A 115,343-nucleotide genomic window follows, 5' to 3' on the forward strand; every position below is an offset into this window, starting at 1 on the left:
TAATGGTAAGGACAGCTCCTCTTCCCAACTGCTATGACACAGCTTTTCAAGCGCACCAACATAGCTGTTGAACATGTTATCAATCATACCGGCTGGGAAAAGTGCATCCACCGCATCCCAAGATAGAATAAGCGAACCATCAAATTCGTATAATTGATGGTCGAGCCAAACTTGCGGTGTTTGTGATAAACCTCCAGGTACAATCTTGGGGAAATCGCCGTTTGAGTTTTCAAACAAGCCGCCACCAAGACCCAAGGTGCTGGTAAATACCACAGGCAGCGCTGCTGATGAGAGTGTGCTATGGCGAGCTTGCTCGCGCTGGATCCAAATTGATGAAATTGCTTTGTGTTCAATAGCCTGTGCAATTTGCAGCTGCGCTTCCTGCGCTTGTACCAATAATGAGTTACCAATATTTTTACGAAATGCGATGGGGGCTAATGTGGTGAAGTCACCAAACACTTTATTGATATCCTCGTGCACATCTTGGCGGTCAAACAGGGTTAAATTGAGCGTGTGATCACCTTCGCTCCAGCGTCTCAGCACATTGCTGTAGGCCGTTAATAGTAGTACTGAAGGGGTAATGCCATAGGATCTCGCTTTATTTTTAAGTGCTTGCCAAGTAGTCGCATCTAGTTGTGCTTCGCGGCGCACAAATTCAGGCTGAGTAATATTTTGTGGGTCTTGTGCCAGTGGTAATTGTGGCGCAGGTGGTAAGGTATTAATCTGTTCTCGCCAGTATGCTTGTGCAGCTATACGCTCTGCATCATTGTGTTGCACTTGGATCACGTAGTCTCTAAACGAAACATTAATCTCAGGCAAGTGATAAGCGGGATCGTTATAAAGGCTTGCAAGCTGATCTAGCAGCAATTTAATGCTAAACCCATCGAGCGTTAAGTAATCAAAAATGATCCCTAAACGGGTCTTATTAGTACCATAATTTACGGCGCAAATACGGTGATTAGGTAACGTCACTGACTCATTTTGGTCGTGGCTTTGTAGCGCCTGTTCACAAACTCTACGCCAAAACTGGTGGAGATGATCCCGAGCAGCATTGGCGTGATTATTGGTTTCTGATTTCAAGCTCACTTGTGCAATAGACACCGCAGGTAAATGAGACAGCAGTTGTTGCTGACCGTCTGGTGTGATCACTGCTCGCAGCATCTCATGGTGCTCAACCAGTTGGTCCCAAGCTTTTGCCATACGTTGAATATCGACATTTTCTCCCTCCAACTCTAGCAAATACAAAGTGCTGCAGTTAAGCGGCAATCCCGGTGTTTGGCCCATCCAATAAGCACGTTGTACCTCGGTGAGAGGGAATGGTGCATAACGATTATCTAGATCTGCCACTATTTCGAGTTTTGTTATCGGCGCGATGCTTTCTAAACGCGCTGCGTAGGCGCTTAATTGAGGAGATGAGAATAAGTCGGGCAGTGGTTTTGGAGATGCCAAACCTTGTTGTTTGAGCTTTGCAATAAGCTGAGTCGCAATTAAGCTATCTCCACCTAACTCGAAGAAATGGCTTTGCTGACCGATTTGCTCAACCCCCAGTAAAGACCGCCATATATTGGCAAGGCATTTTTCGTTGTCTGTTTGCGGCGCGGTTAAACTCAACGCACACTGCTGCTGCGTGGCAGCCAGCTGGTTGACAAGTGCTTTTCGGTCTATTTTACCATTGCCACTGAGTGGCAGCTGCGGTGCAAATTCGATATGGCTTGGCACCATATAATCTGGCAGTAGCTTGTGTAATTGGCGTTGTATGGCGGCGCTGTCTAACGTGCTTTGAGCAGCTAAAACCACAACACTCGCTAGGCTCTTAGGCTCGCCAATGGTCACGGTAACAGCGCGCTGAACACCATTAATATTGGCAAGGGCTGTATCAATTTCACCCAACTCAATACGATGCCCGCGTATTTTAACTTGATGATCGATGCGTCCTAAAAACTCGAGGTTGCCATCAGGCCAGTAACGACCTTGGTCGCCAGTGCGATACCAACGCTCGCCATGTTGTTCAACGAAGCGTGCCGCCGTTTGCGTGCTATCACCACGATAACAAGTTGCTAGACCAATACCGCCGATCCATAGCTCACCAGGAACCCAATCTGGGCAATCTTGACCGTGCTTATCAACAACGCGATACTTTTGGTTTGGCAGAGGTTTACCGTATGGGATTGAGTGCCAATGCAGTGGCAGTGGTGAGCGAACTTCACACCGGTTTGACCAAATAGCTGCTTCTGTTGCGCCACCCATTGCAATAATAGGTGGATTGGTGGCGCTGATATGTTGTAGCCGAGGAGGAAGGTCTAAGCCTATCCAATCACCAGACAACATCACCTGCTCAAAGTGCAGTTGGCGGCTATCTTGTTCCGCCGTGGTCAAAAGCATATCTAGCAATATCGGAACAGAGTTCCAAATAGTTACCTTGTGTTGATGTACCAGCTCAAGCCATGCTTGTGCATCACGGCGCTGCTGCTCATCAATAACGACTAGCTGTCCGCCAACACTTAACAAACCAAAAATATCATATACAGAAAGGTCAAAATCAAGCGCTGAAACCCCGAGCGCACAGCTATCTTGGCCAATTTGATAGTCTTTATTGAGCTGATAAATGGTATTGGCAGTGGCCTGATGACTCATTTCAACCCCTTTGGGTTCACCTGTAGAGCCCGATGTGAATATGATATAGGCGGGATTTGCAGGGTCTTTGATAACAGCTGATTCTAGTGGCTCAGCTAAAAGCGCTTGTTGAATATCAATACATTTTACTGCTGGGTCATGTTCTGGATCGTCACCAATAGCAATTGCTAGCTTGACCTCTGCGGTGCGATGGATCTTTTCTCGCCGTGATTGAGGCTGGTGAGGTCCTATAGGCACATAACAGCCACCGGCTGCCAGTATTCCAAGTATCGCTATGATCTGCTCAGCGCTTCTGGGTAATGTTACGGCTACAGGTTCTGCACTATTCAGCCCTTGTTGCTTCAAATAAGCGGCTATGCGTAGCGCTTTTTCAGCGACGGTGCGATAGCTTAACCGTTCGCTGTTGAATATTAATGCAGTCTTATCTGGGTGTACCTGAGCACCTCTAAAAAATGCTTCATGCAATGTATGTGGGGTATAAGGTGCGACGGTGTTATTGGCTGCTTTGCGTTGGATTTGCTGATACTCTGGCAGGTCAATAAGATGTAATGCGTGCCATGCACTGCTATTTGCCGCTAGGTTTTCAAGTAATGCAACATAGCTTGCAAACATAGTATCAATTAGCGACTCTGGGAAAATCTCATCCACAGCATCCCATGCCAGCATCAAACCTTCATCGACTTCATAGACTTGATGGTCTAACCACACTTGCGGCGTTTGCGAGATCATATAGTTAAATTGACCTAATACCGTGTCTTGTTGCGACAGAAGTGGGGTGCCTAAGTTACAGGCAAATACGATAGGTGCGCTCACACCCTGTGCATAACCGTGTTTTACTAAATCGCGTTGGATTTGAACTGCGGAATAATCACTGTGTGCAACGTTTTGGTGAAACTGGCTTTGTATTGCTTTCGTATGATCAATAAAACCTTTTGCTTCACTAAAATCACAATCTAAAAGCAATAGATTGGTGAAGTCGGCAACCATGTTTTCAATGCCTGGGTGCTGAGTTTTGCGATCAAAAAGAGGTAAGTTCAGCGTGAATTTCTGCTCGGCACTAAATTTGGCAAGTACGTACGCATAACTAGTGACGAGCAACATAGCGGGCGTCACTTGATGCTGTTGTGCGGTATTTTTAAGCGTCTTCCACTGGTACTGGCTCAAGGTGTGCAAACGGCGAGAAAATGTTGGTCGAGTGATCGTTCGAGGGTCGCAACGAAGGGGAAGCTGTGGGCCCGAAGGTAGGGTTGCTAAACGCGTTTGCCAATAAGCTTTGTCTGCTTCAAACTTATCTTTATTTTGTGCATTTTCAAACGCTAGATACTTTGCGAAGCTCCAGTGTGGATCCGTGTTGAGTGTACCGCCATGATAAAGCACCGCAAGATCTTTTAATAAGATATTTAAGCTCTGCACGTCAGCGACCAGTAGGTCTACATCAAAGTGGATCCGACATTTTCCTTCGGGAAGTAAACTCAATTCCAGCCCTAGGGTTTGACCATACTCAATACCTAATTTTCGGTGTGATAGACGGCTGCGGATTTGTTCTGCCGCTTTAGTTGCCTCATCAAGAGTTAGTGACCTAAAGTCGTTAATTGCAAGCCCCGGAGTGGGTAGCGATGAATGCACTTGCTGGGTACCAGACTCAGTAAACTGCGCACGTAGCATGGGATGATAGTGATAAAGTGCATGCCAAGCTTGTTCGAGCCTAATTGGATCGATGTCTTGATTGTCTATTTCCAGATAGGCGTGACAACCGACGCCACCAAGCTCTTGCTCATCTTGGCGACCAATCCAATAGGCATATTGCACGTCAGTGAGCTCAAACTCTGCGTAGGGATCTATATCGGGTAGTTTAGGGGCTTCAGTAACTTCGACATCAGTATCAATTTGCGTGCATAAAAGTGTTATCCAGTCGCTAAGAACTGGTTGTTCAATCAGTTTTGAAAAGGTCACTTTTGCGCCTTGTTTTCGCCACTGATTGACCAAACGCATCATATGCATTGAGTCTAAGCCAAGTTCAATAAGGTTGGCATCTAGCTTGTCTTCAAGCGGTGTTTGCACAAACGCTTGTACATGTTTTAACAGCTGTTTCTTATTTAGGGGGGTCTTTACCTGTGCCATGTGTTAGCCCTGCGCCTCTTCTAACGTTTTTTCATCAATTAGGTAGTTGGCGATGCAACTGAGTTTTTCGATGGTTTCTGTCAATTCACGCTCAGGCTTAGATTGATCAATGACACCAGCGCCAGCTTGTAGCCATGTACTGTTATTGGCGCGATAAATTGAACGCAGCACTAAAGCTGAGTCCATAAACCCGTCATTATCTACAATCATTACACAGCCGCTGTACCAACCTCTGCTATTTGGTTCAAGGCGCAATATGGCTTCTATGGCCTCACGTTTTGGGATCCCTGACGCCGTAACCGCAGGGAAGAGCGCTTGAAATGCATGCCATGGGTTTTTACCATTACTTAGTTGACCGCAGACGCGAGAGGCTAGGTGTTGTACACTGCCGCGACGGCGCACAGCCATAAATTCACTTACCGAAATTGAACTGGGTTCACATATTTGCTCCAATTCTTCTTGGGCTAATTTTACTGATACAGCGTGCTCGGCTATTTCTTTGGTGTCGTTAAGAAGTTCTTCTCGCAGCTGCTGCTCTTCTTGTGGCGAGTTACCAAGTGAGCGAGTACCAGCTAGAGGCTGTGTGCTGATATATCCCTTGTTGCTGGCTTCGAGTAGGGTTTCTGGGCTGAAACCTGCAATTGAAAAGTCGTTTAGCTGGTAGAGGAATGAGCGTGCAGGGGAATTATGTAAACGGCCGTAGCGGAAGCTCTTATTCAAGCAAATGCTGTCCGGTACATGAATACGGCGAGACAAGATCACTTTTTGATATTGCCTGTTGCAAATTTCTTCAATGGCTTTAGCAACCGATGTTTTATATTCATCTTTATATTGCGTGTTGATCTGTGGTGTTTTTAGAGGCTTAAAGGCAGCCGTACTCTCCGTTTGTACGCATGATGTATCTGCTTTTAACACTAATGTTTCAAGCGCTTTGAGGTCAGCCTCAGTCAACGCGCGCAATGTCGCTTTATTTGCTTCAAGGCGTACCTCTAGTTTTGGCACAAATAATTGTAAAGACTTTTCATGCTCAGTGCGTGTTTGAATACCGTGAAATACGCTGGCTAGTTCAAACTTAGCTACGCCATATAACCGCCAGTTTTCGAATTGAATACTTTGCAGGGCCTGCGCCATCAGCTCGGGAAAAGGCTTGCCATTAAAGTGTTTTGTCTTTTCACCTTGTTGTAAGATTATTTCGTTGCCGTTAGAGTGCAGTTCAGCTACTTTGCCAAGGCCAACAGACCAAGCAGATTTACACTCGTATACGGCTTTAAATGGATGATTACTGAGCTCAGAAATACTCGGGGCTAACTGCGCTAAAGTTGACTGGACAGAGATGGTTTTTTCAACATAGGGTATTGGTTTTAACTGATTCATGGTGGTCTCTACATACTCATCTTCAGCACGTTTTATTAGTGCTTTTTTATTGATCTTTCCTATAGCAGTGAGTGGCCAAAAGCTGAGCGAAATGATTTGATCTGGATATTTAAAGCGTGCTACCTGCTGTTCTTGCAGTAGTTGATAAACCTCACTGAGGGAAACAGGTTGACTAGAAATAATGCAAGCACAGCTACGTTCGCCAAGATATGCGTCTGGTACGGGCACTAGTATGGCTTCATCAATATAGGGGTGGGAGAGCAGGCGTTGTTCTATTTCTGCGACAGCGATTTTTTCTCCTGCTCGGTTAATCTGTTCTTTGATCCGCCCTTCAACAATTAGGTTACCAGCTTGGTTCATACGTACTAAATCACCCGTACGGTAAAAGCCATCGGCGGTAAAGGTTGTTTGGTTATGTGCTTGTGCTTTGTAGTAACCCGCGATGGTATAAGGACCTTTGGTTTGCAGCTCACCAACGCTACCTCGAGCGACGGGGTTGCCTTGTTCGTCAACAATGCGTATTTGATCGAGGTCGCAAAGTGGGCGGCCTTGGGTATGCATCACTTCATTTAACGGATCATCCAGGCGGGTGAAGCACAGTAATCCCTCGGCCATACCAAACACTTGTTGCAGTTGACAACCAAGTACATCAGGCACTTGTGTCGCTTGCTCGGCAGTGAATTTAGCACCACCCACTTGCAGCAGTTGCAGGCTACTTATATCGGTGTCATCCCATTGTTTAGCCTCAAGCCATAGTTTCGTTAAAGCGGGTACCAAAGCGGTGTGAGTAACTTTGTGTTGTTCTATAAGTGGAAACGCTTCGTCTGGCCCAGGTGTTGGACACAGCACCACTGTTCCACCCTGACAAAGCGTGCCAATGATCCCGGGACATGCCAAAGGGAAATTATGGGCGATTGGTAAAACCGCTAAATAAGTGGTTTGCTCATCAAATTGACATAGCTTGGCAGAAGCTTTGGCATTGAAGTAATAGTCATTGTGACTGCGTGGAATAAGTTTAGGGGTACCTGTAGTACCACCAGAAAGCAACATGAGTGCCGTGGATGTTGGATCAATATTAGAAACCTGCATGGGCTCGGTGCTGTCTAACTGAGAAAGGGATGTATACGGGGTATCGCTTGGTGTATCACTCGTGACCAAGACATGCTCAATACTTGAACATTTGGACACAATACGTTGGGCCATGGCAATATAATCGTGACCCAAATAACTGCTTGGCACTACGTATGCTACAGGGTTACTGAGTTCACACAACGCTACAATATCGGACTCACGCTGCGCGGGCATGGCCAAAATTGGGATGACACCTAATTGGAACATTGCGAAGCAACTAATTACAAAATCGAGAGAATTAGGCAATTGCATCATCACGTGGTCGCCGGCTTTTAAGCCGATATTGCAAAATCCAGCACGGCGCGCTATCACGCGTTGCTCAAATTGAGCGTAAGTGAGCTCAGTTTCACCTTCAATCAGGGCGACGTTATCTGAAAATTGAGACCGCCAATCGGCGACAAGGGAACCAAGACTTTGTTGCTGCCAAATATTTTTTTCAATATAGAGGTCTTGCTCAGCTTTCAGTCGGACTGGCGTATCAGTTGTTGTTTTCACTATTGTTCTCCGGTTATGAAGCACGGTCGCGGTTTATTTTTTGAGTCGAGGCAACTGCGAGTGTTATTTGTCATGAAGTTTTTTTTCTTGCCCAAAAAATATGTTTTTGGACAATTTGTTCCCACCCCAAAAAGTTGTTGTATGCCCCTATCGGTAATTTTTTCGGGAAAATTTGCGTGGATATCAGAGAACTTATACTTATTTCCGATCTGGGGGATATTGAACGGATAAGGGGAGCGTTGTCAGGGTTGCTGCAATAGGCTTAGCGCTATTTTTTATTGTGCTTAGATAAATCACGGTGTGGTAAAAGTGGCAGCATAAACCAGAGATACAAACTAGGTATTTGTTCTAGTCTTTAATGATTGACTCTGTTGTTCAAGTTGCACGTTTGGTTGATATAAACCTGATATCTCTAAAAGCTATGGGATCGGCAAGAGCATATTTGCGTTGTTGCACGATTTTAATACCGCTTAGGGTTAGTTTATACGACAGATTTTTAACCGCATTTAAAGGAGTAGGTATATGCGTGTTGAATCGCATGAAACCGAGGGACATTGCAGTCCCTGGTCAATTATTTTTGCTATCTGTGCACCTTATAAAGGCAAAATGTTGATAGCTTTTAGCCTAATGGTGCTTGTCACTTTGCTTGAAATCGTGCCTGTGTATTTGTTATTTCTTTCTATTCAAGCCTTACTTAATCCTTTATCGGCTTCGATTGAACAATTGTTATGGATTGCTGCAGGGATTTGTGGCGCGATTTTATTGAAATCTGGGTGTGCTATGGGCGCCTATTATTTCAGCCACCAAGTCTCTTTTAAGGCGCTCACTAAAGTTAGAATGACACTCGCAACCCAATTGGCAAATATGTCGTTGCTATGGTTCAGTCTTCAAAACCCCGCCGTTCTAAAACAAAATATATTGCAAGATGTTGAGCATATTGAAAACTTTATAGCCCATCAAAGTGTTGAGTTGTTTAACGCAATCCTTACACCTTGTGTCGTCTTTACGGTGATCGCATTTATAGATTGGCGGCTTGCACTCAGTGCGGTTGTTGTTGTGCCGCTAGCATTTTTTGTTAGTGGTTTATTTATGCATAAAACAGCAGGTCAGTACGAGCGGTTTAGCCTTGTGTCAGAGGATTTGACCACGACACTAAGTGACTACGTTAAAAATATGCCGTTGATGAAGCTATATAATTTAGACAGTAAACGATTTGCCGTTTTAAATCGAAAGTTGGATCAATACCAAAAGTTGGTACTCGAACTCACCGGCCAAACGGTACCTGGCTGGACGTTATACACCGCATTGCTGAGTGGATCTTTTGTTTGCTTGCTACCCGCAGCGATTAGTTTACATAGTGCGCAAAGTGTCACTACTGAGCAGGTTATTTTAAGTATATTACTGGCTGTTGGCATGCTTAACCCAATCATCAAAGTGAGTCGTTTTTTTATGGAAGCAAACGAGTTACTAGCTGGCGTTAAACGGATCACGCCTATCTACATGGCGCGCTTTTCTAATTCAGCTAGCACACCTGTTAAAGTTGATAAAAGGTTGCCGCTGATGCAGTTTCATCACGTGGATTTTGCTTACCAATCTCATCAGGTTTTGGCGGGCGTGCACTTTAAGCTAGTACCCAATTCATTGAATGTTATAGTCGGTGCATCTGGTAATGGTAAATCCACGCTTGCGATGTTGGCATGTGGTTTATTGTCTCCTTCATCAGGTAAAGTGCAACTATTCGGGCAGGATGTGTGTTTAATGAGTGACAGTGTCCGATCACACTTTATGAGTGTGGTGACGCAAGAGTGTTATTTATTTGAGGGTACCCTACGAGACAATATTTTGTTTGGCCGTAACCATATTAGCTCCGATGCGATAGAGCGCGCTATTATGGTCGCTCAACTAAAGCTTTGGATAAGTCAATTGCCTGATGGCCTCGAAACTCAGGTACAAGTACGCGGACAAAATTTGTCTGGGGGAGAAAAACAACGTATTGCTATTGCACGTGCTTTGGTGGCCGAGCCCCCTTTGGTGATTTTAGATGAAGCTGCGGCCGCAATGGATAATGTGACACAATCTAAATTCTATCAGGCTATTCAAACGTACTATCCAAACACCACTTTCTTGGTGATCACCCACAAGTATTTAGGTCTTGAAAATATCGGTCAGATCCTTGTCTTGAAAGAGGGGAAAATTGTCTCACAGGGAACTCATGGCGAATTGTTGTCGAATTGTGATTATTATCGTCACAGCTGGTTGCTACAACAAAGCGAAGGAGAGCAACAAAGTCCGATGAAAGACTCGTCAAATTTCCAACCTATACATTATGAGATTTAAATGGACAGACAAGCATTATTGAGTATTGGTCGTGTGATAGAGCATGCAAGCTCTGGCAAGTGGCGCTTTTATACTGGCGTTGTTTTTCGAGTGTTGGAACGTAGTGTGGCAATTGCACCGCTGCTGTTATGTTTCCACTGGCTACAACAGCAGTTTTTAACCACGCCAAAAATGATGCCTTGGCTTTCAACACCTGTGGATTATTTGATGGCGCTAGGTTGTTGCTTTGTGATGCAACTGATATGTGCATATATAGGCCAGTATCAGAGCTTTGTCGGCAGTTATCAGGTTGTTCATGCGTATCGTATTAAATTGATTAATCATGTACGACATCTGCCTCTTGGTCGTGTGCGACGCACCCATAGCAGTGAGTTTTTAGAAATGCTCACTGAGGATATAAAGAAAATTGAAGGTATTTTTTCCCATATCGCTCCCGATCTGATTTCTGCTTTGGTGACACCTGTGATTGGTCTAGTGGTGATGTTATTTATCAATCCTATTTATGCCCTTAGTGCATTGATACTATTGCCTTTAGCATTTTGGGTAATGGAGGTGTCGAAACGAAAGTTTGTGCAAGTCGCTAGCGCTAAGCAGCAATCATATCGGCAAAGTGCCAGCACTATTACCGATTATATTGAAGCGTTAAAAACCCTCAAGTTATATGACCAAGCACAAACATGGTTGTCCCATCTTGCCAAGCAGCTAGAGAAAACAAAGCAGCATAGCCTACAAGTGGAAATGTGGGGAGCCGGCCCCGTATTAACCTATCGCATAGTGCTAAATATGGTGCTCAGTATGTTTGTGATAATGCTAGCCATAGCCTTACCCGAGCAGCGTTTTTCAGGCGTAGATTTTACCACTATTCTATTTGCCCTGCTGCTAATCAAACTACTTGAACCCCTTCAAGAAGTTGGCGAATATCTAACGGTTTTACGTCTGGCTATGCAGTCTGAGCGCAAGCTTGAGGTTATTCTAAATGAGCCTGTGTTGGTAGAGCCAGATAGCCCCCAATTACCAAGCAATTTTGATATAGAGTTTGAGCGAGTATCGTTTCAACACGGGGCTAAAAAGGTCATAGATGATGTGAGTTTTTGTGTGCCACAAGGCACGACAATGGCCATTGTAGGTGCATCTGGTAGTGGCAAGTCTACATTATTAAATTTGTGTGCCCGCTTTTTTGACCCTAATTCAGGTTGTGTGAAAATCGGTGGCCTAGATCTTAAAGATATTGGCTCCAAGGGCGTGCATCAGTTAGTTAGTATGGTGTTTCAAGATATTCAGTTAATCGATGCCAGTATTGTTGAAAACATTCGTATTGGTCGGCTAGATGCCAGTGATGAAGAAGTAAAAGACGCGTGCAAAACGGCTAACTGCTTAGAGTTTGTTGATACGTTACCAAATGGCATAAATACCCGAGTAGGCGATAGTGGTTTATTGCTATCTGGCGGTCAAAGACAGCGTATTGCAATTGCCCGAGCACTATTAAAAGATGCACCTATTGTACTGCTTGATGAAGCCACAGCCTCACTTGATCCTATTACTCAATCAGAGGTAATCATCGCCATGAATAACCTGTTGCACAATCGTACCGTGGTGACCATTGCACATCGGCTTTCTAGTATAGAGGGTGCTGATCACATTATTGTACTTGAGCAAGGTAAAGTAGTGGAGTCGGGTTGTCACCATCGCTTGTTAGCGCAGAGGGGGCACTATACATATCTTTGGAATACGCAGGCTATGCAATTTGTGTAAAAGGAGTTTGTATTGCCATCATCAAAAGGAAGCAAAATGACTAATTTAGCCAGCAATGAGGGGATGCCAGAGGCGGGTGATGCATTTAGCCTGAAGCCGCTGATGTTTGAGACATTTGTTTGCACTATGGCTGTGATGGGGTTTACTGCGTTAGCAGGTCCTATTGCCCATGTGATTGGGCTCAAAGCATGGCAAATTGGCGCGGCGATGACAGTTGCTGGAGTTGCTTGGGTTATTATGGCACGGTTCTGGGGAAGCCTTAGTGACCGAAAAGGTCGGCGCCCGGTGATACTCTTTGGGCTTACAGGTTTTGTCATTAGCTATGCATTTTTAGCAGTCTTTATCGACTTTGCGATGCAGACCGCATTAGTGCCCGTGCTTGCATTTTCAGGCATAGTGGTTGGACGTGGATTCGCTGGGATGTTTTATGCTGCGGTACCTGCGACTTGCGCCGCTTTAGTCGCGGATCATGTTGTGCCTAAACAACGCGCGGCAGCGATGGCGGGGATTGGTGCGTCAAGTGCGGCTGGTATGGTGATTGGTCCTGGGTTTGTTGGACTACTTGGGCCTTTTAGCTTAAGTATGCCTTTGTATATTTCCGCAATGTTGCCCCTTATTGCCCTGATTGTTCTTTGGCGGGTACTGCCAAGGTACGAACGACATGCAAAACCCAGCAACAATCGCGTTCGTTTAACGGATGTAAGGCTACGTCGACCTGTTACCGTGGCTTTTATAGCAGCTTTTAGTGTGGCTGTTGCGCAGATCACAGTTGGCTTTTTTATCCTTGATAGGCTTCAGCTTGACCCTGCTGACACTGCACGTGCTGCAGGGATTGCACTTGCGACTGTTGGTGTGGCACTGATTATCGCGCAAGTAGCACTCCAGAAGCTTGAATGGCAGCCTGCGCGGCTAATTCAATTCGGCGGAGTCATCGCTGCCGCTGGATTTGTGTCTGCGATTTTTGCATCAGCGCCTATCTTGCTCTGGGTTTGCTATGGTGTCGCTGGCTTTGGTATGGGATGGATATATCCGTCTGTCTCTGCTTTGGCTGCCAATTCGGTGGAGGCTGATGAGCAAGGCGCGGCTGCCGGAACGATATCAGCGGCGCAAGGACTGGGTATTGTAGTTGGCCCGGTTATTGGAACTGTTATTTATGAAATTGAGATTGGGTTGCCGTATGGGCTAATAGCAGGAATGCTATTATTAGTCGCTCTGATCCCAGCTCGCACTCGCGCTTAATCACTCAAAACTTGGGATAGTAACTTGCTCTTTAGCCGTTGATATCCCTTAGGGTAGCGTCCTTCAACTTCTATATGCCTTGAATACACGCACATAGGTCAGCAGGTGTGCGTATGATAAGAGTTTTAAGATGAAGTGCGGGGCAAAGTCAGAGTGAATTTAGCACCGCCGAGTTCGGAGAACCCAACATGGCAAGTGCCGCGATGCCAAGTGGCGATTTTACGCACGATAGCCAACCCGAGGCCATAACCACCGTTGTCTTTACTGCGACTTTCATCTAAGCGAGAGAAGGGAATAAAAACCGATTCCCACTGAGATTTAGGGATCCCATCGCCATCATCCTCAATATGAAGATAAGCGTTGCTTTTGTCACATTCAAGACTAATTTCGATGTTTGAGCGACCGTACTTATCGGCGTTTTGCACAATATTTTGAATGGCTCGAGAGAGGTAGTGAGCGTTACCTGAGACGATAACCTGCATGCTCTTTTTATTAAGAGTTATTTGTTTATCGGTGAGCTTACGGAGTTTGTTTATCTGGTCGTCGACAAGCGCGCAAAGATCCAGTGGTGTTACCTCAAGTTTATCTACTTCAAATTCAAGCCGTGCGTAGGCTAGCATTTCATCAATCATGGCTTCCATTTCGACCACATCATCCGCCATATCGTTTGCTTGCTCACGGCTTTGCTCTGGTAACATGGCTAAAGCAAATTTGAGTCTGGCAAGTGGGGTTCGCAGGTCGTGAGAAACCGCATTAACGAGTAGTTTTTGATTTTCAATTAGCCTTGCGACTTGAGATGCCAAATCGCGGATCTGCTCGGTTAAATTTGAAATAGCAGAAAACCGGGAATGTCGGGTCGCTTTGGGCAGTTGACCTTGAGTGAGATTTTCGGTGATATACCTCAGTTGCAATAAATCAAGCCACAAGGGCCGTATCCACAGCATAAGTAAAAATGCGAGCACGGCATAAGAAAGCAATTTGATGACCCATTGTTTATTGGCAGCTGAAGCGGCTGGTGCTAATGGCCCTAGCTGCATCAGTAATGTTGAATCAGGTACTTTGAAAGTCAGCCATGCGCTACCTTCATCGTCAAAGCTCGTTAAAATACCACCTTGAACTAAAGTGCGGGCTTGCTCTGGAAGCCAAGCGACATCGTCCATGTTGAGTATTTTCACGGTTTCCGACTCTTGGGGTAAGTTGTGTGAGGAAATACTCGCTTTGAGCGTATTAGCAACTGCTTTTGCGTGTCGTAACTCATCGGGCGCGGAGTGCACCCAATGAGACCAAATAGCTTCGCTCACTTGGTTAATAACGACAATGCTGGTAAACACAGCCAAATAGAGGCTGAGCAATAGTTTTAGCACAAATACACTAGCCCCAAGCAGACTTAGAGCAGAGGTAGCCCTTGCCCCACACGGTAATAAGCCTTGCAGGTTGCTCTAGATTGTCGCCAAGTTTTTTACGTAAACGGCTAATACGTACATCAACGCTTCTATCTAATCCGTCATATTCGCGGCCAACAACATGTTTATAGATATAGTCTCGACTCAGCGTTTCGCCCGCATGGCCTGCCAATGTCTTTAGTAAATCAAATTCATAACTGGTTAGTTCAACTTCGTCACCTGCCAAGTAGACCTTACGGTCCGATTTATCTATTTGTAATTCCCCTAAGGTAATGGAGTCAGACTGAACTTCATCATTTTGTGTGCGTCTTAATAGCGCATTCAAGCGGGCAAGTAGCACATATGGCTCAACGGGCTTGATAATGTAATCATCAGCACCAATTTCAAGTCCTTTTACATGGTCGAAGTCGCTATCTTTGGCGGTAAGAAATAAAACCGGCCCTTTAAAATCACCGCGTGCAGCTTTGCAAATAGAAAAACCATCAAGGCCTGGAAGCATAATATCTAAAATTAAAATATCTGGTTTTTCGGCTTCTATCGCTTTAATGGCGTTAATACCATTGTGTAATTGAACGACTTCAAAGCCATTATGGATTAAGAACTTTGCGGTTAACTCCGCTAGTTTTACATCATCTTCGACAAGTAATACCTTGGCCATTAAAACACACTCCAATCGCTTCTGAGTTTGCGTCTATATTGTTGGTTGACGCTTGTGTGTACTTCAATATTTTGTTTTGCAACAACATTATTTTTAGCATCTTTTAGGGTAAAGAGCATGGACTTTGAGAGGTGGATAATTTGTGTTGATTTTGCCTCCTTGGCCTGCTCCCAGCATTGTAATTTTTGTTTTTCCTGAAATAAACAGAGGTCCATTTTAGCGGGCGATTGCCAAGCAATTTTTGCCGTCATTTCGCAGCGTTGCCCTGCTTGTTTCACCATACATGTAATAGGTTTTATTTCTAATTTAATGCCATTGTTGGGTTTGGTTAAAGCTTTACTTGGTGCGCTGAAAATTATAATTGTGATTAAGTACAGCCTAAAATTCATATTTTCCCCCGACAAAAACCGTCGCGGTATAGCTATCCTCGACTATCGGGCTATCTGTCATTGTGCTATCAAGTTGCTGATATTTAGCGTTAAATTTGAAGGTCCAAGACTCACTTACGGGATAAGAGTAGGCAAAGCTAACATAAGGCTGGAAGCTTGAACTGCCTTTATACCATAGCTCACTATTCGGTGTATCCGCTTTGTCTATGCCGTAGTAATAGTCCACCAGTTGTCGACTTTTCCATTTTAGCCCCGCTTTAATAAACACATAAGTGTTAGGTGAATTATTGAACCTAAAACGATAGCTAACCCCAACATCGGCATTGTAACCTTGATAAGTGTTGGTGATATCGGTGAGCCATGATGCGCTGATTTTTACGCTATCACTTATTATCCAGTGGGCTAAAACGCCGCCATCTATGGCCCATTTTCTCGATTCGATATCGTCTAAGGAGATAGCGGTTTGCTCTGCGGCAAATTCACCGCCAGGTAGCTCATTGCTGGCATCAAACCCCATTTTTTGCACGAATATATTACTCGGGTGAAATTTTTCGAAATAGGCCTGCTCGGTATTAAACGTGCCGATCAAGCTAAGATCAAATTTATCAGTGTAGTGAAAGGTATAGCCCAAAGTCCCATTATCAAGAAAGAGGTGTTCACCGTAATAACTAATATAGGGCACAACAACCAAGGGAATATTTTCACCGTCATGGAGTGGGTTGGAGATCACGCCGCCGCCAAGCGCAATGCCAAATCGCCATTCATCGACTGGCGTACACTCGCTGTCATTGGCGTCACATGGCACCGCTGTGGCATTTACCTGAGTGGTAATCAGCAAGGCTAAGGCCATTAAAAACTTATTCAACTGGAACTCCGATATTGGGGTTGGGCTTCGCACTGTGCTCAACAGCTACTCTCTCTCACCGAAAGTCTGTCAATCACAGCGCAAAATAGCTACTAGTGTAATTTACCAGTCGGCGTACAAATTACCAGAAAGGGTAACATTAAATAACAAAACAAGTTGCGAAGATAACAGAAATTTTAGTGTGAAAGTTTAGGCTTACGTTGGCACTTAACTTACAAGGAAACATATCATGAAATGCAAAATATGGCTCAGTCTTCCGCTTGCCGCTGGTCTTTGTGCATGCGGTGGTAGTAGTGACAACAATGAAGACAAATTACCAGAACTTAACGCCCTTAATAATAGCTCGGCTCCGTTAAAGGCGGCCTCTTCGGCTCAGTTTAGTCAGTTTATCAAAAACGGTATTTTCGTTGCCAGTGGTGGATTGAGTCATGGTGACGATTTGGAAAACCCCTCAACAACGGATAGTGCGCCTTATTCAGGTACTAATCAACTGGTTAATGGGGTGTCAGAGAGTGACCGAGTTAAGTTTGATGGTCGATATTTGTTTATTGCAGGCTCAACGGGTGTCGCATATCAAGACGCAGACAGCAAGACCTTTGTACGGATCTTGGACACCAATGCCAGCGATGTACCAACCCAAGTTAATCAATTAGCGGTGTCAGATTCTGAATTTGCCAGCCAAAATCTTTACCTTCAGGACAATCAGCTCATTAGCGTATTAATGGATCATGAGTATGATTTTGCTGATGATATGTCTGAACTAGATGTGCTCCCCGAGGTGAACTATCAAGGTGTGATTGAACTTGCTTTTAGTGATGTTGCCCTACCAGCGCAAGCTGAGGTGGAAAAGCGTTTTCAAATAGATGGTTCATTGGTGGGGAGTCGGTTGATTGGTGATAAACTTTACGTTATTGCAGATCATACGCTGAGCTATAGTGATTTTAATCCTAATGACAAAGTAGCAAGCTACAATCGCTTAATGGATACTAACATTAACGATTTATTACCCCAATTTAGAAATTTAAAGCAAGGAAGTGTAGCGCCACTGGTTGCCGCAGATGGCTGTTATTTGCCAGCAGATGCTACCGCGCAAGATGGATATAATGGCTTAACAACAGTGACTGAGATTGACATTCGCAATCCTGATGAGGTGAAAACAACTTGCGTCAGCACGCGCACCTTTGGTTTTTATATGTCTGCAACAGCAGTGTATCTTTACAATTACTCGTTTAATGGCAGTGATGGTGATGTCAACACATCAATCTGGGATCCATCAGGCATAGTATTACATAAGTTATTGTTAACGGACGAAGGGGTGACGTACCAAGCAACAGGTGAGGTGGAAGGTCAACTTGCTCGTGTCAGCGAGACGATGGCTGCGACTCGATTTGATGAAAAAGATGGCGTTCTGCGCGTAGTAACGAGTCAGTATGATACAGATATCGGTAATAGCCATAAGTTGTATATGCTCAAACCAGAAGGGAATGAACTCAACACTGTGGCGACGCTACCAAATAGCCAAAATCCAACCCCTATTGGCAAGGTTAATCCGGATACGGGGCTTGTGGATGAAGATATTTATGCGGTTAGATATTTTAACGATACAGCTTATATCGTGACCTTTAGACAAATAGATCCTCTCTACGTTCTGGACTTATCTGACGCATCACAGCCTAAAATCGCGGGAAGTTTAGAGATCCCCGGTTTCTCTTCTTATTTGCACCCTGTTGGTGACGGTTTGCTTCTTGGGGTAGGTCAGCACCTTGGAGACCCTGATGGAAACGTGAAGCCCGGCACCAAAGTGAGTTTGTTTGATGTTGCAAATCCTGCTGAACCCAAGCTATTAAAAGATCATACATTTGCAGGGGGGTTTACACCGCTGGAATATGATTATCGCGCTTTGGCCATGCTAAAAGACAATGCCTCAGTAACTCGGTTCACTTTGCCGATTGTTTACTGGAATACAGAGCAAGTGAATGAAAGTAGTTATAACTGGTATAGCCAAAACTATCTCGCCGCATTTGAAATTATCCACGGTGTGGACTCAACACTCAGTTATCGCGGGTGTAGCCGTGCCGAGGTAGCAACGCCCATAGAGAGTGACAAAGCACTCGGGTATACCGAAGCAGATAGAGGGCTTATTCAGGCTGATAAACTGCTTTATATCCATGGCAACTACGTGTGGCAGAGTAATTGGCAAACGCCTGCTGACAACAGTGGACCACATTAACCTAACTCCCTTTGAATATTAGGTTGTTGTACACTGTTTTGTTGCCAAGCGGTGAACTGTAGCACTGCTTACCACAGCTTCAGAGTTAACGTTACTTTTGCTGAGTCTGTATCAGCGAAACAGTGATTTTGGCCCCGCCCAGCGCGGGGCTTTTTTGAATTACAATGGTACCGCCAAAACGAGTGACTATACGTTGCACAAAGGCTAAGCCAATACCATACCCTGATTGTAATTGAGAACTGTCGCGATAAAATGGTAGTAACACTTTGTCTCGAACCTCGTTACTTATACCTATCCCGTCGTCTTCAATAATAAGCTTAACCTTGTCATTATCGACTCGGGTTTCTAGTGATATTTTAGCGTTGGCATATTTTATCGCGTTAGATAGTAAGTTATTGATTAACATGCGTAAGTACTGACCTTCACCGATTATCCAGCAAGGTTTTGACGAAAGTTTTAGTGTTAAGTCATGATGGTGGGCGTTATTGGCTAACAGGTGAGCCATCGCATTCAAGTCAACAGGCTGAAGTTCCACGTCGTCAAGGCGGTGCTGCAATCTTGCGTAATCTAAAATAGCATCAATCACTTGCTCCATTTCATCAAGGTTTTGGTTAATCCTATTTTCGTACTGTGCCCGCAGCTCATCATCATGAGTTTCAACCAGTGTGTCTAGCCCCATTCTTACCCTTGCAAGTGGCGTACGTAATTCATGAGAAAGTCCGCTGCTTAATAGCTTCATGTCAGTCATTAACCCGGCTATTTGTCGTGCCATTTGATTAAACGCTTGCTCAATATCCTTTAAGTACCATACCGTACCGACTTGCACGCGGGCGTTGAGTTCGCCCTTACCCAGCTGATGTGCGGCATTTTTGAGCTTTAACAGCCTAGCAATAAATGGGGTTAAAAAGGCGACGACAACAATCAGAACGATAGTGTAAAACAACAAGGTCATGAGCAGGCCATATTTAGTCTGGAATTGCTTCGGCATTGTCAAGATATATATATTATCTTGGCTTGTAAGTATGCAAGCGCTTACTGATGATTCGCTTTCGAGGTAAATAAGTCGCTGTTGTGAGAGTGTGCTGCTTAAGCTCGCAGGGAGTGGATAGTCGGCCCTTGGTATAAGTTGAGCGGTTATTGTTTGGTGCAGTGGAAGCGCAGTAATTTGTGACTCAGGTATGTTGTCTTTAGCCATTGCGGCAATAATTGGTGCGGTTGTGCTAAGTGGATCGTAATGCGCTTCATTACTCTCGGAGGATGCGGCGATAAGCTTATCAAACACCTGACCTGTGATAACGCTTGTAAGCGTTAAGATGGTCAGTAAAGCAAACACAAAGCGCCACATTACCACACGTCCTTCGCCAACTGATATCCTTTACCCCATACCGTTTTTATTTTAAATGGGTCTTGGCCATCGTCACCTAGCTTCTTTCTCAAGCGCGAAATACGCAAATCTATAGAGCGGTCAAACCCATCATAATCAAATCCTCTGAGTGCTTTAGTAAGCTCATCTCGGGTAACAATTTGTCCGGCTTTACTGGCAAGTACCCAAAGCGCATCAAACTCATTGCTGGATAAGTTAACTGGCTGCTTTGCAAGGGTAACGTTCCTATCTTCTTTATTAATGTAGAGTGTGCCAAACTCAAGTGTTGCTTTGGGCGCTTGGTGTTGAGGTTGATGACGCCTTAATAGCGCTTTGATACGAGTTTCTAATAACCGGCCTCTTACAGGTTTTTTGAGGTAGTCGTCAGCCCCCATTTCTAAGCCGATAATTTCGTCAATTTCCTCATCCCGTGCGGTGAGCATCAAAATTGGGGTGCTGAGCGACAGACGCAGTTGCTTGCAGACTTCAAAGCCATCTAAACTTGGCAGCATACCATCTAAAATCACCAAGTCGGGGGGAGAGGCTAAAACGTGCTCCAGCCCGTCTTGACCATCATGATATAGCCGCACTGAAAATCCTTTGGTAGATAGGTAATCACTCAGCCACTGGGCCAACTCTTTATCGTCTTCTATTAGGACTAACTCGGCTACCACAACTACTCCTAGAAAAGTCGCCAACGCACGGCGTTACTTTTTTGTTGTTTAAACACCCAAGCATATTGCAGAGCATAGCTTGCGAGAATATCCTTGTTATCTTCTAAGGTAATGAGCAAATCTTTCTCAACTAAAATCTCGCCTTGCCAACTCGCGGTTTTTTGCTGCTGCCAACAAACCAGCTCTTTTTCATCGGCATGGAGACAAAAGTTACCGGTCACAGAGGTTTGCCAGGTCACTGAGAGGTCGATAAAACATTGCTGACCTTGTTCGAGCGCAACACATTGCCCTGGTTTTACGGTCCATACGGGGACTTTAATTTCTTCTTTCGCTTGAGTTTGCATAGCGAGTAGGGCTAAGCCAAATAGTCGTTTTTTCATATTTAGCTCCTTAAAATACGTAGCTAAGTGACAGGCCAATGCTTTCACCGTGCTCAATTCTATCGTTAAAACTGACAATTGCTTTAGTGATAGGGCTATCCATAATACCTGATGCATATTTGGTGTAGCTGACGTGGCCATCGACTATCCAATTTTCTGTTAAAGCGCGTGAAAATCCGAGCTTTACCCCAAGATTAGCCCCACCTTTGGCATCGTAATCTTTAAATGGTGCGCCACCGTAGTAATAATCTAACATGGCTGAGTTTCGGTATTGTGCACCGACTGCGCTATAAAAGTGCCAGTTTTTGTATTGCCAAGGCTTAGAGATCCATAATGAAGCGTAGCGACCATCTGAATAATCTGAGTTAATCACTTTTGGTGCAACAATAGCTCTAATTTGTAAGCCAAATACATTCCCTGTAGCTCTTACCCCAAGATAAGACGAAGTGTTTAGCTCATAGCGAGTCCCGCCAAAACGGTAATTTATTCGCCCATGAGCGGTTGAGAGTAGGGCATCAAATTCCCAATTTTCTGTTTCATAAAACTGATAACCGAGTGCAAGTGCTGGGTCATACTTCTCAGCGCGGCCTGGAAACTCGACAAATAGACCATTACTAAAATAGTAGGCGCCATGTACAGTGGGCGAAAGCGAGGTCTCGGCATTATTGTAAATATCGCTGTTGTAATTGATCCCGTAACCAATGGCCAAATAGCCGTGACCTTCTTTTTTTGCGTCAGTGCTTTTGGCCTGCGCTGCACTTGCGGCCATAAGTGAGGCTGCAATCAATAAATGTGTTTTCATAGCAATTTCTATTAGTTATTAATTTGCTAGTTACTGTAGTGAGTGTAAGCGAGTATAGCTGTATCGACTTTCTGCAAGTTGTATCGAATTGTATCAAGCTTGTTCTGGCCTTCCATAATGGTCTGACATTATGCATGAAAATAAAGGAAGTCGTTACTGTTTGATACATTTTGAAAAAGTCAGAGACAGCATGGCGTACATACCTTAGTTATTGTTTTATCACTTAAACGAAACGAGGTATTTCTCATGAGAACACTAAAACTGGTCACATTATTGTGTGGTGGACTGTCGTTATTTGGCTGTAATGATAGTCAGTCGACGTCTAACCCTAAACCGAGCCCTGTCTCTCCTCCCGTAGCCGAAGTTGATTTTCAAGCGATGCTCGAACAAAGTGTTGAAGCGGGTATCCCTGGTATTGTGCTCTATATTGACTCGCCTACGCTTCAATTTTATGGTGCTGCAGGGTTAGCAGATAAAGAAAATACGATACCCATGACCACGGACGCTAGGATCCCAAATGGCAGTGCGGGTAAAAAAGTAACTGCGCTCTTAATGGCGATGTTGCATGAACAACAGTTATTAGATCTAGATGCACCGATAAGTGACTATTTGTCTCACGAACTTTTACAACAGATAGAAAACAGTGACGAAATGTATGTTCGGCAGTTACTCAATCATACGGCTGGATTATATGATTATCTCAATGATGCTAACGGTGAATTTTTTGCTGCAGTATTACAACAGCCAGACTTAATAAAAACGGACAGCTTTGCACTGCAGTTTGCTCTCAATCAAGACGCCAATTTCAAACCCGGAGCTGCGTGGAAATATTCTAATACTGGGTATTTATTGGCGGGCCTAATTATGGATAAAGTTTTGGGGGAGCATCACTCAAAGGCGATGCGTGAGTATATCTTTGAACCATTTGGCTTAAGTAGTATGAGTTATGGAGGGATCGAAAAGGCGTTTGGTGAAATTGCATCAGGGTACTTTGTTGATGATGAGGGCAATGAAATTAATACGCAACCTTACTATGCCAATATTGGTGTGGCTGATGCACCGATTGTATCGACGGCTAAGGATCTTGGTGACTTATTTAAAATCATGATAACGAGCCCAGATATTCCCGCTAATGTGCGTGAGCAATTGCTAGGAGAATCCGTATGGGTGGATACTGATGTCACCGGACAGCAATACAGCATGGGTATCTTTAGTGAGCACGTCGGAAATGAACCTGTTTATCATCATAACGGTGCTGAGATTGGGTATGCGACGTTAAATTGGTATCTGCCGTCAAAAAACATGGTTATGAGTGCAATTATTAATTGCCAAGGCTACAACCAATGCAATGCAGAGATTGACAAAATCTCAGATAAGTTACGCGATACACTTTTTGGTTTGTAAAGATAAGGGGCTACTCAGTGGTAGCCCCTCGGATCAATGCAGAAGTCTAAAACTGGTATTTTGCTCCAATAAACGCAAAACGGCCAACACCTGAGCCATAGGCGCTATCAAAATTACCTGTACCGCCGACGATGAACGGACCTTTTTCGTCGAACAGGTTATTCACACCACCATAAACAGAGAGAGTGCGGTTATCGCCTAGCTCCATGCTGTAGTTTACCGTTAAGCTATGAGTCGTTACTGATGGCAGTGCACCTTGCCATAGGGGCTCTGGATTGGCTATACAGGTTGTTTCGCCTGTTGCACAGCGTTCATTATTCTTCTCGATAGCAGCTTGCCAGTCTTCATATCTCGAACGGCTGGCTTCCACTGCACCTTTATATTTTGTGCTAAAGCGTACACGCCAGTCATTCTTATACCAAGTTAGTGAAATAGCGCCTTTGTCTTCAAAGATATCGGTGCTGAGGTAGCCTTCATAAAGGTCTTCGTATTGTCCATCAGGACCCGTACTGGTGATTGAGTATTCGATAACATGTGTCCAGTCTGCTTTCACCTTAAAGCTACCGTAGTCGCTAGCGTCATACACATATTCGAGTGCGATGTCGTAACCTTTAGTGCGGATCTCATCGGTATTAATGACACGTTGATTAACTTCATAAATCTGGCCTTCTTCATCGCGTTTAACATCACGACAAAACTCGTTACCGTCACCGAATTCCATTGATGATGCATAACAGAACTTAATGATGTCTTCGTTAGCAAGTGAGCTTACCGCATCATCAATTTGAATGTCGTAGTAATCTAGCGCAATTCTAAAATCCGGTGCAAAGGAAGGCGCTAAAGATAAGCCAATGGTGATAGTATCTGCGGTTTCCTCAAACAGCTCGCTATTTCCTGAATTAGGTGAGTAGCCGTTATTTTCGTCTTCAAAAGTACCTTCAGCGGCGATAGCGGCTTGTATTCCCGCATCTTTGCGGCAGTTGTCGTGGCCTGCATCTGTTGACGTCGCGGTAACACCATCACAGATATCATCAAAGCTATCATAGTCTCCACGAGGTGGTGACATTAGCTCTGTTATTGTTGGAGCTCTCATTGCTCGAGCCCAATTAGCACGAATAGAGTAGCCTTCGATTGGTTCGTAAATGAAACCTGCTTTGTAGCTTTGGATTAATCCCGTATTTGCCCAGCTGTAATCTGCAATACGTGCAGAGACCTCGGCGCTAAGTGACTTGGCCATCGGTGCGTCTTTTAATAGTGGCAGTGACAACTCACCGAAGATTTCACGAACACTCACATCGCCTTCAAATGTGGGCACATAGTTAAATGTTACGCCACCATTTGGCACGTTAGTTGATACGCTCTGCGTGTCTTTTCGATATTCAAAGCCAAATGCCGAGCCAACAGAGCCCGCTGGAAGTTCAAATAAATCACCAGTAATAAAGCCAGAAATAGTCACTTGGTCTATATCAGTCGTAATAGCGGGATTAGCGCGAATATAATCCGCCGCTTCAGGTGTGATCGAGCCTTCGCCGAAAAGGTTGATTGGTACACAGCCTTGGCTACGTGCTTGCTCATCTTTACACTGAACCGTACCATCATCAAGGCGTTCAGCATTTAGCGCTTGTTTGACTCGTGCAACGTAAATTTCGTTACTGCGGGTTTGCTCTTGCTTAAATTTGCCGTAGCCAACAGAAACGTCCCACTCCCAGTCATTCCAAATATAACCACGTAACCCACCCCAAGATCTGATAGTTGTTCTCTCATTACTAGTGATTATATTTCCCACTTCGGTGAATAGCCGATCCCACTTCACGCCTTTGGAGCTAGCCTCTGCACGAATTGCTTCTGGCATATAGGGGTTATCATACGGAATCCGACCCATACAGTCTGAGCCAAATTGACTGCTATTTGGATCATAGGTAACAATCGCATCACATTCATCCTCGCTTTCAGGCGACTTTACGTTGCGCGAGGTATTTCGGCTGTATTGCATTTGAAAGTAAGCTTCAGTACCCGAGTCAAACTCATACTCTGTTTTTACTGCCGCAGAGAGGTCTTTGTCCGGTACTCTCAACATAGTGAACTGGTTGATGTGGATACCATGGAGCTCTTCTTGCCAATCGTCGCGTAAGGTTGTGCCATCATACCAAAAACCTGAGTTTGGCTTAGTGCTACTTGACTCATCAAATACACCACCAGGGATAGAGTCGCTCAAACTAGTCCATTGTGATTTATCAATATCTTTCATGCAACGGTAAGCGCTTTTGGTATCTGGATCGTAGTTTGCTGTGAGCATTACATTGCACATACGATCATCATCATAATCCCAGCTATCTTGTTGCTGAGCACGTTTCCTGTCCCAGTAGCTCAATCCTTTTTCTTCGTCGTATGAGGTACTAATGAAAAGGTAGCCTCTGCCATCATGGTAAGTTGTGCCGTAGTCCGCACTTATTGTGTATTCCTGAGCGCCACCTTCGGTACTTTCACCGCCTCGGGCACTAAATGTTGCCCCTTCCTGGTCTTGTTGAGTAATAATATTAACGACACCTGCAATGGCATCGGAGCCATACGCTGCAGAAGCGCCTCCAGTGATAATTTCAACTCGCTCAACCATACCTTTAGGGATGGTTGATAGGCTGACATAGTTACCCGAATAGCTGTTGGATACGACTCTTCTTCCGTCGATCAAAGTCAGTGTTCGGCTAACACCCAATTCGCGCAAGTCGATAGTTGAAAGTCCGGTATTTTGCACACTGCTTTGCGAGTTACCATTACCGGTCCCCTCACTCACTTGGGGCATTTCTTCAAAAAGAATATCTGAAAGCGAACCTAAACCTGCATCATTTAGCGACTCGGCTCCCATTGTGGCGATAGGGGTTGACACTGAAAAGCTATCACGTTTGATGCGAGAACCGGTGACGACGATCTTTTCTAGTGATTTATCTTCATTTTGTGCTTTAACTACCGCATTATTTTGTTCAACTTGCTGACGGTCGATTTGTTGCTCTTCGGCAGTTGCCATATTGCTGCAGGCGAGCGCGATAGATAGGGCGAGTAATTTAATATTATTGTTAGGTGACACGGGAGTCCCTCTTTTTTAATTTCTGATTGTTGTTTATTTTTGGGGCTTGAAGAAAGAAGTACGTATCTTATTGTGCTGATTAAACTACAAAAAACTACGGCTTCTCATTTTACCCATTGTGACTATCGCTAATGTTCACGCAATAAATTCGACATCTATTCTTTGACGTTTTTATCTCTATTTAATATCTATTGAAAAATAAGCATTAAATTCAATTGTTTATATTGTTTTTTGAGGGTGGAAGTGAATTTCTATCATGATGTTTATCGCGTTAATTTTGTCTTTTGGTCGCTAATTTAGGTATGATTTACATCGTGTTTACTCATGGTTGGAAAAATGCAGCACAGCGCGACTTATCAGTTACTACATGTCAATATTGATCCGGTTGGACATATACTATCCAGTAAAGGACAGGTATGTTGCGTGCAACCAAAATTTATTGAAGTGCTGACGGTACTAGCGCGTGCTTATCCGAACGTTGTTGCGAGAGAAGAAATAATAAAAGAGGTTTGGGGAGGGAATCTATTTGTTGGAGAGAAAGCACTTACCAATGCCATTTGGCATCTTCGCAAAACTTTCAAAGCACTGAGTAGCGCCAGCGAAGATGGGAGTGACAAGGAAGATTACGAAATAATAGAAACGATAAGAAAGTCTGGATATAGATTAAAGATTGAACCCATTTTTATAGAAGCCTGCGATACACCCACTAAGCAAAGCTCGACTTTATCGACGCAAGCAGTTGGTGTTGTGGCAATATTATTGATTGTATTTATTGCCTTTCTTTATTTTCAAGTTTTCCAGCCTAAGCAACAACTTGAAGAAGTAACAGACTTTCCAGGTCGTGAGTTATTTCCTAGCACCTCTCCGGATGAACGATACTTGGCATTTGCATGGCGTAAGTTTGGGAGCCATGCAGGGTTATATTTAAAGAACTTACTGAAACCAGAAGCCCCTCTTAAGGCGCTAACTGATGGTCCTGAAAATGCATCCGTGTCAGTATGGAGCCGAGATAATCAAACCTTATTTTATATAGAGAAACATGCAGGGAAATGTACCATCAAGTCGTTACATGTAGTGACGGGTAAAAAGTCAAAAATAGCAAACTGTGTTGCAGACATAACAACCGTTTTAACTTATTCTGCAGAGAAAAACCTCCTTGGATTTATCGCCAAGCAGCCAGCTGGTAACCCAAAAGTAACCTTATTGAATTTAAATGATAAAACAGCAACTGAGTTGGGCTGTGAGTTAGATTGTCAGGGGAGTGAGCTTGAGAGCATAGCTCTTTCACCCGACGCCAAGCGAATAGTGATTAGTCGAAACCTACCCAATGGGCTTGAGAATTTATATTTAAAAAGTCTAGAGACTGGGAAGGAAATTACTCTACTAAGCGGGCATGACGATTTACGGGGAATAAGCTGGCATCCAACTGATGATTATTTAGTTGTATCCTCGATTGAACATGGTGCTCGTACGGCATATAAACTGGCGCTCGATGGTAAAGTGTTAGGGACGCTACCATTTGATGGCCTAAGTTACCCAAGCTTTAGTCGTTCTGGATATTTGTATTTTCATGATTGGAATATTAATACCTCCATTATGAAGCTTGACCTTAATGCGCAAGTTGCCAGTTCACCCTTTCCACTACTACAGTCACAAACTAGTTTTCGTTATCCCAGTTACTCATCGGTATCGGAGCGTTTACTTTTCGTGTCCAATCAATCAGGATTTGATGAAATCTGGGTTTCTAATTTGGAAGGTGATCAACGAAAACAGCTGACTGCGCTGGGACTACAGGCAATGCATCCTGCTTGGTCCCCGGATGGTACTAAAGCGATTTTCACGACAAAGTCACATAAAGGAAGTCAACTTCAACTTTTGGACATGGTTACTCAACAAGTGACACGGTTAGAAACAGGGCTTAAATATCACGGTAAACCCAGTTGGTCTCAAGATGGCAGCTCAATTTATATTTCTGATGGTAATAATGTATTTCGCGTTTTTGTTGATTCAAAAAGCGAACCAGTGAAGTTAACGGCGGGCACCACCGTAGTTGAACATAATGGGGTGTTGTATGTATATAAAAGCGAACCGCAAGAAATGTGGCGTATGGAGATTACAACTGGAGACAAAACGCTTTTATTTAAAAATGCACATTTGGCCTCAAGTGCAAGTTGGTCTGTTTCTGATTCAGGGCTCTATTATTTGTATGTTCAGCGTGGTGATTTTCGTATTAGCTATTTTGACTTTGCCAATAATGCGCACAAAGATATTATCCGAGTTCCAGAGCGCAGCTTTAGCCGAAGTCGCGGTCTTACATACATAGCAGAAAAACAATGGCTGCTATTTACCGGTTATGAAATCCCGCAAGTGGATATAAAACGAATCCAAATGTAGCACTAATAGTGACTTTTGGTTAAGTAACAAAATATAGGCATTTAGCCCTAATTTTAAGGACGTAAACAATGATTGAAGTTGGAAAAAAATTACCACATGCAGAGCTGAGCGAGCTCACCTCTGACGGTATGATTCATCATGAAGTAACGACACTTTTTTCAGGTAAGAAAGTTGTACTTTTCGCAGTTCCTGGTGCCTTTACACCAACTTGCTCAGCATCTCATTTACCTGGTTTTGTCGTGAATGCAGATAAGTTTGTTGAAAAAGGTGTTGATATTATCGCATGTATATCAGTAAACGATGCCTTCGTAATGAAAGCTTGGGGTGATGCACAAAATGCAGAAGCAATTATGATGCTTGGAGACGGCGATGCAAGCTTTACCAAGGCGTTGGGGCTCGAAATGGATACCGCAGCATTTGGCGGTGTGCGTTCGCAGCGTTACGCTATGATTATTGAAGATGGTGTTGTGACAAAGCTCAATGTAGAACAACCTAAGCAATTTGAAGTAAGTAAGGCTGAAGTCATTTTAGACGCGCTGTGATTGCAAAATTTAAAAGCTAGAGTCAAACAGCGAAGCAATCAGCCTGCAATCTGTAAATGATGCTTTAAAACTATATGCTCTAAGGTTGAAGCCAATTGTTTCATGACTCTTGCAACAACATTACCTTGTTTATATCACCAGATAAACCCCATGATATATGATGTTGGTAATCCAAACCTCAGGTTAAACACACTCCATAAATGGAAGAGTACGATATGAGGCAAAATGAAATTGGTTTAGTTATCGGAGAGTTTTCTGCAATGTCAGAGGTCGATAAGTGATGGGAAAGTCGGTTCATAATTTTGATGAGTGTGGTTACGTTCTAAAACCCAAGTTTATATCCTCCACTGAGCTTAATAAGATAAAGCAGGTTGTTTTAGCATTCCATCGAGCCTGGCAGAATGATAATAGTGACTTTTATCAAAATAAGGCAGTCAATTCTGCTTATCTTACCGCACCAAAGTATCTAGACGAACAGCAAAGGCTTGTCCTTTTTAAATTTATTGCCTCTGCTTCACTCTTTAAGCTCGCGTCAACGATATTCACGCGTGAGTTTGGGTTTATGAATACTCAACTATTCTTTAATCCCGTGAATGCAAGCCAACTAAATTATTGGCATCGAGATCCTCAATATCATTTAACCATTGAGGAGCAAAAACAAGCATTGTTGTTGGGGCCTGAAGTTGTTCATTTTCGGTTAGCATTGGAAGATGAACCAGGAATAGAGCTGATCCCGGGTACTCATAAACGTTGGGACTTACCTCAAGAGCTAAATGTCAGGTTAGAACAGGCAGGGTATCGAAACCATAACAATCTACCTAACAGTGAGGTTATAGCGCTAAAGGCCGGAGATCTTCTTGTATTTTCAGCCAATATGATACATCGAGGTGTGTATGGAAAAAATCGTTTAGCATTGGATGTGTTGCTATGTGAGAAGCACCCAGAACTAATGACTTTTATGAGAAATGATTGCCTGCCAAATAGTATGCAGCTTGCTGAAGTAGATTACCCCAATTTATTTTCTGAGTTTGGTAAATAAAAATGAAGCTTTATATGAATGCAAAGCTTCATTTTTATCCATTGACACTATCTAGAACGATTTCCAGTTCCATACAAAGCTTGTGCGCATTCGTTAGTGTCTTTCCAAGTTCCATCTTTGTATAAAACTCGGGTTACGCAAGCTCTAGCATCTCTGAAACTACTCGAGTCTCTACCGTTATCTTTAAACTGACAGTATTGTGTTGTACCACAATCCCAAACGCCTGTAGCGGACGCACTGTAGTTCCATCTAACCTGCTCAATCGGTTTTGTCGATTGAAAACGGAAGCTTACAGTAGGCTTTGGTGACATAACATCATGAGTTACACACATATCTTGCCACTCTTGTGGGGTACTCGTAGGGCTAATTACACATTGTACACTTTCTGAGCTTGAGGCGTGGCCTGAAAAGACAGAAGTCGTGAGAAATACCAAGGCTGATATTGAAAATTTCATACGCATAACCCCTTAGAATGGATTGCTTGACTGCTTTGAGTAATGCCCATTAGCGCAATGGTTTGTATTTTCCCACGTCCCATCTTTATAAAGTACTTTTGTTACACAGGCCGAAGCATTGTAGAACAAATCGTTATTTTGTCTGCCATTATCGCGGAAGCTACAGTATGTACTGCTACCACAGTTCCAGCTCCCTGTAGCGGATGCACTATATGACCAAACCACATCTGCAACATCTTTGTCTGCGATGAATCTAAATGCAACGGAGGGACGGTCTGTGTTAGCCATCGCTGAACAGAAGTCGGGTTCAAAAAACTGTTGTGTACTAGTTCCACCGATCAGGCACTCAACGTGTGCTGCTTCAGCTTGCTGTGAGTAGGTAGTTGTAGCGAGTAAAAGTAGTGTGCTTGAAATTATCGTTTTTTTCATTTTTATATTCCTTATAATTCAAATTATTATTGGTTTGTGATGAGCTCTAGAACCTAGAACCTAAGTTATAAATCGCAGTTGCGCATTCGTTCATACTTTTCCATGTGCCATCTTTGTAAAGTACTCTGGTGACACACGCTGTTGCATCTCTCAAAGGTGAGCTGTCGAGCCCATCATCATAAAAAACACACTCAGTGCTTGGACCACAGTCCCATCTACCAGATAATGGTGTGCTGAAACGCCACGTCACATGCTCTACAGGTTTGGATGGTTCAAATTGAAAGCTTACGTAGGGTCTCGAGGATGTTACTCTTTGGCTCCCACAAAAATCGGGTTTCATTTCCTGAGGGGTGCTAGTAGGGCTTACAGCGCACAGCACTTGATCTGCTAGTGCATTAGTCGAACAAATTGCTAATCCGAATAGAGCGGAAGTAAGTAATAACTGTTTTATCATTTTTTCTCTCCTTGTTTTTGTTTTGTTACATTTATTTTATTTTGTGTGCGATTGTCAATTTAACTTTAATTACATAAATTTGATTGGGTTGGTTTTTGTACTGAAAAGCGGGACTTTAGATTGAAAAATAGCCAGTTTAAAGATGGAGATAAATTTTATTGTGCTTCTTATTTAAATAGTAAATGATTGTAAATGGTCAAAGTTTTTTAACGATCAAGAGATGGCCTTAATGAAAGTGATTAGCTCGGGTTACTAATACTTGCCAAGCAAACAGCTTTAGTGCGTTTACTTTCAACTGCTCGTTTACTGTATGTAATGTGATTGTATCGATTTCTCTGATTTAAATATCAGTATGCTAGGCGTTTTCTAAGTGCTCTGGCTAGACAAAGATAAATTATGGGCCCGTTGCGTAGGCCCATATTTGAATTAAGCTGACGTTAGAAGTCGCATTCGTAGGATTGGGTAAGGCTTTCCCATATCGTCAGTTGGTGAGCGCTCATACACTTCAAAACCTTTAGCTTCATAAAAGCCGACGGCTTCGGGGTTTTGCTCATTGACATCGACGAACTGCACATTTTGTGTTTCAAGCGCAAAGCGAAGTAACTCAGTACCGACACCTTGTCCTCTGCTCTTATCGAGTACAAATAACATTTCGATTTTTCGGTCATGTACACCGATAAAACCGACAATATTCGAGTCGCTATTTTTTACACAGTGCAGCGTAACGTTTGGAAATGCCTGTTCAATAATAATAGGTTTAAAATAAGCGATATCCGCCTCAGTGATAAAATCATGAGTGGCTCGCACAGAGTCTTCCCAAACAGCCAGTAGTTCTTGGTGATCGCTTGGTGTAACTGGACTTATCATCATTTTTCCTTTTGTCTAATAAAACAGTCCAAATGGGTAAAGCGATAAACAAAAGGAGGACTAACCAGCGGGACGAGCATAACATACCCGATGCATGAAGGGTACAACGGGTATATTCAGATAAATTACTTGTATGTGGTTGTGTAGATAGTGCGCCCTTAACTATTCATCTAGTTGAAAAAATGCAACTTGATCGGTAAGTAGTTTGGCTTGATTTTCCATATTTCTACCTGAACGAGATGTTGTTTCAACCAGAGTAACGTTCTGCTGAGTAATATTATCCATTTGCGCGATGGTGGTGGAAACCGCAGCTATCCCTTCAGCTTGCTCTTTCCCAGCGTTATCTATGTCAGCCACCATTTTGCTCACCTCGGCAATTGATTGCATTAGCTCATCGAAAGTCGTGCCAGACTCGTATACAAGTTTGCTGCCTTGCGCCACAGCATCAACGCTATTTTTGATCAATGCTTTGATTTCACGTGCCGCTGATGCACTACGTTGAGCAAGGTTTCTTACCTCTCCGGCAACCACGGCAAATCCGCGTCCAGCCTCACCAGCCCGGGCTGCTTCAACGGAAGCATTGAGTGCTAAGAGGTTGGTTTGGAAAGCGATTTCGTCAATGACACTGATAATGTCAGAGATTTTCGTGCTGTAAGATTCGATTTTACCTACTGCTGAAATGGCATCATCAATCGATACTTTACCTGAGTGTGCTTTTTCTCTAACAATAGTCGCTTTCTCTGCGGCATTACTTGCGCTACTCGCATTCTTTTTAACCGTAGCGGTAAGCTCTTCCATAGTTGCGGCGGTTTCTTCTAAGCTCGCCGCTTGATTTTCAATGCGGCTATTGAGTTCTTCGTTGTTATTCGCGATTTGTTTAGCCACATCAAACACTTGCTCTGCACCATTGTTTATGGTGTTGACTAAGTCGCTTAATTTATCGAATAAGCCGTTCATCGCTTGTTGCAGCACCGAAAACTCGCCACCTAAGTGGTGGGTGATCCTATGTCTTAAATCGCCTTGCTCCATTGCCAAGATAGCATTTTTAATATGTTCAACCGCTTGTTTTTGTTCTGTGATATCCGTTGCATATTTAACGACTTTAAAGGGACGGCCTTGTTGATCGAGGATAGGGTTATAAGACGCTTGGATCCATACCTCTCGACCTTGTTTTGCCAATCTTAAGTATTGTCCTGAGTCGAACTCACCTCGGTTGAGCTTTTGCCAAAATTGCTGGTATTCAGAGCTAGTGGCCTGTTCGTGTGTAGCAAAAATACGGTGATGTTTACCTTTGATTTCGTCAAGTGAGTACCCCATCGTATCTAGGAATGACTCATTGGCCCATAAAATAGTACCATCCATTGCAAACTCAATGACGGCTTGTGACTTACGAATGGCTTGAAGCTGACCATCAAAATCAGCAGCAGTGGCCTTTTGCTCGGTAATGTCCGTTGCGAACTTAACGACTTTTATCGGCTTGCCTTGCTCGTCTAAAATTGGGTTGTAGGTGGCACTAATCCAGATTGCTTTGCCACCTTTGCCGAAACGGTGAAACTCTCCGGCTTCAAATTGGCCCTGTTTTAAACGCTGCCAGAATGCTTTGTATTCACTGCTTTGCGCGTAAAAGCTGTCGACGAACATGCTGTGATGCTTGCCAATGATTTCTTCTTTCTTGTAGCCCATAACAGACAGGAAGTTTTCATTTGCTTTTAAAATATTACCTTGCAAATCAAACTCGATAACAGCTTGCGAGCGATTGATGGCTTTGAGTTGTCCGGCAAAGTCGAAAGACGCCAGTTTTGCTTGAGTAATATCCGAGGCATATTTGACGATTTTGTCCAACTGGCCATTTTCGTCATAGATGGGAGTATAGGTTGCTTGGATCCACAGAGTGTTTCCTGATTTGGTTAGACGTTTAAACTCACCTGATTGATGTTTACCTTGTCGTAAAGCGTGCCAAAAGTCTTGATATTCGCTGCTCTCAGCTTCTTCTTGTGCCACAAAGAGTCGATGGTGTTGACCTTGTATTTCACTTAATGTGTAGCCAACCGCATTTAAAAATAGCCTGTTTGCAGTCTTTACGTTGCCGTAAGGGTCAAACTCAATAACGGCTTGAGTTTGTTTGATGGCATCAACTTGCCCTTGAAAGTCAGCGGCTTTTGATTTTTGTGCGGTGATATCTGAGGCATATTTTACGACTTTAATAGGTCTATTGTGTTCATCAAAAATAGGGTTATAGGTGGCTTGGATCCATATCGTTTTACCCGATTTTGTTTGCCTTGCGAATTCACCTTCAAAAAATTCGCCATTATTTAAGCGTTGCCAAAATGCTTGATATTCCTCACTGGCTGCGTAGTCATCCTTAACAAACAGACTGTGATGCTTGTCTTGTATTTCTTCTAAGCTGTATCCCATAACGGACAAAAAGTTGTCATTCGCGCTCAGCACTTTACCGTGCATGTCGAACTCAATAATCGCAAAGGACGCTGATAAAGCTTGTAAATTTGCACTCATGTTGGCAATGTTGGTGAGGTAATGACCGATGTCATTCGCAATAACTAAAATTCTGCCTTCTTGAGTGCGTGACAGCTCAAGTAATAACTTCTTCGGTTTGTTGTCATTCGCTGTATTGAGAGAGAGCTCAACCTTTGCATGTGCTTGGTGCTCAAGTTTAGCGAGTCCACGCTTAAGTACGGCGGCATCGGTTGAGGTGTGACATATAAAAGCGAGTGACTTCAGCTCGTGGCTAACTGGGTATCCGAGTAAACGGTTAAAGGCCGAACTTACCTGAAAAATATCTGTTTGATAATCGACTTCCAAGTAAGGGGTTGTTGCCTTAAAGTGTTGAAATAGCGCTGTATCTTGTCCATCTTGCTTTTTTGCTTTTCCCAAGCCAAACGTAATCATATATAAGCCACCCGTAGCGGTAAATTTTAACAATATTAACTATAGTAAAGTTGCTTAGGTCCGCCACAAAATAGCCGCAAAACAAGCATATAATCGTGTGACTTAAAGCAAATTACCATCACGGATAATAAGGGTATAGCCGTAACTCAAATGTCTTGGTAAAATCTTCGCCAATTTTTATAAAAACGAGCATTAAGATGGGCAGAGCATTTGAAGTCCGCAAAAACGCCATGGCAAAAACGGCGGCGGCAAAAACAAAAGTAAACTCAAAATACGGAAAAGAGATTTACGTTGTTGCTAAAAATGGCGGCGCAGATCCTGAAACGAACTTGTCACTACGTCGTTTAATCGACAAGGCAAAGAAAGATCAAGTTCCTGCACACGTTATTGATAAAGCAATCGAAAAAGCGGCAGGCGGTGCAGGTGAAGATTACACGCCAGCGCGTTACGAGGGTTACGGTCCAGGCAACAGCATGATCATCGTTGACTGTTTAACAGACAACATGAACCGTACTATCAAAGATGTTCGCTTACCGTTTACCAAAACTGGTTCAAACTTAGGTAACCCAGGTTGTGTGGCGCATATGTTTGACCACTTTGCAATCTTAGGATTTGCAGGTGATGACGACGAGTCAGTTTTGGAAGCGCTAATGATGGCTGATGTTGATGTTACTGACGTAGAAGTTGAAGACGGCCAAGTTTCTGTTTTCGCCCCTCACACTGAATACTTCAAAGCGAAAACTGCACTGACAGAAGCGTTTGAGGGGATCACGTTTGAGGTAGACGAAATCACTTGGGTGCCGCAAACTCACGTAGAAATCGAAGATCCAGAAGCAATCGAGACATTCGAAAAGCTAATCAATATGCTTGAAGATGTGGATGACGTACAAAACGTTTACCACAATGCGATTGTCAAAAGATAAGCCGCTTATCGATATAGCGCGGCACATTGCGCAAATAGTTAAGGCCGACATCGTTCGGCCTTTTTATTGCCTATGCTTTACACCTCGCAACATTAGTTTTTATCATGGCGACAGGAAACAATAATAGTAGCGTTTGCGAGCCAATATAGATGACCCAATTAATGTGCCTTGCAATGGGAAAGTAGCCATCCCCTTGGTTTGCGAACAGCCAAAATTGACCGATAATAGCATCCGCTAGCATGGCTAGGATAAAGCCGCTGGCAACTGCGAAGTTGGCTTTTTCGTTGAATTTAACGTTTTGAATAATAAGCCAAAAGCCAAATACGCCGAGCAAGGTCACTAATAAGCTATAACTTGCGCTCAACAGCAGGGAGTATTGGCTTATCGTGGGTAGGTACATCATTTTATAGCTAAGCGACGATAGCGTAATAGACACCACAACCAATACGGTCGCGGTTGCTAATGTTAATGCAAATTCTCGTCGTAAAAATCGAATAAGCAGTCCAAGTAAAAGCCCATAGCCAAGGGCAAAAAACCAAATGGAGTCGATCAAGTAGTCATGCCTTATGGTTTGATCTTGGCGATGATAAAGCTCAAAGAAATTGAAGTTGACGATATCTCCGCAAGTACATAAGAGCAGGGCTATCCAACAGAGTTTTATGTCTTTATGTAAAGTACTGGGACTAGCAGCCAAGCTTGTTTGGCGAACATGCCACCCTAATCGCAGCACAAGAAGTAGTGCGGCTGATGGTAAAATCCATTGAAATAAGGCTTGGTGACTTTGCCAAAGTGGGCTGCTGCCAAGCAATGACGTAACCGTTGCAATGCCAAGTAAAAGCAATGTGATAGGTTTATAGTGGACGGTTTGCAGTATATTATTCACGGTCATTCCTTGTTGGCAATCATGGCAAGCTGTTTGGGGGCTCGTTTCTGCCACCTTAAGCAAAGTGTAATAATTATCCGCGTAATTGCCTCTTGCTGTATCAATTTACAGTACAATCATTTACAGTATTTGTCTTGCAGATCTATTACATTGCTACTTTTTATAAGGGTAACTCGTTCATGTCTAATCTTAAACTCAATATAGCGCTTTCATGCTCAGTTCTTGCATTGGCTTTTTCTGGGTTTAATGTCATTCAAACCAAATTAGCAACCTCTCCTGTGGCAACGCACGTGTATCAGAGTCCTACTCAACAGCCTCACTATAATGCAACTCAGTATACACAGGGCACTCAGATTTCAACTGACGAGTCTGAACAAATTGCTCAGTTAATGGCTCGGATCAATAAACTTGAAACGAGGTTACAGGCGTTGTCGATGGAAAAGTCAGATTTACTCTCTGAGCAGGCGCCGGATGAGTTTGAGTCTTTAATCTTCTCTTTGATTGAAAAGCGTGAACAGCAGAAAATCGACGAGATGAAAGCAGAAAACCCCATTTATGGCTTTTATGAAGACTTACCCGAAGACTACGAAATGCGGATCAAAACTGATCCTGAGTACGCAAGTCAAATCAGCAACGATTTAAAACAGAAAATTCTAAATAACAGTTTGCCGGCGGCAGAACGTTTAGCGGCAATGAGTCAGCTGCAAATGAACATGTTTATGCTAAATCGCAATGAATTAGAGCAATATGATTATCAAGCAGTAGAATCTATCCTCAATATGACGCATAACATGAGTGATGAAAAGTTGAGGCTACAGGCGCTTGAGCTCGTGTCGCGTACACCTATCGTTGATGAGCGTTTGTCACAGTCATTCGTGAAAATGCTAGAGCAAGAGCCTAATGATTACGTGAAAAGTCTCGCAGCAGAAGGGTTGATGTCACAGTACTTTCAATCAGGCGCCGATCCAAAGCAGCAGCAAAGGATCGCACAAGATTTGCTGTCTCTCTACGAAAATGCATCGGATCCTAAGGTTAAAGCCATCCTCAAAAACTTGATGGGCGATGAGCGTATGCTAGAAGAGCTAAAGCGCCAGTCTAATGGCTGACGTACATTAAGGCTAACTGAGTGAGAAGCTGAGCTTTACCAAACTTTAGTACTTTTAGTAATAGTTGCACTTGGGTGTTCAGCTTAATCCTCGACTCTAGGGCCTGTTGACCTTTGCTGTTTGATTTTTGTTCTTCTGAGTGTGTTTTGGTCGCGACGCTCGACTTGCCGCCTAGTAATCTAGGCAAAAGTTGAGCAACAATGAACAAAGCGCACTCAGATGAACCCAAAGGGCAGCGCTTGATTAGCATTTCTACTGTGTTATCGCCAGACTTACATAGAATGACTATGCTACGCTGGCTCTGCCTTGTATAAATACCAATCAAACTGCTGCAAAAACAAACTTGAAAGATCAACAGGCCCTAGTTAATTAATACCGAAAATCAAGGAAATGATAAATGCAAATCGTTGCACTTGATGCGAGTTTTCCATCGCTTGATACATTAATAGCAGAAATCGATGCGCTGATGAATTCGCTATACCCTGCTGAAAGCAACCAGCTATCGGCATTGCAAGAGTTGTGCTCACCTACTGCGCATTTTATTGGCATTATCCAGCATGACGAGATCATTGCTTGCGGCGCAATCGTCGAAAAGCATCATGATTGTCTCTATGGTGAGTTGAAAAGACTGTATGTAAAGCCAAATCATCGCGGTCTTGGTTTATCAAAAGCAATCTTGTCCGAGTTAATCGCTTTTGCAGATAATCGTCAATATCCACTGATACGGTTAGAAACCGGAGTTAAGCAACCAGAAGCCCTTAGGTTATATGCGCAGTTTGGTTTTATCGAAAGAAAAGAATTTGGTGATTACAACTCGGATCCGCTGTCTGTCTATATGGAGTTAAAACTTGGAAAATAAGCAGTTAGATATCGAATACGAAGTAATCAAGGAACATATCAATGAGTTTCCGACCCCCATCACGTTTAAACAAGGTGCGAGATTGACCGTTGGTGAAGAATATGAGGGCGAGGAGGGGTGGGACAATTGGTTTTTCTGTGAAACTGAGGAGCAAGTGTCTGGTTGGGTACCTGCTCAAGTGTTTCGCTTAGTCAATCCCAAACAAGGTGTTGCATTAATGGACTATACCGCTCAGGAACTATCGGTAGTTCAAGGTGAACACCTGTTGGGGCATAACCAACTCAATGGTTGGGTGTGGTGCTCAAGTAAAAAGTCAGAGCTGCAAGGTTGGGTACCGCTTCGTAATCTAACACCAATCTAGCGGATGTTGCTTTTTAGCAACACTCCTCTCTTTTCTCTACTACTTTTTTAAAATACTTGTGTTTTTCGTCAGTTTTCCGCCCACGCTGACACTTTTATAGCCATTACTTTAAGATGGGTTTTAGTTTTAATTTATTGATTTTTAAGTTGTTTTGTTTGTTTCCTGGTTTCTTAGAAACTATAAGAAAAAATTTTCGATATTTTTATAAAAATTTTTTCTGGCGGTTCTGCTCAATACCGAATGTGAATGATTGTCGCATGAAACTTAACCGCTTTGGGCTGCACTTACATCCTAATTTTTTAAGGTGTTGCTTTTATGCGACAGTTTAACTTATTGAAAATAAATAAGTTTTAATTTTATCTCGACATCTCCTGTTGCTAAATGGCAACAATCTCACTGAATCCATCCTTAATGAAAATTCATCTTTGTTTTTAACTTGTTGATTTTTATATTCTTTTAAACTTTGGCATCAAAGTTGGAATAGTTATCTCGAAAGCAAAAAACATTCGCTTCAACACTAACCAACGTAGAGAAGCAGAAACGACAAGTTTAGAAATATGAGAGGAACTGATTATGAAAACTTTAGCAATCGCACTATCAGCAGCTGTACTTTCTTTCGCATCAGTAGGTGCTCACGCAAACTCTGAGTTTGATAAATACGATGTTGATGGAGATGGTTACATCTCACTAGGCGAATCAAAAGCAAATCCAAATTTGATGGCGCAGTTTAAAGACCTTGACGCCGACCAAGACGGCCAATTAAGCCAGTCTGAGTTTGATAACTTTGAAGGCTAGTCACAAGCCGACGACATAATAGCAGAGTTTAAAATATACCCCAATTTAAGGAAAAGATTATGAAAAACGTATTAGCAGCACTATCAATCGCAGGTTTATCAATGGTTTCAGCATCAGCACTAGCTGGTGGCGATTTTGAAAAATTGGATACTGATGGCAACGGTTCAATCAGTGTAGCAGAAGCAAGTGTGAGCGCTTCATTAACTGAGCAGTTTGCAGATCTAGACACTAACGCAGATGGTGAGCTAAGTAAGTCTGAATACGCAAATTACGAAGGCTAATTTAGCACTGAGTTTAACAATGGGTTAGGCCACGTGCCTGACTCAAAAAATAACACAATTGAAGGATTAGATTATGAAAAACGTTCTAGCAGCACTATCTATCGCAGGTCTATCAATGGTTTCAGCATCAGCACTCGCTGGTGGCGATTTTGAAAAACTAGATACTGATGGCAACGGTTCAATCAGTGTAACTGAAGCAAGCGTAAGCACTTCGTTAACTGAGCAGTTTGCAGACTTAGACACTAATGCCGATGGCGAGCTAAGCAAATCTGAGTACGCGAACTACGAAGGTTAATCGCTAGGTGGGCGTAGCGCCCACTGCCTTTAACACCATTACGAAAACGACAGAAGGATTGGACTATCATGAAAAACGTATTAGCAGCACTTTCAATTGCAGGTTTAACATTCGCTTCAGCTTCTGCATTAGCTGGTGAAGATTTCACTAAATATGATACTGACGGTAACGGCACTATCAGCATGACTGAGGCAAAAGTAAATCAGTCCCTTGCAGAGCAATTTACGCAACTAGACAGTAATGCCGACGGTGAGTTAAGCGAGTCTGAATTCGCAAATTACCAAGGCTAATCAAGCCGTCCAAAAGCAAATCATATTTAGGAAATTTTAGGAGCAGAATGATGAAAAATGTACTTATCGCACTATCAATCACAGGTCTAACATTGGCTTCAGCAAATACTATTGCTGGTGAAGATTTCGCAAGCTATGACACAGATGGCAACGGTGCTATTAGCATGAGCGAAGCAAAAGTAAATACAGCGCTTATCGAACAGTTTAAAGACTTAGATGTAAACGCTGACGGAGAACTAAACGAAACTGAGTTCTCTAACTTTAAAGGTTAATTTGCGACTAGAGCCGCAATGAGAGACGGGCATAGTGAGGAGAATGGCTATGAAACTTAGAACGGTATGTGCAACGACCATAGGTGTATTGGTGAGTACGATGGCACTGGCAGCAACCTTGTCATTTCAAGATGTAGACAAGGATAAAGACGGGCAGATCAGCCAGCAAGAAGCATCAGTATCATCAACACTACTTGGTCAGTTCGAGAAGCTAGATGCAGACAAAAATGGTCAGCTAAGTGCTTCTGAATTCTCTAACTTTAAAGGCTAGGAGGTCACAATGAAAAAGTTAGCAACAGCAATTACAGCCGCCACAGTACTTTTTGCCGGCTCAGCAATGGCAGCAGAATTTAACGATTTTGACTTAGACAAAGATGGTTTTATTTCTAAAAGTGAAGCGTCACTGTCAGAATCTCTTGCTTCAATCTTTGATAAGCTCGACAGCGACGGAGATGGCAAACTGTCTGAGAAAGAATTTAATCAGTAAGCAAGTGGCAATCCAAAGCGCCACGCCTCCCCAAGCTCGACTTTGTGGTCGGGCTTTTTTATTTCGAGCTACTAGACAGCTTAAGATGTAGATAGGGAATAGATTAACTTAATTCATTGATCCAACGAAGCTCGCGGATCCATTTCTGCATTTTAGGAAAGCCTTGCTTTGGGCAAGTCATATCCCACGCACTGAGTAATGGGTAGCCGAATCCGTTTCCTTCCTTAAAAGCAATTACGAAGCTAGCGCTAGCGCCTTTATAGCCATCCTTATGTAATACGACCTCTAGAGGCAATCCAATATATTGGATGGCAGCAACCGACCAAGCAATGGCGGCCATTTCTTCGCCTTGCATGGCTTGTTTCTCTCGGCCATTTTTTAGGCCATTTTTATACACATCTTCATGAAGTTGGCCGCGGAATATTGGCTCGCATACGGCGATATGGCCAGCTTCGTGCAATATATCACCTGGATATCGCAATTTCTCATTATCAATATAGAGCGTGCCCATTACCGTTTTTAGACCCGGTAAAAACGTATTTTCCTCGACTTCATGAAATCGAAAAGGTAGCTGGATTTCGGTGAGAAAATCACAAATGCGTTTAGTATGCTCGTGCATGGTAATTCCTTTAATTGGCCAACTTACATTTTTAAGTGAGTTTAACCTAATGTTTCATTTGCGCAAATTACCATAAATTACAACTTATTATAGAGGTAGCTTGATCACCGCTAGCATCTCACCATCGTCTTCATTGATTCCAATTTCTTGAAAGCCAAAACTTGCGTAAAATGGTTTGGCAACGGGGTTACTTGGTACATAACAGATTTCTATGGTGGCAAGGTTTGGTGTCTGCTTGATTTCTTCGAGTGCGAGGGTGAGTGCTTTACGCCCAATCCCTTGTTGCTGAAATTGCTGATCAACCATAAAGCGCCAAATGGAGATGCGCTCTATACTCTCTTGTACCCACATTAGCATCCCAACAGCTTCATCATCTTGATAAATTGCGCGTGTGGTATAGCCATCATTAAATTTTGATTCCACGATGGAAAACATGTTGCAGGCTACCAAATCTTGCTGCTCAGGGCTGACATCTAAATCGCAAATGGCTTCGTAGTTTTGTTTATCAATGGCTCTTAGAGAGATATTCATCACGGCGTCCTTGTATTGTTATAGAAACACTATTTCAAATATGGTTGTTTTGGCAAGAGAAAGTTTGCTTTATTAGCCGCACAATCATTGACCGTTAAGCGCTTCTTCCCCACACTGGAAAGCACCTTCGGCTTTATGTCGTTTTGCCTAAAACAAGGACCTTGTGATGCAGCTTACCAGATTACTTAATATCTCCATTCCTATGATCCAAGCGCCAATGGCAGGTGTGCAAAATTGGCGCTTAGCGGTCGCAGCGACCAATGCCGGAATACTCGGCTCAATCCCTTGTGGGATGCTGAGTAAAGAGCAGGTCGTTGTAGAAATTGAGCATTTTAAAGCATATGCTTCAGGCCCATATAACCTTAACTTTTTTTGCCATGAGATGCCGGAGCCTGACCCTTATCAGCAAGACAAGTGGAAGAAAAAGCTGGCTTCATATTACGATGAGCTTGAGTTAACACCTACTGATGAAATGGGGATCTTAAGACGCCCATTTAATAGGGAAATGGCTGAGGCCATTGCGCCTTATAAACCTCCCGTGATCAGTTTTCATTTTGGGCTTCCTGATACTGAACTGGTCGAGCTCGTAAAATCGTGGGGGACGACTATTTTGTCTTCCGCAACGACCTTGGAAGAGGGAATATGGTTAGCTGAAAATGGTGCAGACATTGTGATAGCGCAAGGGATTGAAGCGGGTGGGCATAGGGCAACCTTCACCGAGACAAAACTTGAGTCTCAACTGCATACTCGACAATTAGTAACTATCCTTAGTGATGCGCTATCTGTGCCTGTAGTGGCTGCCGGGGGGATTGCTTCTCATCATGATGTTACTATGATGCACGAATTGGGTGCCTGTGGAACACAAATCGGCACCTGCTTCTTACTGTGTGATGAAGCAAGCACCTCTTTGGTACATCGTGATGCACTTAAATCACTGGCTGAGCCGTCTGCCGTGACCAATGTGTTTTCTGGTCGCCCTGCCCGTGGGATTGAAAATCGGCTAATGATAGATCTTAACTTCATTAACGAAGACGTACCGACTTTTCCATATGCATCAGCTGCTTTGACGCCATTGCGCGCTGCTGCTGAAAAGCAAGGATGCGGCGATTTTAGCCCCCTTTGGGCAGGCGTTAACCGCCAAGGTTGTATGGAAGTCAGTACACAAGAGATGGTAGAACATCTATGGAATGTTAAATAAAATATTTAAGTTAACAAATTTGACACATTTCGAGTTTATGCTCTAGCGTTTTATGACAAGGCCAACTCTGTTGTGCCTTGCTCTTTGTTACCTACGTAAGTCGATTATTTGCTTGGGTGACGTATTCGTTATGACAATAATAAACACGGAGTCGTGCATGAGACATTCTATTTTAACCGCAGCGTTATTTGCCTCTTTTTCATCACTGGCAACCCCTACTTGCCCAAGTATTACCGCATTAGAAACCCATTATGTAGCACCTAATATGGTCAAGCGTAGCTTTTCTAGCTCATTTAACAAATACTTATCTTGGCTGCCGAGTTACCATATGGTACACGATCAAGTAACTGCTGCCGGTGCTGCAACTCAGATCACTGCTAAATTTGACTACGGTAGCATCACTCATAAAGACTTGGAATTCGAGTCGGTGGAGTTTTACTACCGTGCTGAGTCGGACACAAATTGGCAGTATCTTGGTGAGCAAACAACCAATGGCGATGGCAAGGCGTTTATCACCTTGCCCGAGTTATCGGCAGGTCAGTATCGTATATATGCAGGCGTACCAGCTGATGGCACCGGTGCACAAGGTTATGTCACGGTTGTTGAGCCAGGCACTCAAGCGGTCCTGTTTGACATCGATGGCACATTGACCGAATCCGATGCCGAGCAAATTGGCGACTATACCGGAATAGATCATGCCGACCCCAAAGATGGCGCTTATGATTTAGTTCGTCACTATCTTGATTTGGGCTATCAACCCGTATTTTTGACAGCCAGAGTGTATTGGTATGCTAAAGGGACGCGCGGTTGGTTAAATTGGATGGGCTTACCGCAAGGCTTTCTACGCACATCACTCAGTAATGAAACCAGTTTGTTTAAAACAGCAGAATATAAAACTGCGGAGATTAATCGCTTAAAGGCGCAGGGCATTGATGTCGTTCGTGCTTATGGTAATGCCAAAACAGATGCTGAAGCCTTTATCAAAGCCGGGATCCCAGCTTCAGAGGCGTTTACTATTGGTTCTGATGCCGGGTATTACGGTACCACAGCTATTACCGGCAATAGTTACCAAGTGCATTTAGGTGAGCTCACAACTTATCCTTATGCTGACTGCTTGTAGACCTTATCCTCGATTGAATCTAATTTTTAGAAATTCGCAAAAGGAGCCGTATTTTGGCTTCTTTTGGGGGTACCCTGTGCGTGCTAACCTCTGGGCCTAGGTACTAACTTACACTCCCATTATTTACTTTTGTTTACGTAACATTCATCAAAATTTCATTTTTCACACTATTCTGGCTTGACCTCTGACCATTGTAATCTAAAGTTTATTTGTTACTAAATTGTAATAATTGGAGCAAGTACATGAAAAGGTTAATTCTCAGCGCCCTGCTTGGGTTGCTATCGATCGTTACCTCTCCCGCCCACAGCGGTGAGGAATTAGAGTATCCCGTGGTATTAGTTCACGGTCTGTTTGGTTTTGATAATCTGCTCGGAGTAGATTATTTTTATCGCGTACCACAAGTGATCCATGATGAAGGAGGGCAGGTTTATGTTGCAGAAGTATCATCAGCCCATAATTCAGAATTGCGTGGTGAGCAACTACTAGAGCAAGTTGCGTTGGTTCGAGCATTAACGGGTAAAGACAAAGTTAATTTAATTGGTCACAGCCAAGGCGCGCAAACTATTCGCTACGTTGCCTCAGTTAAACCTGAGTGGGTGGCCTCAGCGACTAGTATTGGTGGCGTAAACTGGGGTAGCCGTTTTGCTGATGTTGTTCGCGGTGGAGTAGACAATGGTTCATTTTCGGAGCAGTTTTTAGCGTCGCTTGCTAACGGCCTTGCGGGGTTAATTGATTTGCTATCTGGTAAAGCCACCGCACCAAAAGACGCACTCGAAGCACTAGGTGCTTTGACCACGGCTGGCACATTAGCATTTAACCAAAAATACCCAGAGGGTGTGCCAAGTCATTATTGTGGCGAAACGCAAAGTCTAGCGAGCAATGGCGTGCATTATTTTTCATGGAGTGGCAGCAAAGCATGGACCAACGTATTTGACCCCGCTGACAACGTACTTGCACTGTTCTCTCAAGTTTTTGATGAGGCCAACGACGGCCTAGTATCAGCTTGTTCTAGTAATTTAGGTCAGGTGATCAATAACCAATTCAAAATGAACCATTTAGATCAGGTAAACCACACCATTGGTATTCATCACTTGTTCGAAACAGACCCATTAACCGTTTATCGCCAGCATATTCGCCGCTTAAAAGGTTTGGCGCTATGAAAAAGTGGGGCCTTTTGCTAATCATTTTGACTATGCTGTCGCTGGTTTATATCGAGAGTGAACAGCAAGAGACGCCGCGTCATGTTCCCCGGTTCGCGGAGTTATCTGAGCTGAAAAATGATGCGCATAAGGTCCCACAACCCACAAGGAGTGCATCTGTAAGCGTACATTGTGAGACCATTAATAAACAGCATAAGCATCAAATCGACGATTGGCTTTTTGAGCTACAAAACCATAACCAAGCCGAGCAGTGGCAAGCTTATCTGGAATTATTACCACAATGCCTTCACGAAGTTGCAGGTCTCTACGTGCAATTTAAGCAGGCCTTAATTGATGTGGATACGCATCTTAATCTACTAGAACGTGTTGAGCTGCTACACGCACTGCAGCGGCAATTTTTTACGGATGAAGTGATAGCAGTTTGGTTTGAAGATGCTAATGCGTGGGATACGCAAGCTTTGAGTCGCTGGCAAATTTTGTCAGACGCATCTATATCTGAATCGCAAAAGCAGCAATTAATTGAGACGCATATCAGTGGGCTTCCAAAGCGTGAACAAGTGTTATTTCAAACCTCAGCCCAGTTACACACCCTAAACGCAAACTGGCAGCAAAAACACTATAACGAACTAAGTGCTGAATATGGCGATAAAGCCGCAACTCGTATACTTGAAGTCCAGAAGCAACAACAGCATTGGCAGCAAAAACTACAAAGCTTTATGCTGCAAAAGCAAAATATTCTAGCCGAGCTTGGTGATAGCCAAATCGCAAAAGAAAGAGTCGAGTTACTACTCAAACAAACCTTCACGGAGAACGAGCAAAAGCGAGTTGCTGTATTGGTTAAGTGATAATTTTTTAGTTATTGATAAGATGTATAGGCCGGTTACATGGAGCAGCCGAACCAGCAGCCATGAGCCCATCTTGATAACTGGTCAATACAATCAAACAAGCAGTAAAACATGAAAATTGAACCAAACCTGTGGCAGCTTTATTTACAAGTATATTTTCAACCGTTACGGCCAACCCGCTTTGATACACGGGGCGCTATCTTGAGCCTTTGGAATCCACATGGAAAGGTACTTTGTGAAGATAAAAATCAGCGCTTATCACGATTTTGGCAAGGGGCTTTACAGCGCGCAAATGTGCCTTATCAGTTGCTGTGGGGCGGTGATCAGCAAATGCAATATCGAGAGTTAAGTGTTTATATAAAGTGTGATTTAGCATCGGGGTTTCGGTGGGCGGCACGATTAAACCAATTGGGACTTTATTTTGTCGAAAATAATCACTTGCACCTCTATAACAGTAGCGATAAAGCACAAAGCGATGTGGTGACGGATAAGTTCGCATCTCGGCTTTGCTTTGTAGCATTGCCTAAAAATAACTCTGGATGTCTAGCTGCGCGAGGCGCTGTTTAGCCGCTTAATAACAGGGCTATCGATAAAGATAACGCTCAGTTGAGAGATCGAGTGAAGAGGCGATTCAATCAAGTCGCCTCACGCCGTTTCACCGATTTCTTCATCCACCAAGCTTTTTATTTCCTGCCTCACCCACTGGTGGATTGGGCTATTGTGATGAATGAGATGCCAAAATTGTTCAACTTGAAAATCGGCAGTGTGGAACGGTAAATCGGCTACCGTGATGTCATAACGTCTACTTAAATGAGTGACCAGACGCTTTGGTAAAGTGGCAATCAGATCCGTGTTAATCAATAACTCCGGCACCATCGAAAAATGTGGTAAAGATGCCACTACTTCTCGCTGAGCATCCAACCTTTTTAGCTCATGATCCATATCCGTTTTGCACAAGCCATTACCAGAAACGATGAGATGTCGGCTCTGGCAATAGCGCGCTAACGTCATAGGCTGATGAGCCCATTTATGCTGACAACACATTACTATGGCATAATTGTCATTAAATAAGCGTTGTTTAAATACGTTGGTGGGTGTCTCATCTGTGGAGTACAATAATAAATCCGCCACCTTTTCCAAGTAGTCATGAAGCGGTATAAACGAGTTGTAAGACACAATTTGTAATTTCAAATTTGGAGCACGCTGTTGAAAGCGCGCCAACAATTTCGGCACAATCATCATCATTTCGAAATCCAGCGCCCCTATAGTGAACACGCCCGAGTATTGCAGAGGGTCAAACTCATCATCCACCAACATATGACGAATAGTAGTGAGTGATAGCTCCAGTTCGCTACGAAGGCGCTCGCCTTTTGCAGTTAAACGGTACTCATTTTTCACCTTTACCAACAATGGATCACCAAATTGCTTTCGCAAGCGCATCAGGGCTCGGCTCACTGCTGGCTGGCTCATGTTTAATGCATGAGCGGCTTGACTAATATGCTTGTGGATCAACACCTTCTCTAAGATCGTTAACAGATTTAAGTCAATACTGCGTAGATTCAACTCAGGTACACCCATGCCATCACCGTATAAAATTATGCGTAAATGATCTACATACTATAACAAACATGCATTTTTGATATGTTTGTTTTTGTTTTATCTTTTTTTCATCTTATTGAGGAGAGAAAAATGAAACTACCCACCCTAGCTTTAACCCCTATTGCTGCTGCAGTGTTTACTTTTAATGTCAGTGCGATAGGCCATGACCATAATAACCAACACGCGATTTTATTCCCTGGTGAAACGGCTCAACTCGAAGTTGAACCATCAGCAAAGCACTCGCTAAAAATCGGCCAAAAAATCAATAACCTTTATGAACGCCAGTTTGATGACAGTAAATTCACTGTACAGAAATTGGGTAAAAATACCTACTGGATCGGAGTAAATTACTACAACGCTACCGTTGTGGTGTCCAAAGACTCGGTGTTGCTGATTGACCCTCTTGGTGATGGTCGTATTGATGCGCTGTTTCGAGGTATTCAATCCATCACCAATAAGCCGATCACTGCTATTATGTACTCTCATTATCACCTAGATCATGTAGGTGGAGGTAATCAACTTATTGGCTTAATTAAGAAAAATTACCCAAGGGTGGGGCGTGTCCGTGTTATCGCGAGTCAAACCGTTGCTGACAAGATCAACCTTCACGCTGAATTGAACGAAAACGGTGTGAGAACCCCTAAAGTTCCTGCACCAAATGAAGTGTACGATTTGAAAAGAACTAGAACGGTCAAATTTGGCTCAATAAGGCTGAAGATGATGGCACCAGAAGGTTCTGGTCACACACCGGATAACACGATGATTCTAATTCCAAGCGATCGCGTGCTGCATTTCGCTGACATGATTAACCCTGATCAGCTGCCGTTTTACAATTTTGCGGGAGCGGAAGATTTCCATGGTTACGAAGTGGATCTACAAAATCTTCTGAGGAAACCGCTCAGTAAGCACTGGAACTTTATTAATGGCGGTCATGGCAATATAGGTTCAAAAAAGGACGTAAAAGATCTGTTGGAATACATTGCTGATGTTAGAACGGAAGTCGGTAAACAATTAGAAGTTGCGCCCTACACCCCAGTTTTTAGTGACGGCAACCACTTCATTTGGTTTAAACGCTGGCAAGAAGAGATCATCAATAATGTGCATTCCGAGCTAGCGAACAAATATGGGCACATGTATGGTTTCGATTCAGGTGCGGTGGAAACCCACGCAGCCATCATTTTGGCTGATATGATTGATCATTAAGTTCACTCGGCGCGCTAAGCGCCGATTTTTTGTGCTCCAACTAAATTGAAGAACTGGCTCTCTACCTATTACACATGGCCAGTCAGATAAATTATCAACCATATTTGTCTACACGAGGGTCTCTAGTACCTGAAACTAATTTACAAATTGTCTGGTGAAAACACTGCGGGCATGTGGTGCGAAAACGCATGTTAGCTATATTTTGACCTTAGTAGATGTGCAGCACGAATAAAAAACAGGGCCTAAATCAGGCCCTGTTTGCTCTACTTAATTGGTTTATTTTAAGTCAAAGCGGTCTAGTTGCATTACCTTCACCCAAGCGGCGATAAAATCGTCTACAAACTTCTGTTTGGCATCGTCCGATGCATAGACTTCGGTAATTGCGCGAAGCTCAGAGTTAGAACCAAAGATTAAATCAACTGGTGTTGCCGTCCATTTTATCTCTCCAGTTTTACGGTCACGGCCTTCGTATAAGCCTTCTTGCCCCTCTACCTTTGACCATTTAGTCGACATATCTAGCAGGTTAACAAAGAAGTCGTTGCTCAACTGACCTGGTTTGTCAGTAAATACACCGTGCTCTGCGCCTTTGTAGTTTGCGTCTAAGCTACGTAGGCCGCCTAATAGTACCGTCATTTCAGGTACAGATAAGTCCAGCATATTGGCTTTGTCTACTAACATTTCAGTTGGTGACATAAACGCTTCATCACTGTAATAGTTACGGAACGCGTCTGCCTTTGGCTCCAGATAGCTAAATGATAAGACGTCCGTTTGTGCTTGTGAGGCATCGGTACGGCCCGGTTTAAACGCTACATTTACTTTGTAACCTGCGTCGTTTGCGGCTTTTTCAACTGCTGCAGAACCACCTAACACAATCAAGTCGGCAATAGAGACTGCTTTTTTGCCAGCGCGCTTATTAAAGCGGGTTTGAATGTCCGTCAATGTAGCTAGCACTTTGTTTACTTCGTCAGGGTTGTTTACCTCCCAACTTACCTGAGGCTCGAGGCGTAAACGGCCACCGTTTGCACCACCACGCATATCAGTAACACGGTGGCTAGATGCTGCCGACCATGCCGTTCTGATCAGTTCTTGCTTTGTTAGACCTGAGTTCAAGATTGATTTTTTCAGTGCGCTGATGTCCTTGTTATCAATCATCTTGTAATTCGCTTTTGGAATTGGATCTTGCCAAGTCAGTACTTCGCTTGGTACTTCTGAACCCACATAACGGGCTCTTGGACCCATATCACGGTGGGTCAATTTGAACCAAGCCTTCGCGAACGCCAACTCATATTGCTTTGGATCTTTGCGGAAGCGTTCAATAACCTTACGGTATTCAGGGTCAAATTTTAATGCCAAATCCGTGGTGAACATTATTGGTGCGTGGCGTTTACCTTCAATGTGGGCGTCTGGCACTAGGTTTGCCGCAGCTTTGTTGTCAGGGATCCATTGGGTCGCGCCTGCTGGGCTTTTTGTCATTACCCAGTTGAAGTTCATTAGGTTGTCGAGATAATTGGTTGACCATTGAGTTGGTGTGACCGTCCAAGCCCCTTCTAAACCGCTTGTTGTGGTGTCTGCACCTTTACCCGTGCCGCATTTATTTTTCCAACCTAGGCCTTGTGCTTCAATCTCTGCTGCGGCTGGTTCTTTACCCACACAATCAGACGGCTTTTTCGCGCCATGTGCTTTACCAAAGGTGTGACCACCCGCGATAAGTGCGACCACTTCTTCGTCGTTCATGGCCATGCGACCAAATGACATGCGAATATCTTTTGCGGCAAGTAATGGGTCTGGTTTACCGTGTGGGCCTTCAGGGTTGACATAAATAAGTCCCATTTCAACTGCTGCCAATGGGCCCTTTAGTTTACCTTTTTTGTCACGACGCTCGTCTTTTAAGAAAGCATCTTCTGGCCCCCAATAAACTAAATCAGGTTCCCAATCGTCTTGACGGCCACCGGCGAAACCAAAGGTCTTAAAGCCCATTGATTCAAGCGCAACGTTGCCTGCTAAGACCATTAAGTCTGCCCACGATAGGCTACGGCCGTATTTTTGTTTAATCGGCCACAATAATCGTCTTGCTTTGTCTAAGTTCGCGTTATCAGGCCAGCTGTTTAACGGATCGAAACGTTGTTGGCCACCTGCCGAGCCACCACGGCCATCGTGTACACGATAGACCCCAGCGCTATGCCATGCCATACGGATCATAAAGGGACCATAATGACCCCAGTCGGCAGGCCACCAGTCTTGCGAATCAGTGAGTGTTTGCTCAATGTCTTTTTTGACTTGCTTAAGATCTAGTTTGCTAAATTCAGCGGCATAGTCAAAGCTTGCGCCATAAGGGTTGGATTCTGGGCTGTGTTGTCTTAATGGGCTTAGGTTTAGTTGTTCTGGCCACCAAAATTGGTTGGTTTTCGCTTCGCTCATTGCAGCAAAGCTCGGGGCTGATAGCGTTGTTGTTACTGCGAGCGCTACGGCAGACAACATCGTTCTAGATTTTCTATTCATGGGGTTTTCCCTCGTAATTAAAGTGTGTCTCAAACTGCGTGTTAAACTTTAGTTCACAAATTAAAAAGAGAAAATCCAGAAAAACAAATTGGTATGTTCGGAAAAATAAATCGATAAAAAATCTAATTTATCAAAGTGTTATATTTATTTTCTATAGCAAGAATATTTTTGAAGTAAAACTTTAATCTAGTCTTTTGCAATAATTGGCTTAAAACAGAAAGCTTGTAAGATCATATTGAATTTTGGTAGCTAGCTAGGTGCGCAAAGATAGTGCTTAATAGTCTCGTAATTGTATTGGGTATGAAAAAATATACGGCGGAGTAATGAGTCCTACTCCGCTTTATTCGCCAATATTGAAAATAGCAATGGAACTTGATGCCCTTTACTCAATAACTGAAAGCCTTGTCCAGACACTGCCTCTAAACCTTCAAAGCAGTTATATGGACTAAAAGGGTGCTCATCGAAGTGGGTAATTGTAAGACCAGCTTGCATTAAGGACTGCATCACTTCGGCGATTGAGTGTGGCCAAGTCGCAATGGTTTGTTTGCTATCTTGGTGGTTCTCAGTATAGGTTGATTCTTCGCTAATATCCGGCTGAGTTTGTGGGAAATAAGGGTAACCCAAATGAAGGTCAATGCTTGGGTGAAACTCCACGAAACAAAACTGACCGCCGGGCTTCAAAGCACAGGCAATAGTGGCAGCCCACTGAGATAAATCTTGTAACCAGCAGATGGTGCCATAGGATGCAAAGACAATGTCGAATTGTGTGGTATTCTCAAGCCCAAATTGCGCGATATCCTGACAGATAAAACTGGCATCAAGCCCAGTTTGCTGAGCCAATGTATTTGCTCGGGTAATGGCTTCTGTCGAAAAGTCGACACCTGTTACCTTAGCCCCCAGCCTTGCGAATGACAGGCTATCTAAGCCGAAGTGACATTGTAGGTGAAGCAGACTCTTGCCTGATACATCACCAAGTAGCTCACATTCAATGGGATTGAGCGAAGAGGTACCTTGCAAAAAGCGATTGACGTCATAAAACTCAGAGTCAAAATGTGCCTTGGCTCGTTCTTCCCATGCCGCACGATTGAGAGAGACATAATCCATATTGAATTCCCTATTTTTGTGGATTTTCTTTAACAATAAACAAGTTAGATAAATTAGTAAAGAAACCGAGGCAAGGCTGCCCCGGCTTGGTTGGGATCCTGTTTATTTCTTCGGATCGTGCTTGTCGAACCACCACTGAATATAAGCCACTTTGTTTAGCAGGTTGGATGGCCTTTTGGTGATTCCGTGTGAGGCATCTGGAATTCTGACCATAGCTGTTTCTACACCTTGTAGCTTAAGCGCCTGATAATACTGCTCGGTTTCTGAAATTGGCGTACGATAATCCGCTTCACCTGTCAGTAGCATGGTTGGGGTTTTTACATTACCCACATAGCTAATAGGCGAGCGTTTCATATAATGTTCCATGTGCTCCCATGGTTTTCCTGGGAACCAGTAGTCCGCAAAAAATGGATAGAAATCTGCAGTTAATACAAAGCTATACCAGTTAATCACCGGCTTTGCTACGACCGCTGCTGCGAATCTATCCGTGTGACCGACAGTCCACGCAGTGAGTACGCCGCCACCTGAACCGCCCGTAACAAACAAGCGGTCTTTGTCTATATAGCCTTCGCCAATCAGGTGATCGACACCTGTCATTAGGTCGTCAAAGTCATGGCTTGGGTAGTTATGGTGGATAGTTTGAGCAAACTCTTTGCCGTAGGAGTCGCTGCCTCGTGGATTCATGTAAAGCACGACGCTGCCTTGGGCGGCAAAAAGTTGTACTTCGGCGCTAAAATGTGGGCCATAGTTTGCAACTGGGCCACCGTGGATCTCAAGTACGAGCGGATACTTTTTAGATTTATCGAACCCAGGAGGGTAGGCGACCCAAGCTTGAATTGGCAGTTGATCATGTGTCGACTTTAGCCAAACTTCTGCAACTTTTGCCAGTGTTTTATCGCCAAGGGCATCTTCGTTAAGCTTTGTAATTGGTCTTGGCTCGCCGCGTTTTACAATTGCGACATCGGCAGGGCGCTGGGTATCTGCAAGTGTAAAAGCCACTAGTCCACGATCACTGATGGCATAGTCACCACCTGAATAGGGGCGACCAAAACTAACACTACCAATGGCATCCGTTATCTGCTCAAAACGCCCTTTTAACGGCTGGTAGCCAAGTGTGGTTTTCCCTTCACTGTCGTAACTTACATAGACACCACGGCTGTTGGCGGCCCAAGTGACAGAGGCAAGGCTTCTATCTAAATCGGCTGCATAGGTTTTGGTTTCGCCGGATTTGAGATCTTTGACATAGAGTAGGCTATTCTCGTAATTGGTTTTTTTATCATCATAACCAAGGTAAGCCAGATAGCGGCCATTAGGTGACACCTCGGGGTGATTATCTGGGCCAACTCGGTCAGTTACCGCGGTGATTTCAAGCGAGTTTAGGTCTAGCTTATAGACTTCGCTGTTGGTTGGGTTTAACTGGTTATCCTTGTGGCGATTAGCCGAAAAATACAGTGTCTTTGCGTCATCAGCAAAACTCAGTTCGCCGCCATGATCAAAGTTGCCTGAGGTTAACTGTTTTGCATTGCCACCGTTGGCGTCAATTTTGAAAATATGATTAAAGCCCGGTTCGGTATAACCAGCACCGTCGGCACGATAGTATACCTCATCGATAAATACGGGTGGTTTTGCCCATTCTGCCCCTTTGGGTTTCCCTGCAACAGATACCGGTGGTGCCTTCTGGCTGGGAACAAACTGGCTAAAGTATAGGCTTTTACCATTTGGGGACCAATGCAGTCCTGATGGTCCATGGGCTAAATTGCTGATCTTGGCAATGGCACCAGTTGCTAACCATTTCACATAAATTTGGCTACTACCGTCGCGAGTAGAAACAAAAGCGATGCGATCATTACTAGGCGACAGCACAGGAGAATAATCCATGTGCAATCCAGAGGTAACTGGCTGCATTGCATTGGTAGCAAGGTCTACAGACCAGATATTACCGACTTTTCTATCACTTTTGATATCCATGCGGTTGCGCACGAAGAAGACTTTGTCACCGTCATTGGTGATGTCAATTTGATTAGCATATTCAAGATTAAATATATCGGTTGGCTCAAGCGATGCGGCTTGCACAGTGCAAGCTGAGCTCGCAATCGCGACGCCTGCTAGAAAGTATTTCATGACTCATCCTGTTTCTAATTATCATTTCCACTATGCGCCATATTGCAGCTTAATCAACTCTTTGCGGTGAACAAATTAAAAGTCTATAAAAAAGTGCTTTACCTCAACTTAGCTTGCGGTTTTATCGTTGCCAGCAGTTAACGAAATTTATAATGAAGAGGATGATATGTACTTAGAACACGTAAATTTGGTAGTTAGCGACCTAGAAGAGGTGCTTCACTTTTATCGCGCCGCATTTCCTCACTGGAAAGTTAGACGCAAAGGGCAAGGCGAGTGGTACGGCAAAGCACGAACATGGCTGCACTTTGGTGATGACTATCATTATATAGCGTTTAGCGATCACGGTGAGGGTCACAACAGAGCACTCGAAGGTCACCAAGTCGGCTTGGCACATTTTGCCTATGTGGTTCAAAGTATCGAGCGTGTCGTTAATAGGCTAACCGAAGCGGGTTATGCGGTCGATAAAGTCGGGGCGCAGCATCCACACCGAAAAAACGTTTACTTTATTGATCCAGCTGGATATGAAATTGAGTTTGTGGAATATATGAGTGATCTGCCTTCTGAGCGTAATAGTGATTAACTTGCTAAGAAGCATGAGTGTTACCCATGTTATAGCTATAGCGGGTGGTTAGAATGAGGGAGATCTAGCGTTTTTAAAAACAAATGATCCGCCCTCATTTGGTGAGTACCGCTCTGTTATTACTTAACCTGAGGTTTGGATAAGGAATGAGCTAACTCATTGTTTTTTAATCACCTTAAACTATCTTCTTATCTAGCCAGAGAGTTTTAGGGATAACTAGGCAAATTTACGCACCAATAGCTGGCTATTGGAAGTGAATTCAACGCAGTTAGCGCTAAAACTGGCTGCTAGAAAGGCATTAATTATCCGAAGCTCAGGTTACTTTAGCAACCCAAACTTTTCGTCATTTACCCACTCACCGTTAATTTGGAAGTTATGTTTTAGCGTGCCTTCAAGCTCAAATCCTAGTTTTTTGAGTAAATGGTGAGAGGCATGATTTCCTTGGGTAACGGTGGCGATGAGCTTGTGGTAATTACATTCGTGCAAGGCAAAATCAATGACGGCTTTAGAAGCTTCAAAGGCGTAACCCTTTCCTTGAAATTCGGGGGAAAGCATAAAACCTAACTCGGCCTGTTGAAATGGGGCCCACATACTTAAAAATCCGTGTAGCCCGATTGGGGTCGCTGTGGCCGTTTCTTCAATCACTAAGGTGAGCCAGGTGTTATCTTCTTTGTGCCACTGCCCAAGTCCGGCGCTTAAACCACGGTTAAACTTTTCACGCAGCGTAGCTTCATCGGTAATCTCACCGATGAAACGCATGACATCTGGTTGTTGATGAAGTTCTAACCATAGCGGCCAATCTGTATTAAGTATAGGTCTTAAGGTAAGTCTTTCTGTTGTGAGCTGCATGTAAAGTCCTTTCGCTTAGTTAACTTTCACTTATTAAACATGTACGGCCAGACTATCACAAATTATTGATTTATCACGTTTCTTATTTCTTCAATTAAGGCAATGCTCGCCTCGTTGTCACCGTGAACGCATAAGGTGTCGGCGCGTAAGGAAAGTGACTTCCCACTTGCAGTCGTGACACTGCCTTGCTGGTGTAATTGCTTAACTTGCGCAAGTAGTGCTGATTTGTCATGCACTGCGCCCGCTTCAGAGCGGGGAGTCAGTAAGCCTTCATCGGTGTACAGCCTATCGGCAAAGGCTTCAAAAATCAGTGATACATTATAGTCGTCGGCGAGTTGTTGGTGACTTGCTTGTTGCGCAGTGGCTAGCACCATCAACTTAAGCTCACTTGGATAGTGTGAAATGGCCTTGATAACACAGCTTAATATCCTTTGTGACTTCATCATATCGTTATAAAGTGCGCCGTGTGGCTTTACATAATTTAGTGTTAAGCCTTGCACCTTTGCCATCCCTTCAATTGCGGCAATTTGGTAATGTAAGGCGTTGATTATCTCTTGCTCAGAGAGCTGCATTGAGCGGCGGCCAAACCCTTGGCGGTCTGGATAGCTTGGATGTGCGCCAAGCGTCACTTGATGCGTGTTGACCAGCTTTAGTGTTTGCGCGAGTACATCAGGATCTCCTGCGTGAAAACCACAAGCGACATTGGCCATGTCGATATGTGGCATTACGTGTTCGTCTAACCCCATTTTCCAAGCGCCAAAGCTTTCACCCAAGTCGCAATTTAATAACATGCTTATTTCCTACTTCGTTACTGCAAGCTCTAAATCTTGTCTATCTGTCACCAATAAATGGTGTGGACTATTCATAATACAAAACTCAGGTGCCGCTTTTGCTATGGCTAACTGAGCTGTCAGGCTAGAACCCCAAAAAACCGGAAGCTGCCCCTCTTTACAAATCAATGGCTCGCCAAAATTAGGCTTGCTCAGATCTTTGATCCCGACCTCATTAGGTTCACCAAAATGAAGTGGCAACGCATAGGGAAGTCGGCTCAGCGTTGCCGCTTGAATGGTACTAATAAGATTTTGCTTGGTTAATGGGCGCATCGCCAATATTTGATTCGCCTCGTACTTATCCACAGAGTTGCAAGGCAGATTACTGATGTAGAGTGGTAAAGGCGTGGTTGGATTCGCCGATGGCGGGTTTATTCCATACTGCGCGAGTAAGTTATCAAAAGAAAGATAACTGGCAAAAGCAAAGGTAACTAAATCGTCGCGCCAGTGCTCTTCTATATTATGGCATTCTTGGGCGAGCTGGCCATGCTCTAAAATCTGATACTTGGGGAGGTGGTAGCGAATGTCTATATCTTTCCCCAAAGTGTCAAAGTTAAAATTACCCGGCTCGCTGGGCGGAATAATTAGCTTGCAAACAGATTGATTACTCTCACAAAAGCGAAAGAATGAATATGCTTCGCTTTGTGGCAAAATAATCACATTACATTGTGTGAACCCAGGCACGAACCCTTTAGTAGGGCCCGTATAATCACCATCCTTGATCAATTTTCTTATTGCATGTGGTGCACTTAAAGAAGCACTGGGATCCATAGATTCCTCCAATTAGTGGTTTACTGTAACAGGCAGTGAACCTTCCGCATTCGCTATTCCTAAAATCACTTTGGCCAGCGCCGTGTAGGCAGGCCCAGCTACTTTTTTATCATGATTTACGTCTACATTATAAGCATAACTTGCTAATACTGCGTTACTAAGAGGGCCAAAGGTACTAATTTCGTATGGTGCTCTTAGGCTGATAAATAGCTGCTTTTTACCCAGTTTCTGACCGTATTGCAGTAATGCTTTCAGCGCCTCAGGTTGTACATTACGCGCCACCCCATGCTCTCGTAACTTTTTTACATCGTCCATGCCGCCAATTTCTACCGCACTTTGCGGTGGTGATGCATGTGCGGCGATTATCACGTCGGCCTGTTTAATTGCATCATGTGCAATGTTTGGGTCGTAGGCTTGTAGGCTTGTACAAGAAAGTGTGAGCGAGTTTTTGCTGTATGTTTGTAACGCTTGCTCCAGTGCAAAACATTTTTGTCTGTCAGGCATGATAAGGTGAACAACTTGTGCGTTATCTCTGAGCGGCAATACACCATCATTTTTTACTTCGGTGATAGCCGCTAGTGCAAGCTCTGCTTCTAAGCGACGATGGCTTGGATTACCCAGTGTTGAATTGGCAATGGCCAAAGAAGCGCTCGATTGCGGCAGCTTTGTCTTGAGCTTAGCGATACGGGCCATAGAACTGCTAAGTTGTGCTTGGTTTAGTTTATTGGTATCCAGTGCTTCGCCTAGCTGAGCCATATATTGCTCAAAGCGTTTGATGTCTGCACGATTGCGAATAGCAATAGGCATTAGCGCGATATCCACGCCGGCATTAAACGTTTCAATTGTCGCATCGACTGGGTTAAAAAAGTCGCTGATCCCAGCCATATCTAGCGCATCGGTGACGGTCACGCCTTGGTATCCCAACTCGTGTCTCAGTAGTTGTGTCATGATCTGATAAGACATAGTCGCAGGCCTTATCATGCTCTCACCTTGAGAGTTAACAACTTTACTGTTGTCGAGCGCCGGATATTGAATATGGGCAGTCATTATCATGCCAGGAGGCGATGCTTTGATTATCTCGGCAAAGGGCAATAAATCTTGCTGGTTAATTTTGTCGCGGTCGTGATCAACACGAGGTAGTCCCGTGTGGCTATCAACATGTGTATCACCGTGGCCAGGAAAATGCTTTAGCGCAGAGAGAACGCCTGCGGCCTCAAATGCTTTTACCTGAGCAAGACCTAATTTGGCGACCACTTTTGGATTTTCCGAGAATGAACGCACATTGATCACCGGGTTGTTCGGGTTGCTGTTCACATCTACCGTTGGGGCGAAGTTTACGTTGATCCCTAAGCTATTTAGCTCCTTTCCAATTGCGCTTGCCACTTTGGTTGCGTAAGTATCACCCTGTTTTGGATAGGTTGCTCCAATACTCATATTGCCGGTAAACGACGTTGCTTGTTCACGATTTATTCGCGCAACACGGCCACCTTCTTGATCTATGGCAATAAATAAAGGAAGTTGACTTTTACTTTGTTGTGCCGCACTTTGCAAAGCATTGGTTAGACTGACGATTTGCGCGGTGTTTTGCACATTTTCGGCGAACAAAATAGCGCCACCGATGTCATATTTACTAATTAATTCGGACAGCTCAGGCGGTAAAGTTGTCATCGCTGCTCTACAATCTCCACTTGGCCTTTTGCTTTCACCGCAGTAATAGCGGAAATCGAGCATAAGCTTTTGTCCAAGCATTTGCGAAGTGGTCAGTGGCACTTGTGCTGCTGTTGCGTGAGCTGAAGTGATGAAACTCATGAATGTGATAGTTCCTAAAGTAGTGAGCAGAGATAATAATCGCACAATCAATAATAAACGCTGAATAAAATTGCCTACACTTTAACATTGATTTAGAAGCGACTACAAAATGCTTTCTATTAGGGCCTGTTGCTCTTTCAAGTTTGTTTTTGCAGCAGTTTGATTGGAATTTGTACAAGGTAGAGCCTGCGTAGCATAGTTATTCTATGTGAGTCAGGCGATAAAGACTTTGTGCTCCTGCAAAGTCACCTTACCCCACATCCTTGTGGGGCAACACAGAAGAAATGCTAATCAAGCGCTGCCCTTTGGGTTCACCTGAGTGCGCTTTGTTCATTGTTGCTCAACTTTTGCCTAGATTACTAGGCAAAAGTCGAGCGTCGCGACCAAAACACACTCAGGAGAACAAAAATCAAACAGCAAAGGTCAACAGGCCCTAGGCGATAACAGCATAAATGAAGCACAGATTTTAAAAGGAATAAAAAATGAACAACCATATAAACTATGTAGAATTAGCAGCAAAAGACTTAGTAGCAACACAAGCTTTCTTCGAGCAGGTGTTTGATTGGCAATTTGAATCTTACGGGCCAGATTATATTGCGTTTGCAAATTCAGGCCTTGATGGCGGCTTTTTCCGAGCCGATGTGTCTTCTAAACAAGCGCAAGGTGGAGCGCTCGTAGTGTTGTACAGCGATGAATTGGAAGCCGTGCAAAGCAAAGTAGAGCAAGCGGGCGGAGAGATAAGCAAGGCTATATTTGAATTTCCTGGCGGTCGTCGCTTTCACTTTATTGAGCCGAGCGGCAATGAATTTGCGGTGTGGTCTAAATAATCTGAGCTTAAAAATAATTAGTTAACACATACCTTATTCAAACCTCAGCTTAAATAACCAGCCGAAGTGCTGTAAAGCCCCTTTACAGCACACGTAGATACTGAGGTTTTACTGCAATAATCTTTCGTTTTCAGAACAGATAAAAACTTGAATTCATTGCTATTGTGAACAATAGTTATTAAACACTGATGCAAGCATCTTTTTGTGTTTGATACCTACTTACTGCGTAATCAGCCGATAGACTTATCTAACGAGTTTAGATTCAGCGTAGAAGTGCCGATAGTAAGGGCAATAATTGTACAAAACACCGCTAAACGCATCATCACCATACTTAGGTTTGATTAGGCAATGAGACGGATATTCTTAGTTGTTGGTATTTTACTCTCCTTAACCATGCTTATGGCCGATAAATTGGGCTTATTCTTACTGTCACCAGTGACTTTTATCATCATCATCGCTTTAGTTTTTTTGTTTGTAGCACTGCTTTGGTGGCAAGCTCAAGATACTAAAAAAATTATGGTTGATGATGACTCTACCGTGCCACAAGCGGTGTTAGACAGCGATGGCGTTATTCTACAAGCCAATGACCAAATGCAATCCATACTGGGTGTTGGCAGCACAGTAATAGGGTTAAAACTTGAAAATTTAATCGCTGTGAGCGGTAACATCCATAGTGAGGGGAAGAGTGGTGCAACAAGCATGTTCGAAGCGCTTGTTATGCAAAGTTATGGTAATTGCACGACTAAACACAGTGGCAAAGTTATTAGTCCTGTTACTTTACCAATTAAAGTCGCGGATACCGTTACAGGGTATCTCTGTTATTTTAATACTAGCAACAGAGAAAACCGCCTCGCTCAAGCACTAGAAGAAGAAAAGGAATTGCTCGAAGTGACGCTGAGCTCTATTGGTGATGGCGTGATCTGTACAGACGTAAATGGCGTGATCACTTATATTAACCCTGTCACAGAAGCCATTCTCGCGATGTTAAATGAAGAAGTGGTCGGGCGGCGATTTGATGATGTGATGTCTATGTATCACGAAGAAACCAAAGCTTCAGTCAATAAATTCCCTGAACTTTGCCTAAAGCAAGGCCATACCATTTGTTTACCTGAACTCACTTCCATCACCAATCATCTTGGTCTTACCTTTGCTATCCAAGATTCCTTCTCTCCTATTATAGCTAAAGATGGCAGCTACCTTGGCACTGTAATGGTCTTTCAAGATGTGACAGAGTCGAGATTGATGGCGAAAAAAATGAATCACCTTGCTCATCACGATGCATTAACTGGGCTACCCAATCGCTTATTGCTGCATGACCGTTTAGTGCAGGCTTGTAAACGAGCCAAGCGCATGAGTCACCAATTTGCTTTGGTATTTATTGACGTCAACAAATTCAAAAAAATCAACGACTCACTGGGGCATGATTATGGCGACTTATTACTCAAAGAAATTGCGAGCCGATTAACTCAGCAAATTCGAGGATGTGACACCGTTGCCAGAATGGGGGGCGATGAATTTGTGTTACTCATTGACGGGATCCAAGATAAAAAATATGTACGTAAGGTGGTGAGTAAAGTATTGAGTAGCGTTAATGGACAATATTGTTTGCGCCAAGTTAGTCTAAAAGCCACGGTGAGTGCTGGCGTTGCAATTTACCCTGATGATGGTGACAACACGGAAGCTTTGTTAAAGCATGCTGATACCGCAATGTATCGAGCTAAAAAAGCCACACAAACGGAGTTTCAATTTTATAACGCACGCCTAGATCACGAGTCGGAGCAGCGCTTAGTGCAAGAAAGTCGGATCATTCAGGGGTTAGATAATCGAGAGTTTATTCCTTATTACCAGCCTATTGTCGATGCGCATACCCGCAAGATTAAAAAACTTGAAGTGCTCGCAAGGTGGCAGCAAGATGAACAATTGTTGGTACCTGAAGACTTTTTTGAAGCGGCATGTGATGGCGATCTGATGGTAGAAATTGGGCAACAGCTCAGAACACAAGCTTTCAAGGCGATGAAAACATGGTTTTACGAGTACGATAATCTCGTGGTTAGCTTTAATTTTTCGCTTGCTGAACTCACCAATAAAACTGTAATAAAAAACTTTATGGAGCAGGCTGCGCAACATCAGTTGCCATCTCGGCAAATTGAAATAGAAATCAAAGAAGTTGACCTGATAGAGCTACTTGATAAAGCACCGGAAGTGATGGCGGAATTAGAGCAAACTGGTATGCGGATCTCAATTGATCATTTTGGTGTTGGGCATACCAGCATGCTGTACTTGCAAAAACTTACGTTTGAAACCATTAAAATTCCACCGGCTTTCCTTGCGACCCCTCAATCGGTTGCCTCACAAAATGATATTGCAAAATTGATTGTACAGATGGCAAAGAGCTTGGATGTAGAATGTGTAGCGGTAGGTGTTGAGACCGCGTTGCAAGCTAAGTCTCTTAATCTCAATGGCTGTCACCTTATTCAAGGCAACCACCTTTTTGCTCCTGCCCCAGAGTCAGAGATCACCCCGATTCTCAGTACCCATATGAGTATAGAACGGCGCAGATTAGGTCAAAACTAAATTTAACGGTTTCTTTAATGGTACGCAAATTCAAGCCCCGAGTGCATCATCTGCTAAATGCATAACACCGCTTAATTTCTGGATTGGAACATGTAGATTCTGATGCGAAGACAAAGTAGGTTTAATTGTCTGTCTCACTAGCAGGGCCTCTTGCAGGGGATTTTTTCGGTGCTGTTAAATTATCTGGAAGCATGGTGTGAAATGGATTTGATTGGTTATATATAACTGTATTTTCAGATGGATAATAATCATTTCTATTTTCTTTTTCTTGAGCAATGATTCTTTCTAACCTTGCTTTCTCAACTAATCTAATTTCATATAACTCTGCTATCTGACTTGTATTATAACCAAGTGCTGAGAGCTTCTTAGCTGTTATTATCCAGTCGAGCGCTTCATATGTATTAGAAGGAGCCTGTCTTCCCTCCCATGGAACTATTTTCTGTTTTATTGGTGTTTCATAGTTTCTATATTTTTCCCCAATGATTGCGCCGATGAGTAATGATGTTGAAAATATTGAAATTAATATGCCCAGCAAGTTAAGTTTTTTCTGATTAGGTGAATTAACCTCAATCTTAATAACTCCAAAAATAGTCCCTAATAAAGCTGCGGCAATAGCAAAGAAGGAAGCAACGACTGGGGTATTTGAAGCTCCAATAAAATACCCCAGTACTAGAGCAAATATACCATATCCTATATAGATCATTTTATAATTCCAGCCCCTATTTACAGCGCTTGTTACAGCGTTTTTTACAACGCTCATAAATAGGACCGCAATTAGAAGAATTGCTACCTTTTAGGCAATCTTTTCGGGCTTCATCACAATTATCAACACACTCACTCCAGTCACATGAAGGAGGAGTTCTGCTAGATGACAACAAGTTTAAACTAGCTGGTTGGTTATTTTTAATTAGTAAACTATCTAGTTCAGCTTTAGCTTGAACGGAGGGCTCGTTTGTAGTGTGAGTTGCCAATGCACAGGCACTGAATACTAATATAGTTAAGGTGAATAATACTTTCATAAAAGAATTCCTTATCGTAAATTGTACAAAATTTCGGGTTAAACCCCCACTGAAATCTGCATGTTATGGAAAATCTTTTACCTTGCTTATATGCACGCGTGGGACAGCTCATCAAGGAGTTTTTCTATCCTTATGAGTTTATCGGGTATAGTTCTATAAATTGCAATTGTCAAATGGTAGGCTACAGTAATTTTTTAGAGTGAAGCAATAATTTTTGGCGATATCATTTTTTATCTATTAGTATCAAAAGGTTACTTCACTAATTTTATATTTTTAAAAATATTTAAATAGACTAAGCGCCAAACCTTAAACCAAAAATAATTTGGGTACAGAAATGTTTAAGTACGCACTAACATTTGGTAAATCAATTTAGCTAAAAAAATATTCCTAAAACTTTCCCTTCGTTCGTTTATAGATTTACAGAGCTTCACTCACTTGCTCTGCCAACAACAAGAATGAAGGGAATACCATGAGCAATAATACATCTCGTTATAACAAACATCTTATTGCGCTTGCTATCAGTGGCGCGTTATTGGGTTCGCACACTGCGGTTGCACAAGCGAAAGAGACGCAAGAAACTACAGAAAAAAAGAAACTACTCGACCTTGAGCGAATTGTCGTGACTGGCAGCGGTGGGCGCGGCCAGACTAAATTGGAATCATCGGTCTCAGTGACCACATTAAACGCTGAGCAGTTGGCGCGAGAAGCACCGCTAGGTACGGCGGATCTACTGGAAAGCGTGCCAGGCTTTTGGGTTGAAGATTCAGGTGGTGAAACCAACAATAATGTTGCGCCTAGAGGACTACGTGGCGGTGAAGGCTTCCGTTACATCGGCGTTGAAGAAGACGGGCTACCTGTGGTGTACGACGGCGTTTGGGTTGATTTTTATCAGCGTCAAGATATTACGATTGAACATATGGAAGCGGTTCGTGGGGGCACCTCAGGTCTACTAACCACCAATGGCCCTGCGGCGTTAGTAAACTTTATTACCCGTAAACCGGATGACATTGAAGAAGCAACGATCCGCTTAACCGCTGCCGATTACGGCATGTATCGCGGCGAGTTCTTTTATGGTACGCCCATTAGTGACAACTGGAAAATGTCGATAGGTGGCTCTTATCGTCGTTCTGATGGCGTGAGAGACACAGAGTTTACCGCAGATCACGGCGGCCAACTTCGACTCAATTTAGTACGTGAGTTTGACAAAGGCCAACTCACGCTGTCTGCCAAACACCTCAATGACCATACCACTTTCTTTGTGCCTATTCCGCTTAGAGATCAAAGTGACCCTAAAGGCATTGCTGGTGTCGACCCACAGTATGGCACCTTAATTGGTAATGGTCAGCGCTTTTTACACTATTTACAGCCTGATGGCAGCTATAAAACACGAGACCTTAAAGATGGGCAGCATACCAAGTTTAGTACCATAGGCTATCACTTAGATTGGGAGTTAAGCGACCGTTGGCTACTCAATACAGCTGGCCGTTACTCACAGTTTGAAAACGACATGTATATTTTGCTTAACTTCGATAACTCGACGCTCGTCAATGCCAATACCCGACTTGGGCAGCAAGATGTGCAAAATATGCTGGACCAGTTTGCCAGTGATGGCGCCGTTGCCGCACGGTACCGATACGTCGATAGTGGTGAAATACTGACAGATGTTAGCAATTTAAACGGAAACGGCTTAGTCACCACAAGCTACCCGCTTTATTCGCGCTACGATGCTGAGCAGTTTGTTAATAAGCTCAATTTCACCTATGAAGGTGATCAGCACACGCTGACCATCGGGTGGTTATTTGCCTATGTAGATGCGGATTCCTTGCCAGTTGATAAATGGGAATCGCAGTTTTTAACGGAAGTAAAAGACAATGCTCGATTACTCGATATTGTTGCGGTTAACAGCAATCAGCAAGTGGTTGGTCAACTAACCGACCATGGCTCAACAGGTTATGCTCCTGGTTGGGGTCAGGCAACCGCTTTTGGTACCAGTACTTCCAACTCTTTATTTATTAATGAACAATATCAAGCAACCGATAACCTTCGTATTGACGGTGGTGTACGGATTGAGTGGTTGGAGCTAGATAGCACCGCCTCCGCAACCACATTTGCACAGCCTGTTGCGGGCGCTTTTGACAGCGCTGGTAATGACATAGATAACAATCTTGCCAACAATTACGTCGATATGCCGTCAAACAAATTCCTGTCAAAAACTCGTAGCGAAACCGAAACCGCATGGACGGTGGGATTCAATTATACCTTCTCGGATGATGTGTCAGTATTTGGTCGTTATGCCGACGCCTTCGAAATGCCAAGGTTAATGAGCTTCGGTCAGAATATTCACTCAGGGGTTGATGCCGACTTTAATGACAGCGTTAATCTAACCTTTAGCGAGTTGGGTGCTCGCTATGCTGGTGATTCAATTGGTGCATCACTGACCTTGTTTAGAACTAAATTTAATGACTTAGTGGAACGTAATTTTACCGGCAGCGATGGTGAAGTGGCGAATCAAACGATAGACACTGTCACCGATGGTCTTGAGTTTGAAACAGTGTGGCAGGCGCATGACAATTTACAGCTTGAGCTGACTGGCGTGTTGCAAGACCCAAAAATGGAAGGATTTACCGGAGCATTTGCACATTGGGAAGGCAAGCAAGTGAAGCGCACACCCAAAGTGCAGCTTAGGTTAACGCCAACCTACTACTTTGACGATGGTGATATCTATTTAACTATTCACCATTTAGGGGAGCGTTACTCAGATGGGGAGAATAAGTTTGAGCTCCCTGCCTACACCACAATCGATATGGGGGTGAATTATCGGTTTACCGACGCGGTTGCGCTGCATGTGAAAGCGACAAATATTAGTGATGAGCTCGGGTTAACCGAAGGAAACCCGCGGGCCATTAACGATGTTCAAGCAGGATACGACTATTACTATGCTCGGCCGATCTTAGGGCGCACCATCAGCGCCTCGCTGACGCTTAATTTCTAGTATTTCCCTTGCTAATTTGCACACTGCCCAGTGCTCATTAGTTCACTCAAGCCCGCTAAAAGCGGGCTTTTCTCAGGAAGTTATTTATGAACCAGAGTGTCTTTTATACATTTTTGCAAAGCAGTTTATTACTGTTTTCTTTGTTGCTCACACCACTTTGTGCAGCGCTACAAATCACCCCAAAACCACTGAGTGCTAGTGTTGGTAATGGTCACTTTAACCTTACCCATGACAGTAAAATTACCTTTAACCAGCAGCAAGCTCAAAGCGTTGCGCAGCAATTAGCGACCTTTTTGCGCTCGCCTACGGGCTATCAGTTGCCAGTGTCTCAGGCTGATAGCACAACTAAAAATAGTATTGCCTTTAAGATTGTCGATGCACCGCTATCTCAAGAGGGATATGCGCTGAGCGTTACACCTGAAGGGGTTGAAATACAAGCGAATACTGCGACCGGATTATTTTGGGGGATGCAGTCACTGCGACAATTACTCCCTGCTGAGATAGAGTCGCGTATGCCCATCAATCAGGCAAATTGGGCAATACCTGCGGTAGAAATAAAAGATCAGCCCAGATTCTCATACCGTGGCATGCATTTAGATGTAAGTCGGCACTTTTTCGATGTGGCGTTCGTGAAGCGTTATATCGATTGGCTGGCGATGCATAAATTCAATGTCTTCCAGTGGCACCTAACCGATGATCAAGGCTGGCGAATTGCCATTGAGGCGTACCCTAAACTAACCGAGATTGGGGCAACACGGCCTCATACAGTGGTTGGCCATACCTATGATTATCAATCATTGTTTGATAATAAAACGGTATCGGGCTTTTATACCAAGGCGCAAATTAAGGAAGTGGTTGAGTACGCGCAGGCGCGACATATTGAAGTGATCCCTGAAATCGATATTCCGGGGCATAGCAGTGCGATGCTTGCCGCATATCCCGAGTTATCTTGCCACCAGCGCACAGTAAAGGTGCAGCCGCAGTTTGGGATTTTTGAAGATGTGCTATGTCCCCGTGAAGACGTGTTTGCGTTTCTTGCTGTTGTATACAAAGAGGTTGCCGAGCTATTTCCGAGCCAATATATCCACATTGGTGGTGATGAGGTGATAAAAAAGCAGTGGTTAGAAAGCCCCGAGGTGAAAAAGTTGATGCAACAGCATCAGTTAACCACACCTGAGCAGGTGCAAAGCTATTTTATTAAACGGGTCGCTAAAATCGTCCAAAATCTTGGTAAAACGGTGATTGGTTGGGATGAAATATTAGAAGGAGGGGTGGCGGATGACGCCGTGATCATGTCTTGGCGGGGCACGGAAGGAGGTATTCAAGCTGCAAAAATGGGCCATCAGGTGATCATGAGTCCTTATCAATATATTTATTTTGATGCCTATCAATCGCGCAATCTTGACGAGCCCAAAGCCATCCACGGGCTTTCAAGTCTAAAAAACGTTTATCAATATGAGCCACAGCCCAGCCACTTAACTGCTGAGCAACAAGCCTTTATTATTGGTGCGCAAGGGGCACTTTGGACTGAATATATAAAAACACCTCGTCATGCCGAGTATATGCTGTTTCCGCGCTTGAGTGCGCTGGCCGAAACATTGTGGTCGGATAAAACACAAAAGTCGTGGTCTGATTACAGCCAATATCGGTTACCCGCGCTTTTAAAACGCTACCAGCAGATGCACCTCAATACCGCTTATAGTAGCCATAAGCCTATTATTTCAAGCGAGATTAATGGGCAGCAGCTCGTCGCCACCATTACCTCTGAAATTGCCGACACGGCTATTTACTATACCTTAGACGGCAGCGAGCCAACGCTGCAATCGCAGCAATATCAAAAGCCACTAGTGATAACTGACGAAACGCAGCTTCGTGCCCGCAGTTATGTAAGCGATTTGGGGCAATTGGTAGGCGATGCGCGTTTAACGCTTTCACCTCATTTAGCACTTGGAAAAGAAATAACGCTTGCCTCGTTAGCTGCCGAAGGCTCTGCGACTAAGCTGCAGGATGGTCAATTTGCTTATGATCAATTTTACAGCGTTGATGATTATGCGATTTTTTACGATACCGATCTTGAGGCGGTTATTGACTTAGATGCGTCAACGCAAGTGCAGCAGGTTAAGCTGGGCTTTGACAGCGGGCGACATAGACAACTGCACCCGCCAACACATATTCAAGTGTTGGGTTCAAGTGATAAACAGCAGTGGCAAACGTTAGCTGAGGTTAATAATCCGCGTGGGCCCATGTCGGTGTTGTCGTTTGCTCCTGTAAGTGTGCGCTTTTTAAAGGTGGTGGCCATTAATAGTAAGCAATCTGACGATATTCAAATCCCCAAACTTCCCCTGTATATCGATGAAATAGCGGTATATTAATCACACCAGCCCTAATACTAAATACGTAATTAGGGCATTATTTATGATTCCATTCCCAACTTCCTCGGCTCAAACGTTTACATAGATAGAGTGGCAGCAGTACGCGCTCTATCCGAACAATAACAATATTTTAGGAGCCAACATGTTTGCAAAAAAACAGATAATTACTGCCTCACTGTCAGGCTTAGCCTTGTTGACTGCGAGCCACTATAGCGTCGCACATCCTCATCCTGATAACTTAGCATTACGCTGGCAAGTCGTGGATCATGGCATTGGAGAGAATATCTTTCTTGGCAGTCTGACGATTACTAATAATGGTTTTGAGCCATTGGGTGAGTCTGGCTGGGCGCTTTATTTTAGCTCGGTAAGGCCGCCTGCAAGCGTACTACCAGACTCAGATCCAAATGGTCAGTATGCGCGCCAGCATATCGCCGCACAGAATCTAAGTTTAGAAAATGCCGATGACGCAAAAAGTGGTGATTACTTTGTACTTAAGCCCACAGCGGGTTTTGCCCCCATTCAACCGGGTGAATCTCGTACTATTGAAATCGTTGCACAGTATTGGCAAATGCTGAAAAACGACTCACCGTCGGGTTTTCACATTAGCTACAATAATCAAGCGCCTCAAGCTGTGCTGGTGGACGTGATGATGAACCCAAGCGATCCAAAACAAACAAAGCAAGCGGTTAACGATAATATGCCGGTGCAAACGTCCGCCATCCGATTCGCCGAAAACAGCGCGACGCACATGACATTGCCGCTAAAAAATCGCTTGGTTCCTCAGCCCCATTCAGTGGTCACACCGAATGATGAATTCTTAACTTTGATGAGCCAATTAACCAGTATTTCAGCGCCAGCTTCATTGGCGAAAGAAGCCACTTTCTTACAAACTGCGCTACGCGATATTCTGAGCGGCACATTTGCGATTAATAGCACTGTGCAAAATAGCCCAAACCTTATCAAGTTGCAGCTAGACCCAAATCTCGATACCAATCAAGACAATCAGCCGGACTCAAGTGGTTATAAGCTTGAGGTCGATGCATTCTCGGGGATCACCATTACCGGAAGTGACGCCCAAGGGGTGTTTTATGGTATTCAAACACTTCGTCAGATGATCCCCACCGCTGTGTATAAAACGGCTAAAAACTCAGCCACTTTGTCCGACAATGCCGTACTACCCGCGAGCACCATTTTGGATGCACCACGGTTTGAATATCGAGGCATGATGCTGGATGTGTCGCGTAATTTCCAAAGCAAAGAAGCGGTATTTAAGTTGTTGGACTTGATGGCATTTTACAAGTTAAACAAATTTGAAATTAACCTTGCCAACGATGAAGGTTGGCGACTAGAAATACCGGGTATTCCTGAACTCACCGAGTTTGGGGCAAAGCGGGGATATGACCTGAGCGAAAGCACGATGCTGCATACTTTTATGGGAGCTGCCAATGGTTTTGCACCAGGAGATGGGATTGAAAATAAGCCCACGGATGAAACCGCAGCAAACTTAGGCACCGCGCCTAGTTATCAGGGCTTTGAAATTGCTCAGCAAAACTTTCTCGGTAAAGGCTGGGGCTACTACACGGTGAATGATTTTAAAGAAATTCTTCAGTATGCCGCTGACCGTCATATTGATGTGATCATCGAATATGACTTTCCAGCCCATGCGCGCGCGGCAATCAAAGCGATGGAATATCGCTACAACAAATACAAAGATAGCGACCCAGTTGAAGCAAACCGTTTTAGATTGATTGATCCGCTCGACCAGTCGCAGTATTACACCCCACAATTTTATACCGACAACTTTGTGAACCCAGCACTTGAGAGCACCTTTACTTTCCTCAACCATGTGGTGAAAGAAACACGCGCCATTTATGATGCCGTGCCCGATGCAACATTGACTCGGCTGCATGGCGGTGGTGACGAGCTGCCACATTTAGGTCCGAATGAATGGTGGGCGCAATCTCCAGCGGTCGATCAAAACCCAGCTACGGCGGGCAAAACCGATGCAGAGTTGTTTGACTACTTCTTTTTACGCTGGAAACAGATAGTCAATCAGCATGGTTTTGATATGGCAACTTGGGGCGATGTGTTATCGCACAATGGTACGGGTAATGTAAGTTACGGTGAGATATTCCCCGTGTTTTGGAATAACGTGTGGGGTTGGGGCAATGAACATCAGGCCTACAAGTTTGCGAACCAAGGTCATAAAGTCGTGCTGGCCCATGCGACAAACTTGTATCTTGACCTTGCGTATAACAAACATCCTGATGAAATTGGCTATCACTGGGCAGGTTACACAGATACCAAAAAGGCGTTTGAATATCGTCCGTTTAATATCTACGCTAACGCCGAGCATGACAAGCTGGGCAACCCAGTACCGTGGGACCCGAAATGGGTGTTACTGAGCGAAGCGGGTAAACAAAATGTTCAAGGTATTCAGGCGCAACTTTTTGGCGAAAACCAAAAGTCACCAGAAATTCTTGATTATATGACTTTCCCGAAATTACTGGGGGCCGCTGAGCGTGCATGGGTGCAAGATATGCCAGAGCAAGGCACAGCGACTACCGAGGCTTGGCACACCTTTACCAACACTTTAGGACAATACGCTCTACCACTATTGGACTATTACCAAGTGGTCGATATTAATGCTCAAATACCACAGCAGGTCGGGGTAAATTATCGTATTCCATTACCTGGAGGCGCGATTGAAGGTGGTAAGTTAATCGTCAATACCCGGTTTGTTGGCATGGCTACGGAGTATTCGATTGACCAAGGCGTAACATGGCATCGCTATGAAGGGCCTGTGACATTGACCGCGTCATCTAAAGTACAACTCAGAACGGTGAGTGATTCGGGCAAGGTAAGCCGAGTCGCAACGGTTAATTAAGCAAATTGGTTTAAGCAACGCCAGCGAACCTATTAATTTATGGGTTCGCTGCACGCTAACACAAATGGAAGAGTAGGATGCGTATTCATGCCACCGTTATTATCTTTTAAGCGTAAAGCAGTCGATACCACTACGGTAGCTGCAAACGACGACCTTGCACGTCGTCAACAGGTAGAGGAGTTGTTTTTAAAACAACAGCAAAAGCTGATCCGCCACATTATGGGCAAAGGGTTAGACAAACGTGAGGCGGAAGACGTTGCCCAAGAGGCGTTTGTAAAATTGCTTGGACTTGAGCAGGATAATGTCAGCAACTATATCGCCGCGTACTTGTATAAAATTGCAACCAATTTGGCCATTGATAAGCTGCGGCGTAAAGCGCGTAGCCCGTTTGATGACCGTGAGCACGATAGCGATCAAATGCCACAACCTTACGCAAGTGCTAACCCTGAACAAAACCACCACAACCAAGAGCTACTTAAAGAAATGGAAAAGTCTCTCGCAAGCTTACCCGACAAATGTAGGCTGGCTTTTTTATTGTATAAAATACGAGGTCAAAGCTATGAGGAGATAGCTTTGACCTTACAGATATCCCCAAGTATGGTAAGAAAATATGTATTACGTGCAGTTCGTCATTGCTACCAGCAGTTACAGCATGAGCTTTGATCATGAGTGTTAAGGATATAAACATGACTCCATTATCTGACGATTTAGCAATAATTGAAGAACAAGCCGCTGATTGGTTATTAGTCTTAGACGAGCAGCAGATCTCACCTCATGACAGCACTCACTATCCACAGCCGCTAAACGCTTGGCTAGCTGAAAATCCGCTACACAGTGATGTGTTCAACAACATGTTGGAGCTTTGGACGCTTTCAGCCCAACTTGACGATGACTATGTTACTCAGCAGCTTGCACAGCTGGATGCACAAAACGCCACGGCTGCAACTGACATTAAGCCACAGTCCAAACGCCGCGCTCAGCCTTGGTATCTTGCGATTGCCGCGACTTTGCTGCTGGTTAGTTTGGTGACTTTTATGGCACCAGAGCAGCCACTACAGCAAGCACCTGTTGCCAGTGCGAAGCCAGCCCCTGTCGATACAGTGTACAGCGAGTTCTTTCAAACTAAGGTCAATGAGCATCGCACCATTACCCTTGATGATAATAGTCAGGTTGATTTAGGGGCCAATAGCCAATTAGCTGTTCGCTACAGCAACACTTCAAGAGAACTGCTGTTGTATCAAGGTGAGGCGCTGTTTAGCGTGAGTAAAGACAAGCAGAGACCGTTTATCGTGCGCTACCAAAACAACCAAGTTGAGGCGCTAGGCACAGTGTTTAATGTTCGCGCCAATCCGGCTTCAATTAGAGTCGATGTGCTTGAGGGCCGTGTGGCTGTGACTCAGCAACAAGCGATCAAATTGACCCAAGGGCAAGCGGTAGAAGTCACACAGCAAGGCGAAGTTACCCGCAGTAAAGCCCAGGGTGAAGCGTTGACCATGGCGTGGCAAAAAGGCTACTTAGTGTATCAAAACGCAGAATTAGGCAATGTGCTTAATGATGTGTCGCGATATAGCGAAATCAAAGTGAAGTTAAGCGATCAACGCCTAGCAAAACTGACCTACAACGGCACCTTTTTAACCACTGAAATAGGCGATTGGATCAACAGTTTAGAAAAAATTTATCCGATCACCGTGATGCAAAAAGGCGAGGAATACACCCTAATCGCAAATTAGCTAAAAGTGTCATAGCAAAGTCACAACATAAGTGGTACAAAGTTTATACAATAATAAATACATTGATTTAAACTATGTTATTCAAGCTATTAATCCCGCTGTTAGCGTGGTTAATATGGTTTGGTGGCGTTGCATTTGCTACCACGGATCATCAATTTAACTTGCCTAAAGCGACTTTGCAGCAGCGTTTACTCGATATTGCTGCGCAAAGTGGTTGGCAGTTAAGTGCAGCCGAAATTCCAGATAACATTAGCGTTGAGCAGATAACTGGCCGCTACACCCTCGAACAAGTCTTGCTCACCAGTTTTCAACAAGCCGCCTACGACTTTTCCCTAGACCCAGAGCAGCAGCGTATTTTTGTGACTCCTAAAAAACTTGAGTCTGCACAACACTTTGAGCGCATTATCGTAACGGGTGTAAGCGGCAAAAACCGTAGCATTTTAAACTCGTCTATTTCAATCACTCAGCTCGCAAGCCTACAACTTGAAAAACAAACACCGTATTCCAGTGCAGAAGCGCTTAAAAATATCACCGGCTTTTGGGTTGAAGACTCGGGTGGCGAAACTAACAATAATGTTGCGCCAAGGGGACTTAGAGGCGGCGAAGGGTTTAGATTTATTAGCCTGATGGAAGATGGTTTACCCGTGACCTATGACGGTATTTGGGGGGACTTTTTTTTACGTCCAGACTTAACCCATCAAGCCATTGAAGCGGTGCGGGGCGGCAGTAGCGGTATTTTTACCGTGAACGGGCCTGCGGCAATGGTGAACTATATCGGCAGGCGAGGCTCAGAAAATCCTTTTAATTTAGTGAAAGTGAGTCAGGGATTGAGCTATGACTACACTCGTTTTGATGGCGTATTTAGCGGAGCGTTGAATGATGAATGGTTTTATACGGTAGGCGGGTTTTATCGTACTTCCGATGGTATTCGGGAGCCGGGTTATCAAAGCGACTTAGGCGGCCAAGTGAGTGCGCGCATGAGCTGGTTAACCGATGCATTTGAGCTTGATTTTAGCTATAAACATTTAAACGATAAAACCAGTTTTTACGCGCCTTTAGTGATGCAAAATAGCGGCGAAATTCGAGAGCTGGCGAGCCTGCCTTATGACGATGGAACCCTACTGAGCGACGATCTCAGGTCGCTCACCTTCTTCACTCCAGAAGGACGCGTGCAGCGTGACCTAGAAGACGCTCAGCAAACACGCCTAAATAGCTACACTTTACTATTTAATACGCCGCTTTTTGAACACGTTAACCTGAGCAATCGTACGCGATTTTCAAGCCTAAACAATGATTTGTATACCTTAATGAATTTGGGCAACCAAACCATAGTCGACGCCACAAGCCGATTACAACACGCTGATATCACCGAATTTAAACGCCACTTTGCAAATAGCGCATTGCGCCCTCGATACTTACGTTATTCAGATAACACTTTAGTTGCCAACCCTGCAACGCTTAATGGTAATGGTCTCGTGACCGCTAGTTATCCTTTATATTCACGTTACAGGCAACAGCAGCTGGTAAATCATTTTAGTGTGGACTATCTCGACGCGCAGTGGTCACTGACCCTCGGCCATATTTACGCTCGAAGTGATTTCGACGAGTTACCACTAGATAAATGGCTTGGCGCGTTACTAACGGATGTAAAGCATCAACCAGAACGGCTGGACATCGTACTGGTTGATGGGCAAGAAAATGTGATTGCCAATTTTACCGAGCAAGGTTTTTTATCTTACGCCGGTCCCGTTTATTTAAGCGGTAGCGGCTTGTCTCAATCACATTCGCTGTATGCCAATATTGACTGGCAGCTCACTGAAAACCTTAGAGTTGATTTGGCACTTCGTAATGAACATCTGAATCTCACCAGCACGCTACTTGAAGGGGTAAAGTCGTACACCGACTCATCAAAAGCCACTTATTCTCACTACCTCCCGGCTACCACTTTACGTGATTCCTTTACGCAAAATGCGCTCAGTATTGGCGCAAATTACCAAATCGGCGACGCTATGGCGATATTTGCACGTTATTCCGACGCCTTTGAAATGCCACGGCTCATTAATTACGGCAATGGCCGCGGGTGGGCTAAAAGTGAAGAGGAGCGCGTACAACAAGACTTTGGCCAACCTATTCGCTTGGCGTTAGGTGAAGTTGGACTACGTTATCAAACCGCTGATTGGCAGTTTAGTGGCGCGTTATTTGAGACCAAATTTGATCCGCTCCCGCTCACGGTGTATCGCGGTGCGGCTACGACTCAACAAGCCGTTTCAATCAATACCCAAACACGAGGGTTGGAGTTCGAATTTGACTATCAATATAGTCCGGCCTTGCAGTTTAGAGCGATAGGTGTGTGGCAAGACGCTGGGTTTTACGGCATTCCTAAGCAATTGCCACAAAGCGAATTTAATGGCAATCAAATAACGCGAACGCCGGAGTTACAACTACGACTGACGCCGGAATACAAAGCTGGACCTATTACCGCGGCTATCACCTGGTCGTATGTTGGTAAGCGCTATTCGGATATCGCCAATCGGTTTGCCTTACCGGCCTATCAAACATGGGACTTATTTACCGAGTTGGCAATTAATGAACAGCTCAGCGCACAGCTTGAGGTTAAAAACCTCACCAATGCTTTGGGGCTAACTGAGGGCAATCCTAGGGATGATTTAAGCCACCAAGAGGCCATCTTTTACGCTAGACCCATTTTTGGTCGCACCATCAAACTTTCGTTAAGTTATCAGTTTTAAGCGACACCGCTATTATTCGAGCAATTCTATTCCTTGACTTAAAGTGAACTTGAAGTTGTATGCTCCTCTTAACCGAATGACAGTGACCAAACGATAAGAGGCAGAGGCAATGCAAAATAGCTTAGATAAAATCGTCAATGACATTAAAGCCAGCTGGAGCGGGCTAAATTCAAGCACCACAGTAACTGTACGTGAATTGTTAAGCGAACTTACTCAGTCTCCACCGCACGAGCCTTGGCTTGCGAGCATTATGCGTGAAAGACTGGCATCAAAAACACTCTACCAAGACCCTGAATATGGTTTTATGCTGCTAGTCCATGCCGAAGAAAAGGGCACGTACCGCCCGCCCCATGATCACGGCGCAGGTTGGGTATTTTATGCCGTGCAATCTGGCGAAATGGAAATGACAACTTACAAACCCATCACCACCGCAAGCGGTGAAACCCACCTTGTATCTCGAGGAACAGACACGCTCAAAGCCGGCGATTGCCGAGTGTTTCTACCCGGCGATATCCACGACACCCGCTGCTTAACAGATAACTTCGTTCAATATCGTTTAACCAGTTGTGACTTTAAAGAAGAGAAACGCTCAGGACGGATGATCCAGTATTTGAGTGAGGTGTAGTGGTTTGCAATAACTCAAGGCGATAGTGGGTTTAATTTTAATAATGTTGAAAAGAGTTTAGCCCAAATCTAGGCTGACAGTCACCGATTGAAAAACGGATAACCGTCAGGTCAAGTCTGAGCTAGTACACACTATTTTACCGAAAACTAAAAAAACGCCTCAGAAGCCCTCTGAGGCATTTTTGCATGTTCAAGTGCTAGCCATTGGGTGTTGTTGTAGGTGATATGAGCATTAAAGGCGTTTCGAAACGTTTCTAAGTCACCTGCGTCTATCAATTAGTTTAGTTTAAGCATCTTTTTCATCGCAGCAATAACAGCATTCATTTTTTCATCCTTATCTTCTTTCCGTGATACTTCATATTTACTGAACTTATCCTTGTAATCAAAGTCGTGCAGGTTTGCATGTATTATCTCGCGAACTGGTATGCTGATTAAAAACTTGTTTAAGTTCACAGGCTCATAATCATTATCTAATTTATCCTCTAGCTCGCCCTCTAATTCCCCCTCTAGTTCATCAAACTCTTCTGTGAATTCATTCTCTAATTCCGTGAACTCGTGTTCTAGTTCGTCCCATACAGGTTCGTAGTTTGTGACGATTTCAAGTCGGTTCTCTTCTTTACTTCTGTAACCACTACGAAATGGTAGAACCATAATATCGTTTAAGTGCGTACCTCCTGTGAAAGCGTAACCTATGTATACTTTGCCATTTGATAACGTAAAGGCAATTGGTAGGCCAAAGTCCCAACTCTGGTAAAAAATAGAAGTAAACTCTGGAGAGTCGTCTGTGTGAGCTATTTTTCTGAAAGCCAAGGCACGAACATATTGACGAGACTCTCCTGTTAATCTGGTTGCACAAAACATGAGTAAAGATGGAATGAAAAAAGACAAAACTAATGCTACTAAAGCAATTTGCGCTAAATTGACACCATAGAGTGGAAAATAGACTTGGGGGAAAGCTTCTCTAACAATGCTCATAATCCCATGTGTAAGTAGTCCACCTTGATTCTGAAAGCAATCCAAAAAGTATAAAATGATAGTTGCCGATATCATAAAAATAGCCCCCCATACAGCGGAGTTCAAAAATGTATGATAACCATCAGATTTACAGAACTTTGGGTTCGTTAAATGACAGCGGATGCAAAATACGTAGCCGATAATGGTAACTAGTAGTACTAATAAAATAGTGGGTTTTATCATAGAAATCCTTGCACTTTAAGAACCAAAAAGGGAGCTTCATGCTCCCTTTTTGGTCAATATCAAGAACGAGCTAATTAAGCCCGCTCTTTTTCAGCCTTTCTTAGCGATCTTATTTGCTGCTTAACAACATCACTCTCTCGGAACGATTTTTCATCAACGTGAAAAGACCCATCTCTTCGTGAAAGGACGTGTATTTCAGCGTTCTTACTCTCATCAATCCCTGGTGCTAGAAACTGCTTAATGGATTGTATAATCTCACCCATACCCAACCTCCTATAACCAGTTAAAATCAACTGGGTGGCGCATTTTAACGCCTCTCCATCTATAGTCAAGGTCACAATTGACCTGCTGTCAACTATCCTCGACTCCATTGTAATATAGTTTCCTATGGAAACTATATTACAATGGATACCCACCCATATCTATGGGCAATGTCTTACATACAACGTAAGACCGTGTCATTTATTAATCCAGTTTAAAATACACTTTTAGCCCTAATCCATAAGCAGGAAAATAAGTGATACCCATCACTATAATAATTAGTGGTGGGTGTCAGCGATTTGCCCAAGTTTTTTCTCAACAGCAGCAAATTTGCTTGAGGAGTCAGTGTGATGTCGGGAGTGCCCTTTCTTTTGCATACTTGTTCTTTGGGCATCAAAGAAAAGTATGTCGTAGCCCATGGATGGGCGTCGAAACCAGTCAGGAGGACGGGCTGACTTAACTCATCGTCTCGAGTCTTTTGGAAAAATCACCTTCCATGGTACGTATCAAAGCGCATCCATGCGCTCCTCGTTCATTCTTTTTAAACGACGAAAAAGAACGAACCAAGAAAACGTAGCCCCAGCATCACACTTAATCCTCAAATCCTAAGCCGATATAGTGCAACCGTCTTGTAAGGCACGTCCATGATGCCAGACAAGACTTGGCCGACATCCTGTCGGCACATTGCATATCAGCTTATGCTTTTCGGGTGTGATGGAGGGGGAATAAGTTGCTTGTAAGATCTTCTACGATTTTTACGATGAAGCTGTTTGCAAGGGTTACAAAAACTATCAGCATAGCCTCCTAATTAGCTGTGCGGATAGCTTTGTGGGAGATGTATGGACTCCTCCCCCTTATCGGGAGCAAGAGAAAATAAGTGACCCCCATCACTATAGTAATTAGTGGTGGGTGTCAGCGATTTGCTTTTAAGCGACCATAGCCAATTACACGCTAAGGACAAACCACATCAGAAACGATATCAATGTTGATTTGTGTCTTTGACATGATTATTTCTTCTCCACGATAATTGCGGTGATTGTTGTATCACCAACATTTTTAACTTGATGTTCCCATTGGTCATGCCACATCACGTAGCCATCCGGGATCTCCAAGGTTATGTCTTTTTCATTCGTTGTTATCGTCGCCTTGCCACCTTTTTCGAAGTAAACAGTCTCAGCATTGTGTTTATGCCAGTTATCCTGTTCCCCTGGTTTGAGTGTCATTTTAAGTACAGTAACCTCTTCGTTCTCTAGCAGTAGTTGATATTGGTTTGGAGATGCAATGTGTGCAGCCTCGACCTTCGTGTCTTGTGCAAACGCATTTCCAAACAATAGGACTGAAGTAACAGCAGTAAATACAACCTTTTTCATAGGAATTCCTATTTATGCATACCACGAATAGGGTAGTTGTTTGCAGGATTTCGTATCCAACCTAAGCCACTAATCAATGACTGAAGTTCAGGTCTTACAAACGGGTTGTTTGAAATATCTACTACGTGAACTTTTCCTTCATTATTGACAACAAATAGCCCCGGCTCAGCAAATGGATGATCAGTTTCTTCAGGCGATCTTGGAGCTGATATAAACAACCCAAGTTCTTGCATTTGTTCAACAGTAAGACCGTATGCGATAGGGAAAGTCACATTAAGTCTTTCCATATGACTTTCGAGTTGTTCTTTACTGTCACCAGAAACGGCTATCAAATCTACGCCTGTTTGAGCGAGTTGGTCTTTCGCACTTTCTAACTGGTTTAAGTAGCGAGTACAAAGTGGGCAATGCTGCCCTCGGTAAACAACAACCATCTTCCAATCCAAACCATTTTCAAGCGTAGACAACTTTTTAATATCACCACTTAGAAGTTTGGTTTCAATTGCAGGAAAGTCTGAACCTGCATGAAGCTTATTGGTATAATCAATGCTCATGACTGTTCCTTAAAAATGCTTGTTAATGTGCGTTTCGAAACGTTTGAAGTCGTTTTCAACATCTGCGTTTTTCATCACATCAAAGCACGCAAATGTTTCCATTGGCTTCATTCCAAAGAACTTGAAGTTCATGTGCATAGGGAACATTAAATCGTCGATTGATTTCCCATCGAAGAATTCTTCTGGATCATTAAAGGCTTCTTCCGGCGCATTAAAGGTGAGAGACATCATGTATTTGGTGTTGGTTAACGTGCCGCCCTTACCATAGTTTTTCTTTGGTGATTCTGCTGTGCGACCGTCGCCAACACATAAAGCTCCTCCCATGCCTGCTGTGTATACTTCATCCATATACTTTTTGAATGACCAAGACACGCCCATCCAATTGCTTGGTGTTTGCAAAAATACAATGTCTGCCCATTGATGAAGTGCTAATTGCTCCTCCACATCGTACCCGTCACTCATTGTTACTACGCGCGTGTTATAACCTTTATCTTCCAGCATGGTTATTGCCTTATCAATCAAGGCTGCATTTAGCTTACCTTCAGAGAATGGGTAATATTGGTGGGCATTAATAATTAATACGTTTTTAAGATCAGTAGTGCTCATAAAACAACTCCAAACTAAATTTCAGCAAAAATAAGTAAGAGAGACACTCTCCTACTCAATCAATGTGTGGTATATTTTAGTAACCTGATTTAAGTTATCAATTAGTATACTTTTAGTAACCTAGTTGTTTTTTAGGAAAACTGATGGAAAGTGTCGTAAAAACAGACAGTAAAGGTAGAAAAAAAGTTTTAAATGCATGCACTGAACCCTGTGCTATCGAAAAAGGCATGCGTTTAATTGGCGGAAAGTGGAAAGGTTCCATTATTTATCACCTTAAAGATGAACCTGTAAGGTTTAATGACTTAACCCGTATGCTTGGCGGTGCCAGCAAAAAAATGGTCGACCAACGCCTAAAGGAACTAGAAAGTGAAGGGATGGTTCGTAGAAAAGTGATAAGTGACAGACCTGTCGCTGTAACTTATGAATTAACCGATTTTGGCAAAACCGCACTGAGTATTTTAGATGAACTCAGGATCTGGTCAGAGTCCCATCAAATTTAACAGTAGCTACTTTGAATTATTTAGCACAGCCCAATGCAGATTCTTATTTTGGAAATCTGCTTGGCGATTTTGGCGGAACAAGGCATGTAAAAAACTTGCCACTCACAGTGAAAAAGGCATTGGATAATCATTATCTAGTCGATAAATTTATAGATAACCATACAAAAATAACTGACATATATGGACGCTCAGCTGCTGTCAAGTAATACTCATCCAACAAGGTTGTTTTAACAGCCTTGTTGCTTCTTTTATTTATCTCTCATTTACTATTTGTATGTATTGATAAACAGTCACTTTGAGTCACCCTAAATAAGGTGCTGCTCTGACATATATTCGGGCTTAACTGACTTTCAGCGCCCCTAATGAGTTTCGAACCTAGCCACCCAAAAAGTAGAATACACCCACGCGGCATTGAATGCCTTGCCTATAACGGGTTTAACTAGGTAGGTTTGACCTTTTGTTCATCGTTATGTTTACAGCAATGAGAATATGGCTATCAAGGGCTCATAAACACCCACTCGGGCTCGAGGCCCTTGTCACGACCGGGCTCCTTAATAGCCATAATTTGAGTCATGATTGCGCCTCACTTTGTGTATATTGGGCTTTATAAGGTTCATTTCTTTGTAGCAATATCCACATTAAGCGAGCCAATCGGTGGGCCGTGGCCACCACCGCTTTATTTTTACCGCGACGTTCTACCAATGCGTTGATCCATTTGTTTAAATCATCCTGCTTTTTGTGCGCATGATTGACCACTGTACGGGCACCATGAATGAGTTGTTTTCTTAGATAACGATCACCTCGTTTGGTGATCCCTCCCATCTTATTGGTTTCACCCGAAGCATATTGACGTGGTGTGATCCCAAGCCACACAGCCAACTCCTTTTTATTAGAAAATGCTTGCCCTTTATCTATTGTGGCACTCAATGCCGATGCGTTGATAATCCCAATTCCGGGGATGGATTGGATAATTTGAGCAGCTTGGCTCTGTTCATTAAACTGCTTAAATTGTGCCTCTACATTTTTAATATTGGCGTCTAACTTTTGCATTTCTTCATAAACGTCTCTGAGGAGTAGATTTAAAGCTCCATGTAAATTACGGTTGAGCAGATCAGCAATGGTTGCACGAAAAGACTTTAAGCTCTTCTTGATGACGATGCCAAATTCAAGTAACAAACCACATGTTTGGTTGATGCAGGCGGTTCGATTATGTATGAGCCGCTCCCGATAGCGATGTAGTGCTAGGATTGCTTGTTGATGCTCTGTTTTTACAGGAACAAAGCGAATGTTAGGTCGAAGGCTCGCTTCATAAATCGCCATACAATCATTTTTATCGTTTTTATTGCCACGGACAAAAGGGGTAACATGTTGCGCAGGGATAAGCTGAACTTGGTGCCCAGCTTGTAAGCAGTACCGCCCCCAATAATGAGACGTTGAGCATGATTCCATAACAACATTACAAGCAGGTAATTGGGTCAATGTTTGCAAGAGCTTTGCTCTATCTAACCTTCTGGAAAAACATTTATTACCTTGCTTATCAAACGATAAAAGTTGGAATACATTTTTTGCTAGATCAATTGAAAGCGTGCTAACGTTATTCATGATGGACTCTCCTAATAACTGTGTTTGCAACTATCAGTTTGGCGCATTGACGCCGATTTGGGAGCGTCCATCTCATCATCCATCACGATTAGCAAGCGGCGATATCCACGACACCCGCTGCTTAACAGATAATTTTTTTCAGAATCGTTTAATCAGTTGTGACTTTAAAGAAGAGAAACACTCAGGACGGATGATCCAATATTTGGGTGAGGTGTAGTAAGCATCTATAGTCGAGGGTGTAATGCTAAAGGTTTTGCTGTTGATTTTGTTGAATAAATAAAATAAAAAAGAAACTTATATCTATTAGTCATATTTCGTGTATAGTGGGTGACTCAATAAGTTACCTATTAATGTAACATTTAGTTCAAGTTCTTCTCAGTTTCCTTTCGAACCAGTTCGTCATATATGCTCTGCGATATCTTTTCCTTTATTACATACTTAGTAACTAATATTTTTTAATATATCGAGGTATATATGTCTAGCAAGATTTTAGGTTCAGTAAAATGGTTTAATGAGTTAAAAGGTTTTGGCTTTATTACACCAGAAAATGGTAGTCCAGATGTTTTTGTTCACTTTAAATCAATTGTAAGCGAAGGCTTTAAAACACTGAATGAAGGTCAAAAAGTGGCCTTTGATGTTGAGCAGGGGGCTAAAGGTCCAAATGCTGCTAACGTTACTTTAGTATAAGTGGCGAATAGACTGGAGAGGACTTCCAGTCAATATCCATCTCTCAAAGTAAAAGTCCATTTCAATATTAACACCATAATTTCATAAAACTCCATTTAATCGATGTGCGTTTTTTAACTCACATAGAAAGGGAGTTTTATGCGTTTTCGTTCATATTATTTTGTTTTGAGAGGTAGGATTTTAAATTGAAAAAGCAGTCGAAAAAAAAGAGTGGCGAAGACGCGGCTCTTGATAAAATTAAGTCAAATAATATTCACGTTGTAAGAAGAAAAATCGAAGATATTCTGTCTGAACGAGAGCGAAAGAAATTATTGGGGCTTTGATTTAAAGAGAAGTGAGTTATGGCTAGACCAAGAAGACAAAGTAGTAAAAAAACACGGAAAGAGGATTTTGAAGGTAAACTTGAACAAGTGGTAGGTGAATATCGTCAAGCAAAAGAAGTGCTTGATGCTCTTGCGGAAGATACGGTTGAGTATAGCGAGCAGAAAGATAAGTGTGACAAGCTCTTTGCGCGTGCTGAACGTTTCATCAATAGGCAGTCTTAAGACTCATAAACTTCAACATTAAAGAAAATGACAAGGCATGTATCTGCCTTTAATCCCGCTTTAAATTTGCTTATCTTAGTTGCAAAGTTCAAGGAATGAACCAAAAGCTAATATAGAAAAGTTAGCGTTTATCTTAACCAACTCATCTGAACAAACCCTACATTAGTTCGTTCATCTAAACCACTTCTTTGTTTGTATAAATAAGGGTAGTGGATCATGCTTACACTAGTTTTTATACACTTCCCTCTGATTCTATGACCAAAATTCTCGGCGCTCCACGAGGATGAGCAACATGCTCAGTGCCAATTGATGCATAAAAAATATCACCAATTTGCAACAGGGCTGATTGCTCAATACCATTCTCTTTATAAAACATGTCAACAACACCATCTAACACGACAAAGACTTCTTCACCGTCATTAACATGCCACCTTATAAGGCTGATCAGAACGTTAGTTTATAAGTCGAGTGTACTCACAAACTAGGTTGGGTTTTGGCGAAGCTTATCTTGGAGCGGGGTAATTCGGAGGCGTTTACCTTTGATACACGTCGAAAAAGGTGCCTTTTATCGCATCAAAATGGAAGTCTAGGGATTTTCCCTTCTAAAGTAACATCGAACCCCATCTAGCTATATATCGATATTCAAGTTTGGAAGTCCTGATATAACTAAAATGGGGGGTTATCTTCTGCAAAGTCAATCAAGCAAAACAAGATAATTGCGGCTCTCCCAACGAATTTCAAGTCAGCTTGAATGTAATACTATGTAATATCATCATGAACGGCCTTGTGTTAATTTTTTTATATATTTGTTAGTCATTGCGGTCAACAGTACGTTGGCAGTTAATCAGGGGCGGTTTGTTATGGTAAATGTAGTCCAAGTTATTTTATTTCTCTCATGTCTTAGCTCTTTCGTCGTTGCAAAAGAGGCTAACAGTACTCAACAATTACCTGATGGGTATATATATTCTGGGCAGGGTGACCCTATAACCAAAAGGCGACCAGAACCAACCACTATCGAAGTTTTGATTAATAAAAAATACTTTGAAATTTGTGAAGAAGAGCTTGGTCAAATCCCTGTTGAACAGGTTGACTGCACGTTGGCTCAGCCGATCCCTATGACCAGGACTATGGCAGACGGTTCAGTTGTTTCTCTGAACCGCCACAACATACCAGCAAGTATTCCAAGGTTTGGTAGTGGAAGTGAGCAAGTCAGTTTTAATAGTAGTGGTTTTGCTGATGTTACAACTTGTGATAAGCCCAGTGCTATATTTCGCGATATGAAAAATGTTGGCTGTGTTCCTGGTGACAGAATCAAATACATTAATAATGTATTGGCTAATGGTAATAAAGTTGATTGGGTTTATATATGTAGAAAAAACAACAAAATAATGGATGACCCACATCTTTATAATGAGCTTGGCATGATAGGTTACAACAGAGATACTGGGAAAACCTGTTTTTTTGCTGGTCAGCCAACATTAGAAGCGGAAGTTAAGGGGAAATGGATCTTAACTTCTGTGAATGAACAAACGGAGGAAAGCAGTACAAAAATTGAAAATATAGCGGCTATTCCTCTGGTTACTGGTAAGGAAATTCCACCGCCAAACTTTACCGACTTTGATCCCGAGTCGGTCAAACATTGGTCATTACCTGTTGGTGGTTGTGTCGGCTGTCATTCTCAGGGACCATTTGTACGTTTTCCTTTTACAGAGCCCGTTGCTTGTGCTGTCGATCCTAAAACTCAATCCTGCTCTCAGCATTACAACAGCATAAAGGAATGTGAAGTGGCTAGGGAAAATATGCCTCGTCGCGAGCGCCTAAATACCAAGTGTGAAAGTGTTATCCCAAAGCGTCGACCCGGTATGTTGTACGATCCTATATCACCGTTTGATCAGAAAGGAGAGCTTGCAGCTTATATAAATGAGTTAGCTCAATCTGAAGGTTTTGACATCGGAGATAAGTATTATAACAACTTGATGGCGGCTAAATGGAATCACCCGATGCGATTAATGGACGAGGAAGCCAAGCCTTGTACCGTTTGTCATGCCATCGGTAACGCTGACTACGGTGATCGATTTGTGCACGCAGGCTTTGTACTTGGGCAGCTAAACCCTGATGATGTTAAAAAGTATCACATTCGCTCAAAACTTTACTTAAGTAATGTTTCCAAGTCATTGAGAAACGAAGGCTTTCACGACAAGAAAGTACTAACCGATGGGTTACTGCCGCTTAGGCTTGGGTACGATTCAGTGGCTGAACGAAACGCCGAGCGCGAGAAACAAAGCATCGCTCGTTATATCAAGGCGATAAAACACATCAAAGGTTGTTCTGCGAAAGACAATAACTGTTCATGGGACGAACACTGGACTATGACCAGGGTAAAAGAACAACCGCTTAAATATCTCCAGGACCATTGTAGCTTCTGCCATACCAGCGATATGGCTTCACCTAGATTGGTCACGGAAACCGACTTTAAGCGGCTCGAAAATCGTGATCGGATCATTAACCGTTTATATGAAACCGTCAACCCTATGCCGCCAAGTGGGCAGTTTCCCGATGATGTAAAAGCCGTTCTAACAGAATACTTGCGTGCAAAATAAAGGGGTAAAGATATGGATACCGAATTAAAAAGACAGATCAAAAACAGTATTGAAGATAAACGAGCTGACATAATAGAACTGATTGAACTCGGTCGAGATCTTGCGACAGATGAGCCAGAACATATTAATCATGGCCCCAATACTTCAATGGGAGTGCCCAAAAATACCTTACCTAAGTGGGACGATATTCAGTTGTTAACTGCCCAACTCGCAAAAAAACCGCTATTTGACGGAGAAACCGTCGATACTCAGCTGGTTATTGGTCCCAGAGCTAAAAGCCCTTTAGTGTTGGATATACCCATGTTTGTTTCAGACATGAGTTATGGTGCCTTATCAAAAAACGCTAAAATAGCGTTAGCTAAAGGAGCAAACTACGCAGGAACTGGCATTTGCTCTGGCGAAGGAGGAATACTGCCAGAGGAACTGGCCGCCAATAATCGTTACCTGTTTGAAATGGGGACTGCTCGAAACGGTATTAAGCCAGGTAAAGAAGCAGAGTTTTTTGAAAAATATAACGGCAAAGTTAAAGCCTTCCACTTTAAAGGCGGGCAAGCCGCAAAAACGGGTACTGGCGGTCATTTGCCAGGCGCTAAAGTTACGAAGGAGATTGCTGAGGTGCGTCATATTACGGAAGGCCAAACAGCAATCTCTCCTCCTACCTACGAGGACTTTACAAGTCCGGGTGAATTCAAAGACTTTGCTGACCTGATAAGGGAAGGGCTGGGCGGCGTACCCATTGGTTTTAAAATCAGCGCAAACCATATTGAACGTGATATTCAGTTTGCTTTGGATGCCACTGCTGATTACATCATCCTTGATGGTCGAGGCGGCAGTACAGGTTCTGCACCCAATATATTTAGAGATCATATTTCTGTTCCAACTATTCCTGCGCTAGCCCGAGCAAGAAATTATCTTGATGCTCAGGGGATGAAAAAGGGAGCCTCAGATTCAGTAACCCTAATCATCACAGGTGGGCTAAGGGTCCCGGCTGATTTTATCAAAGCGATGGCGCTAGGAGCGGATGGTATTGCTTTATCAAACAGTGTGCTGCAGGCAATCGGTTGTGTTGGCGCAAGAATTTGTAATTCAGGTAACTGCCCGGCAGGAATTGCTACTCAGGATCAAAACCTGGTTAATAAACTGAACATAGCTGATAGAGCGGATGATCTGGATAGTTTCTTTTATGCCAGTACACACCTTATGCAAATTATGGCAAGAGCCTGTGGTCACAATTCATTAAGTCAGTTTTCCATGGACGACTTAACCACTTGGCATAAAGAAATATCGGAATTAACCGGTATTGCTTATGCCGGAATTACAAACGATTTTACTCCGGTTGAATTACCCGATAGTGCGGGTAAGCTGGCTTTACATAACCTAATCAGTCAGAGCAAAATAAAAATATCTGCTGTCAAACAGTTGGAAAGCTTTGAGCAACTGTGTAAAGGTGTGACATTAGCGAGCGGCAGTGCACAGGCCTATTTAACACAAAAACAGTATGTTGATGCAGGTTACCCATTAGAAATAGTCCTGAATACCTTAGGTGTTAGAGCATTGATGCGGTTGGTGCCACCTTTAATGAGTGGAAGTGAGCACCGTCCTCACTTGGAACCTTATTACGTAGGGAAATTTCAGATTAGTCAAATAGAATGGCAGCGAGTGACAGGTTCGACACCAAGTGAGTTTAAACTTGATGATAACCCAGTGAATAAAGTAACTCGTCAAGAGTGTGTTGACTTCGCTGCAAAATTGAATAGTGATCTGGTGGGCACTGGTTGGGAAGTTTCTTTGCCAAGTGTAGAAGAATGGATCCATGCTTGCCGTGCAGGTACTACAACACAATATTATTCCGGCTCTCTGCCATTGGACAAACAAGGCAAGGAGTTATCTGGTATGTCCCCAGCACAAGCCCATAGCAATGATATGCTTAGAGTTGGCACAATAGCGCCACCTAATGCTTATGGTTTGTACGATCTTTATAGCTATATTTACGACTTTACCATGACCAACGACTTTTCTGGTCAAGATATCTATTTGCGGGGTGGATACTATGGCGGTTTCTTTGGAAGCGAACAACACAGTGGTTCAGATCCGAATGGACCCGCAGCCAACTTTAAAAGCTTTAGATTGGCCCTAAGATATGTTGGAAAGTAATAACTTTTTGTTGGCATATGTATATGTTTTAACAGGTAATGCCACCAGCTAATTAGTATTAGAGGGGTTCTATGTTACTTTCGAGGGGAAAATCCCTAGAACCCCAAACTGTGGGATTTTTTGCAATATGGGGGTTAGCTTATGAAAAGTTCAAATGTTATCGGGTTTGTTTTAGCTACTTTATTGTTTTTTATTGCTAGCTTTATTGACGGAGAGTTTAATGAACTCTTTTTTAGTATTGCTATTTTGTTGGTTATCTTATCTTTGTTTTACTTTTATAAATCAAAAAATGAATTCTAATGATTAAGTGTTATTCTGGCGAGATTTATAAAGCTTTTTAGGTTTTAGGGCATCGAAGGTGTTAAGCTGACATCCTCCGATACCTCTAGTTGTTCTATGATTTGGTTTGTAGTTTCAATAGTTATAAATTGAATGCGTCAGTAATGCGTAAACGTTTTCCTTTCCATTATTCAGCTGAATAGCCTTCACCAGCAGTAGACAACACGCCCTTTGGAACTTCTCCATATACAGAGTTAATAAGTGTGGTCACAGTTGTATTTGTCGTCTTTGGGTTCGCGTGCAACCAAATTATCTGTGCAGAAGCCGTAATTGGATCAACTGTGTTTCCTTCTTCTCGATTGCGGCAGTTTGAATCAAAACTGGGCCACTTGTCCGACTTCGTATGAATTTGTGTGTTCTGATCCTTGTAACTCCGAAAAGCCTTTACTGGATCACATTTAACAGAAGGTGAAACTCCAGGGGCTCCTCTATCAGTGTGGCTTTTTGAATATGAATCTTGAATCAAATGTAAGACTGACCCTAATGCAGCCATCCGAACCTCATCTTCGTTTTCAATAACCGTACAGCTAGCGGAAATAAACATTCCGTCACACGCTAAGTTGAACGTCGTTGCAACACTGAATCCCTTGAAAGTCTTTTGTTTGCCATTCCAAAGCTCAGTGTTAAATAAACGAGACCAAAAACTAATAGGTCTTTCCTCACACCAGCCTTTTGCTCTTACATTGTCTACCCCAAGCGCTGGTTCAATATTTGGGTATTCACCACTAGACCAGTGGTCGCAATACGGTTGACTAAGGTCGCTTGAACCAAGAGATAGATTGAAAGCAAAATTTGACCATTCGATAACCTTATTCAGAGTCTTCTCGCTTGGTATGCCGTTAGCTGATGCCATGGAGTGTAAAAATTGTAATTCCCCTAAATGACTGGCACAAAGTAATCCGTCATCTGTAATATCAATCTTGTTATCAGGGTCATCATCCAGTCTGCGGTTACAAACACGCTTTATGGTAGCTGCAAATTTGGCTGCGGTTCTATCCTTATTCTGCACTTGCCGTGTCGGATCATCAGACCATCTAATCGACTTTACCAGTTGGTAGTAATCTCTAATCGCCTCCGGATACTTATTGGGCGATGAATATATGTCAATGTTGTTATTCTCTGAAATCTGTGAATTGCATTCGTTCGGCATATTGGTGATTTCAGTTTCATTGATATTTGCTTCGGCCAAACACTGTAAAGCTAATACAGTCATTTTTTCGTGGTTCCGCTCCCATTCGATGCCGACGATTCCTAATTTATCCGTATCAAAGGTGGGGGCGGACTCGTTCTTTACTGCTTTTTTCCCTATTTCATAAGAAAGTGCGGATGTGGTAATAGCAAACAGAACAGCTGAAAACAATGAACAGATGACTTTCATATTTGGTCCCCTAAAAATTAACAAATTTATGATCCTTAAAGTGTCGAAATGAAGGCCGACAAAATGGAGCTCGCTACAGTATAGTAGATTTCGCCATGATTTCAGGCTGTAAATATCTGGTTGTGCAAAGCGAAAATAGCAACATATTTATATTGGCGAATGCAGACCTCAGCGATTGCCTTCTGCATCTAAAAATAACGCGAAGAAACTGCTGTCGTTATCGAAAAAATTTCGAGAATTTAACTCTTATGAATGCTTTAAAGTCCTTATTAAAGTGAAATTGTTATAGCAATTACTTTTGTACGCGATGTTAGTGAGGCTGTCTTTACGATTAGTGTTAAAGTGCTTTGCAAGCGTACAAGTTTACTTAAATGCTTTGGACTAATACCAACAAAATCTAAAAACTTCCGCTCCAGTAGGCGCTTTTTATTGGGATTTGATGATTGTATTAACCGATATATCGTTATCTAGTGCAAAGTAAATATAAAAGTTCACTTATTATTTATCCAACCTCTATATTTTCATTCAGCGCAAAAGCGCTTGTTTGACCTGCACTTCTCACATTGTTTCCCCTATGAGTTCTCCTGACAGTGCTGTGTTTATGTAACTTCTGTAACCGCAGAGTTTGCGAAAGAGCGTGTAGGCCATTTCTGTCACCAGCTTTCGATCATCTACGTTTGTTAGCTTCAACGCCACAATTTCACCTATGTGATTGACGATCAAATGCAGTGTAAATCTAAACGATCAGACCATGGTGCCTTTGCTATCCTGAGCAATGCTTTCAAATACCTTATTTCTCTTGGCGCGAATGACGTGACAGACCCTCGCAATAGGTTTCAACTAACTTATTCACGCTCGTTTCTTTTGGTCGAATGAACTGGTCAGGAAGTGAGCTATTCGTTCCTTTGATTTTTTAAATTCTTATCCGAAGTCAAGATTAAGTTAAATTGGCTAGGCTTAACTTATGACTCTATTGCTGGATAGTACTTATTAAGCCAGTCTAATTCTGCTAACTCTGAGTAATCTTGTTGCAACGTTTGCTCTCTAGTTTGATGTCTAAAGTTTCTTTTTAGACTTATTAAGTAGCTTGAATACATTTTTGCAACGCGTTCCATTGAGTAGTTGTTTTCAGCCCATTCTCTACAATGTTTTGAAGAAATTTTATCTATATTTTTGGTTGCCCAGTAAAACTGCTCTTCGTTACGACACCTAAATCCTGTGAGGCCATGTAGATTATTTTCTGGAATGCCGCCCCAATCACTAGAAATTACAGGTGTACCACTCAACATGGCTTCGATCATAACGCCCCCAAACACTTCAAGAACAATAGTTGGCAGAAAGAGAGCTTTGGCCTTTTTAAGTAAATGCTTTCTTTTATTTAAATCAGCATAACCCACAAACTCAACATGGCTTGGAATTGTTTTATAACTTAGGTGATTGATATCTCCCGGACCTGCGACAATAAGCTTAGCGTTGGCTTTTCTCGTTGCTTCAACAGCTATTACTAAACCTTTATTGGGATCCATCCTACCAAGATATAAAAAATAGTTATCTTTAGCTTCACAGTATTCGAAATCATCACAATCAAAATAGTTTGGTATTACTGCGTCGTAACGTTTGGGATGTGTTATCCCCAATTGACCGTAAACATAGCTCATATGAGCATATGACTCGAATATTTTAAAAGGAGCAAAACATCCCTTGCCATCGTAGCCGATGCCTGGTTCTATGATGAAACATTTTTCCTCGAACATGGATACCGCTTCTTCCATACTATTACCCCAAAAGCATAAAATAGCGTCTCCAGCTTCAACTCTAATTTCTAGTTCTCGTTGAACATTTTGTTTAAATTTATGATGAGCGATGTCCAATGTGCTGTGATTGCAATAACTATCTTGCCAACTTTTACCGCCGTATGCTTTAGTTAAAATGTCGTCGGTCGTCACAGTTACATGTTCATGGCAGTCAACCTCTGATCGTTCATGACCATAATGAATGATCTTAAAAAAAGGTTTCATCATTTTGCAGAATTTGACGACTTTTTGCGTGAAGGCGCAAAACAGATAGTCCTGATTTGTTGTTACGGTATGAGGGGGGGCTAGTACATGCAATATCATTTGTGTTCTTCCATTATTTTGTTGTTTTTATTGGATTCGAAAGTTCTTAAAGATAGAAGGTGAAAATTTGCATGGTAAATCTGCAGAAAATTCTTTCCCTTCAACAGTTAGGACACCTCTCGTAGAGCATGACTTATTATAGCTATCTAAAAGCAAATATCCGTCGCTTCGAATATCCAGCGAATTTATCTTTTCGATATATCCGTTTGCTTTTTCGAAACTCGATGGACAACTGGAATGTTGGTATATTCTTACTCGCTCTTCGCGAGTTTCGAATGAAAAAAAGCCATCACATGCCGACGTCATAAAATGTCTAAAAATTGCTTTTTTTAATATGTGGTTAGGAGTGGATTTATTAATTATTATTTCACCGATTAGCTGCTGATAGCTTTTTATTATCGCTTCTTCGGGTGGGGGAGTTGAGTTGCCAGAAGTGAGCGCACCTAACGCCGTTTTACTTTCAGGAGATATATTACTCACGAAGTGATTGAGACTATTTTCTCGAGTGTTAAGAAGTTTTTGTCGCCAGTAGTGAAAAAATTGTTTTTCCCCAATTAAGTGATGTAAAAATGCATGTCCGCAGCTATAGCGGCCTGGCCAATACTGCGTTCCCGGTATTACCTTATAGCTATGCTCAAGCGAACAGGTGAGCTTTTGAAGATTATTTTGTGTGTCAAACTGCTCCCTATCGATGAGCTTTAAATTGAGCTTGGCTATATTAGCTGCGAATTCAGCACCACCTTCGCTAAGCCAGTGAGGTTCATGACTGTCATTACTTGTCCAAATATGGAATACTTCGTGAGCGATAAATTGTTCTAGGTGTTGAGCAATAGCAGGGCTAAAATTGAGGTAACGTTTACCACCAAACCTTAAGACAAAAGTGTTACCATTATGCACTCCGCCATCATAAAAATCAGACTCTGGACTCTCGAAGCTTGCAACAATGGTTAACTTTTTATCATTTGATAGTGCTAATTCTTTACTGTAATAACTGTGAAACTTTTTGAAATTTTCAGTTATCAGATCACTTAGCCATTGTGGTAGATTATCATTGAAGATGAAGTTGAATTTACTTTTCTTACTGACGAGCACTGATTCTTCGTTAAAGTTAAATATTAAAAAGTTATTTTTCTTCTCTACACTTACCAGTTTTTTGTCTTTTTCTGCGAAAAAAGTGATGCAATTTTCTTCTAAACTTTCCCATTCGTCATCTGGCTTTATTTTCATTGCAATTGGAGTGATTGCGGTCATGAATACGCCATGAGAGTCTCCTAAATTCACGTATGGCGCGTATGTTGCGTTAATATACTTATTTAAGGGGGATAGAAGGAATGAGGTAGTTAAGCCTTTCTCATTCATTAGAACTATGTTACTACTATGATGAGCTATATTTTCCCTCTGGTTAATATTTAAAAATGCAGATTCTGTTTCTTTCGATGCGTTGAGTTTCAATGCAGTGTAAGGTTTGCTAGCTCGATATTCGACCTGCAATCCTTTTGGGCTTTGTTTAAGTATTAATTTTACAGGAAAAGTACAGCTCTCTTTTGCGAAACTAGAGAATGAAAGTATCATCGAACTAAAAAATATAAAAATCTTAATCATTTTACTTCCCTTCTATAATTTTAAGGATTTCATCTTTAGGATAGCCATTGGAGACTAAATGCTGAGTAATTTCAAAATATAATGCACTTATTGCCTCGCAAAACACGGATGGGTTATTAAACCCGTTGTTTTTACTGTATCTATTTTCTAAGTCTCCGCCTCTGCAGAGCTTCTCCCATACACAGTCTTTACAGCCTTCAGGTGTTTCTTTGTAAATTTTATCTATCTCTTTAAAAATTTCGTGTTCCAAAAATGATCTTAATGTGGTTTCTTTTACGTTGCTTGTTGGCGCCATTTTTCGCCATTCACTCGTTGGAATGAATGAATCATCAATGGTTATCGTTCCATCTGATTGAATACAAATTATTTGATTGTTTATTATTTCTTTTCGATCATATGGTCTATTGTCTCCTCCTTCCCTCTTTTGAAATATTCTAAATTTGTCTTCAATTTGACGTGTTGAAAAATTATTAGTTTCTCTCCAAAGATTAAAAATATCGAGCACTGCTTTTTTATAATCATTGATTGTTGTATTGTTAGGGAATGGGTCGTCATGACTTATATCTGGGAACAAGAAGCTTAAATTTTTTATATTTAAATCTTCAACTAAGTGCTCAGTGATTTTTTTATAGTCAAAGGTGCCATTTAATACGCTAATGACACCAGGCTGAGTAAGTCGTCCTTCGGAGGCCGCCTTGGTTATAAGTTCAGTGCCCGCCTTTATTTTGTCATAAGAGCCTTTACCATTGTGGTCGATTCTGAATTTATCATTGAAGCTCTTTGGGCCATCAATACTTAAGCCTGGACTCACCTGATATTTCTCGAAGAGCGTAATCCACTCTTCAGTAACTAGAGTTACATTAGTTTGTACTGATAACTTCAACTGGGTATGCTCAGACAGCCCTTTACTTAGTTTTTCACATAAATCTGAAAACTTTTTAAGCGGGAGCATCAAAGGCTCCCCACCATGTAAAGCTATCTCGATAACAGAAATCTTTATTTCTTTTAATGAACGAAGGAGGAAGTCAATTAAGTCATCAACGGTTTTGCCTGAAATTAATGCAGGTCTATCTTTGTAAGAATCATCGCCACCAAAAAAATAATAGCAATATGTACATGCTAAATTACATCTTTCAGATACTTTTAATATAACCTGCAATCTATCTATAGACTTTAGCATTATTATCTCTTTCTATTTTTAGGCTAAAAGTAGCCCATGCTTTTGCATTACATGGGCATAGATTTATACTTATGAACAGCGCTGGCTGTAACTTCCAGAACCTTGAGTGTAACCACTCCCATCATTTCTCTGGTCGTAACTTCCTCCATTTTGTCCATAGCCAGGATTTGAGCCACCACACTGGGCGTAGTTTCCACCTGAAATGGAAGGTAATACTTCAGGCTCTAGTAGCTTAGTCACTAGTGGGCTTTCTGTTACCTTTCCCTCGTGTTGTTGTAGTTGGTTGAATAAATTACTTTTTTCTATCATGAGCTTTCCTTGTAAAAGATTGTTATTAATATCTCGAATTACAGAAGTCTATGTCTGGAGGCATTACTTCGTAATTCACTCGTAGTGACGTTGTCATATCAATCAGCTCTTATTGGCCTTAAAAGTTAATAATGTTTACTTTTGTACCTTAATGCTGAACTTTTAATTTATCAGTACGTAAGTTAAATGAAACTATCTAAGTAGGTAGTTTTGAGGCGACCAACTTTTGCCAAATGGTTATAGCTGCTGAGGAGTTGCGAGTGATGCTGTTGCGCCGAAAATTGTTTGATGTATACCGCTTCAGATAACAGCTGCTATCAATATGAAAGTAAATGAAGGATTGTTTTTATTGAGGTGAAAGCATTTGAATGTTAATGTTGAGTTTAAAGGTAATTTTTATGTGATCAAGGAGGTGGGTGTGTCTTGCTGTTTTTCTAAATTATCAAGCCGAGAGCGTGATGTATTACTACTTTTATTATCAGGGAAGTCCTATAAAGACATTGCATTTGAGCTGCATGTTTCATCAAATACCGTGAAGTTTCATTGTGGAAACATTTACGACAAGCTGGGTGTTGCCAATAGAAAAGTGCTGTCGGCTAGGTACTTTAGACATGATGTATTGGAGCAGAATGAGGCTGTAAATGATAAACTACAATACAATGACGCCAAAGAGCCTATCATTTAGCTTGCTATTGTTTATTAAAGCTCAAAGGGAAGCAGAGACAAGCTTAAATTTAACAAAGACTTGTCACTACTTGGCAAACCATTCCTGTAAGCTTTTAGTCGCAGTGGCTGTTTTATCACAACGATCAACATACCTTATTACCTTCGTAAATTTAGCAACCGTCTTATGGTTTGCTTTTAGACGCGCTTTACCTGCTACTGGCCTTTATTGATATGCTTATTTATCCAATCTTGGTAATAAGATACACGCGTTAATACTGCGGTTGAACCGTATTTTCCTAAAGTATAATTTTCCAAATCGCCTTCAATTTCTCTCCATGCAGCTAATCCAACCAATACCGGAGTTGAGCCTTGATAAATGATTGCTGCGCCGCCGCTATCTCCTGAGCCTATAGTGCCTTCTAACGGTAGCGCATCGGCTCCTTGTTCGAAGGTAAATCTGAGCCAGTGTGCTTTTGCTTCTGTGATCACGTTGTTGTAAACATGCATTTGATAGTCGTCTTGAGTGAAAGCCCAATCTGAGAAAAATTTGGTGACTTGGTACCATGCATAGGTAGTTAAGCTTGGTCCCTCAGAGTCGTGCTCTTCACCCGTTATTCCCGTTCCGATAGCGCCGCGACCAAACCCGGTTATTTCCATGCCTAACTCTTCATTTCCCTCATATATAGCGATGGGTTGAATGTGTGTCACAGGCTTACTTAAGCGAATTAACGCAATGTCTTTGGCGTTATTTAGCTGCTCCATAAGCGGTGCCGGGTCGCCTTCACTCCAGTCACCTTCTACCTTTTTGTAATCCGGGTGAATAATGATTTGTGCGATTTGATTTTCAACGCCATGTACCATGATAGGTTTGTCTTGGTAGTCATACATAAACGTATAAATGACGTGGGCTGGTGCCAATAACCAATGCTTATCGATTAACACCGAACCGCCTTGGAATGGCATATCAACATAAAACTGCGGGATGCTATTAACCTTATACAAGTCAGGGTCAACATCATGTCTTTTGACAACCGCATGGTTCTGAAAAGAGGCAAACATGAGCAAAAAAATGGCAAGGTATTTCATCATTATTCCTTATTTATTATATTGTTATTATTTCCAAAGTGGCCAATAAATCATCATACTGAAACTTTCTTTTCAATGCATCAATAAATGTACCTATTTTCATACGACGATCCCTCTCAAAAATATCTGCACGCTCACCAGATTAAAATAAATAAAAACAAATGGTTATTTTCATGCTATGACGCCAAAAATAGTGCAAATTAGTTGGGAAACATGATTGATAAGAAATGTGACTGGTGCAATCAAGTTTGTGAGGTAACAGCATTAAGGTAAAGTTAATTTATGTGCTGTAGGGCCTGTTGACCTTTGCTGTTTGACTTTTGTTCTCCTGAGTGTGTTTTGGTTGCGACGCTCGACTTGCCGCCTAGTAATCTAGGCAAAAGTTGAGCAACAATGAGCAAAGCGCACTCAAGTGAACCCAAAGGGCAGCGCTTGATTGGCATTTCTACTGTGTTATCACCTGACTCACATAGAATAACTATGCGACGCAGGCTCTGCCTTGTATAAATACCAATCAAACTGCTGCAAAAACAAACTTGAAAGATAAACAGGCCCTAGGCTATTTGCCGTTTATGCAATCAAAAGCGAGTTGCTTGCAAGGAGATGTCTGAAAGCTAAACTGCTTTGCGGCAATCACATAAAATAAATTGAAAGGAACAACGCATGATAAGGATGATATTTGCAACTTTTCTATTGCTTTGGGGCATGCAGGTTAGCGCTCAAGAGCTTACCTTATCGAAGGTCGTCAAGTTAAAGGTTGACTCACCTATCGCTATTTCGCATGTGTCTGAAACGTTAGTGTTAGCGTTTAAAGACAGTAAATTACTTCACGAAACTTTAGATCCGCAAAAGTTTGTACCTGCTGTTGATTTATCTGGGCATGAACATCAATTTATACGGAGTTTATTTGAGGTCGATTCAAGAATGAAATTGCCTGCTTGGCTCAAGATACTTTCAGAAGAGGTCGCAAGCACCTATCAAATACAGAATGTCAAACAAAAATCTATTCAAGAAATTACGATATTTAGTAGTTACAACAAAGAGGAAACACACGGGATAGCGTTTGTTCTTGAAGCGCAAGTAATTCATAAAATAGAGGTTTTTGGACAACAATTACAGTTTCAAAATGTGATAAATAACATAGCGACAAGGTTTTAGGAACTTAATAATCAAAGTGCTGTGCCGTAGAGCCAATCACTGCTGCTCAGCACATTAAGTTACTGGCTTTTCGATGCGCTAAAACTATCTAAGGCTTTGCTGTTGATCCAGTTGATCCAGTTGATCCAGTTGATCCAGTTGATCCAGTTGATCCAGTTAATCCAGTTAAGCCAATCAAGCTTCAAACCCAACCACACTCTTGACCTCAAGTTCACTTGAAGTAGTACAGTCACCACTTATTAGCATGGCGCAATGGTAGGAGTGGTAACGCATGTTAGAAGATACGGTAAATACAGAGGATAAAATTGCTCTGGGGGCCGGACAAAAGCGGGTGTTGTTCAGCTTGGCTGTGGTACTCATTTTGCCTACGCTTGGCATGAGTAGTATCAATGTCTTGTTGCCAACACTTGCTGAGGAGTTTGGCGTGGGGCAGGCATTGGTGAATTGGGTCGTTGTGGCATATTTGCTTTCGCTTACCGCGTTTATTCTTGGTGCTGGCGCTGTTGGAGATAGTGTTGGCCGAAAAAGGGCACTTCGCATTGGGATCAGCGTCTTTTGTGTGGGCTCCATTGTCGCTGGGCTGAGCGTAAATCTTTGGATGTTGATTGCTGCTAGGCTGTTCCAAGGCATTGGCGCTGCGCTGTTATTATCTCAAATATTTGCACTGGCAAGCGTTGCGATGCCAAAGCGTAAAGTTGGACTTGCAATGGGGTTACTCGGTACTACCGCTGCGATTGGCACGGCACTGGGGCCATTGCTAAGTGGCGCAATGCTAGAGTGGTTATCATGGCAGTTCACTTTTTGGTTGATGATATTGCTTGGTGGTGCAGCTTACTTTTTAATAGCAAGATTTCTGCCTGATGATGTCGCAAGTCCACCTGAGCTACAGCGTTTTGATGTTATTGGAAGTGTGTGGCTGTCAGTGTCATGCCTATTTTATGTGTTGGCTATGCCATCGAGTAGTTCGTTTAGCCTTGTCTTGCATAGCGTATTTTTCTTCTTTTCTGTGGCTTTTATCTACTGTTTTGTACAAAGCCAAAAGCATGCTCAATTTCCACTTGTGAGTTTGGCTTTTCTGAAACACAAGCTACGCAACACCTCGTTAATCGTGAGCTTTATAGTTGACGCCATCGCGATGTCGACATTAGTTGTCGGGCCTTTTTATCTCACTTATGCGTTAGGGCTGAGCCCGGTCACGGTTGGTCTTATTGTGTCTATTGGACCTTGTATTGCTGCTGTCGCTGGTTATCCGTCAGGCGAGGTGGTTGATCATTTTGGCATCGCGTTTGCCATGTTTTTGGGCTTGCTGATGATCCTCATCGGGACAATTAGTTTTGCAATCCTACCTTCATTATTTGGACTTTATGGCTATGTTGTCGCGTTATTTGTGTTAACTCCCGGAAGGCAGTTGTTTCTAGCGGCTCACCATACCTTTGTGATGACGACAGTAGCCGAAAAAGAAAAGGGCATGGGATCAGGGCTCATTAATTTATGTAAAAACTTAGGGTTAATGACCGGAGCCTCATTACTTGGTGGTGTATTTAGCCTGTTGTTGCAGGTCAAGAGTGCGACCTTGGCAAGCTCTGCACAGCTGAATATGGCATTTTCAATGACCTTTTTACTCGCCGCACTGTTTATTTTGGTCTCGCTCGTTGCCGTATTTGTGATTAGCCGAAAGCAAGCGTTTTAAAACAGGAATGCGTATTTCGAAAAATTTTTTCCGCCTTTTTTCAAACTTAAGGTTTTCTTAATTTTCGCTTTTTAAAGTTTTTACATCAGAACAGGAAAGGTGTGAAAACGATGGGTGAAGCACTACAAGCAACAAACTCACAAAGTCGCCTTAGATGGGCAAACAAGACTTGCGGTGCGCGCGCTGAATTGGAGCACGCTATCCACAGTGGTTTTGCCCATGCTTTTGGCGCTGACATTCATGAGTATTATCCCCTTTTAAGCCATTTAAACTACCGCCAAAGCGATTGCTTTTTAGGTCTTAGATTTGCAGCCAAAGACGCATTATTTGTGGAGCAGTATCTTAATCGTGCGGTAGAGCAGTGCCTCTCAACGGTTTCAGATCGTAATCATATCGCAGAACTTGGCAATTTGTTCTCAACAGGCCGAATGGCAACGTTAAGCCACTTTATTGTACTGGCTCAAGCACTGCTTGAGAGTGATATCCGCTATTTGGTGTTTACGGCAACCAAACAAGTGCGTGCATTGATGAAGTTATGCCAAGTCGAGGTTAACAAGATTTCTTTGGCACACGGCACTATCGCCTCAGCCAAAGATTATGGCAGCTATTACCAATGTGCTCCCATGGTTTGTTCGGTCGATTTACATCAAGCCCTGCAGGTGATCACAAACACTGAAATGTATCAACACTTACTACAAGGACTCGAGGTCGAAATCGCGAGCTTAAAAGAGGCATTTTTATATGTGTGATTTCTTAAAAAAACTGCCACATCAAGACAGTGATGTGCTTTTACAACAAGGGCAAACTCGTCTCACTTTTGCTGAGGTAAAGTCTTACACGCAAGCATTGGCTGAGCGCTTTATTGTGATGAGTGGCGAGAGTGTTGCGGTCTCTCTAGACAACTCTATCGCTTGGTTATTGGTAGATTTTGCACTATTACAAGCGAATAAAGTGTCTATTCCAGTACCTCATTTCTTTACCACAGCGCAAGTTGAACACACCCTTGAGCAGTCAAAAGCAAACTGGTTGATCAGCGATACCAAGCTTGAAAATAGCGCTGAATATTCGGTGTTAGATGTCTATGGTCAAGCAATCTATGTATATCAAACTAGGTGTGAAAGCACGGGAGCCTATTTTCCTAAAACGCAAAAGATCACTTATACCTCAGGTTCAACAGGCGCACCAAAAGGCGTATGTCTGTCGGTTGAAAACCAGCTTGTCGTGGCGAGTAGTTTATGCGAAACCATCGCACTTAATCGGCCTAAGCACTTATGTTTATTGCCGCTACCGGTGTTGCTAGAAAACATCGCGGGTGTGTATGCGCCGCTACTCAGTGGTGGCATGGTTGAGGTAACCGAACTTGCGTCGCTAGGCTTTTCGGGCAGCCAGTTGCTATATCCACAAAAGTTGCTGCAAAAGATAAGTGAAGTACAACCAAATAGCTTAATTTTAGTGCCTGAGCTGCTGCGTTGCCTGATAAGCGCTGCACAGCAAGGGTGGCAACCCCCCGCAAGTTTACGCTTTATTGCGGTCGGTGGCGCTAAAGTTGACACTGAACTGCTACAGCAAGCTAAACGGCTGGGCTTACCTGTGTTTCAAGGGTATGGGCTTTCCGAGTCGGGGTCTGTTGTTGCATTGAATACTGGTGAGCAAGATGGCAGCGTTGGTAAGTTACTGCCTCATATTCAGGCACGTATTGTGGCAGATGAGTTAGAGATCAAAGGTAATAACTTTTTAGGTTACTTAGGCGGCGAAGCGATAGCCCAAGATGCGTGGTTAAAAACTGGCGACAGAGTGTCCAAGCGTGAGCAGCATTTTGTCATCGAAGGTCGGCTAAAAAATCTTCTGATCAATAGCTTTGGACGCAATATTTCTCCCGAGTGGCCGGAGTCCGTTTTGCTTGCTTATGTACCTTTACTGCAATGCGTGGTGGTGGGTGATGGCAAGCCATTTTTAACGGCGCTTATTTACACCCCGACACAACTAACAGCTGCTGTGATTGATAACGCCATTGAGCTTGCCAACCAGCAACTCCCTGATTACGCCCAAATAAAATGTTATGTGCGCGTAGAGGAAGCCTTTTCGGTAGGTAACGGCATGCTTACCGCGAACGGGAGACCTAAACGCGACGTGATTTTAGCTAATTTCGCGCAGCAAATTTCAGCGCTTTACTCCCAGAATCAATACGAAGCGGCAGAGCAAGTAGCTTCGGTTTAAAAGGAAAACGACAATGAGTAACTTTTACCAAACCCTACAATCCGAAACGGAACAAGCGCGCCAATATCTACTAAGCGCACCCATTATTCATGATGTTTTTCATGGTCAGATCACCAAAGGTCAATACGTTTCATTTTTACAGCAGGCGTTTCATCACGTAAAGCACACAGTACCACTCCTTATGGCGTGTGGCGCAAGACTAGATGACAGTAAAGAATGGTTGCGAGAAGCGATAGGGCATTACATCGAAGAAGAAATGGGACACCAAGAGTGGATCCTTAATGATATTGCCGCCTGTGGTGTGGATAAAGAAGTAATACGTCATAGCATGCCAAGCTTCGCAACTGAAATGATGGTGTCTTATGCGTACGACAGTATCGCTCGTAAACATCCATTGAGCTTTTTTGGCATGGTTAATGTGCTTGAGGGCACTTCCATCGCACTTGCCGATGATGCAGCTCGTCAAATTGCGAAGAAACTTGGTCTGCCTCGTAGCGCATTTTCCTATTTAACATCTCATGGCGCGTTAGATGTTGAGCATATTGACTTTTTTGCAGGGCTGATGAACAAGATCAGCTGTGAAAAAGAGCAAGCGATCATTATTCACAGCGCTAAACAGTTTTATCGCTTGTACGGCGACATATTCCGCAATATTGAAGCGGTGCCTGCAGGTGTTGAATTTGCGGAGGTAGGTTGATGAAAGCAACAAAACTTGCCGTTATCACCGGGGGATCTCGGGGGATCGGTCGGGCCATTAGTAAACAGTTGGCCATGCATAATTGGCGTTGTTTGCTGATTGGTCGAGACAGCGAAAAATTAAAGCAGGTGATAGCGGGGTTATCCGGAGAACACGATTATCTTGCTTTGGATATCACCGCTGAGGACGCTGCGACACAAATCGCGAGAAAAGCGGCGACTATGGGTGGGGTTGACTTACTCGTCAACAACGCGGGCATTAACACCATGGCTGGGTTTGCTGAAATTTTACCAACTGACTTAAAAAAGCAGATGGAGACGAATTTATTGGCGCCCATGCTAGTTAGTCAAGCCTGTTTACCACAACTGATCTCAAGTCATGGCACCATAGTTAACCTAGGTTCAGCGTTTGGCTCTATCGGCTTTCCATATCAAAGCAGTTATTGCGCAAGCAAGTTCGGTTTGCGTGGTTTTACAGAGGCACTGACGCGGGAGCTCGATAACCAAGTAGCGGTTAAATATCTCGCGCCACGCGCAACCACAACTGAAATGAATGACGACCGCGCGACAGCTGTAAACCATGCACTCGGCAATCAGATGGACTCGCCAGAGGTCGTCGCACAAGCCTTTATGAAATTGCTCCATAGCAACACCAAACGTGCTGCCATTGGTTTTCCTGAACGATTTTTTGCGAGACTCAATGGCTTGCTACCAGAGCTTGTTGATAACGCATTAATCAAAAAAGTGAAAACCATCCAAACCATTTTTTCCACTAAGGAGTCATTACGATGAACGCACTAAAAACCTTGTTAGCTTCAGCAACATTACTGGTATTCAGTCAAGGTGCTTGGGCAGCATTTGACGATGATCTTAGCCAAGTCCAAACTAAATGGGCAACGGTAAATTATGAAACCGAAGGCGATGCCCAAGAAAAAGCATTTGAAGAGCTGGTTAAGCAGTGCGTGGCATTTGTTGAACAATATCCAGATCGCGCTGAAGCTTACATCTGGCGTGGTATTGTGCAGTCGAGCTTTGCAGGAGCGAAAGGTGGCTTGGGGGCGCTTGGTCTTGCCAAAGATGCAAAAGCCTCATTCGAAAAAGCCATTGAACTTGATAAAAACGCACTGTCTGGTTCTGCATTAACGAGTTTAGGCACGCTCTATGCTCAGGTCCCAGGCTGGCCAATTGGGTTTGGCAGCGATAAAAAGGCGAAAAAGCTGTTCCAAGAATCATTAGCGATCAATCCGGCAGGAATTGATGTAAACTATTTCTATGCACAGTTTTTATATGACGAACGTGATTATAGTGCCGCACTTGCGCACTTAAAAAAAGCGCAGAATGCGCCAAGCCGTCCGGGTAGAGAAAAAGCCGATGAATACCGTCAAGAAGAAGTGGCACAGCTACTGGCTAAAGTCGAAAAAAAGCTAAAAAGAAGGAATAAATGAGGCTATTACTTGTAGAGGACGATGAGCTACTGGCACAGGGGCTCATCGCATCACTCAAAAAAGAAGGGTATGCCATTGAGCATGCGTCGACGCAAAGACAAGCAATCAGTTTTGTTGAATCTGGTGAATTTGAGCTGGTGGTGCTTGACCTAGGTCTACCCGACGGAGATGGTTTGGCGGTACTCAAGGCGCTGAAAAAAACCAAATCGCAAACCGCTGTGCTCATTCTAACAGCGAGAAATAGTCTTGATGATAAAATTGCAGGGCTGGATTTAGGGGCTGATGACTATTTGGCTAAGCCGTTTGAGCCTAAAGAACTGTTTGCGCGTTTACGGGTGATTGGTCGACGCTTCACCAAACAAGTGAGCAGCACGTTGAGCTGCAACGATGTCGTGTTAGATCTCGCCAGTCACGAGGTGCTTGTCAGTGGTAGCGCTCAAGAATTACCTCGTAAAGAATATATGTTACTCAAAGCGTTGATGGAAAACAGCGGCCGTGTGCTGTCTAAAACTCAATTAGAATCTAAGCTCTATGATTGGGGAGAAGCTTTAGGCTCTAATGCTATTGAGGTACATATTCATCACCTCCGCAAGAAAATGCCCGATGGATTTATCAAAACGCTGCGTGGCATTGGCTATGTGGTTGGCAAGGGGGCTTAGTGGGCACGAAAAGCTCGCTTGGAGGTGCTTCAATAACGAGAAAGTTGACCCTAATTTTAGTGTCAGCTTTGGTGCTGACTGCATCCATGGCGCTGCTACGGGGCTATCACTCCAGCATGGCGATGGCACAAGCACAATTAGACAGCCATTTAGAGTCCATCGCAACACTCGTTAATGCTCAAGTTACTGCGACTACCTTGCCCAGTGGTGCGGGTAACAACGCATTTTACTTTTTAGTGCTTGAGCACAATCAAGTTGTTGCGGGTAGTGAGCTACTTGCTAAGTACAAGAACAAGCTTAAATATCATGCTGGGTTTAGCACCCAAAATGTGGGGGCGACTAGACTCAGAACTTTCAGTGAAGCGTTTGGCGAAAGGCAAGTACTGGTGGCTGAGCCGGTACAAAAGCGTTTTGCCCTTGCTGAAGGTATGATTGTCTCAGCAATGACGCCATTGGTGGTGATTATGCCGTTTCTTGCGGTGTTTATCGCATGGATTATATATACGGCGTTAAAGCCTTTACGAGATCTTTCTAACGAGCTTAGACGACGTAACCCCAAAGACTTTACACAGCTGGCAGTGCAAAGCGACAAAGCAGAGGTGGCAATCGTTATCGCGACGCTAAATGACCTCTTTCAAAAGGTTGAAGTCGCGTATCTCAAAGAGCGTTATTTTGCTTCCGATGCCGCTCATGAGTTAAAAACGCCGATCGCAAGCTTAAAAATTCATCTGCATAATTTAACGCACGATACTAAGCATCCCAGTGCCACTGCTATGTCAAAAGGGCTTGAGCAGTTAAACCATGTGGTTGAGCAAATGCTGACGTTAGCGCGTACAGAGCCAGAACTGTGGCATAAGCAATTTGCGCAGCAAGACTTAGTGGCATTAACTCAAGACTTGATTGCTAACTGTTACCCGAGAATTGAACAAAAATCACAAAATATCAGCTTAGAAGCGTCAGAAGCGACCTTAGAGGGCTGTGAGTTCACATTAACCACATTATTTTCTAATCTAATTGGTAATGCTATTAAATACACGCCAATTGAAGGTGACATAGAAGTAAAAATTCAGCAGCATGCGCAGCGGGTTGTATGGCAAATCGATGATTCGGGTTGTGGTATGTCGGATGCGGAAATAGAACGAATTTTTGACAGATTTTATCGCGTTGGTGGAGATAAACACCCTTCAGGGGAAAAAGGGGCAGGTTTAGGAATGGCGATAGTCAATCATATAATTGCAATTTATCATGCAGATATCTCTTTTGCTCGCAGTCATTTAGGTGGGCTTAGAGTTTGTGTAAATTTACCGAGGGGGCTGGATGCTAAGGACTAAGGTCTCTTCGCTGTCTTTCGCGCTTGGTTTGCCTTTGGCGACCTGTAGTTTCGCCTTGTGGGCGGAAGAAAGTTATACCATTATTCTTAAAAATCATTTGTTTACACCTGCACAAGTTGAGGTTCCGGCAAATCGTAAAGTAAAGCTCATCATCGAAAATCAAGACCCTCAGGTTGAAGAGTTTGACAGTTTTGATCTTAATCGTGAAAAAGTGCTCTTTCCAAACCGTAAAAGTGTGATTTATATCGGCCCGCTAGCACCCGGTGAATATAGTTTTTTTGGTGAATTTTCACCAAATACAGCACAAGGTATCGTTATCGTGAAGGATCCAAACAATGCTTCTTAATGCGGTGGTAGTGAGCGTGAACCAATTATTACCAGTAACTGTACTTTGGGTACTATTAGCACAATGTACCAATGCTGCTTTACCACTTAAAACGACACTCATCGCGTTGAGTGCGGGGCTAGTCGGCTGTTTTGGCATATGGTTTTTGGGTGGAGAAATAGCCTCGAGTTTTGATTATCGCGGGTTCGAGTTATTGCAAATAGGACTGCTACTCAGTTTATTTTGCTTAATGATTGCAACAAAACGCACCGGACGTACGGCACTTGCTGCCTTGGCCTTTGGATTAGCCGTGGTACTGTATTTGCACCATTTGGCAAGCTTTGCGTTCTCTTACTCAAAGCCAGCGGATGGTCAAACCCTCGCTATTGGTACCTCGCTCGGTGTGGGGATCTGTTTGAGCTTTTCTATTCTACTCTTCTTTTTCCTTGATTGGTTGAAGAGTAAGCACTTACCTTGGTTGTTGCTATTGTTATTGGCTTTACACGGTGCGAGTAAGGTGTCGATTGCATTGGACTTGGCGCTTCAAGTGGACTTAATTAGTGCCGCCAGACTTGAAATTGACTTGCGACAAATTGTGGACGAACACAGTGTTGTTGGTCGAGTGCTAAGAGTATTAGTGGGGTATGAAGCAACACCAAATGCTGCGACGCTTGCAGGGTTTGGAGGCGCGTTGATTACGTTCTTGGGATGTACATATTGGAGAACAGCGCATGCGAAATAATGTTTTACTCGCGCTGCTGGTGAGTTTCTTTGGGATTGTAGCGTTTAGTGCAAAAGCGGATGGTATGGTGGTGGACAAAGTTTATCATCCATACGTTTTACCGCTTGAACGTGAGTTGGAGTGGCGACTACTATCTCGCCAAACCGAGCAAGGGAATGTGTTGGCACAGCGTTTAGGACTTGGTTGGAGCCTCACCGAGACAATGACCATCGAAGGTTACGCAATAGGTGAGCGTGACGATGAGGGCAATTTTGACTTGGCAGCTTACGAGCTAGAGTCGCGGTGGCAATTTGTAGAGCAAGGGCGCTACTGGGCGGATATAGGCATGTTGTTCGAGCTTGAAAAACGCCATAAAGTCGATGCCTATGAAGCAACCGCAGGGTTTTTATTTGAGAAGGAATTTGGCCGCACGAGCCTTACCATGAATGCATTTTTGGTGAGGGAGTGGGGTAAGGACATTGAGGATGAGTGGGAATCTGAGTTTAGAGCGCAACTGCGCTACCGCTTGTATAGTGCTTTTCAGCCTGCAATTGAAGTCTATGTCGGAGAAGACTTTTTTGGTGTTGGTCCGGGGTTTATCGGATTGCATCGATTCGAAGGTCAAAAACAGCTGAAATGGGAAGCGGGTTTTATTTCGGAGATCAGCCAATCCGGCAAAGATCATAGCTTTAGACTCGCATTGGAATTTGAGTTTTAAGCGCCGCTTTTACTTTGTTTAAATAAAGGGGGGAGATGCAGCAAAAATGTCATTAGCTTATGGTGCATCTAGCTGCTAACTTTAGAGTCGAACTATAGATATCAAGGAAACGATATGTATCGCACGCTAACTTTATTGGGGTTGTTGTTCGTTAATAGTGCTTATGCACAGATTGCACTTGAACGCGATATTCAAGAGCACATCGTGGTTGCGAACAAAGTATCTTTGCAGGTTTATCATGTTGCGGGCAATGAACCTGCCGTTGTTTTTGAAAGTGGCTCTGCAGCGCCTGCCATTTATTGGACACCAGTAATGATGGGTCTCGCGCAGCAAGTACCCAATGCATTGGTGGCCTATAACCGTGAAGGTTATGGCAAAAGCGAGCTTAGCCGCAGAGCTTATAGTATTGATACGGATAATCGTAATCTTCGTGAAGTGTTGAGAACGCTTGATATTCGGCCGCCATTTATTTATGTCGGTCATTCATACGCATACTATGTAATGCAAAACTACATCACCTATTATCCAGATCAAGTTGCAGGCTTGTTATATGTTGACCCTGTGACCGTTTACTTCATCGATAAAACCCATGCCTTAGCGCAGGATAAGCTACTAAAACCCTTGAGTACTCTGCCAGAAAATACCTTCGGTGAAGCTCTGCGCCGGGAAACTCAAGCGCTAAGTGAAACCGTTGCGAGTGTTCGGGCGCATCAAGCACCTGATCATATACCGTGTCGTGTTATCGTTGCCCAAAGACCATTTGATCCAACTCAGCGCGATGTTAAAGCATGGCGAGAAGGACAAGAAGCGTTGGCATCACATTGTGATTCTGAGCTAATTATAGCCAAGGGGAGTGACCACACGGTACCTATGAATGCCCCGCAAGTGGTTGTCGAGCAAGTGGTGCAATTAATTCGGGAATTAGAGTCAAAAAAGCCTCTCTAGCTTTATGAATATTTTATTGCAATCTCTATTATTTACACAGGGTTAGGGGAATAATGTGTTTAAAAAATAGGGTGTTGAAAAAGCCGTGAAAAAAATATTGATATTTGTCATTAGCAAGTCATATTGATGATTAAAAATACATTGACTTAGGGCGGAATCCCTATATGATGTTCATAGACAGAATTTGAGTCAGTGTTTTAAAATCTCCATTACGTTGTTGTATAAGTGTTTGCTTGTAGTAGTACCGTCCTGAAGTTTTATCCACTCTACAAATTTAGGTCTATGCGCCCACATGGGCATAGCTCATCAATGCGCAGCATTGGTTTTTGTTTTTATATCAGGATTAGTATTATGTCTAACACTCTTACAGGTACCGTTAAGTGGTTTAACGAGTCTAAAGGTTTTGGTTTCATCGCTCAAGAAAATGGCCCTGACGTGTTCGCACACTTCAGCGCAATCAAAGGTGACGGTTTCCGTACACTTGCTGAAGGCGAGAGAGTTGAATTCACAGTAACTGATGGCCAAAAAGGTCCTCAAGCTGAGAACATCGTTAAGCTTTAATCGCTTAATAGATGAAGAAAAAGCAAGCTAAGGCTTGCTTTTTTGTGTCTGTAATTTAATGGATATCAACTTATACTCATCCGCTTAATGAAGTGATCTATTTTGAGACGGGAAAATCTTGTCGATAATACCGCTACCATATTCTGCTACTGCCAAGGTATCCACGGTCATGTAGGCGATGCAAAAGTTTTGCTACTTATGCTCTAAATGAGAAATTTCTAATTCAGTTAGCATCAGATTTGCTCCCTCAAATTGGTATGTTATTTCTGTGTGTCTTGGCGAGATTTTCAAGCGTAGTGATCGCCGAAGCATAAATCTCTCGTGAGGTTTTATTGAGCCCGCCGCTAGCTGCTGAAATTTCAAATGTACGCTTCATATCTCCAAGTAAATCAGTCTTTTCATGTGGGTTTTCAGTCATTGATATCGGCGCGCCGATAGCCATCATCTGACCTGAACCAATAAACCCACCTTCGAATAGTTCTCGGGACATAGTTCGTGCTTCTGCCGCTGAAATATTGTGAACGTTGTATTTAGAGGCAATAGTTTGCCAATTATGTTTGGCATTGTTTGCGGTTTGGCTAATGGAGACTTGAGTGTCTTTCTGTACTGCTTCAGCCTCTTTTGGTTGATTCTGGCTCTGGCTGCTATAAATTGTTGGTGAGCCAAACCCTTGAGTTTGACTAACAAGCATAGGTAATCCTTTATATGATGAAATATAGATTAATAACTAAGCAATTGTCGTGCCGCAACATTTTGGGTAGCTATTCTTAATTCAATAGCGATTTAAAGAAGAATATAGAGGAGGCTCTACTCACTTTTACAGTATCATATGCCGATGATACACAGCCTTAAAAGTGATACGGTTAATTATGTCTTTACCACCTTGCCCCAAGTGCAATTCTGAATATGTTTATCAAGATCAAAGTCAGCTAATATGCCCTGAATGTGCTTACGAATGGGATCCAAACGCGACTGCTACCGAGGACGACATTCAAGTAAAAGATGCCAATGGCACACTATTAGTGGATGGCGATAAAGTCACTGTGATTAAAGATCTTAAGATTAAAGGCAGCTCACAAGTCATTAAGATTGGCACCAAGGCTTTGGTAAGGCGTGTGCTGGATAAAAAAGACCACGAACTTGACTGCAAGGTTGATGGCGTAGGTGAAATGATGGTTACGGCGAAATTTGTGAAAAAAGCAAATACTTAAGTGGATAAGTGATTGAAGGTTATGAAGTTTTAAAGTTGCTCCAGTGGGCTGAGGGTGGTGCCAAATCTTGTGCCAATAACATGAGTATATCTTTCAGTTGTACGAATATCAGTGTGGCCCAAAAGCTCCTGAACAGTTCTGATATCGGTTCCGTTGATTAATAGTTGTGTTGCAAACGTGTGTCGGAAAGTATGAGCTTTAACTTGTTTTGGGATATTGCATTGCTTAACGGCGCTCCTTAGCTGTTTTCTAAAAGCGGTTTCGTGTATGTGATGCCGGCAAATATAGCCATCATGGGGGTGCTGACAGCGAGTAGTGGAAGGAAAAAGGTACTGCCATGAAAGATCTTTAGCTGCATTTTTATATTTTTTGATAAGAGATACAGGCAAAGATGTAAAACCAAAGCCCGCTTTTATATCTTGCTGATGTACCATGGTTGCATATTCGATTTGCGCCGTTAATTGCGAATGCAATGACTTGGGCAGCAGCGTATATCGGTCTTTTTTGCCCTTTCCTCTAAATACAAATAGAGTGCTATTAGTAAAGTTGATATCTTTTATTCTCAGGTGTAAGGCTTCGTTTATTCTGAGCCCACAACCATAAAGAAGAGATGCGACTAATTGATACTTGCCATGTAGCTTAGAGATAATCATCATTGCCTCTTCATGAGTTAGTACACATGGGATTGCTTGCTCTTTTTTAGTTAGCGTGTATTTTAACCCTTGAATTTCCCGCTGTATCACATAGCGATATAAAAAATAAGGGCACACAACGCTTGGTTTTGCGTTGCGCTACTAACTTGCTTGTTGACCGCAAGGTGGTTTAAAAAACGCTCAACTTCTTGATTGCCCATTTGCTCAGGGTGCTTTTTATCATTAAACAAAATGTAGGACTTAATCCAAAATAGGTAGGACTTCTCTGTTCTGATGCTATAGCGTTTTGTTCTAAGCTCTAGCCTAACAGACTCTAAAAATGGTGATCTAGGCATTTTGAATCCTTTGTTCACTGTTTATTTATACAGTTATAAGTGACAGGTAACAAAATTGCAAGGTAAGCTGCCTAATGTTTTAAGAAAAGATCAATAACGAGAAATAAAAAGGCTCGGATATCTCGTAAGTGCCATTTAAAACTGAGTATTTTTAATATGTTAGCTATTTGCAACTTGTTCTTAGCGAGCCAATTTGTGGCTCGGATAAGTCCCAACTCGTTTTTTCAGGTAATTTGCATGTTGAAATGACAAAGTTTGGCTGGTAACTTACTAAAAATATTAAATAAAGTTAGCTTGAATGTTGTATTCATTTCTCTTGTGGATAAGTGAGATATTCAGGAATTCATGCTAATAAGCTGTTATATTTTACGGAGAGTCTGAGTCAATAAAATGTTTGGAGCAGTAATTAAATACCTATATAGCCAAACTAGACAAGAGTTACATTCCGCTTTAACTGTTCTTGTTTTTGCAGCAGCTTACGGAATTGGATTCTTATTCCTATGGCTAATATTCCCACTTTTTGGTTGGCAATTTAATGTTAACTTTGAACTAAGCGGTTATTTTATAGGTTGTATTGGTTCTGGAGAGTTGGCTCGTGGAATTGCTAAGTTAACATTGCCTATTAAACACTCAAAAGGTTCGCATGTAACGAATGCTATTGCAGGAGCTACTACAGTTGGCTTATTTTGGCTTTGTGTAACTTTGAAGTGGAATAATGAATTATGGACAGTACCAATTGCGTTCATTGTCGGTGGCTTTTTCTATATTTCTTTAGAGTTTGCGCAGCGGTTTGATAATTGGTGTAATAGTAAAATATAACAAACCAATAATGGTAAGGACGCAAAAAGCATGGCTGCGCTCGTACCTCGCTAATTATAGCCATGCATTTTGCGCCCCATATCGGGGCGTTAGTGGTATTTCATGGCTCAGGTTGATTTCTTTGCATCCGATGATGATTTCAGCAATTTTGTAGATTGGTTGCTAACCGAAACTGATTTTAAAATTTTTGAAGCTTATTCACGCATAGATCACGATATTAGACAAATAGTGGCTACTAAAGACTTAGTGGATTTAGCTAATGAAAGAAAAAACTCATCTTTCCTATTACGCTTTTGGTCACCGAGTGTGACTAACGAGCCTGTGTTTAAGAGTATTAAACTAAACCCAAATATCGGTAAATTCCGAACAAGTTTGGAAGGCGCTGGAGTTATACAGTTAGAGCATGGTCGGGTTGAAAACAATCGTATTTTCAATTCTACTTTAAGCCACTGGAATGAAGCAGGTGCAAAGGCGAAATGCATGTACCCAACCGATGAAGTTGATTGGAAAAAATTAAGATCTATATC

General features: G+C 43.0%; 100 protein-coding genes and 6 pseudogenes (2 of these 106 running past the window's edge). 62 read left to right on the forward strand and 44 right to left on the reverse strand.

The features are described from left to right. Together PNC201_RS20635 and PNC201_RS20640 are read right to left on the reverse strand one after the other, a co-directional pair. On the reverse strand, positions 1-4,755 hold the 5' portion of the coding sequence (locus tag PNC201_RS20635; RefSeq protein WP_102058263.1) for a non-ribosomal peptide synthetase. It extends 4,998 nt beyond the left edge of the window; only the first 4,755 of its 9,753 coding nucleotides appear in the window; its start codon is at positions 4,753-4,755; its stop codon lies beyond the left edge, outside the window. 3 nt (positions 4,756-4,758) lie between these two features. Further along, positions 4,759-7,755, reverse strand: a complete 2,997-nt coding sequence (locus PNC201_RS20640; protein WP_158299147.1) for a salicylate synthase — start codon at positions 7,753-7,755, stop codon at positions 4,759-4,761. Positions 7,756-8,277: 522 nt separating this feature from the next. On the opposite strand from PNC201_RS20640, the gene PNC201_RS20645 reads away from it, so the two are divergent. The 3 genes from PNC201_RS20645 to PNC201_RS20655 are packed head-to-tail and all read left to right on the forward strand — an operon-like array spanning position 8,278 to position 13,083. Continuing rightward, entirely contained in the window at positions 8,278-10,092 is a 1,815-nt protein-coding gene (locus PNC201_RS20645; RefSeq protein WP_102058265.1) for an ABC transporter ATP-binding protein, read from the forward strand. After that, positions 10,093-11,844, forward strand: a complete 1,752-nt coding sequence (locus PNC201_RS20650) for an ABC transporter ATP-binding protein (RefSeq protein WP_102058266.1) — start codon at positions 10,093-10,095, stop codon at positions 11,842-11,844. It abuts the gene before it with no gap. Between the two features lie 36 nt (positions 11,845-11,880). Next, the gene (locus PNC201_RS20655) at positions 11,881-13,083 is read left to right on the forward strand and encodes an MFS transporter (protein ID WP_233525257.1); all 1,203 of its coding nucleotides are present in this window, start codon (positions 11,881-11,883) and stop codon (positions 13,081-13,083) included. Between the two features lie 125 nt (positions 13,084-13,208). On the opposite strand, the gene PNC201_RS20660 is transcribed toward PNC201_RS20655, so the two are convergent. Genes PNC201_RS20660 through PNC201_RS20675 form a run of 4 tightly spaced genes read right to left on the reverse strand, consistent with a single transcriptional unit; the run spans position 13,209 to position 16,398 of the window. After that, positions 13,209-14,447, reverse strand: a complete 1,239-nt coding sequence (locus PNC201_RS20660; RefSeq protein WP_102058267.1) for an ATP-binding protein — start codon at positions 14,445-14,447, stop codon at positions 13,209-13,211. A gap of 7 nt (positions 14,448-14,454) precedes the next feature. After that, the gene (locus PNC201_RS20665) at positions 14,455-15,144 is read right to left on the reverse strand and encodes a response regulator (protein ID WP_010603913.1); all 690 of its coding nucleotides are present in this window, start codon (positions 15,142-15,144) and stop codon (positions 14,455-14,457) included. Then, positions 15,144-15,548: a DUF3019 domain-containing protein gene (locus PNC201_RS20670; RefSeq protein ID WP_227388036.1), complete on the reverse strand. Its 405-nt coding sequence runs from the start codon at positions 15,546-15,548 to the stop codon at positions 15,144-15,146. Before PNC201_RS20670 ends, PNC201_RS20665 begins: the two co-directional genes overlap by 1 nt. Beyond that, positions 15,523-16,398 carry a MipA/OmpV family protein gene (locus PNC201_RS20675; RefSeq protein WP_233525258.1) on the reverse strand — a complete coding sequence of 292 codons (876 nt, stop codon included), beginning with the start codon at positions 16,396-16,398 and terminating at the stop codon, positions 15,523-15,525. Before PNC201_RS20675 ends, PNC201_RS20670 begins: the two co-directional genes overlap by 26 nt. Before the next feature lie 229 nt (positions 16,399-16,627). Between PNC201_RS20675 and PNC201_RS20680 the strand changes: the two genes are divergently transcribed. Then, a complete protein-coding gene (locus PNC201_RS20680; RefSeq protein ID WP_102058269.1) occupies positions 16,628-18,628 on the forward strand; it encodes a beta-propeller domain-containing protein in 2,001 nt (666 codons plus the stop codon). Between the two features lie 91 nt (positions 18,629-18,719). On the opposite strand, the gene PNC201_RS20685 is transcribed toward PNC201_RS20680, so the two are convergent. The 4 genes from PNC201_RS20685 to PNC201_RS20700 are packed head-to-tail and all read right to left on the reverse strand — an operon-like array spanning position 18,720 to position 21,847. Continuing rightward, on the reverse strand, positions 18,720-19,973 hold the full coding sequence (locus PNC201_RS20685; protein ID WP_102058270.1) for a sensor histidine kinase: 1,254 nt from the start codon (positions 19,971-19,973) through the stop codon (positions 18,720-18,722). Then, entirely contained in the window at positions 19,973-20,665 is a 693-nt protein-coding gene (locus tag PNC201_RS20690; RefSeq protein WP_102058271.1) for a response regulator transcription factor, read from the reverse strand. Before PNC201_RS20690 ends, PNC201_RS20685 begins: the two co-directional genes overlap by 1 nt. Before the next feature lie 8 nt (positions 20,666-20,673). Continuing rightward, on the reverse strand, positions 20,674-21,045 hold the full coding sequence (locus PNC201_RS20695) for a DUF3019 domain-containing protein (RefSeq protein ID WP_102058272.1): 372 nt from the start codon (positions 21,043-21,045) through the stop codon (positions 20,674-20,676). A 10-nt stretch (positions 21,046-21,055) separates the two neighbouring features. After that, positions 21,056-21,847 carry a MipA/OmpV family protein gene (locus PNC201_RS20700; RefSeq protein ID WP_010603906.1) on the reverse strand — a complete coding sequence of 264 codons (792 nt, stop codon included), beginning with the start codon at positions 21,845-21,847 and terminating at the stop codon, positions 21,056-21,058. A 246-nt stretch (positions 21,848-22,093) separates the two neighbouring features. On the opposite strand from PNC201_RS20700, the gene PNC201_RS20705 reads away from it, so the two are divergent. Further along, positions 22,094-23,251 (forward strand): serine hydrolase domain-containing protein, encoded by a 1,158-nt coding sequence (locus tag PNC201_RS20705; protein ID WP_102058273.1) that lies wholly within the window; start codon positions 22,094-22,096, stop codon positions 23,249-23,251. A 46-nt stretch (positions 23,252-23,297) separates the two neighbouring features. On the opposite strand, the gene PNC201_RS20710 is transcribed toward PNC201_RS20705, so the two are convergent. Next, on the reverse strand, positions 23,298-26,333 hold the full coding sequence (locus PNC201_RS20710) for a TonB-dependent receptor domain-containing protein (protein ID WP_102058274.1): 3,036 nt from the start codon (positions 26,331-26,333) through the stop codon (positions 23,298-23,300). Positions 26,334-26,669: 336 nt separating this feature from the next. Between PNC201_RS20710 and PNC201_RS20715 the strand changes: the two genes are divergently transcribed. The 3 genes from PNC201_RS20715 to PNC201_RS20725 all read left to right on the forward strand — a co-directional run bounded on the left by PNC201_RS20715 (position 26,670) and on the right by PNC201_RS20725 (position 30,308). Beyond that, a complete protein-coding gene (locus PNC201_RS20715) occupies positions 26,670-28,727 on the forward strand; it encodes a winged helix-turn-helix domain-containing protein (protein ID WP_233525259.1) in 2,058 nt (685 codons plus the stop codon). 68 nt (positions 28,728-28,795) lie between these two features. Further along, a complete protein-coding gene (locus PNC201_RS20720) occupies positions 28,796-29,269 on the forward strand; it encodes a peroxiredoxin (RefSeq protein WP_102058276.1) in 474 nt (157 codons plus the stop codon). 280 nt (positions 29,270-29,549) lie between these two features. After that, complete coding sequence (locus PNC201_RS20725; RefSeq protein ID WP_102058277.1) at positions 29,550-30,308, forward strand: phytanoyl-CoA dioxygenase family protein; 759 nt, start codon at positions 29,550-29,552, stop codon at positions 30,306-30,308. A gap of 47 nt (positions 30,309-30,355) precedes the next feature. Here PNC201_RS20725 and PNC201_RS23330 read toward each other — a convergent pair whose 3' ends face one another. The 4 genes from PNC201_RS23330 to PNC201_RS20745 all read right to left on the reverse strand — a co-directional run bounded on the left by PNC201_RS23330 (position 30,356) and on the right by PNC201_RS20745 (position 35,420). Further along, complete coding sequence (locus tag PNC201_RS23330; protein ID WP_157782766.1) at positions 30,356-30,763, reverse strand: hypothetical protein; 408 nt, start codon at positions 30,761-30,763, stop codon at positions 30,356-30,358. Positions 30,764-30,775: 12 nt separating this feature from the next. Beyond that, positions 30,776-31,192 (reverse strand): hypothetical protein, encoded by a 417-nt coding sequence (locus PNC201_RS20730; protein ID WP_010603900.1) that lies wholly within the window; start codon positions 31,190-31,192, stop codon positions 30,776-30,778. An 880-nt stretch (positions 31,193-32,072) separates the two neighbouring features. Next, positions 32,073-32,516 (reverse strand): GNAT family N-acetyltransferase, encoded by a 444-nt coding sequence (locus PNC201_RS20740; protein WP_199539708.1) that lies wholly within the window; start codon positions 32,514-32,516, stop codon positions 32,073-32,075. Between the two features lie 159 nt (positions 32,517-32,675). Further along, entirely contained in the window at positions 32,676-35,420 is a 2,745-nt protein-coding gene (locus PNC201_RS20745) for a methyl-accepting chemotaxis protein (protein ID WP_102058622.1), read from the reverse strand. Positions 35,421-35,617: 197 nt separating this feature from the next. On the opposite strand from PNC201_RS20745, the gene PNC201_RS20750 reads away from it, so the two are divergent. Then, positions 35,618-36,343, forward strand: coding sequence for a YebC/PmpR family DNA-binding transcriptional regulator (locus PNC201_RS20750; RefSeq protein ID WP_010375669.1), 726 nt, complete (start codon positions 35,618-35,620; stop codon positions 36,341-36,343). Between the two features lie 70 nt (positions 36,344-36,413). Here PNC201_RS20750 and PNC201_RS20755 read toward each other — a convergent pair whose 3' ends face one another. Continuing rightward, a complete protein-coding gene (locus PNC201_RS20755) occupies positions 36,414-37,226 on the reverse strand; it encodes a hypothetical protein (RefSeq protein WP_102058279.1) in 813 nt (270 codons plus the stop codon). Positions 37,227-37,405: 179 nt separating this feature from the next. On the opposite strand from PNC201_RS20755, the gene PNC201_RS20760 reads away from it, so the two are divergent. Beyond that, positions 37,406-38,332, forward strand: coding sequence for a hypothetical protein (locus PNC201_RS20760; protein ID WP_102058280.1), 927 nt, complete (start codon positions 37,406-37,408; stop codon positions 38,330-38,332). Here PNC201_RS20760 and PNC201_RS23695 read toward each other — a convergent pair. Further along, on the reverse strand, positions 38,322-38,582 hold the full coding sequence (locus PNC201_RS23695) for a hypothetical protein (RefSeq protein WP_102058281.1): 261 nt from the start codon (positions 38,580-38,582) through the stop codon (positions 38,322-38,324). The two genes, PNC201_RS20760 and PNC201_RS23695, sit on opposite strands and share 11 nt — an antisense overlap. A gap of 147 nt (positions 38,583-38,729) precedes the next feature. Between PNC201_RS23695 and PNC201_RS20775 the strand changes: the two genes are divergently transcribed. The 9 genes from PNC201_RS20775 (at position 38,730) to PNC201_RS20815 (ending at position 41,972) form a co-directional block, all read left to right on the forward strand. Then, a complete protein-coding gene (locus tag PNC201_RS20775) occupies positions 38,730-39,191 on the forward strand; it encodes a GNAT family N-acetyltransferase (protein ID WP_102058282.1) in 462 nt (153 codons plus the stop codon). Next, a complete protein-coding gene (locus PNC201_RS20780; RefSeq protein ID WP_102058283.1) occupies positions 39,181-39,552 on the forward strand; it encodes an SH3 domain-containing protein in 372 nt (123 codons plus the stop codon). The genes PNC201_RS20775 and PNC201_RS20780 overlap by 11 nt, the downstream gene beginning before the upstream one ends. Positions 39,553-40,125: 573 nt before the next feature. Continuing rightward, a complete protein-coding gene (locus tag PNC201_RS20785) occupies positions 40,126-40,347 on the forward strand; it encodes a calmodulin (RefSeq protein ID WP_010375679.1) in 222 nt (73 codons plus the stop codon). A gap of 59 nt (positions 40,348-40,406) precedes the next feature. Then, positions 40,407-40,628, forward strand: a complete 222-nt coding sequence (locus PNC201_RS20790; RefSeq protein WP_010603892.1) for an EF-hand domain-containing protein — start codon at positions 40,407-40,409, stop codon at positions 40,626-40,628. 73 nt (positions 40,629-40,701) lie between these two features. After that, on the forward strand, positions 40,702-40,923 hold the full coding sequence (locus PNC201_RS20795; protein WP_010603891.1) for an EF-hand domain-containing protein: 222 nt from the start codon (positions 40,702-40,704) through the stop codon (positions 40,921-40,923). Positions 40,924-40,991: 68 nt separating this feature from the next. After that, positions 40,992-41,213: a calmodulin gene (locus tag PNC201_RS20800; RefSeq protein ID WP_017218753.1), complete on the forward strand. Its 222-nt coding sequence runs from the start codon at positions 40,992-40,994 to the stop codon at positions 41,211-41,213. A 50-nt stretch (positions 41,214-41,263) separates the two neighbouring features. Beyond that, entirely contained in the window at positions 41,264-41,485 is a 222-nt protein-coding gene (locus PNC201_RS20805) for an EF-hand domain-containing protein (RefSeq protein ID WP_010375683.1), read from the forward strand. 49 nt (positions 41,486-41,534) lie between these two features. Further along, a complete protein-coding gene (locus PNC201_RS20810) occupies positions 41,535-41,756 on the forward strand; it encodes a crotonobetainyl-CoA--carnitine CoA-transferase (RefSeq protein ID WP_010375684.1) in 222 nt (73 codons plus the stop codon). Positions 41,757-41,765: 9 nt separating this feature from the next. Beyond that, positions 41,766-41,972 (forward strand): EF-hand domain-containing protein, encoded by a 207-nt coding sequence (locus tag PNC201_RS20815; RefSeq protein ID WP_010375685.1) that lies wholly within the window; start codon positions 41,766-41,768, stop codon positions 41,970-41,972. A 103-nt stretch (positions 41,973-42,075) separates the two neighbouring features. Here PNC201_RS20815 and PNC201_RS20820 read toward each other — a convergent pair whose 3' ends face one another. Both PNC201_RS20820 and PNC201_RS20825 read right to left on the reverse strand, forming a co-directional pair. Beyond that, positions 42,076-42,591 carry a hypothetical protein gene (locus tag PNC201_RS20820; RefSeq protein WP_010603889.1) on the reverse strand — a complete coding sequence of 172 codons (516 nt, stop codon included), beginning with the start codon at positions 42,589-42,591 and terminating at the stop codon, positions 42,076-42,078. An 87-nt stretch (positions 42,592-42,678) separates the two neighbouring features. Further along, positions 42,679-43,122, reverse strand: coding sequence for a GNAT family N-acetyltransferase (locus tag PNC201_RS20825; protein WP_095729096.1), 444 nt, complete (start codon positions 43,120-43,122; stop codon positions 42,679-42,681). Positions 43,123-43,288: 166 nt separating this feature from the next. Between PNC201_RS20825 and PNC201_RS20830 the strand changes: the two genes are divergently transcribed. The 5 genes from PNC201_RS20830 to PNC201_RS20850 all read left to right on the forward strand — a co-directional run bounded on the left by PNC201_RS20830 (position 43,289) and on the right by PNC201_RS20850 (position 48,012). Then, the gene (locus PNC201_RS20830; protein ID WP_102058284.1) at positions 43,289-44,320 is read left to right on the forward strand and encodes an NAD(P)H-dependent flavin oxidoreductase; all 1,032 of its coding nucleotides are present in this window, start codon (positions 43,289-43,291) and stop codon (positions 44,318-44,320) included. 157 nt (positions 44,321-44,477) lie between these two features. Continuing rightward, on the forward strand, positions 44,478-45,440 hold the full coding sequence (locus PNC201_RS20835; protein ID WP_102058285.1) for an LNS2 domain-containing protein: 963 nt from the start codon (positions 44,478-44,480) through the stop codon (positions 45,438-45,440). A gap of 242 nt (positions 45,441-45,682) precedes the next feature. Continuing rightward, positions 45,683-46,600 carry a lipase family alpha/beta hydrolase gene (locus PNC201_RS20840; RefSeq protein WP_102058286.1) on the forward strand — a complete coding sequence of 306 codons (918 nt, stop codon included), beginning with the start codon at positions 45,683-45,685 and terminating at the stop codon, positions 46,598-46,600. Continuing rightward, on the forward strand, positions 46,597-47,445 hold the full coding sequence (locus tag PNC201_RS20845; RefSeq protein ID WP_102058287.1) for a lipase secretion chaperone: 849 nt from the start codon (positions 46,597-46,599) through the stop codon (positions 47,443-47,445). Before PNC201_RS20840 ends, PNC201_RS20845 begins: the two co-directional genes overlap by 4 nt. A gap of 111 nt (positions 47,446-47,556) precedes the next feature. Continuing rightward, on the forward strand, positions 47,557-48,012 hold the full coding sequence (locus PNC201_RS20850; protein ID WP_102058288.1) for a hypothetical protein: 456 nt from the start codon (positions 47,557-47,559) through the stop codon (positions 48,010-48,012). 78 nt (positions 48,013-48,090) lie between these two features. On the opposite strand, the gene PNC201_RS20855 is transcribed toward PNC201_RS20850, so the two are convergent. After that, positions 48,091-49,023, reverse strand: coding sequence for a LysR family transcriptional regulator (locus tag PNC201_RS20855; RefSeq protein WP_102058289.1), 933 nt, complete (start codon positions 49,021-49,023; stop codon positions 48,091-48,093). Positions 49,024-49,134: 111 nt separating this feature from the next. Here PNC201_RS20855 and PNC201_RS20860 point away from each other — a divergent pair, with 111 nt between their 5' ends. Further along, complete coding sequence (locus tag PNC201_RS20860; protein ID WP_158299149.1) at positions 49,135-50,247, forward strand: VarG family subclass B1-like metallo-beta-lactamase; 1,113 nt, start codon at positions 49,135-49,137, stop codon at positions 50,245-50,247. 276 nt (positions 50,248-50,523) lie between these two features. On the opposite strand, the gene katG is transcribed toward PNC201_RS20860, so the two are convergent. From katG to PNC201_RS20875, 3 genes are all read right to left on the reverse strand, one after another. Further along, a complete protein-coding gene (katG, locus tag PNC201_RS20865) occupies positions 50,524-52,746 on the reverse strand; it encodes a catalase/peroxidase HPI (RefSeq protein WP_199539709.1) in 2,223 nt (740 codons plus the stop codon). Between the two features lie 330 nt (positions 52,747-53,076). Continuing rightward, positions 53,077-53,850, reverse strand: a complete 774-nt coding sequence (locus PNC201_RS20870) for a class I SAM-dependent methyltransferase (protein ID WP_102058291.1) — start codon at positions 53,848-53,850, stop codon at positions 53,077-53,079. A 102-nt stretch (positions 53,851-53,952) separates the two neighbouring features. After that, a complete protein-coding gene (locus PNC201_RS20875) occupies positions 53,953-55,971 on the reverse strand; it encodes a S9 family peptidase (protein ID WP_102058292.1) in 2,019 nt (672 codons plus the stop codon). Positions 55,972-56,137: 166 nt separating this feature from the next. Between PNC201_RS20875 and PNC201_RS20880 the strand changes: the two genes are divergently transcribed. Beyond that, entirely contained in the window at positions 56,138-56,551 is a 414-nt protein-coding gene (locus tag PNC201_RS20880) for a VOC family protein (protein ID WP_102058293.1), read from the forward strand. Positions 56,552-56,869: 318 nt separating this feature from the next. On the opposite strand, the gene PNC201_RS20885 is transcribed toward PNC201_RS20880, so the two are convergent. The 4 genes from PNC201_RS20885 to PNC201_RS20900 form a co-directional block, all read right to left on the reverse strand. Next, entirely contained in the window at positions 56,870-57,400 is a 531-nt protein-coding gene (locus tag PNC201_RS20885; protein ID WP_102058294.1) for a GNAT family N-acetyltransferase, read from the reverse strand. 62 nt (positions 57,401-57,462) lie between these two features. Further along, positions 57,463-58,191, reverse strand: a complete 729-nt coding sequence (locus PNC201_RS20890; protein ID WP_039496314.1) for a 5-oxoprolinase subunit PxpA — start codon at positions 58,189-58,191, stop codon at positions 57,463-57,465. 9 nt (positions 58,192-58,200) lie between these two features. Further along, positions 58,201-59,001 carry a D-glutamate cyclase family protein gene (locus tag PNC201_RS20895; RefSeq protein ID WP_102058295.1) on the reverse strand — a complete coding sequence of 267 codons (801 nt, stop codon included), beginning with the start codon at positions 58,999-59,001 and terminating at the stop codon, positions 58,201-58,203. Between the two features lie 12 nt (positions 59,002-59,013). Then, positions 59,014-60,810, reverse strand: a complete 1,797-nt coding sequence (locus PNC201_RS20900; protein WP_102058296.1) for a glycoside hydrolase family 3 protein — start codon at positions 60,808-60,810, stop codon at positions 59,014-59,016. A 284-nt stretch (positions 60,811-61,094) separates the two neighbouring features. Here PNC201_RS20900 and PNC201_RS23745 point away from each other — a divergent pair. The 3 genes and pseudogenes from PNC201_RS23745 to PNC201_RS20915 all read left to right on the forward strand — a co-directional run. Continuing rightward, positions 61,095-61,258, forward strand: a pseudogene (locus PNC201_RS23745) (GTP cyclohydrolase FolE2); the annotation flags it as partial. A 34-nt stretch (positions 61,259-61,292) separates the two neighbouring features. Then, the gene (locus PNC201_RS20910) at positions 61,293-61,637 is read left to right on the forward strand and encodes a VOC family protein (RefSeq protein ID WP_010603872.1); all 345 of its coding nucleotides are present in this window, start codon (positions 61,293-61,295) and stop codon (positions 61,635-61,637) included. A 348-nt stretch (positions 61,638-61,985) separates the two neighbouring features. After that, positions 61,986-64,211, forward strand: coding sequence for a sensor domain-containing protein (locus tag PNC201_RS20915; protein WP_233525260.1), 2,226 nt, complete (start codon positions 61,986-61,988; stop codon positions 64,209-64,211). A gap of 121 nt (positions 64,212-64,332) precedes the next feature. Here PNC201_RS20915 and PNC201_RS20920 read toward each other — a convergent pair whose 3' ends face one another. Continuing rightward, a complete protein-coding gene (locus tag PNC201_RS20920; RefSeq protein WP_233525261.1) occupies positions 64,333-64,971 on the reverse strand; it encodes a hypothetical protein in 639 nt (212 codons plus the stop codon). 728 nt (positions 64,972-65,699) lie between these two features. On the opposite strand from PNC201_RS20920, the gene PNC201_RS20930 reads away from it, so the two are divergent. The 7 genes from PNC201_RS20930 to PNC201_RS20960 all read left to right on the forward strand — a co-directional run bounded on the left by PNC201_RS20930 (position 65,700) and on the right by PNC201_RS20960 (position 78,583). Further along, entirely contained in the window at positions 65,700-68,222 is a 2,523-nt protein-coding gene (locus tag PNC201_RS20930; RefSeq protein WP_102058300.1) for a TonB-dependent receptor domain-containing protein, read from the forward strand. An 86-nt stretch (positions 68,223-68,308) separates the two neighbouring features. Beyond that, on the forward strand, positions 68,309-70,594 hold the full coding sequence (locus tag PNC201_RS20935; protein WP_102058301.1) for a beta-N-acetylhexosaminidase: 2,286 nt from the start codon (positions 68,309-68,311) through the stop codon (positions 70,592-70,594). A 142-nt stretch (positions 70,595-70,736) separates the two neighbouring features. Continuing rightward, positions 70,737-73,481, forward strand: a complete 2,745-nt coding sequence (locus PNC201_RS20940; RefSeq protein WP_102058302.1) for a family 20 glycosylhydrolase — start codon at positions 70,737-70,739, stop codon at positions 73,479-73,481. Positions 73,482-73,568: 87 nt separating this feature from the next. Then, complete coding sequence (locus tag PNC201_RS20945) at positions 73,569-74,144, forward strand: RNA polymerase sigma factor (protein WP_010375741.1); 576 nt, start codon at positions 73,569-73,571, stop codon at positions 74,142-74,144. 23 nt (positions 74,145-74,167) lie between these two features. After that, the gene (locus tag PNC201_RS20950) at positions 74,168-75,211 is read left to right on the forward strand and encodes a FecR family protein (RefSeq protein ID WP_102058303.1); all 1,044 of its coding nucleotides are present in this window, start codon (positions 74,168-74,170) and stop codon (positions 75,209-75,211) included. Positions 75,212-75,285: 74 nt separating this feature from the next. Continuing rightward, positions 75,286-77,958 (forward strand): TonB-dependent receptor, encoded by a 2,673-nt coding sequence (locus tag PNC201_RS20955; RefSeq protein ID WP_102058304.1) that lies wholly within the window; start codon positions 75,286-75,288, stop codon positions 77,956-77,958. 109 nt (positions 77,959-78,067) lie between these two features. Then, positions 78,068-78,583 carry a hypothetical protein gene (locus tag PNC201_RS20960; protein ID WP_102058305.1) on the forward strand — a complete coding sequence of 172 codons (516 nt, stop codon included), beginning with the start codon at positions 78,068-78,070 and terminating at the stop codon, positions 78,581-78,583. Between the two features lie 275 nt (positions 78,584-78,858). Here the strand turns inward: PNC201_RS20960 and PNC201_RS20965 are convergent, their stop codons facing one another. The 5 genes from PNC201_RS20965 to PNC201_RS20985 all read right to left on the reverse strand — a co-directional run bounded on the left by PNC201_RS20965 (position 78,859) and on the right by PNC201_RS20985 (position 82,567). Beyond that, the gene (locus PNC201_RS20965; protein ID WP_102058306.1) at positions 78,859-79,779 is read right to left on the reverse strand and encodes a hypothetical protein; all 921 of its coding nucleotides are present in this window, start codon (positions 79,777-79,779) and stop codon (positions 78,859-78,861) included. A 74-nt stretch (positions 79,780-79,853) separates the two neighbouring features. Further along, entirely contained in the window at positions 79,854-80,042 is a 189-nt protein-coding gene (locus tag PNC201_RS23335) for a hypothetical protein (RefSeq protein ID WP_158299150.1), read from the reverse strand. A gap of 1,005 nt (positions 80,043-81,047) precedes the next feature. Continuing rightward, positions 81,048-81,410: a cupin domain-containing protein gene (locus PNC201_RS20975; RefSeq protein WP_102058308.1), complete on the reverse strand. Its 363-nt coding sequence runs from the start codon at positions 81,408-81,410 to the stop codon at positions 81,048-81,050. Positions 81,411-81,418: 8 nt separating this feature from the next. Next, the gene (locus PNC201_RS20980; RefSeq protein ID WP_102058309.1) at positions 81,419-81,961 is read right to left on the reverse strand and encodes a peroxiredoxin-like family protein; all 543 of its coding nucleotides are present in this window, start codon (positions 81,959-81,961) and stop codon (positions 81,419-81,421) included. Positions 81,962-81,970: 9 nt separating this feature from the next. Next, positions 81,971-82,567 (reverse strand): NAD(P)H-dependent oxidoreductase, encoded by a 597-nt coding sequence (locus tag PNC201_RS20985; RefSeq protein WP_017217774.1) that lies wholly within the window; start codon positions 82,565-82,567, stop codon positions 81,971-81,973. A gap of 143 nt (positions 82,568-82,710) precedes the next feature. On the opposite strand from PNC201_RS20985, the gene PNC201_RS20990 reads away from it, so the two are divergent. Beyond that, entirely contained in the window at positions 82,711-83,067 is a 357-nt protein-coding gene (locus tag PNC201_RS20990) for a winged helix-turn-helix transcriptional regulator (protein WP_017217773.1), read from the forward strand. 11 nt (positions 83,068-83,078) lie between these two features. Next, positions 83,079-83,237: pseudogene (locus tag PNC201_RS20995) on the forward strand (ACP phosphodiesterase); the annotation flags it as partial. Positions 83,238-83,637: 400 nt separating this feature from the next. On the opposite strand, the gene PNC201_RS21000 reads toward PNC201_RS20995, so the two are convergent. Then, positions 83,638-84,669, reverse strand: coding sequence for an IS110 family transposase (locus PNC201_RS21000; RefSeq protein ID WP_102056325.1), 1,032 nt, complete (start codon positions 84,667-84,669; stop codon positions 83,638-83,640). Between PNC201_RS21000 and PNC201_RS21005 the strand changes: the two genes are divergently transcribed. The 3 genes from PNC201_RS21005 to PNC201_RS21015 all read left to right on the forward strand — a co-directional run bounded on the left by PNC201_RS21005 (position 84,668) and on the right by PNC201_RS21015 (position 85,901). Then, the gene (locus tag PNC201_RS21005) at positions 84,668-84,886 is read left to right on the forward strand and encodes a hypothetical protein (RefSeq protein ID WP_102058310.1); all 219 of its coding nucleotides are present in this window, start codon (positions 84,668-84,670) and stop codon (positions 84,884-84,886) included. The genes PNC201_RS21000 and PNC201_RS21005 overlap by 2 nt on opposite strands. 257 nt (positions 84,887-85,143) lie before the next feature. Continuing rightward, a complete protein-coding gene (gene cspE / locus PNC201_RS21010; protein WP_102058311.1) occupies positions 85,144-85,356 on the forward strand; it encodes a transcription antiterminator/RNA stability regulator CspE in 213 nt (70 codons plus the stop codon). 341 nt (positions 85,357-85,697) lie between these two features. Beyond that, positions 85,698-85,901 carry a hypothetical protein gene (locus PNC201_RS21015; protein WP_102058312.1) on the forward strand — a complete coding sequence of 68 codons (204 nt, stop codon included), beginning with the start codon at positions 85,698-85,700 and terminating at the stop codon, positions 85,899-85,901. Positions 85,902-86,133: 232 nt separating this feature from the next. On the opposite strand, the pseudogene PNC201_RS21020 reads toward PNC201_RS21015, so the two are convergent. Continuing rightward, positions 86,134-86,350: pseudogene (locus PNC201_RS21020) on the reverse strand (cupin); the annotation flags it as partial. A gap of 411 nt (positions 86,351-86,761) precedes the next feature. Between PNC201_RS21020 and PNC201_RS21025 the strand changes: the two are divergent. The 3 genes and pseudogenes from PNC201_RS21025 (at position 86,762) to PNC201_RS23755 (ending at position 90,655) form a co-directional block, all read left to right on the forward strand. Then, complete coding sequence (locus PNC201_RS21025) at positions 86,762-88,501, forward strand: hypothetical protein (protein ID WP_102058313.1); 1,740 nt, start codon at positions 86,762-86,764, stop codon at positions 88,499-88,501. 12 nt (positions 88,502-88,513) lie between these two features. Beyond that, positions 88,514-89,818: pseudogene (locus PNC201_RS23750) on the forward strand (FMN-binding glutamate synthase family protein); the annotation flags it as partial. 261 nt (positions 89,819-90,079) lie between these two features. Next, positions 90,080-90,655 carry a formylglycine-generating enzyme family protein gene (locus tag PNC201_RS23755; RefSeq protein WP_442793317.1) on the forward strand — a complete coding sequence of 192 codons (576 nt, stop codon included), beginning with the start codon at positions 90,080-90,082 and terminating at the stop codon, positions 90,653-90,655. A 466-nt stretch (positions 90,656-91,121) separates the two neighbouring features. Here PNC201_RS23755 and PNC201_RS21035 read toward each other — a convergent pair whose 3' ends face one another. The 6 genes and pseudogenes from PNC201_RS21035 to PNC201_RS21065 all read right to left on the reverse strand — a co-directional run bounded on the left by PNC201_RS21035 (position 91,122) and on the right by PNC201_RS21065 (position 97,580). Next, positions 91,122-92,372, reverse strand: a complete 1,251-nt coding sequence (locus tag PNC201_RS21035; RefSeq protein WP_102058314.1) for a hypothetical protein — start codon at positions 92,370-92,372, stop codon at positions 91,122-91,124. A gap of 573 nt (positions 92,373-92,945) precedes the next feature. After that, positions 92,946-93,194: pseudogene (locus tag PNC201_RS23575) on the reverse strand (transposase); the annotation flags it as partial. A 140-nt stretch (positions 93,195-93,334) separates the two neighbouring features. Next, on the reverse strand, positions 93,335-94,489 hold the full coding sequence (locus PNC201_RS21050; protein ID WP_010603839.1) for a glycosyltransferase: 1,155 nt from the start codon (positions 94,487-94,489) through the stop codon (positions 93,335-93,337). A gap of 27 nt (positions 94,490-94,516) precedes the next feature. Further along, positions 94,517-96,091: a hypothetical protein gene (locus PNC201_RS21055; RefSeq protein WP_102058315.1), complete on the reverse strand. Its 1,575-nt coding sequence runs from the start codon at positions 96,089-96,091 to the stop codon at positions 94,517-94,519. A gap of 1 nt (position 96,092) precedes the next feature. Further along, positions 96,093-97,271: a radical SAM protein gene (locus tag PNC201_RS21060; RefSeq protein WP_010603837.1), complete on the reverse strand. Its 1,179-nt coding sequence runs from the start codon at positions 97,269-97,271 to the stop codon at positions 96,093-96,095. A gap of 69 nt (positions 97,272-97,340) precedes the next feature. Next, positions 97,341-97,580, reverse strand: a complete 240-nt coding sequence (locus tag PNC201_RS21065) for a hypothetical protein (RefSeq protein WP_010603836.1) — start codon at positions 97,578-97,580, stop codon at positions 97,341-97,343. Positions 97,581-97,944: 364 nt separating this feature from the next. Here PNC201_RS21065 and PNC201_RS21070 point away from each other — a divergent pair, with 364 nt between their 5' ends. Beyond that, entirely contained in the window at positions 97,945-98,265 is a 321-nt protein-coding gene (locus PNC201_RS21070; RefSeq protein ID WP_010603835.1) for a response regulator transcription factor, read from the forward strand. A gap of 194 nt (positions 98,266-98,459) precedes the next feature. Here PNC201_RS21070 and PNC201_RS21075 read toward each other — a convergent pair whose 3' ends face one another. After that, positions 98,460-99,335, reverse strand: a complete 876-nt coding sequence (locus tag PNC201_RS21075) for a trypsin-like serine protease (protein WP_223229984.1) — start codon at positions 99,333-99,335, stop codon at positions 98,460-98,462. A 660-nt stretch (positions 99,336-99,995) separates the two neighbouring features. On the opposite strand from PNC201_RS21075, the gene PNC201_RS21080 reads away from it, so the two are divergent. The 14 genes from PNC201_RS21080 (at position 99,996) to PNC201_RS21145 (ending at position 111,798) form a co-directional block, all read left to right on the forward strand. Beyond that, positions 99,996-100,490: a hypothetical protein gene (locus tag PNC201_RS21080; protein ID WP_102058316.1), complete on the forward strand. Its 495-nt coding sequence runs from the start codon at positions 99,996-99,998 to the stop codon at positions 100,488-100,490. A gap of 271 nt (positions 100,491-100,761) precedes the next feature. Continuing rightward, positions 100,762-102,180 (forward strand): MFS transporter, encoded by a 1,419-nt coding sequence (locus PNC201_RS21085; RefSeq protein ID WP_102058317.1) that lies wholly within the window; start codon positions 100,762-100,764, stop codon positions 102,178-102,180. Positions 102,181-102,290: 110 nt separating this feature from the next. Next, on the forward strand, positions 102,291-102,929 hold the full coding sequence (locus PNC201_RS21090) for a thermostable hemolysin (protein ID WP_102058318.1): 639 nt from the start codon (positions 102,291-102,293) through the stop codon (positions 102,927-102,929). Continuing rightward, entirely contained in the window at positions 102,922-104,397 is a 1,476-nt protein-coding gene (locus PNC201_RS21095) for an AMP-binding protein (protein ID WP_102058319.1), read from the forward strand. Before PNC201_RS21090 ends, PNC201_RS21095 begins: the two co-directional genes overlap by 8 nt. A 13-nt stretch (positions 104,398-104,410) precedes the next feature. Further along, complete coding sequence (locus PNC201_RS21100) at positions 104,411-105,094, forward strand: TenA family transcriptional regulator (RefSeq protein WP_102058320.1); 684 nt, start codon at positions 104,411-104,413, stop codon at positions 105,092-105,094. Continuing rightward, a complete protein-coding gene (locus PNC201_RS21105; RefSeq protein ID WP_102058321.1) occupies positions 105,094-105,885 on the forward strand; it encodes an SDR family oxidoreductase in 792 nt (263 codons plus the stop codon). The genes PNC201_RS21100 and PNC201_RS21105 overlap by 1 nt, the downstream gene beginning before the upstream one ends. Continuing rightward, a complete protein-coding gene (locus PNC201_RS21110; protein ID WP_010603827.1) occupies positions 105,882-106,538 on the forward strand; it encodes a tetratricopeptide repeat protein in 657 nt (218 codons plus the stop codon). Before PNC201_RS21105 ends, PNC201_RS21110 begins: the two co-directional genes overlap by 4 nt. Further along, complete coding sequence (locus PNC201_RS21115; RefSeq protein WP_102058322.1) at positions 106,535-107,197, forward strand: response regulator; 663 nt, start codon at positions 106,535-106,537, stop codon at positions 107,195-107,197. Before PNC201_RS21110 ends, PNC201_RS21115 begins: the two co-directional genes overlap by 4 nt. Next, entirely contained in the window at positions 107,197-108,528 is a 1,332-nt protein-coding gene (locus PNC201_RS21120) for an ATP-binding protein (protein ID WP_102058323.1), read from the forward strand. Before PNC201_RS21115 ends, PNC201_RS21120 begins: the two co-directional genes overlap by 1 nt. After that, on the forward strand, positions 108,515-108,874 hold the full coding sequence (locus PNC201_RS21125; RefSeq protein WP_102058324.1) for a cupredoxin domain-containing protein: 360 nt from the start codon (positions 108,515-108,517) through the stop codon (positions 108,872-108,874). Before PNC201_RS21120 ends, PNC201_RS21125 begins: the two co-directional genes overlap by 14 nt. Next, entirely contained in the window at positions 108,864-109,595 is a 732-nt protein-coding gene (locus PNC201_RS21130; protein ID WP_102058325.1) for a hypothetical protein, read from the forward strand. Before PNC201_RS21125 ends, PNC201_RS21130 begins: the two co-directional genes overlap by 11 nt. After that, the gene (locus PNC201_RS21135) at positions 109,585-110,292 is read left to right on the forward strand and encodes a hypothetical protein (RefSeq protein ID WP_102058326.1); all 708 of its coding nucleotides are present in this window, start codon (positions 109,585-109,587) and stop codon (positions 110,290-110,292) included. The genes PNC201_RS21130 and PNC201_RS21135 overlap by 11 nt, the downstream gene beginning before the upstream one ends. 114 nt (positions 110,293-110,406) lie before the next feature. Continuing rightward, entirely contained in the window at positions 110,407-111,237 is an 831-nt protein-coding gene (locus tag PNC201_RS21140) for an alpha/beta fold hydrolase (RefSeq protein ID WP_102058327.1), read from the forward strand. Between the two features lie 351 nt (positions 111,238-111,588). Further along, entirely contained in the window at positions 111,589-111,798 is a 210-nt protein-coding gene (locus tag PNC201_RS21145; protein ID WP_010603820.1) for a cold-shock protein, read from the forward strand. A 247-nt stretch (positions 111,799-112,045) separates the two neighbouring features. Here PNC201_RS21145 and PNC201_RS21150 read toward each other — a convergent pair whose 3' ends face one another. Beyond that, positions 112,046-112,489 (reverse strand): hypothetical protein, encoded by a 444-nt coding sequence (locus PNC201_RS21150; RefSeq protein WP_102058328.1) that lies wholly within the window; start codon positions 112,487-112,489, stop codon positions 112,046-112,048. 178 nt (positions 112,490-112,667) lie between these two features. Between PNC201_RS21150 and PNC201_RS21155 the strand changes: the two genes are divergently transcribed. Then, complete coding sequence (locus PNC201_RS21155) at positions 112,668-113,009, forward strand: zinc ribbon domain-containing protein YjdM (protein ID WP_010603818.1); 342 nt, start codon at positions 112,668-112,670, stop codon at positions 113,007-113,009. Positions 113,010-113,038: 29 nt separating this feature from the next. Here the strand turns inward: PNC201_RS21155 and PNC201_RS21160 are convergent. After that, a pseudogene (locus PNC201_RS21160) lies at positions 113,039-113,997 on the reverse strand (integron integrase). Positions 113,998-114,387: 390 nt separating this feature from the next. On the opposite strand from PNC201_RS21160, the gene PNC201_RS21165 reads away from it, so the two are divergent. Together PNC201_RS21165 and PNC201_RS21170 are read left to right on the forward strand one after the other, a co-directional pair. Continuing rightward, positions 114,388-114,816 (forward strand): hypothetical protein, encoded by a 429-nt coding sequence (locus tag PNC201_RS21165; protein WP_102058329.1) that lies wholly within the window; start codon positions 114,388-114,390, stop codon positions 114,814-114,816. 102 nt (positions 114,817-114,918) lie between these two features. Then, positions 114,919-115,343, forward strand: the 5' portion of a protein-coding gene (locus PNC201_RS21170) for a hypothetical protein (protein ID WP_102058330.1). 157 nt of this gene lie beyond the right edge of the window; the window shows 425 of its 582 coding nt (coding positions 1-425); its start codon is at positions 114,919-114,921; the stop codon falls past the right edge of the window.

Source organism: Pseudoalteromonas sp. NC201 (assembly GCF_002850255.1).
In the GTDB taxonomy this organism is placed as follows: Bacteria; Pseudomonadota; Gammaproteobacteria; order Enterobacterales; family Alteromonadaceae; genus Pseudoalteromonas.

Coding starts and splice junctions, on each gene's coding strand:
- PNC201_RS20645 (WP_102058265.1), top strand. CDS start 8,278: ATGCGTGTTGAATCGCATGAAACCGAGGGACATTGCAGTCCCTGGTCA.
- PNC201_RS20650 (WP_102058266.1), top strand. CDS start 10,093: ATGGACAGACAAGCATTATTGAGTATTGGTCGTGTGATAGAGCATGCA.
- PNC201_RS20655 (WP_233525257.1), top strand. CDS start 11,881: ATGACTAATTTAGCCAGCAATGAGGGGATGCCAGAGGCGGGTGATGCA.
- PNC201_RS20665 (WP_010603913.1), bottom strand. CDS start 15,144: ATGGCCAAGGTATTACTTGTCGAAGATGATGTAAAACTAGCGGAGTTA.
- PNC201_RS20680 (WP_102058269.1), top strand. CDS start 16,628: ATGAAATGCAAAATATGGCTCAGTCTTCCGCTTGCCGCTGGTCTTTGT.
- PNC201_RS20685 (WP_102058270.1), bottom strand. CDS start 19,973: ATGTGGCGCTTTGTGTTTGCTTTACTGACCATCTTAACGCTTACAAGC.
- PNC201_RS20695 (WP_102058272.1), bottom strand. CDS start 21,045: ATGAAAAAACGACTATTTGGCTTAGCCCTACTCGCTATGCAAACTCAA.
- PNC201_RS20700 (WP_010603906.1), bottom strand. CDS start 21,847: ATGAAAACACATTTATTGATTGCAGCCTCACTTATGGCCGCAAGTGCA.
- PNC201_RS20705 (WP_102058273.1), top strand. CDS start 22,094: ATGAGAACACTAAAACTGGTCACATTATTGTGTGGTGGACTGTCGTTA.
- PNC201_RS20715 (WP_233525259.1), top strand. CDS start 26,670: ATGCAGCACAGCGCGACTTATCAGTTACTACATGTCAATATTGATCCG.
- PNC201_RS20720 (WP_102058276.1), top strand. CDS start 28,796: ATGATTGAAGTTGGAAAAAAATTACCACATGCAGAGCTGAGCGAGCTC.
- PNC201_RS20725 (WP_102058277.1), top strand. CDS start 29,550: ATGGGAAAGTCGGTTCATAATTTTGATGAGTGTGGTTACGTTCTAAAA.
- PNC201_RS23330 (WP_157782766.1), bottom strand. CDS start 30,763: ATGAAATTTTCAATATCAGCCTTGGTATTTCTCACGACTTCTGTCTTT.
- PNC201_RS20730 (WP_010603900.1), bottom strand. CDS start 31,192: ATGAAAAAAACGATAATTTCAAGCACACTACTTTTACTCGCTACAACT.
- PNC201_RS20740 (WP_199539708.1), bottom strand. CDS start 32,516: ATGATGATAAGTCCAGTTACACCAAGCGATCACCAAGAACTACTGGCT.
- PNC201_RS20745 (WP_102058622.1), bottom strand. CDS start 35,420: ATGATTACGTTTGGCTTGGGAAAAGCAAAAAAGCAAGATGGACAAGAT.
- PNC201_RS20750 (WP_010375669.1), top strand. CDS start 35,618: ATGGGCAGAGCATTTGAAGTCCGCAAAAACGCCATGGCAAAAACGGCG.
- PNC201_RS20760 (WP_102058280.1), top strand. CDS start 37,406: ATGTCTAATCTTAAACTCAATATAGCGCTTTCATGCTCAGTTCTTGCA.
- PNC201_RS23695 (WP_102058281.1), bottom strand. CDS start 38,582: ATGCTAATCAAGCGCTGCCCTTTGGGTTCATCTGAGTGCGCTTTGTTC.
- PNC201_RS20775 (WP_102058282.1), top strand. CDS start 38,730: ATGCAAATCGTTGCACTTGATGCGAGTTTTCCATCGCTTGATACATTA.
- PNC201_RS20785 (WP_010375679.1), top strand. CDS start 40,126: ATGAAAACTTTAGCAATCGCACTATCAGCAGCTGTACTTTCTTTCGCA.
- PNC201_RS20790 (WP_010603892.1), top strand. CDS start 40,407: ATGAAAAACGTATTAGCAGCACTATCAATCGCAGGTTTATCAATGGTT.
- PNC201_RS20795 (WP_010603891.1), top strand. CDS start 40,702: ATGAAAAACGTTCTAGCAGCACTATCTATCGCAGGTCTATCAATGGTT.
- PNC201_RS20800 (WP_017218753.1), top strand. CDS start 40,992: ATGAAAAACGTATTAGCAGCACTTTCAATTGCAGGTTTAACATTCGCT.
- PNC201_RS20805 (WP_010375683.1), top strand. CDS start 41,264: ATGAAAAATGTACTTATCGCACTATCAATCACAGGTCTAACATTGGCT.
- PNC201_RS20810 (WP_010375684.1), top strand. CDS start 41,535: ATGAAACTTAGAACGGTATGTGCAACGACCATAGGTGTATTGGTGAGT.
- PNC201_RS20815 (WP_010375685.1), top strand. CDS start 41,766: ATGAAAAAGTTAGCAACAGCAATTACAGCCGCCACAGTACTTTTTGCC.
- PNC201_RS20820 (WP_010603889.1), bottom strand. CDS start 42,591: ATGCACGAGCATACTAAACGCATTTGTGATTTTCTCACCGAAATCCAG.
- PNC201_RS20825 (WP_095729096.1), bottom strand. CDS start 43,122: ATGAATATCTCTCTAAGAGCCATTGATAAACAAAACTACGAAGCCATT.
- PNC201_RS20830 (WP_102058284.1), top strand. CDS start 43,289: ATGCAGCTTACCAGATTACTTAATATCTCCATTCCTATGATCCAAGCG.
- PNC201_RS20835 (WP_102058285.1), top strand. CDS start 44,478: ATGAGACATTCTATTTTAACCGCAGCGTTATTTGCCTCTTTTTCATCA.
- PNC201_RS20840 (WP_102058286.1), top strand. CDS start 45,683: ATGAAAAGGTTAATTCTCAGCGCCCTGCTTGGGTTGCTATCGATCGTT.
- PNC201_RS20845 (WP_102058287.1), top strand. CDS start 46,597: ATGAAAAAGTGGGGCCTTTTGCTAATCATTTTGACTATGCTGTCGCTG.
- PNC201_RS20850 (WP_102058288.1), top strand. CDS start 47,557: ATGAAAATTGAACCAAACCTGTGGCAGCTTTATTTACAAGTATATTTT.
- PNC201_RS20855 (WP_102058289.1), bottom strand. CDS start 49,023: ATGGGTGTACCTGAGTTGAATCTACGCAGTATTGACTTAAATCTGTTA.
- PNC201_RS20860 (WP_158299149.1), top strand. CDS start 49,135: ATGAAACTACCCACCCTAGCTTTAACCCCTATTGCTGCTGCAGTGTTT.
- katG (WP_199539709.1), bottom strand. CDS start 52,746: ATGAATAGAAAATCTAGAACGATGTTGTCTGCCGTAGCGCTCGCAGTA.
- PNC201_RS20870 (WP_102058291.1), bottom strand. CDS start 53,850: ATGGATTATGTCTCTCTCAATCGTGCGGCATGGGAAGAACGAGCCAAG.
- PNC201_RS20875 (WP_102058292.1), bottom strand. CDS start 55,971: ATGAAATACTTTCTAGCAGGCGTCGCGATTGCGAGCTCAGCTTGCACT.
- PNC201_RS20880 (WP_102058293.1), top strand. CDS start 56,138: ATGTACTTAGAACACGTAAATTTGGTAGTTAGCGACCTAGAAGAGGTG.
- PNC201_RS20885 (WP_102058294.1), bottom strand. CDS start 57,400: ATGCAGCTCACAACAGAAAGACTTACCTTAAGACCTATACTTAATACA.
- PNC201_RS20890 (WP_039496314.1), bottom strand. CDS start 58,191: ATGTTATTAAATTGCGACTTGGGTGAAAGCTTTGGCGCTTGGAAAATG.
- PNC201_RS20895 (WP_102058295.1), bottom strand. CDS start 59,001: ATGGATCCCAGTGCTTCTTTAAGTGCACCACATGCAATAAGAAAATTG.
- PNC201_RS20900 (WP_102058296.1), bottom strand. CDS start 60,810: ATGAGTTTCATCACTTCAGCTCACGCAACAGCAGCACAAGTGCCACTG.
- PNC201_RS20910 (WP_010603872.1), top strand. CDS start 61,293: ATGAACAACCATATAAACTATGTAGAATTAGCAGCAAAAGACTTAGTA.
- PNC201_RS20915 (WP_233525260.1), top strand. CDS start 61,986: ATGAGACGGATATTCTTAGTTGTTGGTATTTTACTCTCCTTAACCATG.
- PNC201_RS20920 (WP_233525261.1), bottom strand. CDS start 64,971: ATGAGCGTTGTAAAAAACGCTGTAACAAGCGCTGTAAATAGGGGCTGG.
- PNC201_RS20930 (WP_102058300.1), top strand. CDS start 65,700: ATGAGCAATAATACATCTCGTTATAACAAACATCTTATTGCGCTTGCT.
- PNC201_RS20935 (WP_102058301.1), top strand. CDS start 68,309: ATGAACCAGAGTGTCTTTTATACATTTTTGCAAAGCAGTTTATTACTG.
- PNC201_RS20940 (WP_102058302.1), top strand. CDS start 70,737: ATGTTTGCAAAAAAACAGATAATTACTGCCTCACTGTCAGGCTTAGCC.
- PNC201_RS20945 (WP_010375741.1), top strand. CDS start 73,569: ATGCCACCGTTATTATCTTTTAAGCGTAAAGCAGTCGATACCACTACG.
- PNC201_RS20950 (WP_102058303.1), top strand. CDS start 74,168: ATGACTCCATTATCTGACGATTTAGCAATAATTGAAGAACAAGCCGCT.
- PNC201_RS20955 (WP_102058304.1), top strand. CDS start 75,286: ATGTTATTCAAGCTATTAATCCCGCTGTTAGCGTGGTTAATATGGTTT.
- PNC201_RS20960 (WP_102058305.1), top strand. CDS start 78,068: ATGCAAAATAGCTTAGATAAAATCGTCAATGACATTAAAGCCAGCTGG.
- PNC201_RS20965 (WP_102058306.1), bottom strand. CDS start 79,779: ATGATAAAACCCACTATTTTATTAGTACTACTAGTTACCATTATCGGC.
- PNC201_RS23335 (WP_158299150.1), bottom strand. CDS start 80,042: ATGGGTGAGATTATACAATCCATTAAGCAGTTTCTAGCACCAGGGATT.
- PNC201_RS20975 (WP_102058308.1), bottom strand. CDS start 81,410: ATGAAAAAGGTTGTATTTACTGCTGTTACTTCAGTCCTATTGTTTGGA.
- PNC201_RS20980 (WP_102058309.1), bottom strand. CDS start 81,961: ATGAGCATTGATTATACCAATAAGCTTCATGCAGGTTCAGACTTTCCT.
- PNC201_RS20985 (WP_017217774.1), bottom strand. CDS start 82,567: ATGAGCACTACTGATCTTAAAAACGTATTAATTATTAATGCCCACCAA.
- PNC201_RS20990 (WP_017217773.1), top strand. CDS start 82,711: ATGGAAAGTGTCGTAAAAACAGACAGTAAAGGTAGAAAAAAAGTTTTA.
- PNC201_RS21005 (WP_102058310.1), top strand. CDS start 84,668: ATGATGGACTCTCCTAATAACTGTGTTTGCAACTATCAGTTTGGCGCA.
- PNC201_RS21000 (WP_102056325.1), bottom strand. CDS start 84,669: ATGAATAACGTTAGCACGCTTTCAATTGATCTAGCAAAAAATGTATTC.
- cspE (WP_102058311.1), top strand. CDS start 85,144: ATGTCTAGCAAGATTTTAGGTTCAGTAAAATGGTTTAATGAGTTAAAA.
- PNC201_RS21015 (WP_102058312.1), top strand. CDS start 85,698: ATGGCTAGACCAAGAAGACAAAGTAGTAAAAAAACACGGAAAGAGGAT.
- PNC201_RS21025 (WP_102058313.1), top strand. CDS start 86,762: ATGGTAAATGTAGTCCAAGTTATTTTATTTCTCTCATGTCTTAGCTCT.
- PNC201_RS23755 (WP_442793317.1), top strand. CDS start 90,080: ATGAGTGGAAGTGAGCACCGTCCTCACTTGGAACCTTATTACGTAGGG.
- PNC201_RS21035 (WP_102058314.1), bottom strand. CDS start 92,372: ATGAAAGTCATCTGTTCATTGTTTTCAGCTGTTCTGTTTGCTATTACC.
- PNC201_RS21050 (WP_010603839.1), bottom strand. CDS start 94,489: ATGATATTGCATGTACTAGCCCCCCCTCATACCGTAACAACAAATCAG.
- PNC201_RS21055 (WP_102058315.1), bottom strand. CDS start 96,091: ATGATTAAGATTTTTATATTTTTTAGTTCGATGATACTTTCATTCTCT.
- PNC201_RS21060 (WP_010603837.1), bottom strand. CDS start 97,271: ATGCTAAAGTCTATAGATAGATTGCAGGTTATATTAAAAGTATCTGAA.
- PNC201_RS21065 (WP_010603836.1), bottom strand. CDS start 97,580: ATGATAGAAAAAAGTAATTTATTCAACCAACTACAACAACACGAGGGA.
- PNC201_RS21075 (WP_223229984.1), bottom strand. CDS start 99,335: ATGATGAAATACCTTGCCATTTTTTTGCTCATGTTTGCCTCTTTTCAG.
- PNC201_RS21080 (WP_102058316.1), top strand. CDS start 99,996: ATGATAAGGATGATATTTGCAACTTTTCTATTGCTTTGGGGCATGCAG.
- PNC201_RS21085 (WP_102058317.1), top strand. CDS start 100,762: ATGTTAGAAGATACGGTAAATACAGAGGATAAAATTGCTCTGGGGGCC.
- PNC201_RS21090 (WP_102058318.1), top strand. CDS start 102,291: ATGGGTGAAGCACTACAAGCAACAAACTCACAAAGTCGCCTTAGATGG.
- PNC201_RS21095 (WP_102058319.1), top strand. CDS start 102,922: ATGTGTGATTTCTTAAAAAAACTGCCACATCAAGACAGTGATGTGCTT.
- PNC201_RS21100 (WP_102058320.1), top strand. CDS start 104,411: ATGAGTAACTTTTACCAAACCCTACAATCCGAAACGGAACAAGCGCGC.
- PNC201_RS21105 (WP_102058321.1), top strand. CDS start 105,094: ATGAAAGCAACAAAACTTGCCGTTATCACCGGGGGATCTCGGGGGATC.
- PNC201_RS21110 (WP_010603827.1), top strand. CDS start 105,882: ATGAACGCACTAAAAACCTTGTTAGCTTCAGCAACATTACTGGTATTC.
- PNC201_RS21115 (WP_102058322.1), top strand. CDS start 106,535: ATGAGGCTATTACTTGTAGAGGACGATGAGCTACTGGCACAGGGGCTC.
- PNC201_RS21125 (WP_102058324.1), top strand. CDS start 108,515: ATGCTAAGGACTAAGGTCTCTTCGCTGTCTTTCGCGCTTGGTTTGCCT.
- PNC201_RS21130 (WP_102058325.1), top strand. CDS start 108,864: ATGCTTCTTAATGCGGTGGTAGTGAGCGTGAACCAATTATTACCAGTA.
- PNC201_RS21135 (WP_102058326.1), top strand. CDS start 109,585: ATGCGAAATAATGTTTTACTCGCGCTGCTGGTGAGTTTCTTTGGGATT.
- PNC201_RS21140 (WP_102058327.1), top strand. CDS start 110,407: ATGTATCGCACGCTAACTTTATTGGGGTTGTTGTTCGTTAATAGTGCT.
- PNC201_RS21145 (WP_010603820.1), top strand. CDS start 111,589: ATGTCTAACACTCTTACAGGTACCGTTAAGTGGTTTAACGAGTCTAAA.
- PNC201_RS21150 (WP_102058328.1), bottom strand. CDS start 112,489: ATGCTTGTTAGTCAAACTCAAGGGTTTGGCTCACCAACAATTTATAGC.
- PNC201_RS21155 (WP_010603818.1), top strand. CDS start 112,668: ATGTCTTTACCACCTTGCCCCAAGTGCAATTCTGAATATGTTTATCAA.
- PNC201_RS21165 (WP_102058329.1), top strand. CDS start 114,388: ATGTTTGGAGCAGTAATTAAATACCTATATAGCCAAACTAGACAAGAG.